103 protein-coding genes and 1 pseudogene (1 of these 104 running past the window's edge) are annotated in these 115,343 nt (G+C 42.2%); 55 read left to right on the top strand and 49 right to left on the bottom strand.

The features are described from left to right. Window positions 1-298 precede the first annotated feature (298 nt). Window positions 299-442 (top strand): hypothetical protein, encoded by a 144-nt coding sequence (locus tag ACR5KR_RS33500; RefSeq protein WP_448269659.1) that lies wholly within the window; start codon window positions 299-301, stop codon window positions 440-442. A gap of 232 nt (window positions 443-674) precedes the next feature. Here the strand turns inward: ACR5KR_RS33500 and ACR5KR_RS33495 are convergent, their stop codons facing one another. From ACR5KR_RS33495 to mnmG, 4 genes are all read right to left on the bottom strand, one after another. After that, a complete protein-coding gene (locus tag ACR5KR_RS33495; protein ID WP_448269658.1) occupies window positions 675-2,024 on the bottom strand; it encodes a hypothetical protein in 1,350 nt (449 codons plus the stop codon). Next, the gene (locus ACR5KR_RS33490; protein ID WP_445629470.1) at window positions 1,994-2,176 is read right to left on the bottom strand and encodes a hypothetical protein; all 183 of its coding nucleotides are present in this window, start codon (window positions 2,174-2,176) and stop codon (window positions 1,994-1,996) included. Before ACR5KR_RS33490 ends, ACR5KR_RS33495 begins: the two co-directional genes overlap by 31 nt. A 113-nt stretch (window positions 2,177-2,289) precedes the next feature. Next, window positions 2,290-2,547, bottom strand: coding sequence for a hypothetical protein (locus ACR5KR_RS33485; protein WP_445629469.1), 258 nt, complete (start codon window positions 2,545-2,547; stop codon window positions 2,290-2,292). A gap of 47 nt (window positions 2,548-2,594) precedes the next feature. After that, window positions 2,595-4,517, bottom strand: coding sequence for a tRNA uridine-5-carboxymethylaminomethyl(34) synthesis enzyme MnmG (gene mnmG / locus ACR5KR_RS33480; RefSeq protein WP_448270415.1), 1,923 nt, complete (start codon window positions 4,515-4,517; stop codon window positions 2,595-2,597). 381 nt (window positions 4,518-4,898) lie between these two features. On the opposite strand from mnmG, the gene ACR5KR_RS33475 reads away from it, so the two are divergent. The 6 genes from ACR5KR_RS33475 to ACR5KR_RS33450 all read left to right on the top strand — a co-directional run bounded on the left by ACR5KR_RS33475 (window position 4,899) and on the right by ACR5KR_RS33450 (window position 11,288). Then, the gene (locus ACR5KR_RS33475; RefSeq protein ID WP_448269656.1) at window positions 4,899-5,771 is read left to right on the top strand and encodes a D-alanyl-D-alanine carboxypeptidase family protein; all 873 of its coding nucleotides are present in this window, start codon (window positions 4,899-4,901) and stop codon (window positions 5,769-5,771) included. Between the two features lie 63 nt (window positions 5,772-5,834). After that, entirely contained in the window at window positions 5,835-7,346 is a 1,512-nt protein-coding gene (locus ACR5KR_RS33470; RefSeq protein ID WP_448269654.1) for an NYN domain-containing protein, read from the top strand. Between the two features lie 265 nt (window positions 7,347-7,611). Then, window positions 7,612-7,743: a hypothetical protein gene (locus ACR5KR_RS33465; RefSeq protein WP_448269652.1), complete on the top strand. Its 132-nt coding sequence runs from the start codon at window positions 7,612-7,614 to the stop codon at window positions 7,741-7,743. A 97-nt stretch (window positions 7,744-7,840) separates the two neighbouring features. Further along, window positions 7,841-7,972: a hypothetical protein gene (locus ACR5KR_RS33460; protein WP_445629466.1), complete on the top strand. Its 132-nt coding sequence runs from the start codon at window positions 7,841-7,843 to the stop codon at window positions 7,970-7,972. 593 nt (window positions 7,973-8,565) lie between these two features. Then, a complete protein-coding gene (locus ACR5KR_RS33455) occupies window positions 8,566-10,590 on the top strand; it encodes a GAF domain-containing sensor histidine kinase (RefSeq protein WP_448269650.1) in 2,025 nt (674 codons plus the stop codon). Window positions 10,591-10,904: 314 nt separating this feature from the next. Further along, complete coding sequence (locus ACR5KR_RS33450) at window positions 10,905-11,288, top strand: response regulator (RefSeq protein ID WP_448269648.1); 384 nt, start codon at window positions 10,905-10,907, stop codon at window positions 11,286-11,288. Between the two features lie 419 nt (window positions 11,289-11,707). Here ACR5KR_RS33450 and ACR5KR_RS33445 read toward each other — a convergent pair whose 3' ends face one another. The 11 genes from ACR5KR_RS33445 to ACR5KR_RS33395 form a co-directional block, all read right to left on the bottom strand. Next, window positions 11,708-12,529, bottom strand: coding sequence for a hypothetical protein (locus tag ACR5KR_RS33445; protein WP_448269646.1), 822 nt, complete (start codon window positions 12,527-12,529; stop codon window positions 11,708-11,710). 11 nt (window positions 12,530-12,540) lie between these two features. Continuing rightward, window positions 12,541-12,678 (bottom strand): hypothetical protein, encoded by a 138-nt coding sequence (locus tag ACR5KR_RS33440; protein ID WP_448269644.1) that lies wholly within the window; start codon window positions 12,676-12,678, stop codon window positions 12,541-12,543. A gap of 24 nt (window positions 12,679-12,702) precedes the next feature. Continuing rightward, window positions 12,703-13,839, bottom strand: coding sequence for a chemotaxis-specific protein-glutamate methyltransferase CheB (cheB, locus tag ACR5KR_RS33435; RefSeq protein ID WP_448269642.1), 1,137 nt, complete (start codon window positions 13,837-13,839; stop codon window positions 12,703-12,705). A 58-nt stretch (window positions 13,840-13,897) separates the two neighbouring features. Then, a complete protein-coding gene (locus ACR5KR_RS33430) occupies window positions 13,898-16,255 on the bottom strand; it encodes a hybrid sensor histidine kinase/response regulator (protein WP_448269640.1) in 2,358 nt (785 codons plus the stop codon). 389 nt (window positions 16,256-16,644) lie between these two features. Beyond that, entirely contained in the window at window positions 16,645-18,225 is a 1,581-nt protein-coding gene (locus ACR5KR_RS33425) for a methyl-accepting chemotaxis protein (RefSeq protein ID WP_448269639.1), read from the bottom strand. Between the two features lie 21 nt (window positions 18,226-18,246). Then, window positions 18,247-19,653: a HAMP domain-containing methyl-accepting chemotaxis protein gene (locus ACR5KR_RS33420; protein ID WP_448269637.1), complete on the bottom strand. Its 1,407-nt coding sequence runs from the start codon at window positions 19,651-19,653 to the stop codon at window positions 18,247-18,249. Between the two features lie 193 nt (window positions 19,654-19,846). Then, window positions 19,847-20,176 (bottom strand): hypothetical protein, encoded by a 330-nt coding sequence (locus tag ACR5KR_RS33415; protein ID WP_448269635.1) that lies wholly within the window; start codon window positions 20,174-20,176, stop codon window positions 19,847-19,849. 89 nt (window positions 20,177-20,265) lie between these two features. Then, complete coding sequence (locus ACR5KR_RS33410) at window positions 20,266-21,723, bottom strand: methyl-accepting chemotaxis protein (RefSeq protein ID WP_448269633.1); 1,458 nt, start codon at window positions 21,721-21,723, stop codon at window positions 20,266-20,268. Window positions 21,724-22,241: 518 nt separating this feature from the next. After that, window positions 22,242-23,285, bottom strand: a complete 1,044-nt coding sequence (locus tag ACR5KR_RS33405; protein ID WP_448269631.1) for a chemotaxis protein CheW — start codon at window positions 23,283-23,285, stop codon at window positions 22,242-22,244. Next, entirely contained in the window at window positions 23,275-24,834 is a 1,560-nt protein-coding gene (locus ACR5KR_RS33400; protein WP_448269630.1) for a CheR family methyltransferase, read from the bottom strand. Before ACR5KR_RS33400 ends, ACR5KR_RS33405 begins: the two co-directional genes overlap by 11 nt. A gap of 275 nt (window positions 24,835-25,109) precedes the next feature. Continuing rightward, entirely contained in the window at window positions 25,110-25,277 is a 168-nt protein-coding gene (locus ACR5KR_RS33395; protein WP_448269628.1) for a hypothetical protein, read from the bottom strand. Window positions 25,278-25,552: 275 nt separating this feature from the next. On the opposite strand from ACR5KR_RS33395, the gene ACR5KR_RS33390 reads away from it, so the two are divergent. The 5 genes from ACR5KR_RS33390 (at window position 25,553) to ACR5KR_RS33370 (ending at window position 27,952) form a co-directional block, all read left to right on the top strand. After that, window positions 25,553-25,819, top strand: coding sequence for an NAD(P)H-binding protein (locus tag ACR5KR_RS33390; protein WP_448269626.1), 267 nt, complete (start codon window positions 25,553-25,555; stop codon window positions 25,817-25,819). Window positions 25,820-25,910: 91 nt separating this feature from the next. Continuing rightward, the gene (locus ACR5KR_RS33385) at window positions 25,911-26,183 is read left to right on the top strand and encodes a hypothetical protein (protein ID WP_445632258.1); all 273 of its coding nucleotides are present in this window, start codon (window positions 25,911-25,913) and stop codon (window positions 26,181-26,183) included. A 322-nt stretch (window positions 26,184-26,505) separates the two neighbouring features. Next, on the top strand, window positions 26,506-26,739 hold the full coding sequence (locus tag ACR5KR_RS33380) for a hypothetical protein (protein ID WP_445629452.1): 234 nt from the start codon (window positions 26,506-26,508) through the stop codon (window positions 26,737-26,739). Window positions 26,740-27,023: 284 nt separating this feature from the next. Then, window positions 27,024-27,179 (top strand): hypothetical protein, encoded by a 156-nt coding sequence (locus tag ACR5KR_RS33375; RefSeq protein WP_448269624.1) that lies wholly within the window; start codon window positions 27,024-27,026, stop codon window positions 27,177-27,179. Window positions 27,180-27,259: 80 nt separating this feature from the next. Then, window positions 27,260-27,952 (top strand): DUF2996 domain-containing protein, encoded by a 693-nt coding sequence (locus ACR5KR_RS33370; RefSeq protein ID WP_448269622.1) that lies wholly within the window; start codon window positions 27,260-27,262, stop codon window positions 27,950-27,952. A gap of 115 nt (window positions 27,953-28,067) precedes the next feature. Here the strand turns inward: ACR5KR_RS33370 and ACR5KR_RS33365 are convergent, their stop codons facing one another. Next, window positions 28,068-28,565, bottom strand: coding sequence for a TM2 domain-containing protein (locus ACR5KR_RS33365; RefSeq protein WP_448269621.1), 498 nt, complete (start codon window positions 28,563-28,565; stop codon window positions 28,068-28,070). A 698-nt stretch (window positions 28,566-29,263) separates the two neighbouring features. On the opposite strand from ACR5KR_RS33365, the gene acsF reads away from it, so the two are divergent. Beyond that, complete coding sequence (acsF, locus tag ACR5KR_RS33360) at window positions 29,264-30,340, top strand: magnesium-protoporphyrin IX monomethyl ester (oxidative) cyclase (protein WP_445629449.1); 1,077 nt, start codon at window positions 29,264-29,266, stop codon at window positions 30,338-30,340. A 178-nt stretch (window positions 30,341-30,518) separates the two neighbouring features. On the opposite strand, the gene ACR5KR_RS33355 is transcribed toward acsF, so the two are convergent. Together ACR5KR_RS33355 and ACR5KR_RS33350 are read right to left on the bottom strand one after the other, a co-directional pair. Further along, window positions 30,519-31,733, bottom strand: a complete 1,215-nt coding sequence (locus ACR5KR_RS33355; protein WP_448269619.1) for a type I restriction endonuclease — start codon at window positions 31,731-31,733, stop codon at window positions 30,519-30,521. A 309-nt stretch (window positions 31,734-32,042) separates the two neighbouring features. Continuing rightward, window positions 32,043-32,489 (bottom strand): hypothetical protein, encoded by a 447-nt coding sequence (locus ACR5KR_RS33350; RefSeq protein ID WP_448269617.1) that lies wholly within the window; start codon window positions 32,487-32,489, stop codon window positions 32,043-32,045. 160 nt (window positions 32,490-32,649) lie between these two features. Between ACR5KR_RS33350 and ACR5KR_RS33345 the strand changes: the two genes are divergently transcribed. Further along, window positions 32,650-33,015 carry a hypothetical protein gene (locus tag ACR5KR_RS33345; protein ID WP_448269616.1) on the top strand — a complete coding sequence of 122 codons (366 nt, stop codon included), beginning with the start codon at window positions 32,650-32,652 and terminating at the stop codon, window positions 33,013-33,015. A gap of 564 nt (window positions 33,016-33,579) precedes the next feature. Continuing rightward, the gene (locus ACR5KR_RS33340; RefSeq protein WP_322685102.1) at window positions 33,580-34,092 is read left to right on the top strand and encodes a hypothetical protein; all 513 of its coding nucleotides are present in this window, start codon (window positions 33,580-33,582) and stop codon (window positions 34,090-34,092) included. Between the two features lie 115 nt (window positions 34,093-34,207). On the opposite strand, the gene ACR5KR_RS33335 is transcribed toward ACR5KR_RS33340, so the two are convergent. Then, window positions 34,208-34,783, bottom strand: a complete 576-nt coding sequence (locus tag ACR5KR_RS33335) for a thioredoxin family protein (protein ID WP_445629446.1) — start codon at window positions 34,781-34,783, stop codon at window positions 34,208-34,210. Window positions 34,784-34,928: 145 nt separating this feature from the next. Beyond that, on the bottom strand, window positions 34,929-35,144 hold the full coding sequence (locus tag ACR5KR_RS33330; protein ID WP_114083012.1) for a chlorophyll a/b-binding protein: 216 nt from the start codon (window positions 35,142-35,144) through the stop codon (window positions 34,929-34,931). Between the two features lie 174 nt (window positions 35,145-35,318). Here ACR5KR_RS33330 and thyX point away from each other — a divergent pair, with 174 nt between their 5' ends. The 5 genes from thyX (at window position 35,319) to dut (ending at window position 39,025) form a co-directional block, all read left to right on the top strand. Beyond that, window positions 35,319-36,041: an FAD-dependent thymidylate synthase gene (gene thyX / locus ACR5KR_RS33325; RefSeq protein ID WP_445629445.1), complete on the top strand. Its 723-nt coding sequence runs from the start codon at window positions 35,319-35,321 to the stop codon at window positions 36,039-36,041. Between the two features lie 100 nt (window positions 36,042-36,141). Next, window positions 36,142-37,023 carry an Rpn family recombination-promoting nuclease/putative transposase gene (locus ACR5KR_RS33320; RefSeq protein WP_448269613.1) on the top strand — a complete coding sequence of 294 codons (882 nt, stop codon included), beginning with the start codon at window positions 36,142-36,144 and terminating at the stop codon, window positions 37,021-37,023. 83 nt (window positions 37,024-37,106) lie between these two features. After that, the gene (locus ACR5KR_RS33315; RefSeq protein WP_448269612.1) at window positions 37,107-37,361 is read left to right on the top strand and encodes a DUF433 domain-containing protein; all 255 of its coding nucleotides are present in this window, start codon (window positions 37,107-37,109) and stop codon (window positions 37,359-37,361) included. A 212-nt stretch (window positions 37,362-37,573) separates the two neighbouring features. After that, the gene (locus ACR5KR_RS33310; protein ID WP_448269611.1) at window positions 37,574-38,491 is read left to right on the top strand and encodes a dCTP deaminase domain-containing protein; all 918 of its coding nucleotides are present in this window, start codon (window positions 37,574-37,576) and stop codon (window positions 38,489-38,491) included. 99 nt (window positions 38,492-38,590) lie between these two features. Continuing rightward, window positions 38,591-39,025 carry a dUTP diphosphatase gene (dut, locus tag ACR5KR_RS33305; protein WP_448269609.1) on the top strand — a complete coding sequence of 145 codons (435 nt, stop codon included), beginning with the start codon at window positions 38,591-38,593 and terminating at the stop codon, window positions 39,023-39,025. A gap of 29 nt (window positions 39,026-39,054) precedes the next feature. Here the strand turns inward: dut and dcd are convergent, their stop codons facing one another. After that, a complete protein-coding gene (gene dcd, locus ACR5KR_RS33300) occupies window positions 39,055-39,624 on the bottom strand; it encodes a dCTP deaminase (protein ID WP_448270413.1) in 570 nt (189 codons plus the stop codon). Between the two features lie 86 nt (window positions 39,625-39,710). After that, complete coding sequence (locus ACR5KR_RS33295; RefSeq protein WP_445629440.1) at window positions 39,711-40,247, bottom strand: P-loop NTPase family protein; 537 nt, start codon at window positions 40,245-40,247, stop codon at window positions 39,711-39,713. Between the two features lie 449 nt (window positions 40,248-40,696). On the opposite strand from ACR5KR_RS33295, the gene ACR5KR_RS33290 reads away from it, so the two are divergent. The 8 genes from ACR5KR_RS33290 to rnhA all read left to right on the top strand — a co-directional run bounded on the left by ACR5KR_RS33290 (window position 40,697) and on the right by rnhA (window position 47,136). After that, window positions 40,697-41,320, top strand: a complete 624-nt coding sequence (locus ACR5KR_RS33290; protein WP_445629439.1) for an adenylate kinase family protein — start codon at window positions 40,697-40,699, stop codon at window positions 41,318-41,320. 375 nt (window positions 41,321-41,695) lie between these two features. Next, the gene (rph, locus tag ACR5KR_RS33285; protein WP_448269607.1) at window positions 41,696-42,439 is read left to right on the top strand and encodes a ribonuclease PH; all 744 of its coding nucleotides are present in this window, start codon (window positions 41,696-41,698) and stop codon (window positions 42,437-42,439) included. 272 nt (window positions 42,440-42,711) lie between these two features. Continuing rightward, the gene (pgl, locus tag ACR5KR_RS33280; RefSeq protein WP_448269605.1) at window positions 42,712-43,434 is read left to right on the top strand and encodes a 6-phosphogluconolactonase; all 723 of its coding nucleotides are present in this window, start codon (window positions 42,712-42,714) and stop codon (window positions 43,432-43,434) included. Window positions 43,435-43,758: 324 nt separating this feature from the next. After that, complete coding sequence (locus tag ACR5KR_RS33275) at window positions 43,759-44,634, top strand: FHA domain-containing protein (protein WP_448269603.1); 876 nt, start codon at window positions 43,759-43,761, stop codon at window positions 44,632-44,634. Window positions 44,635-44,711: 77 nt separating this feature from the next. After that, entirely contained in the window at window positions 44,712-44,843 is a 132-nt protein-coding gene (locus ACR5KR_RS33270; protein WP_445629435.1) for a hypothetical protein, read from the top strand. 149 nt (window positions 44,844-44,992) lie between these two features. Continuing rightward, the gene (locus tag ACR5KR_RS33265; protein ID WP_448269601.1) at window positions 44,993-45,736 is read left to right on the top strand and encodes a M50 family metallopeptidase; all 744 of its coding nucleotides are present in this window, start codon (window positions 44,993-44,995) and stop codon (window positions 45,734-45,736) included. Window positions 45,737-45,841: 105 nt separating this feature from the next. Further along, the gene (locus ACR5KR_RS33260) at window positions 45,842-46,111 is read left to right on the top strand and encodes a hypothetical protein (RefSeq protein ID WP_448269600.1); all 270 of its coding nucleotides are present in this window, start codon (window positions 45,842-45,844) and stop codon (window positions 46,109-46,111) included. Between the two features lie 116 nt (window positions 46,112-46,227). Beyond that, window positions 46,228-47,136: a ribonuclease HI gene (gene rnhA / locus ACR5KR_RS33255; protein WP_448269598.1), complete on the top strand. Its 909-nt coding sequence runs from the start codon at window positions 46,228-46,230 to the stop codon at window positions 47,134-47,136. 124 nt (window positions 47,137-47,260) lie between these two features. On the opposite strand, the gene cruG is transcribed toward rnhA, so the two are convergent. Then, window positions 47,261-48,466, bottom strand: a complete 1,206-nt coding sequence (cruG, locus tag ACR5KR_RS33250; protein ID WP_448269597.1) for a 2'-O-glycosyltransferase CruG — start codon at window positions 48,464-48,466, stop codon at window positions 47,261-47,263. Between the two features lie 219 nt (window positions 48,467-48,685). Beyond that, entirely contained in the window at window positions 48,686-49,594 is a 909-nt protein-coding gene (gene cruF, locus ACR5KR_RS33245) for a gamma-carotene 1'-hydroxylase CruF (RefSeq protein ID WP_445629430.1), read from the bottom strand. Window positions 49,595-49,978: 384 nt separating this feature from the next. Between cruF and ACR5KR_RS33240 the strand changes: the two genes are divergently transcribed. Further along, entirely contained in the window at window positions 49,979-50,425 is a 447-nt protein-coding gene (locus tag ACR5KR_RS33240; RefSeq protein WP_445629429.1) for a hypothetical protein, read from the top strand. A gap of 145 nt (window positions 50,426-50,570) precedes the next feature. Here ACR5KR_RS33240 and ACR5KR_RS33235 read toward each other — a convergent pair whose 3' ends face one another. Then, window positions 50,571-51,344, bottom strand: a complete 774-nt coding sequence (locus ACR5KR_RS33235; RefSeq protein WP_445629428.1) for an MlaE family ABC transporter permease — start codon at window positions 51,342-51,344, stop codon at window positions 50,571-50,573. Between the two features lie 579 nt (window positions 51,345-51,923). Between ACR5KR_RS33235 and ACR5KR_RS33230 the strand changes: the two genes are divergently transcribed. After that, window positions 51,924-52,220, top strand: a complete 297-nt coding sequence (locus tag ACR5KR_RS33230) for a hypothetical protein (RefSeq protein WP_448269595.1) — start codon at window positions 51,924-51,926, stop codon at window positions 52,218-52,220. Window positions 52,221-52,379: 159 nt separating this feature from the next. On the opposite strand, the gene ACR5KR_RS33225 is transcribed toward ACR5KR_RS33230, so the two are convergent. The 5 genes from ACR5KR_RS33225 to ACR5KR_RS33205 all read right to left on the bottom strand — a co-directional run bounded on the left by ACR5KR_RS33225 (window position 52,380) and on the right by ACR5KR_RS33205 (window position 58,859). After that, entirely contained in the window at window positions 52,380-53,882 is a 1,503-nt protein-coding gene (locus ACR5KR_RS33225) for an HlyD family efflux transporter periplasmic adaptor subunit (protein ID WP_448269593.1), read from the bottom strand. Between the two features lie 25 nt (window positions 53,883-53,907). Next, window positions 53,908-56,127: a peptidase domain-containing ABC transporter gene (locus tag ACR5KR_RS33220; RefSeq protein WP_448269591.1), complete on the bottom strand. Its 2,220-nt coding sequence runs from the start codon at window positions 56,125-56,127 to the stop codon at window positions 53,908-53,910. Between the two features lie 565 nt (window positions 56,128-56,692). Further along, window positions 56,693-57,109 (bottom strand): hypothetical protein, encoded by a 417-nt coding sequence (locus tag ACR5KR_RS33215; RefSeq protein ID WP_448269589.1) that lies wholly within the window; start codon window positions 57,107-57,109, stop codon window positions 56,693-56,695. A 279-nt stretch (window positions 57,110-57,388) separates the two neighbouring features. Then, the gene (locus tag ACR5KR_RS33210; RefSeq protein WP_448269587.1) at window positions 57,389-57,943 is read right to left on the bottom strand and encodes a hypothetical protein; all 555 of its coding nucleotides are present in this window, start codon (window positions 57,941-57,943) and stop codon (window positions 57,389-57,391) included. A 568-nt stretch (window positions 57,944-58,511) separates the two neighbouring features. Continuing rightward, entirely contained in the window at window positions 58,512-58,859 is a 348-nt protein-coding gene (locus ACR5KR_RS33205) for a hypothetical protein (RefSeq protein WP_445629422.1), read from the bottom strand. A 333-nt stretch (window positions 58,860-59,192) separates the two neighbouring features. On the opposite strand from ACR5KR_RS33205, the gene ACR5KR_RS33200 reads away from it, so the two are divergent. The 4 genes from ACR5KR_RS33200 (at window position 59,193) to ACR5KR_RS33185 (ending at window position 65,675) form a co-directional block, all read left to right on the top strand. After that, window positions 59,193-60,380, top strand: a complete 1,188-nt coding sequence (locus tag ACR5KR_RS33200) for a sigma-70 family RNA polymerase sigma factor (RefSeq protein WP_448269585.1) — start codon at window positions 59,193-59,195, stop codon at window positions 60,378-60,380. Window positions 60,381-60,543: 163 nt separating this feature from the next. After that, window positions 60,544-61,695, top strand: coding sequence for a DUF1822 family protein (locus ACR5KR_RS33195; RefSeq protein WP_448269583.1), 1,152 nt, complete (start codon window positions 60,544-60,546; stop codon window positions 61,693-61,695). Window positions 61,696-62,252: 557 nt separating this feature from the next. Beyond that, window positions 62,253-64,631: a CHASE2 domain-containing protein gene (locus tag ACR5KR_RS33190; protein ID WP_448269581.1), complete on the top strand. Its 2,379-nt coding sequence runs from the start codon at window positions 62,253-62,255 to the stop codon at window positions 64,629-64,631. 228 nt (window positions 64,632-64,859) lie between these two features. Next, a complete protein-coding gene (locus tag ACR5KR_RS33185; protein WP_448269579.1) occupies window positions 64,860-65,675 on the top strand; it encodes a DUF928 domain-containing protein in 816 nt (271 codons plus the stop codon). A 485-nt stretch (window positions 65,676-66,160) separates the two neighbouring features. Here the strand turns inward: ACR5KR_RS33185 and ACR5KR_RS33180 are convergent, their stop codons facing one another. Next, window positions 66,161-66,736, bottom strand: a complete 576-nt coding sequence (locus ACR5KR_RS33180; protein WP_448269577.1) for a TIGR04376 family protein — start codon at window positions 66,734-66,736, stop codon at window positions 66,161-66,163. Between the two features lie 149 nt (window positions 66,737-66,885). Here ACR5KR_RS33180 and ACR5KR_RS33175 point away from each other — a divergent pair, with 149 nt between their 5' ends. Continuing rightward, a complete protein-coding gene (locus ACR5KR_RS33175) occupies window positions 66,886-68,391 on the top strand; it encodes a DUF3131 domain-containing protein (protein ID WP_448269575.1) in 1,506 nt (501 codons plus the stop codon). A gap of 494 nt (window positions 68,392-68,885) precedes the next feature. Here ACR5KR_RS33175 and ACR5KR_RS33170 read toward each other — a convergent pair whose 3' ends face one another. Beyond that, window positions 68,886-71,339 carry an ATP-dependent Clp protease ATP-binding subunit gene (locus ACR5KR_RS33170; RefSeq protein WP_448269574.1) on the bottom strand — a complete coding sequence of 818 codons (2,454 nt, stop codon included), beginning with the start codon at window positions 71,337-71,339 and terminating at the stop codon, window positions 68,886-68,888. A 362-nt stretch (window positions 71,340-71,701) separates the two neighbouring features. Here ACR5KR_RS33170 and ACR5KR_RS33165 point away from each other — a divergent pair, with 362 nt between their 5' ends. Further along, complete coding sequence (locus tag ACR5KR_RS33165; protein ID WP_448269572.1) at window positions 71,702-71,998, top strand: DUF3288 family protein; 297 nt, start codon at window positions 71,702-71,704, stop codon at window positions 71,996-71,998. 193 nt (window positions 71,999-72,191) lie between these two features. Here ACR5KR_RS33165 and ypfJ read toward each other — a convergent pair whose 3' ends face one another. Next, window positions 72,192-73,049: a KPN_02809 family neutral zinc metallopeptidase gene (gene ypfJ, locus ACR5KR_RS33160; protein ID WP_448269570.1), complete on the bottom strand. Its 858-nt coding sequence runs from the start codon at window positions 73,047-73,049 to the stop codon at window positions 72,192-72,194. 704 nt (window positions 73,050-73,753) lie between these two features. On the opposite strand from ypfJ, the gene ACR5KR_RS33155 reads away from it, so the two are divergent. Then, the gene (locus ACR5KR_RS33155; RefSeq protein WP_448269568.1) at window positions 73,754-74,716 is read left to right on the top strand and encodes a hypothetical protein; all 963 of its coding nucleotides are present in this window, start codon (window positions 73,754-73,756) and stop codon (window positions 74,714-74,716) included. Window positions 74,717-75,120: 404 nt separating this feature from the next. Here ACR5KR_RS33155 and ACR5KR_RS33150 read toward each other — a convergent pair whose 3' ends face one another. Together ACR5KR_RS33150 and ACR5KR_RS33145 are read right to left on the bottom strand one after the other, a co-directional pair. Then, complete coding sequence (locus ACR5KR_RS33150) at window positions 75,121-76,632, bottom strand: MlaD family protein (RefSeq protein WP_448269566.1); 1,512 nt, start codon at window positions 76,630-76,632, stop codon at window positions 75,121-75,123. A 115-nt stretch (window positions 76,633-76,747) separates the two neighbouring features. Next, window positions 76,748-77,530, bottom strand: a complete 783-nt coding sequence (locus ACR5KR_RS33145) for an ABC transporter ATP-binding protein (protein ID WP_445629411.1) — start codon at window positions 77,528-77,530, stop codon at window positions 76,748-76,750. 690 nt (window positions 77,531-78,220) lie between these two features. Here ACR5KR_RS33145 and ACR5KR_RS33140 point away from each other — a divergent pair. After that, window positions 78,221-79,279, top strand: a complete 1,059-nt coding sequence (locus tag ACR5KR_RS33140) for a threonine aldolase family protein (protein WP_448269564.1) — start codon at window positions 78,221-78,223, stop codon at window positions 79,277-79,279. Between the two features lie 325 nt (window positions 79,280-79,604). Here the strand turns inward: ACR5KR_RS33140 and ACR5KR_RS33135 are convergent, their stop codons facing one another. Continuing rightward, window positions 79,605-80,045: a thermonuclease family protein gene (locus tag ACR5KR_RS33135; RefSeq protein WP_448269562.1), complete on the bottom strand. Its 441-nt coding sequence runs from the start codon at window positions 80,043-80,045 to the stop codon at window positions 79,605-79,607. A 764-nt stretch (window positions 80,046-80,809) separates the two neighbouring features. On the opposite strand from ACR5KR_RS33135, the gene ACR5KR_RS33130 reads away from it, so the two are divergent. Then, window positions 80,810-83,296, top strand: a complete 2,487-nt coding sequence (locus ACR5KR_RS33130; protein ID WP_448269560.1) for a single-stranded-DNA-specific exonuclease RecJ — start codon at window positions 80,810-80,812, stop codon at window positions 83,294-83,296. Between the two features lie 290 nt (window positions 83,297-83,586). On the opposite strand, the gene ACR5KR_RS33125 is transcribed toward ACR5KR_RS33130, so the two are convergent. From ACR5KR_RS33125 to ACR5KR_RS33090, 8 genes are all read right to left on the bottom strand, one after another. Continuing rightward, on the bottom strand, window positions 83,587-84,933 hold the full coding sequence (locus tag ACR5KR_RS33125) for an NAD(P)/FAD-dependent oxidoreductase (RefSeq protein WP_448269558.1): 1,347 nt from the start codon (window positions 84,931-84,933) through the stop codon (window positions 83,587-83,589). Window positions 84,934-85,272: 339 nt separating this feature from the next. Then, window positions 85,273-86,061 carry an SDR family oxidoreductase gene (locus tag ACR5KR_RS33120; RefSeq protein ID WP_448269557.1) on the bottom strand — a complete coding sequence of 263 codons (789 nt, stop codon included), beginning with the start codon at window positions 86,059-86,061 and terminating at the stop codon, window positions 85,273-85,275. Window positions 86,062-86,079: 18 nt separating this feature from the next. Then, the gene (locus tag ACR5KR_RS33115; RefSeq protein WP_448269555.1) at window positions 86,080-86,901 is read right to left on the bottom strand and encodes an NADPH-dependent oxidoreductase; all 822 of its coding nucleotides are present in this window, start codon (window positions 86,899-86,901) and stop codon (window positions 86,080-86,082) included. 101 nt (window positions 86,902-87,002) lie between these two features. Continuing rightward, window positions 87,003-88,115: a sulfonate ABC transporter substrate-binding protein gene (locus ACR5KR_RS33110; protein WP_448269553.1), complete on the bottom strand. Its 1,113-nt coding sequence runs from the start codon at window positions 88,113-88,115 to the stop codon at window positions 87,003-87,005. Window positions 88,116-88,263: 148 nt separating this feature from the next. Further along, the gene (locus ACR5KR_RS33105; protein WP_322695135.1) at window positions 88,264-89,025 is read right to left on the bottom strand and encodes a class II aldolase/adducin family protein; all 762 of its coding nucleotides are present in this window, start codon (window positions 89,023-89,025) and stop codon (window positions 88,264-88,266) included. Further along, complete coding sequence (locus ACR5KR_RS33100; RefSeq protein WP_448269551.1) at window positions 89,009-89,683, bottom strand: hypothetical protein; 675 nt, start codon at window positions 89,681-89,683, stop codon at window positions 89,009-89,011. The genes ACR5KR_RS33105 and ACR5KR_RS33100 overlap by 17 nt, the downstream gene beginning before the upstream one ends. Window positions 89,684-89,751: 68 nt before the next feature. Next, on the bottom strand, window positions 89,752-89,958 hold the full coding sequence (locus tag ACR5KR_RS33095) for an RRXRR domain-containing protein (RefSeq protein WP_445629402.1): 207 nt from the start codon (window positions 89,956-89,958) through the stop codon (window positions 89,752-89,754). A 118-nt stretch (window positions 89,959-90,076) separates the two neighbouring features. After that, a complete protein-coding gene (locus ACR5KR_RS33090; protein WP_448269550.1) occupies window positions 90,077-90,340 on the bottom strand; it encodes a hypothetical protein in 264 nt (87 codons plus the stop codon). A 523-nt stretch (window positions 90,341-90,863) separates the two neighbouring features. On the opposite strand from ACR5KR_RS33090, the gene ACR5KR_RS33085 reads away from it, so the two are divergent. After that, window positions 90,864-91,238, top strand: a complete 375-nt coding sequence (locus ACR5KR_RS33085) for a hypothetical protein (RefSeq protein ID WP_448269548.1) — start codon at window positions 90,864-90,866, stop codon at window positions 91,236-91,238. 177 nt (window positions 91,239-91,415) lie between these two features. Here the strand turns inward: ACR5KR_RS33085 and ACR5KR_RS33080 are convergent. Next, window positions 91,416-91,667, bottom strand: a pseudogene (locus tag ACR5KR_RS33080) (ISAzo13-like element transposase-related protein); the annotation flags it as partial. A 729-nt stretch (window positions 91,668-92,396) separates the two neighbouring features. Between ACR5KR_RS33080 and ACR5KR_RS33075 the strand changes: the two are divergent. The 9 genes from ACR5KR_RS33075 to ACR5KR_RS33035 all read left to right on the top strand — a co-directional run bounded on the left by ACR5KR_RS33075 (window position 92,397) and on the right by ACR5KR_RS33035 (window position 105,354). Then, the gene (locus ACR5KR_RS33075; RefSeq protein ID WP_448269546.1) at window positions 92,397-94,250 is read left to right on the top strand and encodes a response regulator; all 1,854 of its coding nucleotides are present in this window, start codon (window positions 92,397-92,399) and stop codon (window positions 94,248-94,250) included. Further along, window positions 94,247-96,802 (top strand): ATP-binding protein, encoded by a 2,556-nt coding sequence (locus ACR5KR_RS33070; protein ID WP_448269544.1) that lies wholly within the window; start codon window positions 94,247-94,249, stop codon window positions 96,800-96,802. The genes ACR5KR_RS33075 and ACR5KR_RS33070 overlap by 4 nt, the downstream gene beginning before the upstream one ends. 141 nt (window positions 96,803-96,943) lie before the next feature. Next, window positions 96,944-97,321, top strand: a complete 378-nt coding sequence (locus tag ACR5KR_RS33065; protein ID WP_448269542.1) for a response regulator — start codon at window positions 96,944-96,946, stop codon at window positions 97,319-97,321. Between the two features lie 116 nt (window positions 97,322-97,437). Next, complete coding sequence (locus ACR5KR_RS33060; protein WP_448269540.1) at window positions 97,438-97,845, top strand: response regulator; 408 nt, start codon at window positions 97,438-97,440, stop codon at window positions 97,843-97,845. Window positions 97,846-98,024: 179 nt separating this feature from the next. Beyond that, a complete protein-coding gene (locus tag ACR5KR_RS33055) occupies window positions 98,025-101,741 on the top strand; it encodes a diguanylate cyclase domain-containing protein (protein WP_448269538.1) in 3,717 nt (1,238 codons plus the stop codon). Window positions 101,742-101,928: 187 nt separating this feature from the next. Next, window positions 101,929-102,147 carry a hypothetical protein gene (locus tag ACR5KR_RS33050; protein WP_334897684.1) on the top strand — a complete coding sequence of 73 codons (219 nt, stop codon included), beginning with the start codon at window positions 101,929-101,931 and terminating at the stop codon, window positions 102,145-102,147. 590 nt (window positions 102,148-102,737) lie between these two features. Beyond that, window positions 102,738-103,460 (top strand): carbonic anhydrase, encoded by a 723-nt coding sequence (locus tag ACR5KR_RS33045; RefSeq protein WP_448269536.1) that lies wholly within the window; start codon window positions 102,738-102,740, stop codon window positions 103,458-103,460. A 315-nt stretch (window positions 103,461-103,775) separates the two neighbouring features. After that, window positions 103,776-104,666, top strand: a complete 891-nt coding sequence (locus ACR5KR_RS33040) for a DUF1932 domain-containing protein (protein ID WP_448269534.1) — start codon at window positions 103,776-103,778, stop codon at window positions 104,664-104,666. Between the two features lie 13 nt (window positions 104,667-104,679). Next, window positions 104,680-105,354, top strand: coding sequence for an O-methyltransferase (locus tag ACR5KR_RS33035; RefSeq protein ID WP_448269532.1), 675 nt, complete (start codon window positions 104,680-104,682; stop codon window positions 105,352-105,354). Window positions 105,355-106,014: 660 nt separating this feature from the next. On the opposite strand, the gene ACR5KR_RS33030 is transcribed toward ACR5KR_RS33035, so the two are convergent. Further along, window positions 106,015-106,788, bottom strand: a complete 774-nt coding sequence (locus ACR5KR_RS33030; protein ID WP_448269530.1) for an SDR family oxidoreductase — start codon at window positions 106,786-106,788, stop codon at window positions 106,015-106,017. Between the two features lie 160 nt (window positions 106,789-106,948). Next, on the bottom strand, window positions 106,949-107,788 hold the full coding sequence (locus tag ACR5KR_RS33025; protein ID WP_448269529.1) for a nuclear transport factor 2 family protein: 840 nt from the start codon (window positions 107,786-107,788) through the stop codon (window positions 106,949-106,951). Window positions 107,789-107,872: 84 nt separating this feature from the next. On the opposite strand from ACR5KR_RS33025, the gene murG reads away from it, so the two are divergent. From murG to ACR5KR_RS33010, 3 genes are all read left to right on the top strand, one after another. Continuing rightward, a complete protein-coding gene (gene murG, locus ACR5KR_RS33020) occupies window positions 107,873-108,946 on the top strand; it encodes an undecaprenyldiphospho-muramoylpentapeptide beta-N-acetylglucosaminyltransferase (RefSeq protein WP_448269528.1) in 1,074 nt (357 codons plus the stop codon). A 56-nt stretch (window positions 108,947-109,002) separates the two neighbouring features. Further along, the gene (locus ACR5KR_RS33015; protein WP_448269527.1) at window positions 109,003-109,662 is read left to right on the top strand and encodes a glutathione S-transferase family protein; all 660 of its coding nucleotides are present in this window, start codon (window positions 109,003-109,005) and stop codon (window positions 109,660-109,662) included. A gap of 119 nt (window positions 109,663-109,781) precedes the next feature. Then, on the top strand, window positions 109,782-111,125 hold the full coding sequence (locus ACR5KR_RS33010) for a hypothetical protein (protein WP_448269526.1): 1,344 nt from the start codon (window positions 109,782-109,784) through the stop codon (window positions 111,123-111,125). Between the two features lie 23 nt (window positions 111,126-111,148). On the opposite strand, the gene ACR5KR_RS33005 is transcribed toward ACR5KR_RS33010, so the two are convergent. Beyond that, window positions 111,149-111,514, bottom strand: a complete 366-nt coding sequence (locus tag ACR5KR_RS33005) for a VOC family protein (RefSeq protein WP_448269525.1) — start codon at window positions 111,512-111,514, stop codon at window positions 111,149-111,151. A gap of 312 nt (window positions 111,515-111,826) precedes the next feature. Between ACR5KR_RS33005 and psbA the strand changes: the two genes are divergently transcribed. From psbA to ACR5KR_RS32990, 3 genes are all read left to right on the top strand, one after another. Continuing rightward, window positions 111,827-112,909, top strand: coding sequence for a photosystem II q(b) protein (gene psbA / locus ACR5KR_RS33000; protein ID WP_448269523.1), 1,083 nt, complete (start codon window positions 111,827-111,829; stop codon window positions 112,907-112,909). A gap of 494 nt (window positions 112,910-113,403) precedes the next feature. Beyond that, window positions 113,404-113,913 (top strand): hypothetical protein, encoded by a 510-nt coding sequence (locus tag ACR5KR_RS32995; protein ID WP_445629384.1) that lies wholly within the window; start codon window positions 113,404-113,406, stop codon window positions 113,911-113,913. A 48-nt stretch (window positions 113,914-113,961) separates the two neighbouring features. Continuing rightward, the gene (locus ACR5KR_RS32990) at window positions 113,962-114,849 is read left to right on the top strand and encodes a hypothetical protein (RefSeq protein ID WP_322685843.1); all 888 of its coding nucleotides are present in this window, start codon (window positions 113,962-113,964) and stop codon (window positions 114,847-114,849) included. A 45-nt stretch (window positions 114,850-114,894) separates the two neighbouring features. On the opposite strand, the gene ACR5KR_RS32985 is transcribed toward ACR5KR_RS32990, so the two are convergent. Continuing rightward, a protein-coding gene (locus tag ACR5KR_RS32985; protein WP_445629383.1) for a hypothetical protein crosses the window boundary here: on the bottom strand, window positions 114,895-115,343 show its 3' portion. Its footprint extends 274 nt past the window's final position; the window shows 449 of its 723 coding nt (coding positions 275-723); the start codon falls outside the window, past its right edge — the gene reads right to left on this strand; its stop codon occupies window positions 114,895-114,897.

The raw sequence follows: 115,343 nt of genomic DNA, 5'->3' as shown, positions 1-115,343 counted from the left end.
TTATATTGATTAAACGTTGTAATATTTCACTGATTTATGAGATAATTAGACAAAATTTCCAGTTATTTACAGTAAATATTTACTTTTTATCATCAGCAGACCGATGCCTACAACAGACTACGCCTAAAAATTTGGGTTAATAACAGTGTAGTGAATGCGTAACTATCAAGCTACAAAAGGAGATAAACCCAATTAAATTTGATATTAAGCCAGGAGTTACCCAATTTTAGATGTCCGTTTTGAGAAAAAGCATTATTGAGATAAGGGTTATGCAAATACTTTTTAAAAGGACAGAACTATGTCATTACTAGATGATTTAGTCGAAACTTATTTTAATAAAGATTTAGCAACAGTATCTACACAAGTTGGCATTGAAAGTATCAAAATTACCGAAATCAATCGGCAAATTCTCAAAAAATTATCCTTGCTCAATAGTTACTAAAGTCTGCTGGAGGTAAAAGCGATCTTGCTATCAATAAAGCTGATAATATTAAAACTATTAAGGCGCGATCGCATGAGCTAGGCTAGGCAATCTTAACAGTGCCGACAGAAATAGAGAACTATTTGACGCAATCGAGTTATTTCAATCAATTATTTGTGGTAACAGTATTGTTAATGGCGATCGATGAGTTTAATCTTTAAACTCTCCTCAACCAGATAGTGAGTTAAAAAATTTATAGTTTCTGTCCTGCATAAATCGATCGCACTTCGCCATTACGTCGGACGACTGCTTCGCCATTACTGACATCTACTAGTGTCCAACCGCTGGAGCCGATACTTTCACCCATATTGATGCGGCGAGTCACGCCATCAATTTTAAACAAAGCGGCAGATTTGTTGCCCAACTCTAGCAATCCCTCTAAGGTATTACTCGGAGCAACTGCGATCGCAGTTGCCGGATATACTTGTTCTTGAGTAATAGTTGGTTCTGACTCTGGTGCGAGTGCAGCACGCAATGGAACTACTGGTAATGCAGGCAGAGGTTTGGGTGTTTGGCGCACGGTAATGGGTGCAGTTTTGGCTGCCACCGGCTTGAGTTCGGCTCGTACAGCCGCAGCTAACATATTGACAGTTACAGGCTTGGCAGCTTGTCGCACTGTATTCAGGGCAGTTTTCACAACATTAGGTTGAGATACCCGTAACGCACTGGCAACTTGTGGTAAAAGTGTGGGAGTCCCCGGAATGGCTGGAAGGGCGTAGCGCATTGGTGACGGCGCTTGATAAACGGGGACATAGATACGCTCAACAACGCTTCCAGAACGATTGGAGGCTGGTGGTGTATTATTAGCTAGAAGTGGAAGTGCTGGTAGATTACCAGTTGCTTGCTCGCGACCAAGGGCTATTTGGTTAGTATTTGCCTGACTGGAAAATCCTGGATTGAAAGATTTTTGATTGCTTTTTGCTCCTTGCTTATCTATAACAGCCAGCGATTGGAGCATATAGTCAACTAACTCTGCCTCAATTTCTGTTTTTACGGGCAACCGTGACTGCGATTGCGGCAATAGAAGCGCCGACTCAGGCAATTTATTATTTAAAAGATATACGACTCCAGACTGCACCAAGTAAATCGTGCTAGCGATCGCCACGCCTAAAGTTGTTCCGATAATCAGCAGCTTGCCCAAAACCGAACTAGTTTTTTGACGCTTTCTACTAACTGGTTTAACAGTAGAGGTGTCAAATACAACGGTACTCAATTGCTTGTGCCGATCTTGAGCAACTGACTGTACTCCTTGATTCCAAGTAATCTGTGGTATCATAACTGTTTGCAGAGGCACATATTCTGGAGGCGATTGGCGTTGAGCTTGGGCGGAAACTCCAGCAACAAAGTGGCTCGATCTGTTCTGACTACTGTGCCTAACAGTTTGAGAAGGCAGATTACCACTAGCATCCAGAATGTAGTCGATATCGGCAAAGAGTTCATCCATTAGGCCATCAGCATAGTTTTCTATCGACCAAGGCTCGTTGGTGATTAAGTCTTCTGATGGTTCTGGTACTATGAGACGGGTGCTGGCTTCTTGTAACATAGACGTTCTGGGTTGTTGCTTGGACGAGGAAACGCCACCCCTACTGACTTGAAAGTGCTGAGTGCTGAGTGCTGAGTGCTGAGTAAAAATACCAGTTCCCAGTTTCCAGTCCCCAGTTCCTCTTTCATACTTGGTGGTGATACTTGTTTCATTGAGACTGCCTGGAAATTAGGATTATCAGAGGAGGCAGGTAGAGGGCAGTTATTACTGAAGTAAATAAGTATGAATAAAAACTTCAGCTTTGGGTAATTACCCGGTCTAAAAATCAGAATTGTATTAAGACGTGTTGAGCGAGATACAAAGCTTGGAGCCGCTTTGCCTCCGATCTTGCGCCTATCCTATGCAGTTGTGCGTGGGTTACTCCTGCCTGGTTGTTGAGCGTAGTCGAAACACTGCCTCCTGAATAATGAAACATCCAATCCCCCATCTGATTCAGATAAGTTGATTGAGTGTTGGTATTAAACTCAACTTTCATCTGGGGATTGTTGATGATGCCACTACTAATCTTGATGTCATCTATCATACCAATCTCTCTCCCTACTACTATACTCAGTCTTTATCAAGCTTGTGTTAAGCTAACGCTGGAAACTCTGACTGGCTCTTGGTTCTACGCAATTCTAGATATAATAATAAGGCGTTAATATCCGCTGGGTTTACACCACCTATACGTGCAGCTTGACCAAGCGTGAGTGGTTTTATGTGAGTCAGCTTTTCCCGTGCCTCTTTAGAAAGAGTATCAATTGTTGTGTAGTCTAAATCTCTAGGTAACTGGCGGTGAGCTTGGCGGGCAATTTGGTCAATTTGATTTTGTTGCCTAGCGAGATAACCAGAATATTTGATGTCAATTTCTGCGCCTTCTTTCTCGGCCCGGTTGAGGTTAGGGTTTCCCAGTCCGAACCTGTCGAGGTCAACGTAATGTAATCCTGGACGCCGCAACAAGTCATTGAGGGTAATCGAACCTTTAATTGCTTGTTGCGTATCAGATGCGATCGCTATTCCAATTTCATCATGTTCTTTAACTCGTGTGGCTTGCAATCTTTGTTTTTCTGTGGTGATATTACCCTGTTTTTGAGTAAATATATCCCAGCGGCGATCGTCAATTAAACCAATCTCCCTTCCCAAGGGTGTCAGACGTTGGTCGGCATTGTCAGAACGCAATAGCAATCGGTACTCTGACCTACTTGTAAGCATCCGGTAAGGTTCCCGTAGGTCTTTTGTACACAGGTCATCAACTAGCGTCCCAATGTAACTTTGCTCGCGGGCAAAGACAATCATTTCTTGAGAGCGAACAAATCGAGCGGCATTAATTCCCGCCACCAGCCCTTGAGCAGCAGCTTCTTCATAACCTGTGGTGCCGTTAATCTGCCCAGCACAAAACAGTCCGGCAATCTTTTTAGTCATCAGTGTGGGGTAACACTGAGTTGCTGGTAAATAGTCATATTCCACTGCATAGGCGGGACGCAGCATCACACATTTTTCCAAACCAGGGAGAGTCCGCAACATTTGCAGTTGCAAATTTTCTGGCAACCCTGTAGAAAACCCTTGAATATAAAGTTCGGGTATATCCCTTCCTTCTGGTTCAATAAAGATTTGGTGGCTTTCTTTGTCGGCAAAGCGGACAATCTTATCTTCGATACTGGGACAATAGCGCGGCCCTTTGGCTTCCACCCAACCGCCATAAACTGGCGACAGGTGCAAATTTTCTTGAATCAGGCGATGGGTTTCGGGGGTTGTGCGGGTGATGTAGCAAGGCATTTGTTCTCGTTCTACCCACACATTCGGGTCAAAGCTAAACCAGCGCACATCTTCATCTCCAGGCTGGATGAGCATTTTACTGTAATCTACCGATCGCTTATCTACCCGCGCTGGAGTTCCAGTTTTAAGTCTGCCGGTTTCAAATCCCAGGCGATTTAGGGTTTGTGTCAATCCTTCAGCCGCAAATTCCCCAGCGCGTCCGGCTGGCATTGATTTGTTTCCAACCCAAATTTTGCCTCCCAGGAAGGTGCCGGTTGTCAAGATGACTGCTTTACATTGGAACCCGACACCAAAATATGTTTCAACCCCAATGACTTCATCATTAGCGCCCAGCACCAAATCTGTTGCCATACTTTCGCGGATTGTCAAGTTTTCTTGATTCTCAACAACATTTTTCATCACTGCTGCATATTCGCGCTTGTCCGTTTGGGCGCGTAATGCCCAAACAGCAGGCCCCCGTGAAGAGTTGAGGATACGTTTTTGCAAGTAGGTGCGGTCTGCTAGTTTACCAATTTCTCCGCCGAGTGCATCTACCTCATGAGTCAACTGAGATTTAGCTGGGCCACCTACTGCTGGGTTACAAGGTTGCCAAGCGATTTTATCCAAGTTGAGCGTCAATAGCAGGGTACGACAACCGAGGCGTGCAGAGGCAAGAGCTGCTTCGCAACCGGAGTGACCTGCACCGACGACTATGACATCAAAAGCGTCTTGGAATTCAACGGAATTGTGCATGGTCATACTTACAGGATCGGCAAGCTTAGAGTTCTTTTCAATTTTAACTGTTCCAGTGGTTTCATGGATGTAACTTTCTAATAAAAAAGTTATCAAACTTACTAGTACTCACTTAAAGGCAGGATTTCATTTTTTAACTTTAGAGAAAGTAAAAAATATCATTTTTTAAAATTTGTGACAACATTCCGGTTTGGCGATCGCAGTTATTGTTCAGAGCGTTAACCCAGCACCAATTAATTTATCACTGGTATATATTAGATATTTTCTCGAATTTGGATTATCCGATAGTTCAATGCCGATAAACTATCTGTGATTTTAAGTTATCAATAATCAATGCCGCCTAAAAAATATCAATTATATTCTTGAATCACTAAGTAATTATTGAGAATGAAACTTACCCTCAAAAATCAAAGAAATATTAATAGGTTTATTAGAAAGACAAGTTTCATCAGTATCGTTATATTGATGATTTTTGTATTAGTAGCTAGCAATGAGATTACCCACCACAAAGTTGCTATAACTGCTCAACCATTACAAGAATGCTTGATTAATAATTCATTACCTTGTATAGATACCTCTAAAAATACAAGATCGGAACCATTTATTCCCGATCCCAAATTAGATGCTAAACAGCGTTTTTTATCTGCGATCGCTAGAAAATTAGCCACAATTCCCCAGCCCGGTACTTATGAATATACTTTGCTGCGAAGCTATGGTGCAGTATTCGTAAATCCCGATGTTGGGATTAAACTACCGCCAAAAGATATTTTTGCTAATGAACAAGAAACCCAAGAGTTTCAAGCTACTTTAACAATGGGTCATGTTGATGGCACTAACGACTGTTATTTACAAAAATCGGCGGCTGATGCTTTAAATAAAGCGCGAGTCCAACAACAAATTCCGCTAAAATCTGGTTATGGCTCTGGTGATTGCACTCGCACTTTCAACACGAATTTAAGATTTTGGCACAAGTATGCTAACGATCGAGTTTTAGCAAAAGTTCAACAAGGTAAAGAAACAAAAATTCTCGGTTTAGTTGCCCCCCCTGGAACTTCACAACATCTCTGGGGATTAGCAATTGATTTACGCGTAGGTAGTAAAGAACAGAGAAAAGCTCTTAATCAAAATGGTTGGTTTCAAACTGTAGAAAATGATACTCCCCATTGGACTTATGTGGGTTTATCTGAAGATAATTTACCTTTGTTTGGTTTTAAAAAACAAGCTATTAGAGGCATTACTTATTGGATTACGCCGCTTTGATTGTTCAAGAGCATGAAAACTTGGGAATACTAAACTTAAATGTGTATTGTCAGGGATTTAGCTATGCCAAATGAAGCTGCTAACCAGGAGCAAGACTTCCTAATTGATTTATTAAGAGCGACTTATCAAAATCAGGAACTATATCCAATTCTGCAACATAACTTAAGTAAACTCAACGATAATTTAGCTTTAAAGCTGCGAAAATGGGTAAGCGATCGCTTTGCTAAAGAACCTGCCATTGCTATTAATTTAGCTAGAGTTATTATCAAACTGAGTACCATTATTCAAGAGTTTGAACAAGGGAACATTGCTAGTAATTTAGAAATTGCGATCGCAGGTTATGAAACCGTTTTACAAGTGTGTACCCGTGAAGCTTTTCCCAAAGAATGGGATATCGTTCAGCAAGCTTTAGTAACAGCTTATCAGGAACGCCAGTATATTCTCTCCAGAACCATTGGTGAACTGCGAGAGCAGACTGTCCAAACTCAAAGTCAGATTAATACATTAACTGAGCAGTTACAAGAAGAATTACAACAAGCAAAATTACAAGTTAATGACTTAACAACAACAATTACGGAGTTAAAACAGGAAACGAATAGTTCAGATTCAGCGCCAGAAATAACGTCTTTAATCGCTGAGTTAAAAGAGTTAAAGCAGCGTCAGATTCGTGTAGAGCAGTTTACTTCCACGGTTCATGCTTCACCTAATATTGGGCAGTTCAATACAGCTATTTTTTATGATATTGAAAATCTCACAATGGGTAGAAGCAACCCTAACCTAAATTTTTCTCTGAAACAAATTCAAACAAATCTAGAAAATACTAACCTAGTTAATAAAATTGCTATCCAATGTGCTTATGCTGACTGGAGTGATTCTCGATTAAGGCTACTCAAGAATGAAATTCAAGAACTTGGCATCGAAGCAATTCAAATTTTTGATTACAGCCATAAACGGAATGCAGCAGATATGCAACTAGCCATTGATGTTATGGAATTAGCCCAGAGTCGTCCTACGTTGCAAGTTTTCGTTATTGTATCAGGCGATGGTGCATTTGCCGCTTTAGCTAAAAAGCTCCATGAGTATGGAAAAACTGTAATTGGATGTGCTTACGAAGGACAAATTAATCGTATTCTCAAGTCTGTTTGCGATTGCTTTATACCTATACCTGCTCCCCAGATAAAAATAGAGGATATTCCAACTAATGAAGTAACTAGCGAAAGTTTATTAAATGATAATATTTTAATAGTAACTAATAAAGTTTTGCAAGATTTAAAGCAGAATATCGAGCAATTAAATCAGCTTAAAGAAGGTGGTATTTATCTAAATCAGATTTACCACATATTGAAAGATAATATTCCCAATTTTGATCAAAAAAGAAAACAGCATGGTTACAAATTGGCAAAGTTTTTAAAAAAAGTCATTGAAGGAACAGATATTTGTCTATCGAGTGATAATAATAAATTAATTTTGAGAGAAACGTTAACTTTAGGCTCTAATGGCTCATCAAATAGAACTTCAAATGGTGGTACCCCTTATTTAAGGACTAGAGTGCTTACTACAAACTCCGTCACCTAATTCTGAATTTTGGCGACTGACGTATGTATTCTGTTTTGATAAATTTCAAAATAAAAATCCAGTTAATCTTTACAACAAGTACAGGTAATTTAGCAAATAAAACTTTTTTATCTTTAGCTTTGTTCTTCAACTCTTGTAAAAGTACTTTTTACAAAAGTTGAAAAAAGAGTATGCTATTGACGACTGTTATTCATTAACAATCGTAAAGCCTTCATAATCAACGACTCCACTTACAGCATTTGGTAAATTAACGTTACCAAGTAAGGTGGCAGTTGCAAAGCCAGCGCCATTAGTATTTGTGGCACTACCTATACCTAGACCCGATCCAATACTGCACGCTTTGTGGATTTTTAACTCGGAATTGGATTTAGGGAAAAGGTTACTGGGTTTAGGTTAAAGGTTTTTCCTTTCCGCTTCCCCTTTTCCCCAAAACCCGACAAGTATTGAGACCCGATCTGTAGCAGCAAAGATCAATATCACAAAAAAGCAAGCCGATGAAGTCATTCATCGGGTGCAATCAACAAGGCTGGTATGCAAGACCAAGACAGTACGGACTTAATCGTGTGGCTTTGAGTGCCGAACAAGTGATTGCGTTGTTGGGAGTTAGAGCGACAGTAGCGGCTTAGTTGCTAAAGGTAGAAAGGGCGATTACTTCCCAAGACAAAAGCAATCGCCTCCAAAATGTAATCGCTTAAGAAGTACCAATCATGACACAAAGTACAGCAAGTAACCTCTTACTTCAAGTAGATGAGTGTCAAGAGAAAATTTTCCTACTTGCTACAGATGTGAATGCAGAGGTGTAAGAAATCCCTAGTACTGCAAGTGAGAAAGGCGTAGGCGTAGCCCGCCTTCGGCATCGCAGTCCAAGAGAAAAGCAATCGCCGCTCAACCGAAATTTAGACAATCGAAATCATCATGTCAAAAAAGCGGGGGCATTATTGATATCATGTCCGGGTAATCACTTATGATTACCGGATCTGTGCAAAAATCCCAAAAGTCTCTTTCCCCCAGCAAGAACTGCCCTCTAAATAATAAGTCTTCAACCGGACATGATATGACTGCGGGTTATGCCGCAATCGCTAACTGAAGAAATTCTGTCCAGCTTGGAATTGTTATGTTTTGAAGCTTAAAGCTATAGAATTTTTACGTTTTTTTCTATTCTCCATGACCTCAATTAAGACTTAAATGATAGCGATCGCACCTCAATTAAAATAAAACTATGAAAATCCCTGAATTATTACTTGATTCCATACTCCCCTGCACCAACGAACTGACACGACTCAAAGCAGTGTATCAATTTCAGGGGTTGGATGCTCTACCCAATCGGGCATTAGATGACTTAACAGCACTGGCAGCCGATCTGTGCGAAACTCCAATGGCACTGGTGAGTTTTATCGGAGCCGATCGCCAGTTGGTTAAGTCTAAAGTGGGAATCACATTAACAGAAATTCGCCGAGACCTCGCGTTTTGTAACTACACCATTCGCCAGTCAGATATATTTGTGATTCCAGATACCCTGGCCGATCCCCGCTTTGCCACCAATCCCTTCGTTATAAATGCTCCTAATATCCGGTTTTATGCCGGAGTCCCCCTGGTAATCACTGGCGGTTGTGTCTTGGGTACACTCTGCGTCATGGACATTGAACCGCGCGATCTGAATCAGAAACAACGGAAAGGATTGCAGACACTCAGCCACCAAGTAATAGCGCAATTGGAGCTAAAGCGCAACACCACGAAACTGCGTCAAACGATCCCGGAAATCAAACAACTAAAACAGCAATTGATTACCCAGGAATTGGTTGGTCAACAAGATTCAATTCTGTTTAACCTGGCAAATCAAATTCGTAATTCTCTGGATCTGGACACGATTTTACAAACGGCAGTGAATGAGATTCATGCTCTGTTGCAAGTCGATCGCTGTGACTTTGTGTGGTGTCTGCCTAACAAAGATCGGTTCAAGTTTATGGTGACTCACGAAGCGACGAACCCAGAGATTCAGATGGCGTTGGGTGAACTTTCCTTAGGGCCAGGCTCCGTTCTGGCAGAAACTATCTTAAATCTAAATATGCTAAGGATTGAGGATGTTTCTACTACCTCAGAAGCACTCACTCCAGAGGATCGCGCCCTGCTGCATCAACTGGCAGTAACCTCGGTGCTGTTGCTGCCACTGAGAACCCATTCTGGTCAATTGGGTGCTATTGTTTGCCATCACTGTCGCGGTTCGCGCCAATGGACTGATAGTGAAGTCCGGTTACTCAAAGCTGTTACCGATCAAGTAGCGATCGCTCTCGATCAAGCAGAACTGCTTGCCCAAACACGAGCAACCGCCTTGGCAGCTCAAACTCAAGCCACCTATCTGGGGAACGCCCTGAGCCAGTTACAGCAAACCCAAATGCAACTGGTACAGCAAGAGAAGATGTCGAGCCTGGGACAATTGGTGGCCGGAGTTGCCCACGAAATCAACAACCCGGTCAACTTTATTAACGGTAATATTGCTTATGCAAGCGACTATGTTCGGAATTTGCTGGAACTATTGCATCTTTATCAGGCAACCTATCCCAATGGAACTGATGCTATTCAGGAAAAGATAGAGTCCATCGATCTTGATTTCTTGATGCAAGATTTGCCTAATCTATTGTCGTCGATGCAAATGGGTGGAGAACGAATTCGGCAAATTGTCCTATCTCTGCGCAACTTCTCGCGCTTGGATGAAGCCGAGATGAAACCTGTGGATATCCATGAAGGGATTGACAACACGTTGTTAATTTTGAAGAGTCGGTTGAAATTAACTAGTGCCAAGTTTGAGATTCAGGTGATTAAAGCATACGACAATTTACCGCCTGTTGATTGTTATGCGGGGCAATTGAATCAAGTATTTATGAATCTTTTGGGTAACGCGATCGATGCCTTAGATGAAACGCCTAATCCGATCGTTACCATTCAAACAGAACTCATTAGTAGAGAATCGGGTAGTTCCGATCTATCCCAATTCTCCCACGCAGATAGTGTAGTGATTCGGATTCGAGATAACGGTTCTGGGATGACAGAAACAACCCTGCAAAAACTGTTCAATCCATTCTTCACGACCAAACCCATCGGCAAGGGAACCGGGCTGGGACTGTCTATCAGCTATCAAATTGTGGTTGAAAAACATGGCGGCATTTTAAAATGCTCCTCAGAACTGGGGAAAGGCAGCGAGTTCTTGATTCAAATTCCGGTTGAGCCTCTGGTTAAAAGTACTTGAAGTGTGTATAAAATTATCAAAATATCAATTGTTCAAGTCTGACTTTGGGAATGCTAGGGTCAGGAAGCAGGAGGTCGAACGCAAGAGCGTGTCGTAGACAAGGCAGTTCTTACTGGAGGAACCCACCCCTACTCATAGTGGGATCGATCTTGGACGCTTTATACAACGCGTCAGCACGTCTGGGTATAATTCTTTGTTTAAACTGGGCTTTAAACCCTGCAACTTTAGTTTTAATTGATACTCCTAACTCCTGCCTCCAGCAAGACTGCCTTTTTGTAAACGCCAACGATGATTGACTCATCGACTTGTAAACTATGTCAAATGGTACGACAAGCTCACCGATTGTTCTCGCGCTTGATGATAGCCCTGTGATTCATCAAATGATTAAACGAGCGTTAGAACCGGGCTATCAAGTAATAACAGCCGCTAACGCGGTTGATGCTCTGTCGATCATTTATTATCAACGGATTTCAGTCTTGCTATTGGATGTGCAGATGCCGGATGTAAACGGGTTGGAGTTTTGCCGCACGGTGCGGAGTCTGCCCCAGTTTCAGCATTTGCCCGTGATTATGGTGACTTCTCAAGATTCCCCCTTCGATCGGGTGAAGGGTCATCTGGCGGGTGCAACAGAATATCTGATCAAACCTTTTGATGCTGAACAATTGCGAGAAGCTGTACGAAAATTTATTGGCTCCTGATGTGCTTTTATTAAAACCCAAATAGAAAATTAAAAATGGAAAATTAGTTAGAAACTTTAGTTGTGGGATACAGAGCTTATACCATTTCTTTGTGAGGCTGCGCCAAACCCTTTTACAGCAGAATTCAGAAGTAAAACAGGCTTTATATCTGGCTTTGGGACTTAGCTTATGTATTTCACTAACTTGAAATCTGCTGTAACTTCTTTCTTTGCCTTCTTTGCGTCCTTTGCGGTTCGTTTTCTTTCTTCTTTCTTGTACTTGTACTAATTCAATTAATTATTGCAAGACATCCTAAGTAGCAATCACTCTTATCAACTACTAGAGTAAGCATTATGGGTTAGCAATCAGTTACTAAATTCCACCATATTGGTCAATGCTCATATTGAACCTGATTTTTCCGTATAATATAATACCTCTGGTTATCTTAAGGCGATTGCACTTAAGATTCTAGATTCTATATCGAGCAATATACCTTGAAAATAATTATACTCGTCACTTACATATGGAACCAAGGTAAAATCTGCTTGAATTTTTTTAAGTAAATCAATAATCTCTTCTGGTCGTTCAATATCTAAAACATACCAATATATATTCTTTAATAATGCATAAATTTCATTTTTATTTTGAATATTAAATAATGACAAGTTTGGCTTTTTATCCGAAAAGTTTACAAATATTGAAGCAGTAACCCTAACAAATATTGTTTCTAAGTTAATCAATATATTACGCTGGCCAACTCTCACAAAGTGTAGAACAAAAGAATTGTCAAGTAATATTCTGCGAAACAAAACGACATCCTCATATATACCCATGTTACTTTTGGATAAATAATCTTGCATTCGAGCTACTGTCATGCTTCGCAACAATTTTGATAAACCATCAATATACATACCATTTCTATCTCTAAATTGTATACGATTTTCGATGATTGTTGCCTGTTCAGCTTGTGCGATAGCTTCCAGGGAAAAACTTTCAAAATCAAGGGTTTGATCGTTGATGAGAATTTTCACGTGAAAATTTTTATTTATGGAATCAAAAAGTATGGAAGTGCCTTCGATAAAAAATAACCCAAATTGTTGAAACAGATTTTTTGTAAATTCATAATGAGTAAATCCTGCCATGTAAGTGAGAAAATCGCTCTCTGCATCAGAAAGTGAACTTCGCTCTGTAAGGACTTGTTTAAGTAATTCAGTATTTGGTTTTTTACAGGCGTTAACAATCTCTACAAAAGTTGTGTTCATGGCTTTATATCTTATTTCCCTCTAGCAGGACTTTTTTCAACTTTTACATTATCAGCTTTAAAAAAGAATTGCTCCCAGACGCGTAGCGGTACGTTCGCGGCAGCATCTCGCAGAGAAGTGCGGCGCAAGGCGTCCTTGTTCCAAGCCACGGCTTAAGTCGCGGGCTTGAAATTTTAATTTTTAAAAGGATGTTTAGAATTCATGTAGCAGATTCGATTTAATAGCATAGGGGCAATTTCGCCGATCGCCAAAATATGTTGGGCGGCTCCCAAAGCGATCGCTTCTTTGGGCATCCCGAAGACAACGCAGGTTTGTTCATCCTGGGCAATGGTAGTACCTCCGGCTTGGGCGATCGCTTGTAATCCATCTGCACCATCCCGCCCCATACCAGTCAGCAAAATACCAACCGCCGATCGCGGGTAGCAGATGGCAACGGCTTGAAACAAAGCTGTTACCGAGGGACGATGCCCGGAAACAGGAGGGGTGCTGACGGTGGTTAATCGCCCTTGAGTGTCGAGTTGCAGGTGTTGTCGTTCGGGAGCGAAGTAGACAGTACCCGGTTTGGGAAATTCTCCCGGTTGGGCGATCGTCACGCGCAGGAAACATTCTGCTGCTAGCCAATCTACCAGTCCTTGCAGAAATCCTTCGCTGATATGTTGGACGCACAGAATGGGTACGGGAAAGTTGGCAGGCAGTTGTTTGAGAATCGCGTACAATGCCTGGGGGCCGCCTGTAGAAGCTCCGATCGCCACGACTTTGGGCAGGGACGGCAAATTACGAATGGGGAACTGCAAGTTACTGACAGGTTTTAGGCTGAATGGTTCTGGCATTTTGGGACTAACAAGATGCGTTCTGGGTTCTACCGTCGCACGGGAAGTGTGGCGGGTAAAGACTGTAACCCCTGCCAGAACTTTGATCCGGTTGATTAATTCGTGCTTGACTTGTTCGTAGTCTGAAAGTGAGTCAATGTTGGGTTTGGGAAAAACATCCAAAGCACCCGCTTGCAGCAGTTTAAAAACATTGCGGGAATCTTCTTGAGTGTTGACAGAGGTGCTGATTACCAGAATGGGACGGGGATAGTCTGCCATAATCCGGCGGGTGAGTTCCAGTCCATCCATTTTGGGCATGTGTAAATCGGTGCAGATTACCTGGGGCTGTGCGGCTGGAATTCGCTCCAATGCTTCCACGCCATTGCGAGCAGTTCCCACCACATCCACTTCCAGGGAACTCGCCAGAATCCGCTTGAGGATGGTTAAGGCGACGAGCGAATCCTCCACCAGAAAGACGCGAATCGGGGCAGAGTTTTTCATCGGTTGACAGTAAGTTGAGATTTTACGAGAAAATTATTCTTCATTCATCCGAAAACCTCTACACTAACCGTTTAAGGGCTGACAGCAAGGCTTCTTGATTAAAGCTGCCTTTGATAATGTAAGCATTGGCTCCGGCTTCCGCACCCCGACGTTTATCTTCATCGCTGGCAAGGGAAGTCACCAGGATAATTGGAAGTTCGCTATATTCTTGATATTGGCGGATTTTGGCAGTTAACCCCAAGCCATCGAGATTTGGCATTTGCACATCGCTAACAACGGCATCAACGGTGTGCGATCGCAGCTTGTTCAATCCATCCAAACCATCCACAGCAGTAATTACTTGATAACCTGCGGTTTCTAAAATTCGTTTTTCTTGCGTGCGTGTGGCAATAGAATCTTCCACTAATAAGACGGTTGGTTTTGTGGGTGCAAGTTGACGAGTTTGGGTAGAAGAAATGGACTGCGATCGCGATCGGGCTGACTTCACCAAATCCTGGGGATTCAGCACCATACACACATCTCCAGTGCCTAAAATTGTTGCTCCCGAAACATTGCGGACTCGTTTAAGTAACTGACTTTGGGGTTTAATCACTACATCTTGCTCATCTACTAAGGCATCTACCACTACACCCAGTTGTGCTTGCCCAACCTGAAGAATAATACAGGAAAGTGCTGTTTCTTGAGTTAACCCAGATGGCATCGGGGGCAGTTCTAATAAATCGGCCAACTGCACAATCGAAATCGGTTGGCTATCCCGAATGATTGTGTCCCGTCCCTCCAAGGGAAAAATCTCTTCTGATTTGATTAAGCAAGCGGTTTGCACAAACTCCACTGGGATGGCGTAGGGCATTTGGTTCACTTGCACAATCAAGACATGGGCGGTTGCCAAGGTGATACCGAGATTGACGCGCAGCGTACATCCCTGTCCGGGAAACGATTCTACCTGAATCGTACCTTTCAATTTTTCAACATTAGTTTGCACTACATCCAGCCCCACACCCCGTCCTGATACTTCTGTAAGCAAGGGAGCTGTTGAAAATCCCGGTGTGAAGATCAACGCTTGGATTTGGCTGGGAGTCATTGCTGCCGATTCTTCCTCCCCACAAATGCCCCGTTTCACCGCTATTTGTTTGATTCTATCCAGGTCAAGCCCCCGGCCATCATCACTGATTTCCAGCACAATGTTAGTGGGAGTCTGGTAAGCTTTGAGCCGAATCGTTGCCGTTGTTGGTTTTCCTAGCCGTTCCCGTTCCTGTGGTGGCTCAATCCCGTGATCGATCGCATTCCGCAAAATGTGCATTAGCGGATCTTTCATTTCTTCCAACAGGCGTTTGTCGGCAAGGGTGTCTTTGCCTTCTGCGATCAACTCCACCAATTTTCCCTGCTGCTGCGCCAAATCGCGCACCATCCGAGGAAACAGGTTGAAAATCGTTGCAAAAGGTAGCAATCGCAGGGTACGAATCCCTTCTTCTAGATCGCTACTTAGTTGTTCCAGTCGGGTTGTGTCTTCCGAAAGGTAACTCTGCAAGGTTTTCACCAAATGACCCAATTGCTCTAATCGTTTTTCCGAGTGATGATGAAAAGTTTCTAGACGTTGCAGAGCGACATCACCTTGTTGCTCTCGGCTGAACGCAAACCGATTAGTGAATAAATCTCGATTCCATTCTTCCCACAAATTGGCGATCGCCTCAATTTCTCCCAGCCGATGAGCTATCCGAATTTTGGTGACAGTTAACTCCCCTGCTTGCGTCATCAACGTATCTAGGTGGCGAGTGCCAACGCGAATAGTTTCAATGCGGTAGCTATTGGTGGGGGATTTTGGATTTTCGACTTCGGCTTCGTTCTGTCGAACGATTTTGGATACTTCGACTTCGCTCAGTACAAGTTTTGGATTTTGGATTGCTCCGTTTTCCTTTAGCTCTCGATCCTTATCGAAAGTATTGTTTTGTACTGTATTTATGAATTCAATACTGTTGACTTCTGGTTCCTGACTTGGATTATTTTCCCTTTTCCCTGGTTGCGCTCCCATCAATTCGGCCAGAACAGAAAAGGTATCAACCTTGGCAGGTTCTCCGGTGACGGCTTCATGAACGAGTTTGCGGATAGCAGCGATCGCATGAGCGAGGCGTTCATAAGGTGAATCTGTTGTACCCTTGCCCAATGAGGATGCAGGATTTTCTTGTTGCTTGAGTTGAGTCAAAACATGCTCAATTTGATGTGCCAGAGTGCCTATATCTTTGATTCCCAGCATATTGGCATCGCCTTTGAGAGAATGCGCCTCTCGCATCAAGGCTTCCAGGACAGCCAGATCGTCAGGATGGTTTTCCAAATGCAGCAATCCATCATCCAGGTTTTGCAGGTGTTCTTCGCTAGCTACTTTGAAAACGTCTCTCAGTTCTTCATCATCGATCATCATGGTGTTATCTCAGGGGTTAGGGGGCAGGGGGCAGCTTTCAAGGGCAGGCTTTTAGGCTTTCGATAAATAGTTGAGAATGTTCTCAATTATTGAACGTAGTTTTAAGTTCTTAGACAATGGTTTTGGTTTTAAAATCCCAAAAATTTGTCTAATCAAAAAAACCTGCCCCAGAAAGGCAGGGGGCAGGGGGCAGGGGAGCAGGGGAGCAGGGGGCAGGGGGCAGGGAGCAGGGAGCAGGGAGCAGGGGGCAGGGGACAGGGAGCAGGGGACAGTTCAAAAATTTTTATGGCAACATCAAAGGTCATTTTGTATAGTTCCAAGCCTTTATGACTTTTAATTGATTCTTTTTCCATTCCCCTCTGCTCCCTGCTCCCTGCCCCTTTTCTTCATTAAATGGTTGCCTTGAGTGCTTGCGCTGACTCGTTTAGTTGTTGAGTACCAGAGCGGATCTGGCTAATGCCACTGGCAGTTTCACGCGCAGCAATATTCAAGTCATTCATGGCAGAGACAATTTGCTGAATGGCGATCGCTTGCTGGTTGATATTGAGTGAAATCTGTTGACTGTTGATGACAATGTTATTCACTGCACCTTCTACACCAGCAAAGGATTCTGATGTTTCCTGGGCAATTCGCGTCCCTTCTTCTACAGTTTTAGTGCCTTCATGGGTGACAACGACAGTGATGCTGATGGCAGATTGAATATCGCCTACCAAGGTGCTAATCTTTTCGGTTGATTTTTTGCTCTGGTCTGCTAGTTTGCGAATTTCAGCAGCGACAACGGCAAAACCTTTACCATGCTCTCCTGCCCGGACTGCTTCTACAGCCGCATTTAACGCCAGCATATTAGTCTGACTTGCCAACTCGCCTACCAAACCAGAGATACTGCCAATCTGCTTGGTTTGTTCATTTAAACGTGCGATCTGGTCGGCGATCGCTGCGACTTTCTGCTGTAGGGTTTCCATGCCCTTGAGGGTGCGTTTTACAGCATCAGCACCGTTACCTGCAAGGGCCAACGCCTGCCGTGCGCCTGCTACCGCCGATTCTGCCTGTTCGGCTGACTGCTGCGATGAGGCTCCCAATTCATCGATGGTGATAGTGGTTTGATTGACAGAAGTTGCCTGCCGAGTCGCAGTCCGTTCTTGCTGCTCAACCGCAGCGGCGATTTCATTGGTGGAGGCAGCCATTGTTTGAACAATTTGAGCAATTTTGCCTGTCAACGGTTTAGCAATTTTGTTGCTCAGAAAAAATCCTAGTAAGATTGCCCCCACAGGCCCAGCAATAATACCAGTAATCACCCAACCTGTGGTCAAACGGGTATCGTCACTGGCGGCTTTATTTGCATCTTCAGCAGTATCCTGATTAATTTTGATCAGTTGCAACAATAAGTTAGTTGCAGTCGCAAAGGAAACATCATTTTTGACAATCGCATTTTGTCTGAGTTTTGTCAGTCGATCGGCAGCAGCGATCGCCACCTTCATTTCTGGAGAATTTTCTTGCTTCTGGCTGGTCAATTCCAACTGTCTGGCAGTGGGATTTACAACACCTAACTGGGCAAAATCCTGGTAAGCCTGAAGATAGGTAGCATGATCCTGCTTCCACACTTGCCACTGTTGCTTAAACGTCTGATAGAGTTTGTCCTCGTCGGGGCCGCGGGGCGTGGTTTCATATTCCTCAAGTCCTGCGTCAATCTGCTTCCAGGCTGCCTGCATTCGATTTAACTCAGACTGTTTGGCTGCTGCGGGTAATTCGGGGTTGAGAATCGCTCGTTCTGCCGACTGGATCTGGGTCTGCCCTTCATTAACTCTCCACAATCCGTCGATGCTGGGGAGGCTGTTATTACTGAGGGTGTCGATATGGCTGCTTAATTGATGAGTACCCCGCCAGCCGAAAAACCCAACGACCAAAACAACACCGCCCATCAGCAAAAACGATCCCATCAATCGTCCATGCAGAGACATATTTTTTAACATAGCTGTAACTCCAATACATTTTTAGACAACGGCTTTTAGTTCTTGGGCGGCATCATTCAGTCGTTGGGTACCAGCTTTAATTTGACTAATACCAGAGGCAGTTTCCCTAGCAGTAATATTAAGCGAGTTCATAGTTTCTACCACTTGTTGCACTGCAATCGCCTGTTGATTGGAAGTAAGGGAAATTTGTTGACCATTTAGCGCGATCGTTTTGATGGCATCCACAATTTTTTCTACGGTTTTTGTGCCTTCATCTGTCACCATAACGGTGGAATTGGTCGATTTTTGAATGTCTAAAACCAGTACATTAATTTTTTCAGCCGATCGCTTACTTTGGTCTGCCAGTTTGCGAATTTCGGCAGCAACAACCGCAAAGCCTTTGCCATGTTCCCCGGCTCGCACGGCTTCTACTGCCGCGTTGAGCGCCAGCATATTAGTTTGACTTGCTAAGTCACTAACCAGGGTGGAGATCGTGCCGATTTGATTGGTTTGTTCGCTTAGATGGAGAATTTGGGTGGCAATATCGCCTACTTTCTCGCGTAGACTCGATTGGCTCAACTGACCCTCTTGAGTGCGACCGTCTACCAGCAACAACACCTGCCGCGCCCCTGCGGCTGAGGCTTCTGCTTGTTCGGCAGACTGGCGCGAGGAAGCCGCCAATTCATCCATTGTCGTCGTGGTTTGGTTGACAGAAGTGGCTTGTTGGATAGTAGCGCGTTCTTGCTGCTCGATCGTCGTGGCAATTTCGGTTGTAGAAGTTGCGATCGCGCTGGCAGAGGCGTTCATCTGGCGGGAAGTGCGGCTAATGACCCAGATGCCAATCAAAACAGATACCACCAGAGAGAGTCCACTAGCTAACATCACCGTCAACTTAAGGGCATTGAGCGCTTCTTGTTGCTCTTTAGCGGCAATTGCAAAAGTCTGATCTTCTCGCTGCTGCATTTCTTCAATCATGTCTACGACATCCTGCCCTTGATTGCGGAAATTTCCTTGACTCCAGCTTTCCACGGCTTCTTTGACTTTGCCCCGATCCACCTTTTCAATCAGGTTATTGTCAAAAGCAATCTGTTTATTCAGCAGTTCCTCTAGTTTGCTTAAAGACTGTCGTTCCTCTTGCGATCGGGCAAGTGTTATCAGTTTTGCTAGAAATTCCTTAGAATCCTTTTGAGTCTTTTGGTAGCTCTCAAGCGATTGCTGATTTTTTTCTAACAAATAGCTTCGATTTGCCTTAGAACTACTTTGCACGCTAACAGAAAGATCGTCGAGTATTGAGTTAATGTCATAAGAAGACAATAAATTTTCTGACCGTTGGTTCACCGTGTTGATATTGACGATCGTCATTCCGGCAGAAATTAACAATGCCAGCACGGGAACTGCATATCCGCCAATAATCCAGTATCTTAGTCTCCAGTTTCGTTTGCTTTCCATCTTGCGATCTCCTGTAAGTAAATAAGTTCGAGAATTTCCAGATATTGATAAGGGGAAAGGGGAAGGGGGAAGGGGGCAGGGGGCAGGGGGCAGGGGGAAGGGGGAAAGGGGAAAGGGGAAAGGGGAAAGGGGAAAGGGGAAAGAAAAGCTTTTAACCCAAACCTAGTAACTTTTCCCAAAGCCCAATTTCAAGTTAAAAATACTTAACCAAACAGTATTGCGGTATACACACGAATCTCTTAATCTGCACCTTTGTTGCATTGACCTGCACCTTTGTTGCATTGACCTGCACCTTTGTTGCATTGACCTGCACCTTTGTTGCATTGACCTGCACCTTTGTTACATCGACCTGCACCTTTGTTGCATTGACCTGCACCTTTGTTACATCGACCTGCACCTTTGTTACATCGACCTGCACCTTTGTTGCATTGACCTGCACCTTTGTTACATCGACCTGCACCTTTGTTACATCGACCTGCACCTTTGTTACATCGACCTGCACCTTTGTTACATCGACCTGCACCTTTGTTGCATTGCCCCCTTCCCCTTTCCCCCTTCCCCTTTCCCCCTTCCCCTGCCCCCTGCCCCCTGCCCCCTGCCCCCTTCCCCCGATTACACAACACTCTGTAGCTTATAAGCTGCATCATTGAGTTGGTGAGTGCTAAGGCGAGTTTGACTGATGCCGATGGCTGTCTCTCTCGCAGAGCTATTGAGTGCATTCATTGCCTGTAAAATTTGCTGAACCGCAATGGATTGCTGGCTAGCGTTTAGCGAGATTTGTTGAATATTCAACACCATTCGGTTGACGGCATCGGTGACACTGATAAAGACCTCTACCGTCTGCTTAGTTATTGCCGCGCCCTGTTGAGCGGTTTTTGTACTTTCATCTGTCATCACAACGGTTGAGTTGATGGCGGATTGAATGTCATTCACCAGCACATTAATTTTTTCAGCCGATCGCTTACTCCGATCTGCCAGTTTGCGAATTTCGGCGGCGACGATTGCAAAGCCCTTGCCCTGTTCCCCTGCCCGGACTGCTTCTACTGCCGCATTTAGCGCTAGCATATTGGTTTGATTTGCTAGGTCGCTCACCAACCCGGAAATATTGCCAATTTGCTTAGTTTGTTCGTTCAGGCGCAGCATTTGGTCTGCTACTGCACTAACTTTGTGGCTCAAAGCTGCCATTCCTTCCAAAGTGCGGTTCAGTGATTGATTGCCTTGATCTGCCAAATTTAAGACTTGTTGAGCGCTGGTTGAGGCAGTAGATGCTTGCTGGGCAGACTGTTGAGCAGAGGCGCTGAGTTCGTCCATTGTAGTGGTAGTTTCGCTGACCGAGGCTGCCTGTTGGTTAGCAGTGCGTTCTTGTTGCTCGATTGTGGCGGCAATTTCAGCCGTTGAGGTAGCGATCGCACTGGCTGATTCATTTATCTGTCGAGCAGTGCGGCTAATTATCCAGATGCCAGTCAAAACCGACAACAGCAAGGAGAGTCCAGTCGCGGACAGAATTGTCAGCTTGAGCGTATCGAGCGCTGCTTGTTGTTCCTTGGCAGCCAAAATTACATTCTGGTCTTCTCGGCGCTGAACTTCATCGATCGCACTTGTCAGGCGATCGACCATACTGCGGGCATTTTCGTGACTCCAGGTTTCAACAGCTTCCTGAAGCTTACCTTGATTCACTTTGCCAATCAAATCATCCTCAACAACCATTAAGTTATTCAGCAGTCCCTCTAGCCTGGTTAATGACTGTTGCTCTTGCTCTGTTCTGGCAAGCGACATGAGCTTGGACAAAAGCTCGTTGAAGCTTCTTTGAGATTTTTGATATTCGTCAAAGGATGTCTGATTTTTTTCTAGCAAATAGCCCCGAACTGACTTAGAACCACTCTGCACATTCGTGGCAAGGGCATTAATCGCTGAATTAACTTTATAGGAAGAAACTAAATCTTGCGATCGCTGACTCACCAGATTGATATTAATAAATATCAGTCCCGCAGAAATTACCAACGCCAGAATGGGAACTCCATAGCTGCCCATAATCCAGTATCTCAGTTTCCAATTTCGCTTACTTTGCATCTTGTTATTTCTTGTGAATGAATGAGTTCAAGGATTTGCCAATATTTCTATCATTTGTAATCTTTGCGATCGGATTTTTGAATCAAGGGAAGATTGCACAACATTCCGTAGTTTATCGGCTGCGTTATCTCTCTTGAGTTTGCTGTGAATCTCAAATCTGCGAAACCTAACCCTAGTGCTTGTGAGGGCTGGGGAAGGGGAAAGGGGCAGGGAGCAGGGGGCAGGGGGCAGGGGGAAAGGGGCAATGCAACAAAGGTGCAGGTCGATGTAACAAAGGTGCAGATTAAGAGATTTGTGTGTATACCGCAATACTGTTTAGTTAAGTATTTTTAACTTGAAATTGGGCTTTGGGAAAAGTTACTGGGTTTGGGTTAAAAGCTTTTCTTTTCCCTGCCCCCTGCTCCCTGCTCCCTGCCCCCTGCCCCCTGCCCCCTGCTCCCTGCCCCCTGCCCCCTGCTCCCCTGCTCCCCTGCTCCCCTGCTCCCCTGCCCCTTTCCCCCGCTTGCGTCACGAAAGCGTTAGACTTCTTCATTAACAACCAACACCTCTGAAGTCAGCAATTTAGACAAATTGATAATGCTCATCATCCGATCGCGATAAGGTGCGACACCTTGGAGATAGTCGTCTTTGGCAGAATTCAAGGCAATTGGAGGCGCGGTCATTTGGGAGGGATGAATATACGTCACATCAAAAATGTCATCGACGGCAATGCCCGCCACTCGTCGATCCAGACGCACGACAACGGCTTGCTGATGCAATCGCACCCCATTCATGGGCAGATCGACTACATTATTGATGTTAATTAAGGTGACAATTTCGCCCCGCAAGTTGATGTTGCCAACAATGTGCGGCGGACAGCAGGGAATTGGGGTAATCTTGTGAATCTCGGTAAACTCATGCACCGTTTCTAAGCCAAACCCAAAGTACTCACCCGCCAACCCCACAACTGCTAGAGGCAAAAGCGATGCCGAATCCTCGTCATCAATCGAACACCGCAGAGTTTCAGTTCGCTCTTGCAAAATCTGTCGCTCCTGGGAATCGAAATGAGCGTATAAGCTCTGATTTAGGGCTGAATCAGAGGGGTGTTTTAGTGCGTCATTGACTGAGCCGTTGTTAAAATCAGACTCTATAAAAGCGTGCTGCATCAACAGTTCGGGATTGAGCAATGTAACGATGCCGTCCTCAAGGTTGGCAATACCAGTCACCAATCTATCCGGCAAACTCTCTTTCGATCGATCGCAAACATCGGCAGCGATCCGATCGAGTGCGATCGCTTGCACGCTATCCACTTGATTGACGATGATTCCGATTCGTTGAGTTTGCCACTCCACGACAATCATGCTGTCAGTCAATTGAAAAGGGGGACGTGCTTGTTCTACAAGGCGATATAAATCCATCACGGGGAGAAACTTTCCTCGCAGATTAATCACGCCTAAAATTGTGCTGGAAGTTTGTGCGATCGCAGTCACTTCTGGCAGAAAGAAGAGTTCTTGCACGGCTGTAGCCGGAATGCCATAGCGTGAATGATTGAGTTTAAACATTAAATAAGATTCATGGCTCATAACTAGTTGAATTTAAGTGCTTAAGAACGTGTGCTTTTAGTTGAGCAGTGGTTTGCTGATTATGGGAATCGACCGCTTCTTGAGGTAGATTTTGCAAAATTTCTAGAAGCGATCGCCAGGTTTTTTGAGCCTGTTTTTCATTTCCCTCTCGTTCGTATATAGAACCCAATTCCAGGTGAGCAGTAACAGAATTAGGAGCGAGATAAATAATACGTTTTAAGAATAATTTGGCACTGTCGCGATCTCCCTGCTCTTCGGCGATTTGAGCCAACAAATGATAAGGTTCGATCGCCAATGGGCTGATCTGGAGTGCCTGCTGACACGCCTGATTCGCCTGGGAGTAATCGCCAAAATTCGCGTAAGCTTCTGCCATCAAACAATATGCTTGAAAGTGTTGGGGGGCAACAGCAATCAGTTGTTGGGCTATTTGAATGACATCGGCATAAGCTTCTTGAATTAGCGATTCCTTGGCTGCATCTAAAAGAGTTTGAGTGTTGGCGCTCGCGTCCAAGTCCGTCTCCAAGCTGGAGAGAGAGGGGTAAAAAATTTCGGTTTCCCTGCTTTCAATGGCAGCAGGTGTTATGGTATTCAAGACTTTGCTCTGCTCCTTGAGTAAGCTATGTCTTTGATAAACCGCAGATTGTGGAAAATTTTTGATTTGAAATGGTTCAGTTTTTTGCCCGTGTAATTCCGTGTGTCCTGTGAGCAGAAACCCTCCCGGTGCCAGAGAGCAGTAAAACTTGTCTATAACTTGGGCGATCGCCCTGAAGTCAAAATAAATAAACACATTGCGGCAAACAATCAAATCGAAATCGTGAATGCTAGACGCGTAAGCAAGAAAGTTATCCTGCATCAGGTTTCCAGGTTGAAATGTAACCATTGCTTGAATAGCAGGATCGATTTTCCAACCTTTTTTGTGGGATTGAAAGTAGCGATTTTTGATTTCTTCAGTGGTTGTCCGAAAAGACCAATCGCTGTAAATTCCTTGTTGAGCCAGGGCGATCGCGGGTTGATTAATATCTGTGCCTAAAATCAGAATGTCCCATGTCTGATTGTCAGGGATTAGTTCCTTCACCAGAATGGCAAGTGAGTAAGCTTCTTCACCAGTCGAACACCCGGCACTCCAAAGGCGTAATGTCGGCCGATAAAATTCTCCATTAGCAGCGTTGTACTGAGTTAAACTAAGCTTTCGTTTGCGCTCGATTAACTCTGGGAGCAGCTGATTTTTGAGCAGCGACATCTGCCCCTCATCCCGAAAAAAATAAGTTTCAGTGACAGTGAGTAAAGAAATTAGTTCTTGCCACTCTGTCGCACCAGGAACTAATTGATTTCTTGCCACCAAGAACTGATAATAATCATTGAGCGAGCATAATCCCAGCGCCCGGATGCGAGTTAAAAGATTTTTCTTTAATCTATCTTGATAGTGTGGCTTGATATGAATGCCGAATATATCAGCAATCAGATCGACCATCTGTGACAAACTAAAGTCATCACTGTGTTGAGAATTGGATTCAAGTAAAATGGGGCGATCGCCGAGCGTTTGATTCATCACTACATGATTTTCGAGCCGATACGCTTAGGTTTCCCATTTCAATCTCTTTATTCGGATTTGTATGATATTTGGTAGCGAAGCTTAACGAAGTTATCGCTACTTGAAGAAATAGGCAATACGATTATTCCTTTGGGCAACGGTGGTGATGAAAGTGCTTCTCGCTGGATGAAGGCGGCTGGTATTGCCATCGATGAAGAACACGATCGCAAGGTGGCGAATGCCATCAGTTAGTAGTGGAACGGGTTGAATACGGGGTTAATGCGGTTAAAGAATTACTCTGTACCCTGACGATTGATGAGCGGTGAAGCGTGATACTGGAGTTTGAGGATGTTGACACGGACAAATTTGCTCAATGGTGACAGATGCCCCACAGTGGACTGAGTGGATGGCGTGATTTTTTGGGCACAGATCGCGATCGCTAAAAGGTCAGTTCCTCGCAAGCAAAAAATTTACTTTTTAAAAGCAGGGCTATTTAAGCAATAAATGCTTATTAAACCTCATCTATGTTGAAACCTAGAGTTTTTTAAAAAATATATTTTTGTAGGTTGGGTGGAGTGAAACGCAACCCAACATTACCACTAAATTTTATGTTGGGTTACGCTATCGCTGCACCCAACCTACAAAACTACGGTTTTCAAGGTAGACGAGGTTTATTTGTACTGAAAGTGTTATTGATGGCTAAAATTTCAGTATGCTCTAACAAGAATCGCCGATCGTGCTGAAAATTTTAGTCACGGGTGCTACTGGCAATGTCGGTCAAGAAGTTCTGAGTTTACTGCAATCCCACGATTGTAATATCTGTGCTGGAGTTAGAAATCCAAACAAGGCTAAACACCTCTTAGGTAACAATATTCAGTGCGTCCCCTTCAACTTTACCAATCCTGACACCTTCGAGCGTGCTTTTTTTGAAGTCAATAAACTTTTTTTAGTGCGTCCTCCTGCCCTTGCTAACATTCCTAAACAAATGACCAAGGACAAATGACAAAGGACAACCCTCTCCTGAAGGAGACGCTGCGCGAACACTAGTTAACTTTATTTGCGCCGACTTACTTAATTCAAAATTATTTATGATGATGAACATTGGAATAATCGAGCCAAAAAATAGCGGGTTTTTAGAAGTGATGCCAGAGGGAGAAGGCAGCGACTACTGGCAGATTGCAGCTGTACACATCAATGGCCAAGTCTTCTGCCCTAGCCCTCGCCTTTATCGCAATGAGCAGGTGGCATTAGCGCAAGCTGCACAAATTTATGATTGGCTAGCTGACCACGAGCCACAAATTAGTGCTGGGGGTTGCTACTGCTCCGAGTTGAAGTTAGCGCTGTGGCATCAACCGAAAGTTTCTTAGTTGCCCAATTCATCCAACTTTGGCTAGAAAAGAATTTTAGAAGCGCTAAGGTATAGCAGGGGACAGGGAACAGGGAACAGGGAATAGGGAATAGGGAATAAATGTGTACTGAGTTTTTTTCACGCAATCAAATACGAGTCCTATATGTTATTGCCAGTATTTTTCTCAAATTCTTAAGCTAGAGTTAAAAAACTTTAATATTTGTAATATTTAAAATCAAAAATTATTTTGCTCTGGTTGTTGAATCACTCCGGCGAGAGAACAACAGAGATTGTAGAAGAGGTTAGATGTAATTTGACAACAACCTTTTAAACCTAAGTTTATGCAGCAAAATTCTTTGATATCAGTCGAGGAAAAAGAAAAAATATTTCATACGGAACTAGTCAAATACGGTGTGGAATACGAACAAGCTCGAAAAGCAGCACAAATCTTAGCTTACAGTCAACCAGATGAGCTCTTATCACAACAAGACAGACAAATAGTTACACAAGCATGTCACAAGTGGTCAACAGAGCGTAAACGCTACAAACGCATCATTTCTGTTGTAGATTCTTGAAGGCATTAAGCAGATACTGTATAGAAATTTAAATTAATCACGCTCTATCAATGAAGTAGTAAAAACCCTGTACCAAAAGATTGCTCGGTTAGACGTTTTGATCGATAGACTTATTGGCATTGTGGGGAATTGGGTTTGGGGAAAAAGGGAAAGCGGCTCATAAAAACCCTTTTCCCAATAAAGATGAGTCCCTTTCCCCCAAGAGTGCAAAAGTAACTTTTGCAAGAGGTCTAATAATGCTGGCGTCTATCCAGACAATCATGTAAATATTCTTACCATTGACCGTGAGTTACTTGATTCCACAATCAATGCCAACGCCTTTGACTGCGATCGAGGATCGCAAAGACGCGATGAATCGCTGTCAAGACGAAAGACTGATTATTGTAGAGACGGTGATTTTTTATCGCGTCTCTTACCTTAACCATTCTGCACAGCGGTAGTAGTATGTCAAAATAAGAGTACCCGATACATCAAGGTGAGCGATCGCTCCCAAAGCTAGATTAAAGGATTGACCTGAGCAATGGCAGACCCAACCAATCACAATCAAGCGGGAGAAGTAGCTCCCAGCACTGTTGACCAGCAAGCTCCCAGTGTAGCTGAAGAACACGCTCCTAGTACAGACTCACCCGAAGCCACAGATATTCCTACTGCCAACGCGCCAGATCCTAAAGCCGCAAACCCCGAAGATAATCCCAATGCTGCCAAACCAGCTGCTGCATCACCCAAGCGAGAAAAACCCGCCGCCGCAGCTAAAGCCGCAAAAGCAGAAAAACCCGCCGAGGACGACGCAGAAGAAAAACCCGCCGCCGCTAAAGCCCCTAAAAAGGAAAAAGCCCCAGCTGTTGAAAATAAGCCATTTGTAGAGTTCATTGAGCAAGACTACTTGCCAGCTTTACAAAAAGCGATCGCTCAAAAAGGTGTGAAAGATTTACAGGTGTCTTTTGCCAAGCAGAAGATGCCAATCACTGGCTTTGAATCCGCCGAAGAATGCTGGCAAATTATTGGCAGTTGGTCAGAAATTGGTAAGCGTCAGTTTAACCTGTACTTCCCCGATGAAGATATTCAAGGAAAAAAGGGATTTTCTTGTAATGAAGGCAAAAAACCTAGCACTCTTGAGTCATTCTTAATCGATGAGCGCAAAATTACCCTCGATTTGTTGGTATATGGCTTAGTTCAGCGCTTGGACGGTCAAAAGTGGTTAGGTAGAAATTAGTTATTAGTTATTAGTCATTAGTCATTGGTCATTGGTCATTGGTCATTGGTCATTGGTCATTGGTTTTTAACAAATGACAAATGACAAAGGACAAAGGACAAATGACTAATAACAATTAAAGCTCGTGGAAATGGTAGGTAACGGCTCCAGTATCGGGGTCGTTATCAATTTTTACATAACCTGATTTGTACATCTCTTTGAGAGTAGCTTCCACTTCAGCAAAGCTGCCTCCCGTGAATTTTACGCCTTGAGTGACAGTTAAAATACCACCCTTGTTTTCCGCCGCTTCAATCAGTTTCACCATCAGTTGGTTGCCTGTTGGTTGATGGACTTGAGAAGCAACGACTGCTTGATTCAACGGTACACCAAAGGGAGATACACCCGCTTTTAATCTCAAGTTATGTTCGTATTCGTCTACCATGTTGGGGATAAAGAATAAATCCACGAACTGCCCTACACCAAATACACCACCAGTCAACAGCCATAACAAACCAGTTCCGATCTTGCCATTGTAGAAACGCTGCAATCCTCCTACCCCGATAAATCCGACTGCACATAAGATATAAGAGACAAGAAGTCGGTCTTTATGCTGCTGATTGTTTTCAAGATTCATCTTGTTTTCAACCTTTTGGATTTACTCTTGTTGTTTAAAATGTTTTTGTGGGACTGTTTTTTATACTAAGTGCTAATCGCTAGACTTACATCTTGTACCAGTTGCTTTCTAACAACTTTCGTAATAGACACTGCTGTTCTGATTTGAAGTTGTGGGCATTGTCTAATCTAGAATTATTGAAAAAGGTGCAAAAAATAACTAAAGCACTTAGACTTTCCAGTAATTATGCTACTCATGGATTGTTAATTTTAAGCTCTCTAATGTATTAATAGAACCCCATAAATTTATTGTAGTAACAACCACAGAAAATTACTGAAATAGTAGTGCTTTGAAAATCAAGAGGTAAGTGCTACTCCACTTAAACGAGATAATGGTGCTTGCTAAACTATATTTATTTGACTACCAATCCGCGATTTTTGATTCCGCAAATATTGAATGATTGTTGCAACTCTTAATGTTTTGCTTAGAAATTTCTCACCCGCACCTTGGTAGACTGAACTTTATACAATTTGATTACTGTGGGCTGTTACGGTTTGCCAGAGTATTTCTGGTGAGGCAGTCCGGTCTTTTCCCAAAGGGAGAGACTAGCGCCAACGGGGTTTCCCCATAAGGAACTGCCGTTACCGTGGCGGTAGAGACGTAGGAACGTCACCCGAAAGGTCTACTTAAGATAATAAAGACGAAAGAGAAATCAAGACATGGTAGATTCCCTCAAAAAACCAGGCTTTGAAGAAATCCGGCCAGGGATTAAAGTCCCGGCAAAAGAAACCCTGTTAACACCTCGGTTTTATACTACCGATTTTGATGAAATGGCCCGGATGGATATCTCCGTCAATGAAGACGAGTTACAAGCCATTCTGGAAGAGTTCCGAACTGACTACAACCGCCACCACTTTGTTCGGGATGCCGAGTTTGAACAATCCTGGGATCATATTGACGGGGAAACTCGCCGATTGTTCGTTGAATTTCTAGAACGTTCTTGTACAGCAGAGTTCTCCGGCTTTTTGCTGTATAAGGAACTTGGCCGTCGCTTGAAAGGAAAAAGCCCTGTTTTGGCAGAGTGTTTTAACCTGATGTCACGGGATGAAGCGCGTCACGCTGGCTTTTTGAACAAAGCTTTGTCGGATTTTAATCTGTCCCTAGATTTAGGGTTTTTGACTAAGAGTCGCAGTTATACCTTCTTTAAACCGAAATTCATCTTCTACGCTACTTATCTTTCTGAGAAGATCGGTTATTGGCGCTACATCACCATTTATCGCCATTTAGAAGCACATCCCGAAGACCGGGTTTATCCAATCTTCCGGTTCTTTGAGAACTGGTGTCAGGATGAAAACCGTCACGGTGATTTCTTTGATGCGGTGATGAAATCTCAGCCACAAATGTTGAATGATTGGAAAGCACGGCTGTGGAGTCGGTTCTTCCTGTTGTCGGTGTTTGCGACAATGTATCTCAATGACATCCAACGCAAGGACTTTTATGCCACCCTTGGATTAGATGCACGAGAATACGATATCCATGTAATTAAGAAGACCAACGAAAATGCAGGTCGGGTATTCCCACTGATGCTGGATGTAGAGAATCCAGAGTTTTATGAGCGGTTGGATGTTTGTATAAGCAATAATCAGAAGTTGGGTGCGATCGCTAACTCCAACACTCCCAAATTCTTGCAATTCTTCCAAAAACTGCCGCTTTACATCTCCAACGGCTGGCAGTTATTGCGGCTGTACCTGATGAAACCGATTGATACTGTTTCTGCTCAAGGGGCAGTTCGTTAACTCATAACAGATTTGCGAAAGCTTTGGTGGTTCTGCTATTGCAGAGCCACTTTTTTTGTCCTTTTTCAAGCCAATGATTACCAATATGTCAACCAATTAGTAGTGCGATCGCTAATTTGTTAGCAGGCAAAAATCGGAGATAGTTGCTTAGGTGTAGTTTTGTAGTAGATATCTTGAGTTAAGCTGATCTCTCCATTCTAATTAAGTCTGGAGTCAATGTTTGATGCTTGGCTGCTTCTACCTCGTAACATCTGAGAATCAGTGATGTCAGCTTATCTAAATCACTGACAGAGGAAATAATTACTTTTGATGCGGCATCTCCCAAAGAAGCTGTTACTTCCTGCACTTCAAAGTTTGAAGCTAGCGACTTTACTTCATCTACACTTAGTCGAGTAACAAAACTTTTTTTCTGCGAAGATAGATACAGCCGCAGAAACCACCAAGTACTTTTGCCAACAAGATTGATACCAAAGTATGAAACAGTATCTTTGTATTGGAGTTGATAATTGTAACTCGTTGAGGTTTGCGTAATTGCTTTAATTTTTTCAAAAGCTTCGATTTCTTCAGCAGTTGTTACTACTTTTGATTCTTGAGGATCTGGTTGTATATCCCCTGCTTCAATATCTATGTCTATTGGAGGTTCAACAGGCTGATCTATTACTGGAGTAAGTGAGCGAGTCATTAACTCTACTAAACTTCCCTGAATCGACTTTTTAACAATTGGTTTGAATTTATCAATAATTTTACCAGTAATTCGACCTTTAATTTCATAACTAGGAGCAACTGTACCAAGTTCAGTCACTAAAAAGCGAACAAATTCTTCAGAAGGAGAACGTAAAAGATTTCCTAGAAGTTGAGTCATGCCTTTTACATAAACCATTTCCTCAGCATGGTTGGTAATAGCTGTAACCTCAAAATTATCACGGTGAAAGAATTTGAGGTTATCAATATCTTTAGTATCATATTCCAGGATGTTAAAAGTAAAAAATGGCTCCTTGTCCATGACATTTGTTTCACGCAAGTCTGTAAAAAAACGGTATTCAATACCGTTGGTGACGATAGCTACTTTTGTTGTCGAAAGTGCATTAAAATATCTGCTCAATTGTCCATCATGTGCCTCAGCTTTTTGACCACGGGCTTTTGCTTCTACGAGCATAACTTTAGTACCGTTAATAGCTAAGGCGTAATCTACCTTTTCAAACTGCCCTGCTTTTTTGATAGCAAAATCTGCCACGTATTCCGGTATTACTTCACTAGGATCGTAGACATCGTAGCCAAGAACACTCAAAAAAGGAACAATCAGTGCCATCTTGGTAGATTCTTCACCAACAACTTGGTCAGCCCGCTTACGGACTTGTTCAGATAGCTTGGTAATATCTTCAGTAAATGCCATATTGCTTGCTCCTGGTAGATTAGTAAGTATTGATACGTCTTTTTTGTAAAATAAGAGTGATTGTAAAGTGACGTAGTACGTTTGAATTGAAAGTGTTAGTGCGATCGCCTTTTTTATCACTCCTATAAAAGTATTCCCAAATAAGTACCAGCCTGTAACACTCATGACTTGTTCACAGGTGCAATGGCATCAGTAATGAATAAGAATAAATCAGAATGATTTTTTATGAAGCTTCAGCCTATAGCGATTCTCAAAAAAATGCTCAAGCTATAAAGCCCACGGATGAATTCGTGGGCTTTTTAATACAAGTTAACTTGCCCTTGCTGCTTTGTTTCCATTGTGGTTGCCATTTTTGCTGCCGTTACCGTTCGCACTGGCAATAAATGACGGTTGCTCTAAATTAGAAACAGGTGATTCGCCTCGCAGTCCCTTGCGGCGCTGGTTTTTTGGAACACCTCCCGCCATACCATACTCCACACTACTTTTACCATACTGAGTGGCAACTCCCAAGAGCATGTGCTCTGCCATATCTGCCAACTCGCGCTCTGTTTGGAGCATTTCATGGTACAACTTATCCAGGTTGGAAAGAGCAGTGTTATATAGATTTTCTCTAGTTCGCATTGTCTCAATTAGGGTTGAGAAGGACGGTAGGGTAAGTCCATTGCCTAGATTTAAATTCGGATCGATTGAGTTGATGCTAGCAGCACGACGCACTGCTTTTTCTAACACCTGAGAGGTTCTTTTTCTCCGAGCCATGATATGAACCTTGCAATCCAGTACGGTTAATATTCTTTACTTTAAAAAACTTCCGTATCGATCGGCTTGAGAAAACTCCAGCAATTCTCTAATGCTTTTTGTTACATAGCAATGTCGTAATTAATGCGCGATATACCGAAATGAGAAAGCAATCAAGCTTTTGAGAAAGCAATATGTCTTTTTGCTTGCTAAATCTACCGAAATGAGAAAGCAATCAAGCATTTTGAGAAAGCAATATGCCTTTTTGCTTGCTGAATCTACTGAAATGAATGCGCGATATACCGAAATGAGAAAGCAATCAAGCATTTTGAGAAAGCAATATGCCTTTTTGCTTGCTGAATCTACCGAAATGAGAAAGCAATATGCCTTTTTGCTTATTAAAATCGACTCAATCGGGTATCAATACTTTTCGGATAAACCCAACAATCTCTCTTTTGGTCTAGGGGATGGGTTCCTCTTGCTTCCTAAACTGAAACCGTACATGAAACTTTCGCTTCACACAGTTACTCATATTTTGCTGCTTTGAAATGGAAATCTTTGCTCTTTCTTCTTTGCAAGACGCGCAATGGGCAGACCAAAATATTGCTGAGTCAATAAATTTTACTTTTTACTCAGCAATATTTTGGTGAGAAAGGTTTTCGTGAGTTTTTACGGATATAACAGAAGCCGACATTAGGATACACTGGCATTTGAATACACCGGAAGTTCATCAGCGACTTAGTTTGTCGCTTCTGGTGACTTCCTTCCTAGTATCTTATTGCTTTTGGCTGTATGAAACTTACTCCAATCTACGGTAAGTCTCCCTGAAGAAGGTTTTTAGCATCTAAAACGACTACCACTGTTTTGAGGCTATAGCCTTAGAATATTTACAAGCTTTACTTACGAATTAGCTCTGTCTAGATAAAAGTACCATTTTTACTGTGTAAGCTGACATTCTACCTGTTTCATCCAGATTTGTGTAGCTTATTAACAAATCAACGGATTCATTAATATTAAGCCTGCTTTACTATTTAGTTTCTTAGCCCGACCTATTAGACAGCTAGAGTGTTCATTTCACTTTGTTCAATAGCTTTTAGCCCTTATCGCTCCCATGCTGACCCATCACCGCAAGCCCGTGTGCTTATCACTTATTTCCACTGACCTACCGATCTGGTCTGTTGTCGAAACTGCCGCGACATTGTATCAAAAAGATACCGATCGATTTCATTTACTGATGACCGCACCGCCTTTAATTAGCTGCGAAGTAGAGAGTGTCATCAGTCCAGAAGACACACTTCCTCAAAGCAAGAGCAAAGCTTACGCCCCTAACAGTCCCAGAATATTGTGGCTGGAGATTTCCCCTTACCGAGTCATCATGACTATGCAAGGTAATGCTCAAGTGAGTTATCGTCACTTTTGGGAACAGGGTGTTTATGGCATTAGTCGCTATTGGTTGCCAACTGAGTCATTGCAACCTAACGATCCGATTCGTTTACGAAATTTTACTCGTAGCCTAACTCTCAACGGACATCCTTTACCAGAGAATTTGCGGCTGGAATATGAATTGTGGGCAGAAAAAGTCCAATTAGGATACTACATACTGAATTTGGAAATTAAACATTAATAGTCGTGGGCAGTAGGGAGTAGGGAGTAGGGAAAAGTTTTTACAATACCCAATGCCCAATGCCCCATGCCCAATACTTCGACTTCGCTCAGTACAAGTGCCCAATGCCCAATCCCTAATAACTGGGTTGGTTTCCTGGTTTCCATTTAATATTGCAACCAACACTCGGCTTTTGCTCGCTCGTAACAGGTTTACCCGCTAGCACTGCTTCAATGGCTGCGCGTAAATCTGCACCTGTTACAGGTTTACCGTTACTGGGGCGGCTATCATCTAATTGTCCCCGATAAACAAGTTGGCGTTGGTCATCAAATACAAAAAAATCTGGTGTGCAAGCTGCTGTGTAAGCCTTCGCCGTTTCTTGGCTCTCGTCGTAGCATAAAGTAAAATTAAACCCTTGTTCTGTTGCAAATGCTTGTAACGACTCTGGCGCATCATCTGGGTAATTTTTTGCATCGTTAGCACTAATAGCAACGATCGCTAAATCACTTGTAAAATAATCTCTTCCTAACTGCACTAATTCTTGTTGGACGTGTTTTACAAACGGGCAATGCCGACAAATAAACATTACCAATAGTGCTTTTTTATCTGCAAAGGTAGAAAGTGAAGTTGCCTTTCCAGATACTACTTCCGGTAGATTAAAATCTGGCGCTTTAGTGCCTAGCGGCAACATAGTTGAAGTAACTAAAGCCATAGTTCACCCAATATTTTTACGCTGATAACTAACGGTTTTTGTTATCAGTATATTTTCACTCTAGCACTAAGTTTTCCATAAAATAAGAGACGGTAAATTTACCGTCTCTTGCATTTTTTGAGAGTTATGTTAAATAAATTAGTTTTTACAGATTTGCCAAAACACCAACAATACCGTGTCCTGTGAATACTTCTAATGCTATCAGAGAGACAAAACCAATCATTGCTAAACGACCGTTGAGCATTTCTGCATAAGGAGTGAAACCAGTGCGATCGCCTTGTTCATCTATATATACTTTTGGCTCGATCGCAAAGTTGTTCAGTTTTCCTTGGTCATCAATAATAGCAGTGCTTGTACGCATGGGTTTTTACCTGTCTTCTGTTTATGTAAATAACTGTAACAAATTTATTAAAATTTGTAAAGTATCTTCATCTAATCGAGTAGAAGTCCAAGCCAGAGAAGAGATATGATGATGAATCGAGTTCAAAGCCATGTCTAAGTACTCTGTCTAAGCAATCCCAGTCACCAACAGCTAATGCATCGATTTCGAGTAGAGGTTATTGCCAAAACACCAAACCCGCAGCAGGTGATTTATGCCGCGATGCACCAGGATTATACTGATGGGTTTGTGTTTGATGAGCGCGACTCCTGGCCTTCTGAGTCACAAAGCGGCGAAGTTATTGTTAAGCGGCTTTTAGCAGGTGAGAGGGGACACTATGGGCCTTTAGAGCATCCCCAAATTGTTTTCAACTGTGGCTACTTTCCCCACAGTGTGATGCAGCAGGCGCGGACTCATCGCGTTTCTGTATCATTTGATGTACAATCTTTTAGGTACACAGGCAACCAATTTATTGATGTAGTAGAAGGAAAGAAAGACATAGAAGATGTTTTTTATCTACGTCCCGTAGGTTATTACACTGATAGACAAGGCAAAAAGTATTACTATTCACCAGAACAACGAACAGCAGATTTAGAGTGGTGTCTAGAAGCAGCTAAACGATATAAAGCTGATTTTGAGGGTGGAATGTCTGAAGAACACGCCAGAGGTAAAGTACCTTTTGACTATCGCCAGCATTTTGTAGTTAGTTTCAATTTAAGGTCTTTCTTGCATTTTTGTGACCTGAGAAATAAGAAAGATGCTCAATTGGAAATTCAAAAGTTGTGTGAACTGATGTGGCCTCATTTTGAAGATTGGGCACCTGCGATCGCACAATGGTATGAAAAGCAGCGTCTAGGTAAAGCCAGGTTAGCACCTTAGATAATGCCTAAAAGTTGACACAATTTACGGTAGGATAAGGCGAAGCGATTATCCTCAGATTTACTGGGTTTGATTTAGGGCGATCGCATCTATTTTTTTGATGAACAAAGCTGTCGATATTAGTACTAAAAAATTAATCAGCCTTGCACCAAATAATTGGGCAAAATGGGTGACAGGAATTCTCGACATTGTTACAGGCGAAATCTTAAATACAGAATTCCAATGGATTAGCCGACAAAGCGATGTTGTAATTCCGGCTGAAAGTCCCCAATACGGAAAATTTCTCATCCTCAATGAGTTACAATTACGCTACACATCAGAAATGCCGCGTCGGATGCGTGCTTATGCGGCTCTTGCGGAAGAGAAATATAAACTACAAACCTACCCTGTACTGATTAACATTCTCAAAATCAGCAACAGCGAAATATCTACAAGCTTTGCATCCAATTTTATCGGCTTAAGAGCAATTCAAGATTACCGCGTAATCAATCTCTGGGAAGTTGACGTAAATATTGCTTTTGAGACACCGTTACCTTCACTGCTTCCCTTTGTACCAATTCTCAAAGGCGGAGAAAACGAGTCTACAATTAGGGAAGCATTGCGAATGTTGCGTGCTGACGAGCAATTAAATCAACTTGAGACAGTTCTGGCATTTTTTGCAACCTTTGTATTAGAAAGTACTTTAGTTCAGGAAATCATGAGGTGGGATATGACAGTCTTAAGAGAGTCACCTTGGTATCAAGAAATTTTACGTGAGGGACAAGCACGAGGAGAAGCACTAGGACGAGTAGAAGGAGAAGCACGAGGAGAAGTACGTGGAATAATCTCTAGCATCGAAACAAGTTTAGAGGCGAAATTTGGTAGCGATGGTTTGGAGTTGATGTCGCAAATTTCACAAATTTCTGATTTAGAGCAATTGAAAGAGATTTTACGCAGAATTGTTGTAGCAAATACAATTCAAGAGTTACGGAATGTTTTGTAGGATAAAGCGATCGCACCAACTCCTGCCTGAGAGCTAGAATATGATGAAAGTTTAGACTATCTCATATAGACTTTTGTAGGACGATGGATATTCAAAAAGTTCTACGTGATCGACGAATTATTTCCTCCGATCCAGATATTATGAGTGGTATTCATGTATTTGTTGGAACACGGGTTCCATTGCAGACTTTTTTCGACTATCTAGAAGGTGAATCAGGTTTAACCGAATTCTTAGAAGATTTTCCACATTTGCAAACTCAGGTGTTGCAAATTTTGGAGGTGATTGCAAAAGCAATTCTGAATCAGGAGCAAATTATTTATGCTGATTCTGCTGGATGAAAATCTCCTGAGTAAGAATTTGAAGAAGCCGTTTATAGATGCAGGACATTCAGTGCAAAATGTAGAAGATATAGGTTAGCGTGGTGTCAAAGACAAGGAACTTTTGGCTTTAGTAGATAGACAATAGCCTGTCTTAATTCAAATAAGTACTATTACTGAGACTATCTTAAAAATTATAGTTTTATAATAGCCTCGTTGTACAAATAATTGCTATGCTGTCCGACCAAGATATAGAAATATTACTTAATAAAGAGATTGTTATTTATCCATATAGACCAGAGAAAGATTTAACACCTGTTGGCTATAATCTTAACCCAAGTGATTTTGTGTTTTCTATAACGCATAAATGTTTAATTAAAACAACTTATAATTTAGAAGGTAATAAAGTATTTAAGATTAAAAGACATGATACTGTTCTGATATTGACACAAGAAGCAGTATGGGTTTCACAAAAAATAGGAGGTACTTTTCATTCAAAAGTAGGTGTGGTTTCACTTGGTTTTGGTCATATCTCTACCACACTTGATCCAGGATGGGCAGGCCCATTATTAATTTCGTTAAATAATCCCACAGATATCGAATTAGAATTGCCAGCAGAAAAATCTTTTGTGACTTTAATATTCTATAAAGTTAGAAAGCCAGCTTTGCGAAACCATGATAATTCACCTAGTAGAGTGGATTTAATTGAACCAATATCTAAGCAAGTTTCTTTTAACCGCTCTAACAATAAAAGCAAATATTTTAATTTTCCTAATACAAAAGATACTCAATTAGAACAAAATCAAGCGCAATTTATTGTAGCATCGCATAAAATAATTGCAGATCCTTTAGCTTATAATGAATTTAAGGAAAAATTTAAAGAGCTATCTAAAAATTCTAATCGTTATATTTTAAAAGGATTAAAAATAAATGCAAGAAAAGAGTTTTTAAATTCAATCTTTTTCTGGATGTTAACAGTATTTGAAGTAGTTTTATGCTTAATTTTATTATTAAAGCTTACTTCGGGATTATTTCTTCTTGTTTACCCGCTTAATCTAACTATTAACCTAATTGATACAAATGGTTTTTTTGCGATAATAGCTATTCTAATTTCATGCTTACAGCTAACTGTTAATATGAAACAAAAATAGATAAAATGTTTTTTAATATGGCGTAAATAAATATAATATATATTTATTTATGCAGCATATTTTGCAAAGTATCGCTCAAAATAATCATGGCCCAAACTTATGGACAATATACTAAAAGTTAAACTGCTTGGAGACAAAGCTCGGTTACCAGAATATGCTCACGAAGGAGATGCTGGCTTAGATTTATTCTCTACAGTAGAAACTGTTATACAACCTGGAGAAAGTTCTTTAATTCCTGTTGGTATTATAATTCAATTACCATCTAGGACAGAGGCACAAATTAGACCTCGTAGTGGTCTTGCTTTAAAACATCAAATAACTGTTTTGAACTCCCCAGGAACTATAGATGAAGGCTACCGAGGAGAAATTGGAGTAATTTTAATTAATCATGGTAAACTACCATTTACTATAGAAATAGGTATGAGAATAGCACAGATGGTTATCAAACCAGTTTTATCAGTTTCCATTAAAGCTATTGAAGAACTAGATATAACTTCTAGAGGTTCGGGAGGATTTGGATCAACAGGAACGTGAATTAAATTGAGTTATTTAGAAATATTCAGTTATACCTTTGCCAATGTAACAATTTCTAGCTGATCCTGATATTTACCCTGTCTTGCTTCATAACTAATAGCGCAGGGTTCGCCTTCTAAAAATAGCAATTGCACCACTCCTTCATTAGCGTAAATCCGACAGTCTGCGCTAGAAGAATTGGAAAATTCTAAAGTTAAATGACCTCGCCATGCAGCCTCAACAGGCGTTAGATTTGCTATTATCCCACAACGTGCATACGTAGATTTTCCAATACAAATTACAGTAATATTCTCAGGAACCTCTAGTTTTTCTAGAGCAACCCCAAGTCCATAGGAATGAGCAGGTAAAATAAAATAACTGCCATTAGCATCGGTATGCAGTGCTGTTGGCTCCAGATTTTGAGGATTAAAGTTTTTGGGATCGACCACAGTTCCGGGAATGTGACGAAAAATACGGAACTCAGCCGGAGAAAGGCGTATATCATAGCCATAAGAAGATAAACCGTAGCTAATTACAGGTTGAACCGCTACAGATTCATCTTTTTGCACTTTTCGGATTAAACTTGGCTCAAAGGGCGAAATTAGACCCTGTTGAGCCATTTCAGTAATCCAGATATCGTTTTTAATCACAACTTCACAGCTAATTCAAACCGAATTACTAGGATATCCTGAATTGAGTATTTTGTTTAAGGTCGATAACTCCGACGGATTTCTGTAATTTGATCTGCTACATCTAAGAGGGATTTCGGCATCTCTGGCCCTGTGAGAATGATATCGACGTGGGGAGGGCGTTTTGCCAAAAACGCTAAAACTTCCGTTTCAGGAATTAAACCAAAGTTAATCGCTAAACTTAACTCATCTAACACTACGAGAGAATACTTACTCTGACACACAACTTGTTGTGTATACTGCCACAGCTTTTGTAAGGCTTGATTTTCTGTATCGTCTAAATGTGGTGTATCGATACAACGAGGCAAATCACAGCGAATCCAATCTAAATTTTGTCCTAATTGTATAGGTCGATCTTGTCCTTGGCGGATACCTCCTTTAAGAAACTGTACTATTAATACTGGCGTTCCTTGTCCAGCTATTCTCAGTGATTGAGCCATCACACTTGTGAAAAAGTTACGATGTGAGCTAGTGAAAACTTGCACTAGACCTTCAACTGGATATGGTAGAGTTAGGGTTGAATTGATACTTTGAGTTTCTAGCTGGGCAACCATAAAGTTAAGTTCAAAAAAATACAATAAGTAAAGGGTTATTACTGGCGGTAAAACTGACAAATTTGCCTGTATAATCAATCTGTTTTTCACAGGTGTGGTGAATTTGGCAAATTGCATTCTTAGTCAACACTAGGTTTGTATTGAAGTCAAGAGTTCTGCTTGATTTACAGCAGATTTCAGGTAAATGAAGTACATAGACAAAACCCGAAAGCCTGTAGAGACTTTGCATATAACGTCTCTAGATGTAGTTTGTAAAACCGCTAACTGCTGTAAGTTTTCGTCTTTTCTCTGTAATGAGTTGTAAAAATGAAAACATAAAATCTCTAGTTCCAATTATTTAAAAAAGCTAGGCACAACGCCTAAAAATCGCTAAATGTTAAATTTGTCGGTTGTTTGGGCAAAACAGACTTAGCTAGTAGTGAATTTGACAGGATGAGGAGTAAATCGTTGTGAGATTGGTGATTCTGGGAGGTTCAGGATCGGGAAAAAGCACTCAAGCACAAAGGCTTTGCAGATACTTTGATATTCCTCTGATTTCCACAGGTGAGATTTTACGAGAAGCAATATCTGGCAATCAGCCCCTGCCGGAATTTCGATGGTTGGAAACCGATCCCCGGACTTCTCTTTCGGTTTACGCTAGCTTGAGTGAACTTGGCTACCACGCACGGCCCTACATGCAAAAAGGGGAGTTAGTTCCAGACGAAACGATCGTTGAATTGATCCGAATTCGCCTCAGACAACCAGATATTAATTGCGATTGGGTGTTAGAAGGCTATCCTCGTACTGCCTTCCAAGCTGAAGAATTAGATTTTTTATTGGATGATTTAGGGCAAAAGCTAGATTGGGCAATTTATCTCCAAGTCCCGGAAGCAGTTATGGTTAGTCGATCCTTGGGGCGATCGCTACCAGATGACCAACCAGAAATCGTCCAGCGCCGTGTAGAATTATTCTACGATCGCACCATTCCCATCCTAGAATATTACGATCGTCGTCGCTGTTTATTGACTATCAACGGCGACCAATCACCAGAGATGGTGCAGCAAAATATTTTGACTCTGCTTTCAGTTCCTTAAAAAAGAAGCAGGGAGCAGGGAGCAAGGGGCAGGGGGCAGGGAGATGAGGGAGACAAGGGAGACAAGGAGATAATTCAAAATTCAAAATTAAAGACATTTCAGACGGGGATTTAAACCCCGACTGAAACTGGTGCTACATATAATAGATGTAGGGGTCTTAAACCCTTGAACTTACGATAAATAAAACTCCTAACTCTTAACTCTTAACTTCTAACTCTTGACTCAGCACGGGCTAAACGCCCCGCTATCGCTAACAGCACGGGCTAAACCTTAGCTTTCCGCTAACAGCACTTCTAACGCCCAATGCCGCAAAAATGATGATTTACAACACTAAGGTAATCTTAAGGCAGTATTGTAAAACTTGAGGCAATTCCAATGGCTTGGCAGCGTCCTGATGGTCGGATTCCCTACGAACTACGTCCGATTAGCTTTCACCCCAGTTTCACCCGCTTTGCCCCCGGTTCTGTTCTCGCAAGATGCGGTGATACTCAGGTACTTTGTACCGTTAGCTTTAATAAGGGAGTTCCGAAGTTTCTCGAAGGAACTGGCAAAGGCTGGTTAACTGCTGAGTACCGAATGCTACCATCTGCTACCCAAAAACGCCAAGAAAGGGAATTATTGAAATTATCTGGACGGACGCAAGAAATTCAACGTCTAATTGGACGTAGCTTACGCGCCGCAGTGGATTTTGAGGCACTGGGAGAACGCACGCTGACTGTAGATGCTGATGTGTTGCAAGCAGATGCCGGAACTCGGACAACAGCTATTACAGGCTCGTTTGTGGCGTTGGCTCATGCAGTTTCTAAATTGTTGCAAGAAGGTGTGTTGGAGCGATCGCCTTTGTGTGGACAGGTAGCGGCAGTTTCCGTAGGATTACTGGAGAAAGAGGCATTTTTGGATCTAAATTATATCGAAGATGTGGCTGCAACAGTAGATTTTAATGTGGTGATGAATCAACATCTGGGAATCATTGAAGTCCAAGGAACAGCCGAAGAAGGCAGCTTTAGCCGCACTCAGTTGGATCGACTGCTAGATGTCGCCCAAAAAGGAATTCAGGAATTGTTAATCGCCCAACGTGAAGCCATCCCTGGCTGGGAAAAGTTGTTTGCGATCGATTAGTTTTATTAATTTTTAATAAGAATTAATAAATGTATGCTTTGTGGCGTGAATCAACAAAGTATCAAGTAACTGGATGTAAATAAAAATAATCATCACAGTGGTTAGTAGTTGGTACGACTCACTACTGACAACTTACGGTAAAAGGTGATAAGGAGGGTCTATATTTTCCAGTCTACTTAATCCACGATGTTAAATGTTTCAAAAGTTAAAAAGGGGGATTGTAATAAGTTCGGTATTGTATTGCCAGAAGCCAGCAATATGATGATGAAGCCATGAACAAAACTGTTGAAGTTCTACCGGATCAGCCGGCGCTGGTTGCACGAGCGCTAGAATTAATTCTGTCCAAGTTAGAAACTGCCATTAAGCAGCGGGGGCAGTTTACTATCGCCTTATCTGGCGGCAGTACACCTAAACCGTTATACGAAGCGATCGCTACTCAAAAACTGCCTTGGGATAAAATTCATATATTCTGGGGAGATGAGCGTTACGTACCACCAGATCGCCCCGATAGCAATGAACTGATGGCACGTCGTGCGTGGCTAGATCGTGTTGACATCCCAGCGGCTAACATTCACCCCGTACCAACTTTAGAAGCCAATCCAGAACTGGCTGCTGCCAAATATGAACAACATCTCAAAGAATTTTTCCATTCTTCTGGGGTCGAGTTTCCCCCCTTGGATGTAGTATTACTAGGAATGGGTGATGATGCACATACTGCATCTTTGTTTCCCCATACAGAGGCTTTGAAAGTACGCGATCGCCTTGTGACTGTGGGTAATAAAGACGGAAACCCCAGGATAAGTTTCACATACCCCTTCATCAACTCTGCTCGTAGCGTGATTTTTCTGGTTGCTGGTGCTAATAAACGACCAGCTTTAGCGCAAGTTTTTGCACCTGTAGCCGATGACTTCACTTACCCATCCCGTTTAATTCAGCCCCAAGGAGAACTTTGGTGGCTGCTGGATGCGGCAGCAGGTTTGGAACTTCAACATTGAACAATGGGGCATTGGGAATTGGGCATTGGGAATTGGGCATTGGGCATTGGGCATTGGGAGTACTAAGTAATGAGTAATGAGTAATGAGTAATGAGTAAGAGTTATTCTCCCCCTGCTCCCTGCTCCCCTGCTCCCTGCTCCCTGCTCCCTGCTCCCTGCCCCTCTGCTCCCCTGCTCCCCTGCCCCTCTGCTTCCCTTCCCCGTGTAAGAGTGTCCAATTTATTGTTCCATTAGCAGTAATTGCTAGAATCTAAAGCTAGGGCCGCCCTCTGCTTGCCAGTCCTAACTATATTTATGATGATCTTGAACAAAGGCTAAATATCGATGATCGTCTGCCCTAATTGCAATCATCCCAACCCTGACGGCGCTGTCCAATGTGAAGCTTGTTATACACCATTACCTGCGACTACTAATTGTCCCAGTTGTGGGGCAACTGTGCAGGCAGATGCTGCATTCTGCGGTCAATGTGGTTATAACCTTCACTCCGCAGGTGTTCCACACGTTCATCCCGCAGTAGCTACAACAGTTACTCCCGATATTCCCGTGGAAGTGCCAGCGTTAGTTCCACCCGATCCACTGTTAGAACTTTTACAACCAGATGCTTTGGGAATGAGTAAATCTACTAACTCCCATCCTCCGGAATCATCTTTACCACCAACAGAGATGGCAGTTCCCCCAGAACCTGTGCCACAGATACCTGTTGCAGAAAGCAGTCCTCCAGAACCTGTGTCAACCGTTGTAGCTCAACCTGTAGTCTCTGGACAAAGTAGTATTCCGACTCCACCACCTGTGGAGCCAGCACCAGTCTCCCAAGCCGAAGTATCCCCGCCAGCAGCACCAGCACCAACTGCTGCCAGAACGCAATTGCAGCAGGTTACAGCGCGGTTACTCCACATTCAAAGCGATCGCTTAATTGAATTGCCGCAAAATTTCTCTGTGATTCATATCGGCAAGCCTAATGACCGGATTCCTCCAGATATAGATGTTTCAGGGTTTCCCAATTCCGAAATTGTCTCGCGGATTCATGCAGATATTCGTGTCGAGGGAGATGCTCATTATGTAGAGGATGTAGGAAGTTCTAATGGCACTTACATTAACAATTTGCCACTTTTACCAGGGAACCGTCATCGCTTGCGACCAGGCGATCGCATCAGCTTGGGTAAAGGAGACTTAATGACATTCCTGTTTCAACTTGCTTAACTGATTATCACTCAATTGTGACATCGGTCTAAGTATTTTCTGCCCATCCTCCGGCATCCATTTTGGAGGATAAACACTTGAATCGTATCATACAAGCGACGGATGGCTATGTTGTTTTTGATAGCGCCATAGTTTACAGCCGTCGCTTTGAAGTGCGAATTGTTGCATTCCTCAGCAACCCTAATACCTCAATAATTACATTAGGATAGATGAAAATATACTGTCAAGATTAAATTGAAGGAATAATCTATAATCTAAAATCCAAAATTGAATGCCCCACGAATTAATCGGGGGATAATCTTAATTCCAAAATCTAAAATCTAAAATCTAAAATCTAAAATCTAAAATTGAGTAACCTATGAGGAAATCAAACAAAAATTTTGAACCCTTGCTGACTAAAGAAGCCCCGTTAGTTGTTGAGCGTATGGGGCTAACCTGGCTAGTTGGAGCAGCGATCGCAACTGCTTTGTTGTGGCAAGTACCAGGAGGAGATTATATCTTATACCCATTTACAATTCTGGCAACTTGGTTTCATGAAATGGGTCACGGTTTAATGGCACTGCTATTAGGGGGACAATTTCAGAAGTTGCAGATTTTTAGCAATGGTTCTGGTGTTGCAACTTATGGCATCCGGTCGTCATTGGGGCCAATTGGCCCAGCAATAATCGCCGCCGCCGGGCCAATGGGGCCGCCTCTTGCCGGTGCAGCTTTAATTCTGGCTTCCCGCAGTTTTACAGCAGCTACCCTCTGTTTGAAAATTTTAGGAAGTTTTTTGCTGTTGTCCGCATTAATTTGGGTACGTTCCTGGTTTGGATTAGTAGCAATTCCTTTACTGGGTTTAATAATCTTAGGTATCGCCCTAAAAGCCCCTCGCTGGGCACAAGGTTTTGTCATTCAATTTCTGGGCGTACAAGCTTGTGTAAGTACGTACCATCAACTTGATTATCTATTTAGTAGTTCTGCTGGCCCCCTTGGTGCTTCTGATACAGCGCAAATGCAGCGATATTTGCTTTTACCTTACTGGTTTTGGGGCGGGTTAATGGCGATCGCATCTCTGGTGATTTTAATCCAAAGTCTCCGCGTTGCTTATCGTTCTGAGTAATGATTAGACCGGAATCAAAGAAGAGTTTTCCTGACGAAGGTCTATTAAGCATTGGGAAAAAGAGATTCGTGCTTTTGATAAGGCAATCCAACAAGCGGGTAAAAGATGGGGACAATAAATATGCAGATTAGCGATCGCCCTCTTGCAATAACCAATTCAACCCTCAGTACCTTGATTGCTGAATTAGGTACAGAATGCCTGAAAGTACAAGCCTTAATTAACCAGTTACAGTTAACTCGTTTAACTGCGAACCAACAATCTGAAATTCTAGCAGAACTCCTAGCTGCTGCGGTTCATCTCTATAATCATAGTGACGAAGATTTTCAGACGCTAATTACTGAAGAAATGGAAAATTTGCCTGATGATGAGGATTAAAGAAGAATTCCGAAGTCAGGAGTCAGAATTAAGAGTTTTTATCAGTATAATAGCCTGGATATTGTTAAAAAATTCGCCGCTAATAACTCTTGCCTTCGCGGTTTGATACTCTAAACATGTCCACCCAACCCATAATTCAAAGCATATACACCGATGGTGCTTGCACCGGTAATCCTGGCCCTGGCGGTTGGGGTGTTGTCGTCTACTTCAGCGACGGCTCAATCCACGAAATGGGCGATGCATCCCCTCATACCACTAATAATAAAATGGAGATGCAAGCTGCGATCGCTGCCCTTCAATTTCTGCAAACATCTCAACAAGCCCAACCCATCACCCTTCATACCGATAGCGAATACCTGATTAACTGTGTTACCAAGTGGGTGAAAGGCTGGAAAAACAAAGGCTGGAAAAAGTCAGATGGTAAACCCGTCCAAAACCAAGACCTTTTAGAAACCTTAGATGAACTCAATACCCAACAAGTAAAATGGCAATACGTTCGAGGACATTCTGGTAACATAGGTAACGAACGTTGTGATGCGATCGCTCGCACTTATGCTAGTGGCAAAATCCCTTCGCTACAACAATTATCTTTCACAGATTTTCATAAATCTTTACCTACCAAAAATGACCTAAATGTAGCAAAAGTAGCTGATTATGAAAAAAACTCTCGAATAACTAACCAAAGTCCCCAACAAATCAGTACTTTTGCACCAGAAATAACCTTTATGGAACCATCAACTGGGCCAACTGCGGCCGTGACCGATGAAAAACCGCTAGAAATGAGGGTTTCGCAACTCCGCAGCTTGGTCGAAACTCTGCGTATAGCTGACGAAATTTCTGAAAAAGGCTACTTAATCACCAGTTCTGAGTTAGCAGACTTGATGGATGTCCACGCCAGTGCTGTCACCAGTCGTGGAGATCAATGGCGCTGGCGAAATTGGATAGTGTCACGGGTACGCCGTGAAGGAAATCAAATTCTCTGGGAATTGGAACGCGGGGATCAAGTAGGAAGTGAAGAGGAGTAGGGAGCAGGGAGTTAGGAGTTAGGAGTGAGGAGTGAGGAGTGAGGAGTTGAAAATTCATAACTCACAACTCACAACTCACAACTCACAACTCATAACTCACAACTCATAACTCATAACTCACAACTCACAACTCAGCACTATACTTGCGTCCTCGCCACTCGCGCGGGGTGCGGAATGCAGATAATAAGATTCGCAGCACAGCTAAGGGATCGGCCAAAGGGGAAAGCCAAAATAACCAGCTACCTTTAGCGTTTGTGCGATCGTAAGAAGGTGCGATCGCTATTAGCATCGCAAAGCGAATCACCAATAGGAATAAATTCAGTCCCAGCAGCAGGAGTGCGGGAGTGGGCGCAGATGAGAGAGTGGGAGAAATCAACAAAAAAGTCAGGACAATTAAAAAGGGTAGACCTTGAACAGATGCGAGTAGCCATAAATCTCCCCACAACTGAGAGCGAGAAGTTGCATCTTTAAGATCGAGACTCCGCCCCCATTCTTTCCACGTCTCCATCGCCCCTTCATACATCCTTACCTTTAATACCTTTGCGCCATCTAAAAAGCCGACCTTATAACCTTGAATAGCAATGTTGCGTGCCAACGTGACATCATCACAAAAAGAATTACTCGCACTGCTATAACCACCCACAGCAGCTAAAACGGAGCGACGACACAAAAAACACTGCCCATTTGCCATTACCCGTTCTGGTTGCTCTGTATTGATCCCCGCTGGATCAAATCGGTAAAGCAAAGTCATCAACAAAGCCGGTTGTAGCCAGCACTCTCCAGGATATTTGAGAATAAATTGGGGTGACAGAGAAACCAAATCGTAGCCCTGTGTTTCGGCCGTCTTTAACAACCCAGCAACTAAACCAGGATGCGGTTGGATATCAGCATCCAGCCCCAAGAACCACTGACTAGCCTCTGAACTATATAGAAAACCATTATGCAACGCCCAAGGACGCCCCACCCAACCAGAGGGTAAGGGATCATCTGTCATCAAGCGAAAGCGCGGATCTTTCTGCTGTGAGGCTTTGACTAAATCGGGGGTGCCATCACTCGATTTACTGTCTACAACCATAATTTCCCGAACTTCATAGCTTTGCTGACTTAAACCAGCCAACAGAGGGCTAATGCGAAGCGCCTCGTTCAGCGTGGGAACAACGATGCTAACCCTACCCAAAAGCTCAGGTGTCGGTTGTTGGGGTTCTATTGGAGGATGGCGTCTTGGCCCTTTTAACAGGCGCGAAAACAGAATCGCCGTTGCTGGTACTTGGATAAGTAGCAATAAAAGAGAGATAGCGTTTTCTACTATCAAAGCGTTGTCATTAGTCATTAGTCATTAGTCATTAGTCATTAGTCATTAGTCATTGGGCATTGGGCATTGAGAAGAGACAAGGTAGACAAGGAAGAGGGGGAAGACTTGGGAGAGATTTGTTCAATAATTCCCTCTTATCCCCTTGTCCCCCTTGTCCCCCCTGCTCCCCTACTCCCCTGCTCCCCTGCTCCCCTGCTCCCCTGCTCCTTCTGCCTCCCCACTCCCTAACTTCTAGACTTATTTCAAGGCAACTTCAACCTTTGCTACTGATACTTCTTTGGTTACTGGTTCAACAGTAACTTGAGCCGATGTGGTTGAACTCCTTGACCACAGCACCATAGCCGGAATTACACCTAGCAATAAGCCAAGTAACACAGGGATAAAGAATCCAGCGGCCAAACTGAGTCCAGCGGCGAATGCAAAGTTAGTTAAATAAACGACTAAAGGCAGATTTAGTTGCGATCGCTCTAATTGAATCGAGGTATTTCTCCACAATAATCCTGTCACACTCATAAACAGAGCGCTAGTACCAAACCAACCTATATAGTTCTGGTAAGGTGTTCCAAAGAAAGCTCCTGGTTGTTTCCAATACCAAAAGGGCAGAGAAGTTTGACTCATAGCCGGTTCAAGGGCAAAGTCCCAGCAAGTGAAGAGCAAAGCACCAACGGCGATCGCAGCAATATGGCGACCCCAACTGGGTTTTTGAGCCACTTTCAAACCAGTTCTCGCAATTAAGTAAGACGACAGCCCAACATAAAACCAAGATAAAGGAATTGTGAAAGGAACTAGCCCTCCAATTTTATAACCCAAGCCACTCAAGTAGCTATAATCGCCAAATGGAAACCCTGTACTAGTTCCCAGGAGTTCACTCCCCAAAGAGATAAACATAGCTGGTAGCATAAATGCTAGCCAAGTTCCGAATCCCAGCGTCCGGTAGGCATAAATAGAGACAGCTACTGTCCCTAAGATGATATCAACTACACCGCCGCCAGCCATACTTAACTGTACGGCAGTTTCTCCTACCTGCGATAAGTTGAAAATTATTTCGGCATTAGGTACTACCAGTAGCATCCCTACCAGTCCAAAGGCTTTTGACGCGATATGACCAATGAGGCATACGCGTTCAGCAATAATAAGTTGTTTCATGATAATTCCTTAACAAGATGTGACACGCGGCGACTCGGCTGCTAACAGTTTACAAATCTTTAACTACTTTGTACCGCAATTCTCGACAAACTTGTTTGGCTTTCTGGTAAATAGCATAAAAGTCTATTGATTGAAGTTATAAAATATAATGCTAAACTTCCTAGTTTAAGCCATAAATTCAAAATCTCCATAATTTTATCTATAAGAACTTCTGGTTTCCGATCTCACTAATACCCGTATCGCAAACAACTCCTTTGATACTGGGATATGCTTAAGGAAGGACAACGATCGTAAACTAAGCAAATCCTCAAGCAAAATAAAGTCTTGAGTTAGTAAACTTATTTATGCGATAAGACCTTAACCCTGTACTAGAAATATAAACCCATGTCAATTTTGAAAAGAGTTCCTTGGGTGTCCCTAGCACTAGTACTGCTGAGTTACAGTACTTTGGGCTGGGTAATATCAGAAACACGTGCTCCTATATTTGTGTGGGTGGCAACTGTAATTGCTATCTTGCTTTTAATCATAACGTTGACCGCTCCTTGGCCAAAGATGACATATTACTACAGTATTTTTCTGCAATCAAATACCAGGGCTTTTGCTGTTGCCGTCTTAGCAGCTTTCTTATTCTTTATTATGGTTGCCTGGTTTCGGGTATTTCTTGATACTTTACTCATAATTTCAGCGACTATATTAGTCAGGATAGACTTTCAAAGAGCGGGTCTTAGAAAAGGATTAGCTTTTTCGACTGCCTCTATCTTTTCATTGGGAGGTTTAGCTTTGGGTGCGCTAATCTACAAGTTTATATATTCCCATATTCTGTTAACGTGATAAAGTATACCCAAAAAAACAAGCCATGCCTGGATTGGGTTGCACCAATCCTTTACAAGCAGCATTATTTACCTACTATTTCCTGTGTAGCTCAAATTCCCAATTTCATAAAAAGTCGAGAATTTTGTTCTATACTTACTTGGGTTCAAAATGCAGGCTGTTCAAATAGCAATAGAGATAGGAAAAAATCCATAATAAAAATGGATACCCAACTCGTAACAACTGCTTTTGTTGCCGATTCTCCTACTTCCTTTGCTCCCCCTCTCGTAGTTAAACCCCAACTACAGCCAATGACAGCAACCAGCACTCCAAAAATAAACCCTTTTAGCAAAATAATAAACAAATCTGACGGTTCTAACAAATTTCTGACTGATTCTAAAAATGTTTCGGGAATAATTTGGTAGAACTTTGATGCGGCAAAAACTCCGCCAATGATGCCTGTAACTAAAGCCAAAATCGTCATCAAAGGCACCATCAAACAACAAGCAATTACTCTAGGAAGTACTAGATAATCAATTGGATCGGTTTTGAGCATATAAAGTGCATCAATTTGTTCGGTGACTCGCATTGCACCTATTTCCGCTGCAAAAGCAGAACCTACTTGTCCCGCCATAATACTAGCGGTCAAAATTGGAGCTAATTCTCTACAAAAAGCTAAGGCAAAAGCACCTCCCACTGCATCAACAGCGCCAAATCGTACTAATTCTCTCGCTGTTTGAATAGTAAAAATCATTCCTGCAAAACCGCTGACAAGGAGAACTGGAGAGATAGAACCTGGCCCAGCGGTAACAAGATGTTGCAAAATCTTGCGATAGTAGGTTTTCCCTTGGAGTAAATGTAACCACACTTGACCAAAGAGCAGTATTGCTGCAAAACAGCGTGTAATCCCAGATTGCTCAAATTTTGTTTTTGGTTGCAATTTTATCGTCCTTACGACTGACTTTTTTTGCACATTTGTTGTGATATCAATTTTCCAAAATTAGACTACAGATACAAATGGTGGGAACCCAGCCAGATGTAATCTGACTTTCTCAATTGAATAGACGCACTAAGCGCGGCTTACCGCAGCATATTACGAATTGGTATTAGGGTATGGTACATGAACAGACGCACTACTACCGCAAGGCGGAATTCAAAATTTAAAACTCAAAACTTGTACTGAGCTTGTCGAAGTATTCAAACAGGTATACAGTATAACTGTTTCATTTATTTGGAATGTGTGGTTGATGTAAGCCGTGTTGTACTAGATGTTGACCCTCAAAGTAAAGGAGGCGTTTGGGCATGGTTCAATTGAGCTTAGTAAACTTTAACGGAAAATAGCACATAAAGCATTATGAGCTTTTTAGCTGCTCTCATGCTTTGTGTGCGATGGAGTTGCAATCTCTGGTTTGTCAAACTAGGAAAAGTAATTGAATCAACTCAAAGGGTTGAAAAATTTAATAATATTTCTAAATAATGTTAAACAATTTTTATGAGCCGGATTAAATACATAATATTTATGTTGCTATTAATACTACCTTTCTCTGTGGTATATCCGGCTTTTGCATCTGTATGCCGTAATTACTCTGTCTACGACGGTCTACGCCACCAGATTTGCATTCTCAGTATCAGCCGAAGTGCCAAAAATTATTGGGAATACAAGGCAATTGTTAGCGTAGATGGCATAAAAAGACCTACAGAGGTTTACAATTGTCGCGAACGAGTCAAGGTTCAACAAACTGGGACTGTTTTGCCCTTTGAGCAAAAAGATGCTGGTGAGATGATATGCAGCTTTTTTAATTCTTCTCGGCGGTAAACACGCGCCAGATAATGAAGACGGTAAAACCTAAATAGATGAATACTGTTAGCCATTCTTGCCAGCTACCAAATACATTGTTCATTAGTAAAAGCCGGAAAATTAATATTTATCAATCCTACACGCTGATGCTACCAGTAGGTTGCTGTATTTTAAATGTTACAAATCACTAATCAACCTCGCCTTACGGAGAAAGAATTGCAGCACAGTTTCTTCACGGGAAATAATATCAACCCTACCCTCCATACCCAATTGAATATGACACTGGTTTTTCCCTTTACCTAAAACCAGAGTTTCCGGTTCAATTGTCACTTCATAAAAAGCACCAGGCGCAGTAGCTTTTGGGCTAGTAGTCCCATTCATTGATGTATTTGTGCCATTCTTTTGAGGAGTCATTGCATCTGGAGAAATCGTCTGCACTTGACCATTCAGAGTACCATAATCTGGGTAAGGACAAGCGCTGACCCGCATTTGGACTTTTTGACCAATTTTTAACTTACTTTGATCTTCAGATCCTACTGCTGCTTTCAAAATTTGAGGTGCATCAGTGGGGACAATTTGCAATACTTCCTCGCCAGCACGTACAGTTTGACCTGGGTTTCGCAGATTGAGTTGAGAAATGATACCATCGGCGGTAGCTGCGATCGCAGTTTGAGCTAAATCTATTTCTGCTTGTTTGAGTTCGCTAGTATCATGCTCTAACTGCTTTTCAATTTCAATCCGTTGGTTAACTAGGGTTTGGCGTTCTTTTTCTAATGTTGCTTTATTGCTTTCCCCTCCGGCTTTTTCTTGAGCAATTCGCTCAGTAGCAACAGTTACAGCTGCATTACTTGGATTTACAGCAACTTGGGCGCGTTGTCTTCTCGCAATCACAGCAGATACCGCTTGTTGTAACCGTTCAATTGTCTGTTTTTGTGCTTCCACTGCTGCTGCTTGGGCCTTTACCGCTTGCTCTTGCTGTCTGGCAGATAATTGTGCTTCTTCAAATTGATCCTGAGATAGCGCCCCTTGGTTAGCTACAGTCTCATATCGTTTCTGTTTTGACTGAGCTGCACCTAATGCAGCTTCAGTCGCATGGAGATTTGCTTGTGTTGTTTTTAACTGTGCTTCCCCAGCCAGCAATTCTTTCTCAGCAATTTTGACGTTAGCATCAGCTTCTTGAAGTTCGGAAACAGTGGTAAGATTTTTATCTTGGTATTCTCGAAGGCGACCGCTCAATTCCGCTTGAGCGCCAGTAATAATCCGGTTAAGGCGGTCAGTTTCGGCTCGAATCTGGCTGTTGAGGGAACTAATCTGGGCATTAATTTGCACTAGTTGTAGCTTAGATTGTTGAATACTAGTTTGCAATTGGCTTTTTTTGGTTTGTAGGCGGGAGTCATCAATAGTTGCGATCGCATCTCCTTTTTTGATAAGTTGATTTTCTTTGACATAAATGTGCATAACCTGGCCTTCAGTCGCCGCTTGCACAATTCGCAATTCACCTGCCGGACGCACAACCGCCTGTGCTTGGACTGTAACCTTATACTTACAAATTGCCGCAAGTGGCACAGCTAATCCAAGAACGCAGAGAATAAACATTCCACCCCATGTTGTCCAACGAGTAATTGGTGGGAGAAATTCGTTTGTTTGAATTGGGGGGAGAAAATTTGTGTTGCTAACCATGACGTTTTACAAATTACGAATTATCTTAATTAATGGTGGCAGTTTTACCGTTATGATGAGCCGGGGAAGATATCAGCGCCAACCCATTATGGTAAGTAAAAATATCATCTAAGAAATCTAAATGTTCGCCAGGTAAAGAGCGCAATTCTTCTGGTGTACCTTGGATTTTTAAGCGCCCTTGTTCTAAAAATACAATTAAATCTGCTCTCTGTATCACCTTGGGACGGTGACTAATTAAAATAGTCGTTTGATTTTGACGATGGGATAAAAGTCTATCTAATACTTGTCTTTCGCTTACTGGGTCGAGTGCGCCTGTGGATTCATCTAAAATTAAGACTGGTGGCTGAGTAACTATGGCTCTGGCTATAGCTAATCTTTGGCGTTGTCCACCAGAAAGATTTGCCCCAAATTCTCCTAAAACAGTTTGATATTTATCAGGGAGTTTGCTAATAAATTCATCTGCACCTGCAATTTGACAAGCTTTGACAATATCTTCAAAACTAATATGGGGATAGCTAAACTGGAAGTTATCAATAATCGAACGACTCCAAAAGTGGGGTTCTTGGGGAACTAATACCACTTGTTGACGTAAACATTCTAAAGATAAATCTTGCTGATTATAAATACCATAACGAATATTCCCAGACTCAACTTTATATAAACCAGTCAGCAATTTTGCCAGGGTACTTTTACCACAGCCAGATTTGCCAATTAAAGCAATAACTTTACCACCAGGAATAGTTAAGGAAAAATCTTGTAGGAGGTCAACTCTACCTGAATGATGAAAGTTAAGTTCAGTGCAAGTAATATCTGCATTTCCAGGAATTTCTGCCCAAGGCTTTTTAAAATCATTTTCGGATTCTGGGGTAGCGTCAATCACTTCTGTCATCCGTTGCAGGACTATTTGGGCTGTGATAAACTGCTCTACTAAACCGATGGCAGCACCTAAGAAGCCAAGAAAGTTGCCACTCATACCGTTATATGCCATTAATTGACCGATTGTTAAGGTGTGATTAATGACTAAATAGCTACCCATCCAAAGGATGCTAATACTAATGAATGTGGAAAGAATGCCAGTAACCGTACTGCTATACAGTCCCAATTTCATCGTACTCCAGCCCAAATTGGCAAGGCGACCATAATTTCCTTGGTATTCTGACCAAGCTTGGGGAGTGGCTTGGGTAGTTTTTAATACTTGGATGCCGCGAAATGTTTCTACTAAAAAGCCTTGGTTTTCTGTACCTGAAACAATTAGATTTCGGGTTTTCTGGCGCATCGCGGGTAAGAAAAGCAGGTTAACACCCGTGACAACCATAAATGCAACTATAGAAGCAAGAGTTAGTTCCCAACTGTAAAAAAGCATCAAACCCAAGGAAATTACCGCAATAAAGAATTGACTAGGTAATCCGAGGACAATTTGGGAAACTAAATTATTGATAGCTTTGACATCGGCAATACGGCTGACAACTTCCCCACTGCGTCGTCCTTCAAAATATGATAGGGGTAAATGTAAGAGTTTGCGTCCGTATTCTAGAATTAATCCTAATTGCAATCTTTGACCGAAGTGACCGATCAGGTGAGATTGAACTAAACTAATGGCGCTTCTAATTAAGTTCATGCCGATAACGCCAATGGCCACAGTCGTTAGTAGTTGGGTATCACCTCGTACTAAGACATCATCGGTGAGCAGTTGCATCATGAAGGGAGATGCCAAAGAAAGCAATCCAATAGCGATGTTAATGGCGATCGCTTGAGCGAGAATAGAACGATAAGGCCAAACCCGTTGCAGATATCTTCCCAAACCGCCAATTTTATCTGACTCTTGTTGATAAAAACGACTGTCGTCTGGAGTCAGCAGCAGCATTACGCCATTATTCCAACCCGTCATTAACTCTTGACGGGTAAGATAACGGATACCAACACCAGGGTCGGCAATGACGTATTTTTTGCCTTTTTGCCCGTATAATACGACCCAGTGGTAGCCTTTCCAGTGGATAATTGCTGGTAAGGGAGCTCGATCTAATTGGTCGATTAGTTGGGGACTAGCTTTAACTTGGCGGGCGTTGAATCCTAGTACTTCTGCACCCCGTTTCAATCCTAGCAAGGATGTTCCTCTAGAACCAGTGCCTACGGCTTCTCGGACGCGGTTGAGGGTAAATGTGCGTCCGTAGTGTTTGGCAATTGTGGCAAGACTCGCTGCGCCACAGTCTTCTTCACTGTGTTGAAGGACTATTTGGTATTTCATTGTCAAAACAAATGGTAATGGAAAAAGAGAAGTCGGGGAGAAAACCCCGACTAAAGATGATATTTAGTTTGTGAAACCTAAATATCTAAGTACTAAGCTATTTTTGGAAAGTTCTACCAATTTGAAAAATGATTGCGATATATGGATTGTCCAAAAGTTTAGGGACTTCCAAATAAAAAATATTCAATTATTTATTGTGGGGTGGGCCGAAAAGCCAGTGGTGTCAACTTAAGCCAGAAATAACGTACTCGTTGGGTGTTGTGCGTCCGCCCACCGTTAAAACGGCGGTCTAATAACCCAAGTCCATTAAAATGGACTGTAATCTTCAGTCCTCTGAGTGAGGACTTTTGCTATGAGACAGGGATTTTAATCCCTGGCGGACGTTCGGTTTCACGTTAAGTTGACACCAATGGCGTCTCGCCCGCCTTTGTTTATTGGGCGCTCATATTGCCCACGCCACAATATTGGATAATTTATTTCTTGGAGTTCCCTTATTCACTAACTCTTTTACAATCCAAAATCTAATAATCCAAAATGGTACTACTCCGGTCGGTTTGTAACCTTTTCAACTGACTGAGTAAGATACTCTGTACCTAGAACCGCCCCCACTTATAGTAGTTCTTTGTATACCGTTTGTTGGGCCGGAGACGGAAAAACCGCCTAAAGCGTCATCAGAGTCCGGCCAATCACTATCGAAAAAGCTGATTTCTGCATTTTCAAAGAAGGTAAATTCCCAACCGAGATTTTTACCATCTCCTGCACTCATACCACCTACATTGAGTTTACTGGTTATCTCGTCAACAGTGACGTTAGCATAAACGTCATCTTGGCTAAAAGTATCTGCACCATCTTTCAGACAAACTATACTACTTACATAGAGGTTATATCCTCCTTCAATGACAGACGCTTCTTCTGGTGTTAGGTTAGTGAAAAGTTGTTCTTGAGCAACAACAGCAGCGTTAGTAGAAATGATTTTTGACATGGTTTTTATCCTTGATTGTAATTTACTAAATACACTTAAGAATTGGAGATTAGCCTACCTTGTTAATTAGATCGTATAGAGATAATTAAGTAGCTTTTAAAAAGTTGCATATTTGTGGGATGAATTTGCGGCTGTAATCATCGAAATTTTGTTCTGTTTTTGACAAACTTATTCAATGATTCCGCTAGTCTCCAAAGAAAGCATCTTTTTAAATGAACTTCTCTGCATATCACTCTCTACGATTACTTTTAGTCTTTATGCACTGCGATCGAAAATTGGCTAAATAGGGTTGAGGATTACGTCATTGCAAGATTGGAACCACTTAGAGCCGCCAAAACCCCCAGTAACATAGTTTCTGCTAAATTCTGGGACACTTCCGTTCCAGCCTGGTGGAACACTCAAATTAAGAATTCCTCCAGAGCGGATTCCACCTCTAGGGACATCAGCCCATTGCCCGATAACCGTATCGCCAATTCTTGTTCCCTTGTATACATTAGTCCAGGTTCTTCCGTCATCAGCGCTCATTCCCAGCCACCAAATTTCATTGCCAATTTGCCTAACGTAATAGGTGCCTCCATCATCCGAATGCCAAATTCCATTGAAGTCTGGAGAGGCAATACATAGAGCTTGCGCTGGCTGGTTTAGCACTAACGGCATGGTTACAACTGAAATCGGAATCACTGACAGAGCTACAAGTGTTGATAATCCAAAACCGAGTTTTTTAACTTTCTCTTTTTTTGGCGAAGGTATTTTTGTTCCATCACTGTTGGTATCTATATTGTTAGATATTACATCGCCATTGGTATTGTAAGTATAAGTTGTAGTTGAGGTCATAAATTTGTGTTCCTTGATAAATAACTAACCTCAGAAATTCAAATCAGTATGTGTTTGACGAAATTATCCAATGATTTAGCAATTAACCCAAAAACAGCATTTTTTTGTGGTATTTACTAGCTCAATCTCTTTGCATATTACTCTTTACGAATACTTTGAGTTTTTATGCACTTGCAGCAGAACTATTTTGAAAAATCTGGCAAATCCTTATGCATGGAAAAATCGGGGCACTTGCCCCGACGTTATATTGTATTCAGCTTTTTAGCCCAGATTTTTGAGTTGTGCGTCCGCCCACCGTTAAAACGGCGGTCTAATAACCCAAGTCCATTAAAATGGACTGTAATCTTCAGTCCTCTGAGTGAGGACTTTTGCTATCAGACAGGGATTTTAATCCCTGGCGGACGTTCGGTTTGATGTTAAGTTGACACCAATGGCAACATGAGCGCCCAGTTCGCAGGACGGGCGAGACGCCCATCCTACAAGAAATATTGGGATATTTTATTATTTGTCAGTCCCTTAACTCTAACCTCGAAAATTCAAATCAGTAAATCTACTTGAGAATTGCAGATTAGTCTACCCGATAGAGTTCGATATCATATGGATTGCCAGGAGTACTTAGGTTGTCTTGAAACTCATACACTCCTCCATCGGCCAAATTGTATTTTTTGTATTGCTCGTAGCCACTTCGACCGTCAGAGTCAAATTCAATGATTCCTCCACTGTAAGCAGTCCATATACGATCGGAGCCAGGTGATGGATCGCCTGTTGTTGTACCATCGACGGTGTAGGGAATATTGTATCCCGTTTTGTTTTTAACTTCAAAAACTTCGTAACCGCCACTAATTGTTTCAGCAGCTTGTTCGTCAAGTTCTTCAATTAAACCAAAAGATTCTAGGCAGCTTTGATTAGTTAACATGGTTTTTCTCTCTTTGTTAATTAGATGATGCAGAGATAATTAGGTAACTTTTAAGAAGTTGCATATTTGGGGAATAAATTTGCGGCTGTAACTATCGAAATTTTGTTCTGTCTTTAACGAACTTATTCAATGATTCCGCTAGTCCCCAAAGAAAGCATCTTTTTAAATGAATTTCTCTGCATATCACTCTCTACGATGACTTTTAGTTTTTATGCACTTGGATGAAAAATTTTTTGAAAAATCTGTAAAATCCTTACGCAGCAAGGAATTAGCTTTTGTACCTATGGCTGTATAATTGTAATCAGCTATGTTTCAAACAACGGCAAGTATTCCATGCAACCCCGACAGGGCATTATTGAAATCTTTTCTACGTTTGTGCAATTCGATCTAGATCAATTTAGTGGTTGGGCAACAGATGCCAAACTGCGACGTAGTATGAAATTTTGCCTGGAGGAGTCGTCAACTGAGAAATCAGATACCTTTTGGGCGCTTTACTGGTATAGAGTTTGGCAGACTCAATCTAGTGCTGTGGCACAGGCACATATTTCTGCTTATTTACAAGAGGTGTGCTATTGGACTGCTAGAAAATTCGCCCTCAACTTTCCCACGCAATCGTCTGTAGCCGATTGTTTTCAGATGGCGATCGCTCATATTAACAAAATCCTCAAAACTTTCAACCCTCAATACAGTTCGCATTTAAAAGCTTACGCACAATTAACTTTTGAATCGATTATCAAAGATGCAGTGCGCTTACAACGGGAAGCAGACATTTGCTCAGACTGGGCATTATTGCACAAACTCAGCCACAAACGACTAGTGCAGTCATTAGAAAATGCCGGATTTAACAAAGAAAGCATCGAGAGTTATGTTTTAGCCTGGGAATGCTTTAAGGAACTCTACACAGGTGACAATACAAAAATTCGTCAGCTTGCCAAACCAGATGCTCAGACTTGGGAGGCTATTAGTCATCTTTATAATGCAGAACGTTTGGGCCGATTGAGTTCGCCCTCTGCCGTCGTCAATCAACAAACCATAGAAACCTGGGTATTATCTGCTGCTAAAGCTGCCCGTAATTTACTCTATCCTAAATTTGTTTCCGCAGACGCTCCCCTCAAAGAAGATGAAGGTAATTTATTAGATATACTGCCTGTAGATTTGCAAACATCTTTACTAACGGAAATTATTGAGCAGGAAGAAGCTGTGAATATGCGATCGCAGCAAGCTCAGTTAAACCAAGTTTTGCACAAAGCGATCGCTGCACTCGATGCTGAGTCCCAAAAAGTACTACAAGCTTACTACGTTCAACAACTGACTCAACAAGAAATTGCTGCCCAGCTAGAAATGAAGCAATATACTGTTTCTCGTCGCCTGAGCAGCATTAAAAAGTCATTGCTCCTGACTCTCACACAATGGAGTCAAAACACCTTGCATATTTCCCCTAAATCCGACGTAGTAGATGCCATAAACACAAGTTTAGAGGAATGGCTGAAAGTCCAATATAGCCATACCCAGATTCAGTAGACATCTTGCAAAAGTAACAAATGCCAAGATGTTGGGGTGCATGTTAAAGGTTACTGAGTAAGGGAAAATTCTATACCTTTACCCTTTACCCTTTTCCCTTTACCCCACAATGCCTCCCCTCTCCCTAACATGGTCTTTATATGAAGCCATTCTAAAATAATTTATGTTGAACCCACCTGCCCCATTCACCATTGACTCACAGCATTTATACTTGGAAATTACCCAATCTCCAGAAGTGCAAGAACAACCATACTCAACAGCTGGTGCTTGTCAACGTGGGTGGATAAATCAAAAATGCTTGCAAGCATTTTTGCCTTGGTTCAAAGAGGAAATTGCTCCCGGCGCCAAGGTTTATCCTAACAGTGCGACATTGCCGAGTTTTTGGGAAGTAGTCAATGGCACAGCTATTACTTTCGATCGCGATCGCCTGGTATTAATTCCCACTTTGGCAATAGATGACGATGAGTTACGCGTACCCCAAGAATGGGTAGATATACCAGAGTGGGTTGCTGATTATTACATAGCAGTACAAGTTAATCCTGATGATGGTTGGATAAAAATTTGTGGTTATACAACCCATCAAATTCTGAAAACAAAAGGGGTTTATGATGCTGGCGATCGCACTTACAGCTTGGAAAGTGAAAATTTAATTCCAGATATTAATGTATTGTGGGTTACACGGCAACTCGATCGGTCAGAAGCCTTACGTGCCGAGATTGCACCAATAGATTCTATTACCAAAATTCAGGCGGAAAACCTTTTAGAAAGATTGGGCGATCGCAATGTCAAATTCCCACGTTTAGCAGTTCCATTTTCACTCTGGGGTGCGCTCTTGGCACATAGCGGTTGGCGAAAAAAGTTGTATGAACTGCGTCAGGGTTTACTCATACAGCGATCGATTCCGCAATGGTTACAGACAGGAGTAGCCAATTTAGCTCAACAGTGGGGATGGGAAAAAAGAGAATTCCTTGTGGTACCTGCCGGAATGCGGAGTGCAGAAACACTTCTCGGCTTGTCTCGGCAAATAATAGTTGCAGAGCAAACATACGAGTTACGCATTTTCCCTAAAAGCGCTTCTGAGGATTATGTTTGGCGTTTTGAATTGCGAAGTACAACTGTTGATAGTCAAATTCCGGCTGGATTTAAACTCCGATTACTAACGGAAGATTTACAAGCTTTTGAAAATAATCAAGATACGGCAACAACTGCTGTAGATATGTTGTATTTGGAAGTAATTTTGGAACTAGGAGAAGGATTGGTTTGGGAAATAGAACCCACTCCTGAAGATTATGACCGAGAGATTTTGCGGTTTTAAGTTTTACCTTCAAAAATATTCATGTTTAGCTTGTATTATTTGCTCTTACACTGAATTTAACTACACACAGTAGGCAATTCATTTAGCAACCAAGATATATAGCAGGGTGTAAGGGCACGATAGTGCCCATAGGTGTCAATTTAACCTGAAACCTTTGTCAAGACGTGATATTGAGTTCATTCGCTTATGGTTACTCACAGCGTCACCCCACCTCGGTTTTGTCTAAAGCCAAAACTGCCCCTCCTCCATGCCTTGGGGCTTCGGTGTACACACAAGTCGAATTACCCCCCTCAATCCCCCCCCTTCGACAAGCTCAGGGCATCGCTTGTAAAGGGGGGAAGCCGGAAATCCAGTTCCCTCTTAAAGGGGCTGGTGAATTGTCGCCCACTAACTAACCTTGCAAAGGGGGGAAGCCGGAAATCCAGTTCCCTCCCCTTTACAAGGGGAGGGCTAGGGTGGGGTAAAGCCTATGTGCAACAAGCGTTTAAGCTCAAGTTGACACCAATGGGCACTGCCATATCCCTACGGACATACTCAACATCTAGGGAGAACTAGCTGTGGACAAGTTAATCATCTTAAAGTTAGGGGAGGGAAACTTTGAACAAGGGTTTACCGTGACTCTACAGATTGGCGATGAAAATGTCCGCCCGACTGTGGAAATCACAGGTGAGCTACCCCCCAACCCGGAAATTCTTCGCGATTATCACCGTTGGCAATCTATTTATCGTAATTTAAGGCTGCCATCTCGTCCGATTGGTTTAGCTAAAGAACTTAACCAAGCCCCCAGCCTCGAATACTGTCAGCAGGTGAGTGAGGAATTTAAAGTCAGTTTTAATGCTTGGCTTGCTTCCGATTCCTTTCGTTCCATCCGCGAGAAATTGTTAGAAAAACTCATGCTTGCGGATAATATTCGGATGCTTTTACAAACCAAAGACCTGCGATTACAGAAATTTCCCTGGCATCTTTGGGATTTGCTAGAACGCTATCCCCAAGCGGAAATCGCCCTGAGCGCTCCTGCCTACGAACAAGTCAACCTTAACCGCATAGCAACTACATCCGACAAAGTAAAAATCTTAGCGATTTTGGGTAACAGTCAAGGTATTGATACCAAAGCAGACCAAGCGCTGCTTAATTTGTTACCCAATACAGATATCACTTTTTTAGTTGAACCACAATGTCTTGACTTGACCGACCAGCTATGGGAGCAGAATTGGCAGATTCTATTTTTCGCCGGACATAGTTTCACTCAGGAAACGAATCAAACCGGAAAAATCTACATCAATCAAACTGAAAGTCTCACAATTAGCCAGTTAAAGTATGCCTTAAAAAAGGCAGTAGAGCGAGGTCTAAAACTAGCGATTTTCAATTCCTGTGATGGCTTAGGATTGGCATGGGAGTTTGCAGATTTACATATTCCCCAAATTATCGTGATGCGAGAGCCTGTACCCGATCGCGTAGCGCAACAGTTTTTAAAGTATTTTTTAGAAGCCTTTGCGCGGGGAGGCTCGTTGTATTTAGCGGTCAGGGAAGCACGAGAAAGGTTACAGGGACTAGAAAACCAATTTCCCTGTGCGACATGGTTACCTGTCATCTTTCAAAATCCGGCTGAGACGCCGTTGAATTGGCGGGAATTGTTTAGAAATCCACCCAATCTTCCGGTATCTTTGTCTCAAACCACGCCTGTTAGAAGAACCACAAATCGGCTTGGCTTCTCATTAATATTACTAACGAGCATGGTAGTCACTGGAATATTAATCGGGGTAAGGTATTTGGGCGTGCTGCAAACATTAGAGTTAAGTGCATTTGACCAACTGATACGCTTGCGCCCTGCTGAAAAACCAGACTCACGCCTACTGATTGTCACTGTAACTGAAGAAGATGTCCAGGCGCAAAAACCAGAAAAACCTCAAGGTTCGTTGTCAGATAAATCACTTGCCAAACTGTTAGAAAAATTAGAGGCATATCAACCCCAAGTTATTGGTTTGGATATATACCGAGATTATCCAGTGGGTAAGGATTATCCAGCATTGGCAACAAGGATGCGAAAAAGCGATCGCTTTGTCGGGGTGTGTCAACTCAGCGATTATCAAGCCGGAAAACCAGGTGTAAAACCACCCCCAGAAGTTTCTTCACATAATCTCGGTTTTAGCGATATTGCCATCGATTCAGATAATGTTGTGCGTCGCCAGCTGTTAGCGTTAACTCCTGCGCCCTCATCTCCTTGTACTGCGCCCTATGCCTTGAATGTTCAACTGGCGCTGCGTTACCTGTATACAAAAGGAATTCGGTTGCAATTTACCCCTGATGGCGCATGGCAATTAGGGAAGGTGACATTTAAACCAATAGAAACTCATACCGGAGGTTATCAAGGAGTTGATGCTTTTGGACACCAAATTTTCTTAAATTATCGTTCTTCTCCTTCACCAGAAGCGATACCTTCGGTAGGCTTCGCCAACGCACCAAGTATGACCTTACAACAAGTGTTAAGGGGTAAGCTAAATGCCAATGCAGTCAAAGGCAAAATAGTCATTATTGGCACAACAGCAGAAACTTTTGGTGATTACTGGTTAACTCCCTACGTCACTCCTCAAGGAAAATTACACGCAATACCAGGAGTATTTTTACAAGCCCAGATGGTCAGTCAACTGCTCAGGGCTGCTTTGGACGGACAACCTCTGTTGTGGACTTGGCCGCTTTGGGGTGAGGTAATTTGGGTTTGGGGTTGGTCTTTTTTAGGCGGTTTATTTACTGCTTATCTGCACCGATTCATTTACTTAAGCTTGGCAGGAGGAATAGCCATTATTAGTTTATACGTTAGCTGTTTTATATTTTTAATTGTATATAGTTGTTGGGTTCCGCTAATTCCTGCTATGTTGGCTTTAGTAGTAAATAGTTTAATAGCTACAACTTACTTAAACATGAAATTTAAAAATTAATAATAACGCCAATTGTAAGAGGATGTTTGGAAAGCTATATTTGTTACCCAAAGTATCTAATACCCCCCCTAACCCCCCTTGGAAAGGGGGGGAAAATAATCTCTTAAAGCCTCCCTTTATAAGGGGGGTTGGGGGGGTAATGTCAGAATTTAATATGTTATACAACCCTTTTCAAACATTCTCTAAGCATGAAAATCGCCGTTCAGCAAGCAAGTGTTAGGAGGTTTTATGAAAAGCTATTGGCAAATGCAATTAATCGCGGCAGTGGGAATGACTTTGTGGGGAATTATCGGCTATTCTCCAATGATTTGGATGACACCAGTTGCGGCGGTCACTCCTCAGAAATTTTCGCCTCCTCCGCCTCCTCCAGACAGGGGTGCAGCAGGCGATCGCGGCGGGGCTGCAAGTCGCGGTTGTGGTGTTGGAAATCAGTCTGTAGTTGCACTTGTACCTATATACAAACAGACATTAAATCAAGGGCAAACAGAAGCTATTTCTGTTACTAAAGTTTGGGGTTTGACGAATGAGGAATATCCAAGTTTTTGGTTTTTTGTTCCCTATCAAAAATCTCTAATTGATTCCATTGAGTTTGTTGTCAAAGATGAGTCAGGTAAATCAAGTCAAACTCTTTACCGAACAATGGTAACAATACCAGAAGTACCAGGAATTGTTAGCATTCCCTTAAATGCAAATACTTCCCCATTGCAAGTAGACAAGATGTATCACTGGTTTTTTAAGATAAAAATCATTTGCAACCCCCAACAACCTCCAGAACGAGAGTATGTGGAAGGATGGGTGCAACGAGTCAATCCAAATCCTCAATTAGTAGATAGCTTGAAGCAAGTAACTCCTCAGCAACGGGTAAACCTTTATGCCGAGAATGGTATTTGGTACGATGCTTTGACTACTTTGGCTGAATTACGTCTTAGCAAACCTGAAGATCCAACTCTAGCGGTGGAGTGGATGAATTTGCTTAAATCCATAGATTTAGAGAATTTCGCTAAACAACCTCTAGTAAAATGTTGCCAAGCTAATGCAAAGTAGCAGACCAAAGCCTAGCCAATATTTCTGTTCAAGTGAAAGTCCCACACTGAGCAAATATCCCGCCCAGAACTAAAGTTCTGGGCTGATAGCTAAAGTCCTCTAAAAGAGGACTAAACAAGAAATTTAGCTGATAAAACTGACGCGAAAAACCAAGTGAGTAAGCTATTTCGGCGAACGCATTTGTTGCTTTTGCGAACTCATTTGCTATTTCGGAGTACGCATTTGCTATTTCGGCGAACTCATTTGCTATTTCGGAGTACGCATTTGCTATTTCGGAGTACTCATTTGCTATTTCGGAGTACTCATTTGCTATTTCGGCGAACTCATTTGCTATTTCGGCGAACTCATTTGCTATTTCGGCGAACTCATTTGCTATTTCGGCGAACTCATTTGCTATTTCGGCGAACGCATTTGCTATTTCGGAGTACGCATTTGCTATTTCGGCGAACTCATTTGTTATTTCGGCGTATTTTAGCCAATACGCGCTACTTCTTCATATTCCGCTTCATTTGCTCTAACTCATCCTGAGTTTCCCAGCTACGGAACTTTTCTTCTAAGTCATCAAAACTACTAGAAAAATTGCTAGTTTGATTCGACCAGCCAATGGTTTCCGAACGCTGCTGAGTTTGCGCTTTCGCACGGGCTGTTTGTGCTTCGGCGGCTTTAGCTTGCACTTCCTGTCGCCGTTGCTGAATTTTTTTCAGTAATTCCTGAGATTGGTTAATGCGTTCTTTCAGCCCTTGCATGTGTCCCCAGCGCTGATTTCCTTCGCGCAACAGAGCTGCTTCTCGCTCAAGAGCCGCAGCCGCCAAATCCTCTCTATTGGCGTTTTTGGCTTTTTGAATGCGGATATGCCAACGCTGAATTTCTTGCGCGGTGGAGAGAATTTCTTCTTGCGATCGCTTCTCTTGTAATTTTAAATCTGCGATTAGCCTTAATGTGTCTTCTTCTTGCTCACGCAGCTGTTCTAGCAGCGCCTCTAACTCCAAATGTGGATTGTTACGCAAGAATTCTTCTAAACGGTTTTCTAGAAACCGACTCAAATCATCAAATAAGCCCACTGCTAGAACTCCAGAGATCGGGTGCGTGACTATTTTATTGTAGTAGTCTGGTGGACTTCTGGGTGTTAGTTAGATTTGAAAGTTGGGAAGAATGTATTTGGTGAAACTACGCAAATAACTTTAACTTACAACATAAGGCTTTAATCAGTATGAGTTCTGACTTTCAACCACCACCTAAGAGCTTATCCATACTAGCTACTGTAGGAGGAGTCGTTACCGCTGCGATCGCGATCGCACTTTTAAATGGTTGGTCTAAGCAACTTTCCAATACTTCTATAAAAAAAGCTGAAATATCAACATCCCCAATTGCTTTACAACCAGAGAAACCCCAACCCCCTGTCTTTGGTGTCAAAGATGCTGAAACAGTTGCCAGCCTTGATGCTCAATCCGTAGTTTTGCCAGGTCAACCCATTCCTAAGAATCAATTAACAGTAGCCATAATTCCATACGTTGCTCCTGGAGTTGGAAAACTGACCCCAGAAGAAATGACAACGGCACGTATTGCTTGGTCATACTTCCAACGCAACTGGAACGATGAAACCGGCTTGATCAATTCTGTTGATGGCTTTGCCTCCATAAGTATGTGGGATCAGACAGCAGCGATCGCCGCTTTAGTCAGTGCTAGAGAACTCAACATCGTGCCTGCGGCTGAATTTGAAGCCAAAATGAGCAAAATGTTGAATACACTGGCGTCAATGCCTTTATATAAAGGAGAACTACCCAACAAAGTTTACAATGCGAAAACTCTCGTACCTGTTAATTATGGTCAACTAGATAAACAGGAAGAAATTGGCTGGTCAGCCATCGATTTAGGAAGAATGGCAATCTGGCTGAAGATTGTCGAGGCAAAGTATCCAGAAATGCGACTAGAAACAGCAGCAGTTTGGAAACACTGGCAAGTCAAGCGTCTGACCGCAAACGGTCAAATGTTTGGTACTGCTGTCATCAAAGGCAAAGAACAATACAATCAAGAAGGTCGCTTGGGCTATGAGAATTATGCTGCTTATGGTTTGAAGCTTTGGGGTTTGAATGTTAATAAAGCTTTAGATTATCAGTCCAATACTGCCTTTGTCGATCTTTATGGACAAGGAATTCCTTACGACAAACGGGACTATAAAAACTCTGGAGCCAATAATTACGTTCTTAGCGAACCCTATATCTTAGATGGTATTGAAACTGGGTTTCAAGCTTTGCCTAAAGCTTATGCCGATCGGATTTTAGCTGCCCAAGCCGCGCGTTATGAAGCCACAAAACAATTAACCGCCGTCACCGAAGACAACTTAGATCGCGCGCCATACTTTGTTTACAGCAGCCTATTTGTCAACGGAGAACCTTGGGCAACCATCGCGGATACCAGAGAACAGCACAACAATTTGCGATTCCTCAGTGCCAAAGCTGCGATCGGCTGGCATGTGCTTTATAACACTGCTTATACTAGTCAGTTATTTGATTTCGTTCAAGGCAATCTGAAGTCTCAAGAAGGCTGGTACAACGGCTTTTATGAGTCTATGCGTCAGCCGAATAAAACTCTCACCGCTAACAATAATGGTGTAATTATGGAAAGCTTACTGTATAAGCAAGTTGGGCAGCCACTTACTGTTTGGGCAGGAGTCAGGAGCCATAAATCAACGGAGAAAACTATAAAAAGACCGTAATACCATTTTGGATTTTAGATTTTAGACTTCGGCTCCTTTCGACTTCGCGGTAGTTGAATCTCGACTTCGCTCGATTACCGCGCAGTCGAAACTCAAGGCAAGTCGCTCAGTCGTCAGTGACCTCCTGCTCTCTGCCCCCCTGCCTACACCAAGATCGGATATTTTTTTAACGTGAGTTCGACGAGTGCGATTTTGACCTCTCCCCCAGCCCCTCTCCTACTAGGAGAGGGGAGCAAAAACCCTCCTTACTCGTTACTCCTCCCTCTCCTTTTAGGCGAGAGAGGCTGTCCGGGAGAGGTCTGTCGAACTCACGTTTTTTTAGTTGGAAGTCCCTTATAAATCGCATAAAAAAACCCCTAGCATTTCTACTAGGGGTGAGAAATAATACCATTTCACTTGATGTTTGTCTGAGATGACCCTGTTTATGCCTCTGCTCTACGCAAGAGGCTGGACTGTTTCTCAAATATTACAGTAAAAAGCGATCGGGTATAAAATTAGCCAACATTTGCCAAGAGCAATTCTCGTTTTTCTGATTTTCGTACTCTCACTTGAGAGTCATCATCAACATCAATCAGGGCTGTGTCTCCATCTGTAATTTCACCAGACAGCATTGCTTCGGCGAGAGAATCTTCTAAGAGGCGCATAATTGCCCGACGTAATGGCCTAGCACCGTAGCTGGGGTTATAACCTTCTTGTACCACAAGCTCTTTGAAGCGATCGCTAACTTCTAGGATAATTCCCTTTTCTGTCAAGCGGCTAGCAACATCGCGAAGCATAATTTCGGCGATTTGCTTAACTTCATCTTTGGAAAGCTGGGTGAAGACGATAATCTCATCAAGACGGTTAAGGAACTCAGGACGGAAGTAAGCTTTCAATTCTTCATTTACCAAGGTGCGAATCCGGTTATAACTAGCGTCGGCTTGAGTGTCGAAGTCAAAGCCTAAGCCACTACCGCCTTTTTCAATCACCTTAGAACCGATGTTAGAAGTCAAAATGATCAGCGTATTCTTGAAGTCCACTTTCCGACCTTTGGCATCGGTAAGATGACCGTCATCCAAGAGTTGCAGCAGCATATTGAATACATCTGGGTGTGCTTTTTCGATTTCGTCGAATAGCAGCACTGTGTAAGGTTTCCGCCGCACGGCTTCTGTAAGTTGTCCGCCTTCGTCGTATCCGACATAACCGGGAGGCGAACCAATGAGCTTGGCGACGGTGTGGCTTTCCATGTATTCGGACATATCTAGCCGAATCATCGAGTCTTCAGCGCCGAAGAAGTAGGCAGCTAGTGCTTTTGCTAATTCTGTTTTACCAACTCCAGTAGGCCCAGAGAAGATAAAGCTAGCAATCGGACGATTGGGATTTTTCAAGCCAACGCGGGCGCGACGGATACCGCGAGCTACAGCTGTGACTGCTTGCTCTTGTCCGATGAGCCGCTGATGTAGAGTGTCTTCTAGATGTAAAAGCAACTCTGACTCAGATTCAGTGAGTTTATTAACTGGTACGCCAGTCCAAGAGGCAACGATTTGGGCGATGTCTTCTTCGTCAACTACAGTTGAGTTGACAGGTTGCTCGTTTGATGTATACGTTGCTTGCAGTTGTTCTGCGAGTTTTAACTCTTGGTCGCGCAGTTGTGTCGCTTTGTCAAAATCTTGGACTCTGACTGCTGCTTCTTTTTCTTTGGTGACACCAGCGAGTTCGCGCTTGAGTTCTTTATTGGGAGAACTTTGGGAGTTCCGCAAACGAACGCGAGAACCAGCTTCATCAATCAAGTCTATTGCCTTATCTGGCAAGAAGCGATCGCTAATATAGCGGTCTGATAATTCTGCGGCGGCTACAAGTGCTGAATCCAAAATTGTGACTTTGTGGTGCTGTTCGTAAGCACCGCGCAAGCCGTAGAGAATTTGTACGGTTTCCTCTACCGATGGTTCTCCAACCTGAATCGGTTGGAAACGACGCTCTAGGGCGGCATCGCGCTCAATATGCTTCCGATACTCATCGAGGGTAGTTGCGCCGATGCACTGGAGTTCACCTCGTGCTAAGGCAGGTTTGAGGATGTTGGCTGCATCCAAGCCACCTTCTGTACCACCAGCGCCAACCAAGGTGTGAATTTCGTCAATCACTAAGATGATATTGCCGACAGTGCGGACTTCTTCCACAACTTTTTTGATGCGTTCTTCAAAATCGCCACGGAAGCGAGTTCCAGCTACCAATGACCCCATATCGAGGCTGATAACTTGCTTGTCTTGCAAACTTTCGGGAACATCTTGGTTGATAATCCGGTGAGCTAGACCTTCGGCGATCGCAGTTTTACCAACTCCTGGTTCTCCAATCAACACCGGGTTATTCTTGGTGCGGCGACCGAGAATTTGGATCGCCCGCTCAATTTCTTTCTGGCGACCAACTACAGGGTCGAGTTTGCCTTCTTGGGCTAATTTGGTCAAATTTCTGCCAAACTCTTCCATTGTTAGCGGTTGGGTGCGCTTTTGACTACCACTACCAGCAAAAGCTGGTGCATTATCACCCAAACGGCGAACTATCGCACTGCGGACACTTTTAAAGTCAACCCCTAGATTTTGCAGTACTTTGGCGGCAACACCTTCACCCGCCTCGGTTAATCCTAAGAGTAAGTGTTCAGTGTTAATGTAATTCTGTCCCAAACTATGAGCTTCTTTAAACGATTGCTCGAAGAGGCTTTTTACTTTAGGAGTAAAAGGAATTTCTGGTGGTACAAAGCCAGAACCCCTACCAATAATTTTTTCTACCTCGCGACGTGCATCTTTGAGGGTAACGCCTAATTCGGCCAGCACTTTAGCAGCAACCCCAGTTCCTTCTCCCATTAAACCCAGGAGAATTTGTTCAGTTCCTACAAAATTGTGTCCCAGGCGACGTGCTTCCTCCTGAGCTAGCATAATTACTCTAATGGCTTCGGAAGTGAAGTGTTCAAACATAATGGGTTCTTGCTTCCTCGCTGCTTGGACTTTGGGTGAGATAAAATTCACCCTCATCTAAAGTTTTTTGTATTTTCTTAAGGACTAATGTAACTTTATTTAAAGTTAAGTGGCAGTGGTGAGAGCCGTAAGACATCAGGTGTACTTGCCGTCTAATGTGAGTTGGGAGTGATGAGTTAAGAGTTAAGAGTTATGATTAAGTAAGGAGTTATCAATTTTACAATTACCTTTTGCGTGCAGAAGATTATTTTCTTTTGCCTTTTTTGCTCCTCTGCTCTCGGCTAAACTTAAAAACCAAGACTCATCACTCTTGACTTATAACTTTTAACTCCTAACTCCTAACTTGTAACTCAGGACTGACAATGACTGAAGCAACGGCCGGGAAAGACCAACAACATCCACTTTATAACCGCGATCGCCCCCTTATTGATATTTTACTCGCTCAACAGGCAACAGACTATAACTTAGCAGAATTGGCTAGGCTGCGAATGCGCTATCAAGGGTTTCCAGGCGCGAGAGACATTCAAAAAGACCTAGATAAAGTCTTGCAACAGTGGGGTTTGACCGAAGCCGAGCTTTTTGATAAAACTCGTCAAATTCACGATTTGGGTGGAATTTACAAAAGCCGTGGCAAGAAAGACGAACAGGATTGGAATTAGTTATGGGGCATTGGGCGTTAGGAGTGCTGTTAGCGGAAGCGGGGCGTTTAGCCCGTGCTGAGTTAGGAGTTAAGAGTTAGGAGTTTTGTTTATCTCCTTGTCTCCTCACTCCCTCACTCCCTCACTCCCTGCCCCTCTGCTCCTCTGCTCCCCTGCCTTCAAAGCGATGGAATATTTTTGTAATTGGAAGTCCCTAAGAATTTGTCCTGGCAAAAGTATTACATTTTTGAGGATCGCCCGTTTGGATACCTTGTTTAAACCAACGAACCCTTTGGGCTGAACTACCATGTGTAAAAGATTCTGGCACAGCATAACCTTTAGCTTGTTTTTGCAAGCGGTCATCTCCAATACTGCTAGCTGCATTCAATGCTTCTTCAATATCACCTGTTTCCAGAATTTGCCGTGAGCGTTGAGCATGATTTGCCCAAACGCCTGCAAAACAGTCTGCTTGTAATTCTAATCGCACAGAAAGCTGATTTGCTTGTGTCTGACTCGCTTGGTTCTGCAAACCTCTAACTTGCTGCGAAATCCCCAGTAAATTTTGGACATGATGCCCAATTTCATGAGCAATCACGTATGCTTGAGCAAAATCTCCAGGTGCCTGATATCGGGTCTTCAAATCGCGGTAAAAACTCAAGTCAATATACACTTTTCGATCGCGCGGACAATAAAACGACCCAACTGCTGAACGTGCAAATCCACAAGCAGACTCTACCGCTCCTGAGTAAAGAACTAACTTTGGTTCTACATAACTTTTTCCATCTTGCCGAAACAAGTCACTCCATGTATCTTCTGTATCAGCCAGTACAACAGATACAAAATCCGGCATTCGATCTTGAGTTTGAGATCCTGTTGTTTGAGGTGACTCAGCGATCGGGCTATCATTTGGTGGGGAATCTTCTTGCCAAAGGGCACTAGGATCGCCACCCAATAGTAAAACCAATAGCGATATAAGTGCTACTCCTACGCCCCCACCCACGACAGGAGCGGAAATCTTCATCCCACGCCGATCTTCAACATTTGTACTCCGACGACCTATTTGCCAACGCATAATTACTGCTTACCAAACTCATAAAAAAATATGGCTTGAATTAGGTAGGATGAAATCTACACAAGCCTTTTAGCTATACAAACAAATATTACTTTTTGTATATATCGATCTCTTCTGCCTACGGACAAACTATAAATAGAGGACACTCAGCCTTTAGGAAGGTTTTGTTAAATAGGTTGCCCATCATATCACACAAAATTCCCGGACTCCTTATAGAGAAAACCACAGTCAAGACAAAAGCGAAATTTACAAAGACTTAGTTTGCATCCCATGAGCAAGCTCTGAGAATTTGGGATATTAACACAGGGGAATGTCATTATGTCTGCGTTGGACATACATATGTAGTTGAGGCTGTCCCGTGTCACTCAATACGGTTCGGTTAAAGGGGAAAGGGGAAAGGTTTTGAATACATCCTTTCCCCAGACCACACTCGATTGTGAAAAATGCTTATCCGAACCGTATTAGCGTGTCACTCACTAATAATAATTCCGCATCAGTTAAGGGTCTTTCCGTCTTGGTGTATTCATTTTTTGACTTGCACCGTTGAGAATGTTATTGCCTACCTTATGAGCAAGGAATGTATTTTATGACTATTTTATTACTAAGGATAGTTTTGAGTTGAACCAACTCGTATTTAAGATAACAAGTACTGAAGAATCAACTTTGTCAGTGATTAATCTTTCCCCTGCGACCAAGGAGTAATTATGGTTTTAAGTCAATATCAACGTGCTGTAGGCGTATTTACTCATCGGATAGATGCAGAGCAGGCAATACATGAGTTGAGAGCTTCTGGCTTGGCAATGGAGAAAGTATCTATACTTGTACAAAATTCAGATCGCAATCATGAGATTGCCGATCGTAAAGTTAAAGAGGACACTGGTGATAAAGCTGACGAAGGTGCAACAGTAGGAGGGCTTTCAGGAGGCGCTGTTGGTGGGTTAACTGGTTTATTAGTGGGTCTTGGGACTTTAGCAATCCCTGGAATTGGTCCAATAATGCTGGCTGGAGCGGCAGCAACTGCTTTGGTTACAACCCTTGTTGGTGCAAGTATTGGTGCTGCCACTGGGACTTTTGCTGGTGCATTAGTTGGTTGGGGAATGTCATCAGAGCAAGCTAGAGCATATAACGAGCGAGTAGAAGAGGGACACTATTTAATAATCGTGGATTGTACATCTTTTGAAATTGCTAAAGTACAAGAAATACTACAACGTTGGGGTATTGAAGAGTTTGGTATTTACGAGCATCTCAACAGTGAATATGAAACTACAAATTCTCTGACCACAACGACTTCTACTACTGCAATTCCTAATAAAAGTGGGATGATGTCTAAGTATAGTGTTAGTTGCTTTAATAGCATAGATAATGCTGAAGCAGCAATTAAGGATATGTGTATCGCAGGTTTTTCAGTAAACCAGATTTCCTTAATTTGCAAAGACTTTTCTCAATTGGTTGTGCCAACAGGCATTAATTTAAGTGAACGCTTTGACGCTATGAGGTTAGGAATAGCAGATGAGTGGGCACGCTTTTATAATGAGCAAATAGAGCAAGGCAATTACATACTTATCGTTAGTGGCACAGAGCGCGAGCAAGATATAGCTAGGTCTATTCTGGGCAATTATGGGGTTCAAGAGTCTCAAATTTATGACCCAATGTTAATTCGCTCTTAAAAACGGCTGCTGTCATTAATGGGAGCAAACTTATTTGAGTTTTGGAAGAAGCAGAACTCAGAATTTAGAATTCAGGAGTAAAACACAATACAGTCCAGAATGAGCAACAAAACCCAGATGTAGAGACGCGATTTATCATCCAGATGTAGAGACGCGATTTATCGCGTCTTGAAAGACCAATTATCTACACCAATAACCTTTAACCCAAGCATATTGGAGTAAAATACGCTTTATATCTGGGTAACAGACTTAGCTTGTGTAGCTCACTAACTTTAAATCTGCTGTATCAATAAGCAATAGGTTTTGCAAGCTGAAAACTCTACTATGAAAATAATCGACACCTTTCAACGTTATAGCAAGTGGTGTCGATTGGCTTCAATACATTCACCTGATAGTAAAATATTTTACTTAAAATTCTCAACATTTCTGCTATGCTCAGGGTCAGCAGTGAGCGTAGCCGAAGGGTCAAGCTGTATTGCCTCTTTCTGTGTCTCCAGTTGCTCCCGTTGCTTGCCGTACTCCCGCAGCTGCTTCAAAAGGTTTTCTTGGGATGAGTTCGGGATAGACGGACTAGGAGTTGGTTGAAGGTCGGTATCGGTACTTGCAAAATTAGCCGCTGAAGGATTATTTTTGTAGATTGGTAGCGACTTGTCATTAATCGCCTGTTGGGTTGGTGCTGGGGTAGGAATTAGATTGTTTGGTTTGCTGACAGCAGCTTTTACCGAATCTAGAGTAGTGGCAACTTGCACTTGTTGCTGCATCTGTTGTGTAGAAGATACTAAACCACTTAAACCATTTACCAATTGCCGCAGATTTTTACGGAAATTAGGATCGCCTGTCAATTCATCTAAATCAGATGTAATTTTTTGGGTATTTTCAAAGGTTACTCGTGCTGAATCTAAAGTTTGTTGCAGCAACACCGCATTCTTTGGATCGTTTAAGCTTTTAGAAGCATCGCGTAAATTAGCTGAGGCTTGGGCTGCATTTGCTGAAAGCGCTTCTAAATTGTTGAGTAATTGTCCTTGAGTCAATCGATTGACTGATGGTGATAAGCTACTGACTGTAACACGCAATTGGTTGCTGGTTTCGGTGATATTATTCAACGCACCAACCAGCGTCGAACGATTTGTTGTCACCAAATTATCCAGGTTGTTCAGCAATCGATTTGCTTGAGTTGCAGTTGCACCAAATTTATTTACTGTTTGATTTGCAGATGCATTAAGTTGGTTTGTCGCCCGTTGCACTGAATTAGCCGTAGCGGAAAAGGTAGCAAGTTGTAGTTGTAAGCTTTTGGTCAAACCTTGTAAATCCTGACTTAGCTCAGTAAAACTGGATGCTGCACCTGTGGTAGTCTCTAGAACTCTATTGACATTTCGATAAAATTTTGGATCGTTGTATGCACCAGCTAGCTCAGTTGAACTGCGAATTAGTGCATCAACACTGATGCCAACCTGACCTTTTAACCGAGAGCCATTACAGACGATGAGGCTGGTATCACAATTTTTATCTAGGGGTTTAGCGATCGCAACCCCAGGAGGTAAGGTTGTTCTTGGTGTGATGTCAATAATACTTTCGCTAATTAATCCGCTTTGATTAGCTTCCACCACTACATTACGGGGGATAATTAAGTCAGTTTGGGCAATTTCAATCACTACATCGATGGCATTTGCCCCTGGTCGAACCTGAGAAATAGTTCCTACCTTAACGCCACGGTAGCGAACTGCTGCTCCCTTTTGCATTCCGCCAGCGTTGGCAAATTCTACAATAATTTTGTATGAACGGCCAGCAGCAGTGAATCTATTTAACCACAGAAAGAGTAATCCAAATACCCCTAGTCCTAGCAGGAGTAATAACCCCACAGAACCTTCTCTAAATGTTCGCCCAGACGCGAAGCGACTTGTCATAAGACCTCGCATTTTTTTGCCTCCACCAACAACCAATAACCAATTAGGAGTTAGGAATTAGGAGTTAGGAATTAGTAGTTAAATTTAACTCCTCACTCCTCACTCCTCACTCCTCACTTTTAAGTTTCTAGCCGGCGACTTTAATCGGGCCTTGAACACTTCCACTGATAAATTGTCTGATCAAGGGATGTTCGGTGTTGTATATTTCACTAACTGTACCTTGCCACTGCACTTTACCTTCATAGAGAAATATAAGTCTATCAGATGTACGGCGGATAGTGCTGTCTTGGTGGGTAACAACAGCATAAGTACTACAAACTCCATGTAAGCATTGCAAGTGGCGGATTAAATCTTCGATGACTGTCGAGGCAATGGGATCGAGTCCGGCAGTTGGTTCGTCGTATAGTAGAACTTCTGGCCCTTCATTGGGATTATCAGGGTTAGACATAATCGCACGGGCAAAACTTACCCGTTTGCGCATTCCCCCGGAAAGTTCGGCTGGGTAGAGGTCGCCTATTTCTGGCAAACCTACCATCTCCAATTTTTCGTTTACCAAATTTCGGATGCGCGATCGCGGCAGCTTTGAATTTTGATAAAGTAAAAATCCCACATTTTCCTCCACTGTCAGCGAATCAAATAGGGCCGCCTGCTGAAACACCATACCAATGCCAACCTGCTGGCCACCATCCTCAATCAAACCCTCTCGCCGCACTCCTTGCACATAAATTTCTCCTTCATCAGGACTAAGTAACCCCGCTATTACTCGTAAGATAGTTGATTTTCCCGTCCCTGATGGCCCAATAATACCCAGTGCTTCTCCCCGGTAAATGGTCAAGTCTACATTATCTAGAACTTTATGGCTACCAAAGGACTTAGAAACACCTTTCAGTTCAATCAATGGTTCAGTCATTAGTTATTTAGTTACTTGTACTGAGCTTGTCCTAAGCGTAGTCGAAGGGCGCAGCCGAAGTATTGGTCATCGATCGTTGGTCATTAGTCAGTAGAAAATAAACAAATGACTACTGAGAACTAACAAAGGACAAATATGCCCAATAATGATTTCATGGTGATTGGTAGGACATTGTATAGTGTATTATAAGTAGATAATTAGCATTCTGATTAGCAAACTTTATTTTTTTAGCATAATATTTAGTTATTGGCGATGTTTATCGTCTCCAAATATCCTCAATGCCAAACTGGCGAAGACACCGTAGTAATTAAACATCTCAGTGATGTAAAAATAAGATTCCAGTTTTCTGTACTGTAGACATCAGCAAAGTCATTTATACATTATTAATATCCCACTTAAGTTTATAACGATTCAGGTTGATAAAAAATAGAAAAGTCAGATTTAAGTTGTGAAAATCAAAAGGTTCAGAATTGCTACTTTTTATATAAGTCAAAAACCTTGTTTTTCATTAATTATTAACTATGGCTCTTAAAAAAACTAGCTTCCTGCTATCCAAAGTTATTCTAATTAGCATAATTATTAAATAATTGAAAAGGTTAATAGCATTACTCGTCAATGGATTTGGCAAAGCCCAAAATTATTTACTAGTATTGTAACAACTACCTACTGTTAAAAATCAAAGTAAAAATTATGAGTAGCCAATTAGAACAGTTTGCAAGTGATAATTCCTCTGGTATTTGTCCTGAAGCATTAGAATATATGATTAGGGCAAATCAAGGTAGTGTTCCAGCTTATGGAAATGATGAATGGACTCAAAAAGCAACAGATTATTTTCGGGAACTCTTTGAAATTGATTGTGAAGTATTTTTTACCTTTAACGGGACAGCCGCAAATTCTTTATCCTTAGCTGCTCTTTGCCAGTCATATCACAGCGTCATTTGCCATGAGACATCTCACATAGAAACAGATGAATGTGGCGCACCTGAATTTGCATCTAATGGCTCCAAACTGCTACTTGCTCACGGTAAGAATGGCAAATTAACATCACAGGCTATAGAGTCAATTGTCACCAAACGTACTGACATTCATTATCCAAAACCTAAAGTTATTAGTATTACACAATCAACTGAATTAGGAACTTTATATTCTATTGAAGAACTTTTAAGTATTAAAGAAGTTGCAAACAAATATAACTTAAAACTTCACATGGATGGCGCTCGTTTTGCCAATGCAGTTGCCGCTATGAATAAAAGCCCTGCTGAAATTACTTGGAAAACTGGGGTGGATGTATTGTGTTTTTGTGGTACCAAGAATGGAATGGCATTAGGTGAGGCCATTCTTTTCTTCAATAAAGCGCTAGCAGAAGATTTTGATTATCGATGCAAGCAAGCAGGCCAGCTAGCTTCAAAAATGCGGTTTATTTCGGCTCCTTGGTTGGGTTTATTAGAAACTGGTGCTTGGCTAAAAAATGCTAGACATGCTAATCAATGTGCTGAATATTTAGAAAATCAACTATTAAACATAGAAGGTGTTGACTTAATGTTTCCTAGAGAAGCCAACGCCGTATTTGTAAAATTACCTGAAGAAGTAATTCACAGCTTAAAAGCCAAGAACTGGCAGTTTTATACATTTATTGGTGTGGGAGGAGTACGTTTTATGTGTTCTTGGAACACTACTCAATCAAGGATTGATGAGTTGATTAGTGATATTAAAAATGCAACAAGAAATGGGGGAAAGGGGAAGGGTTAAAGGGGAAAGGGATAGAATTAATTTCCCTTTAGCCTTTAACCTTTCCGCCAATATGTTGCAAAATTTACTTTTGCAACATGTATTACAAGTAATCAAGGGTGAGATGATATTACTTATTGACAAAAATTAAATATGGAAAATCTCAAACAATAAAATAAATACAGTAACCTAAAATTCAATACTATTTCAGTTAAGGGTTATTGGTGTAGATTATTGGTTTTTCAAGACGCGATGAATTGCTTCTCTACATTAGGGTTTTGTTGCTCATTATGAATTGGATTTTTCTAAAATTGCTCCAGGTTATTATAACTGATAATGTCAGCGCTTACTTAGTATGTAGTTTTAACTGCAATTTTGATTGTTGCCACAAACCCAAATGCTTATTTTTAGCATTAGCTTCTGCAATTAAAAATTGGGTTTTGGTTTCATAGCAATTTTGTAAAGATTCTTGGTCAACGACGGCATTACCTGACTCTACCAAAAGGAGATTTACTGACTGATTATCTACAAACACTTCACCGGCTGGACGACCATTTTTTAGTTGTTCTGTACTTCTAATTACGACAGGAGTTTGAAGTGGTAATAGCTGTTTTAACTTTTGTGTTGCTGCTAAACCATAGCGCTTGTCAGTTGCCTCTGGTGCGTTAATACACGCTAACTTGACTATAGTTGTTTGTCCTGCATTATCTTTAACTAAAATTGTGTTCCCGTCTGTAATACCAACTACTGTACCTAGCACTAAGATTAGTTGAAGTAATTCCATCATTTTATATGTAATATTTTATACACAAATAGAATTTTATTTCGGTGCTTAGGTTAGTAGTGTGATTTCGCTCACAAATTACAGATAAAAATTATCTAAAGATTCTACTAGAGACATCGGCTATTTATATACAAAAAAATTATGAGATTTTACTTAACTAAATTTAAACTCATACAACAATTAAATAGGTAAAACTAAGCTGTATCATTGTAAGTAAAGTGAAATAATTATATAAAATTATGCGTGCTTAACTTCAGTTTTTTACGGTTTCGATGATATTGTTGTACTTGAATTGAAGTTTGATGACCAGATTATCTGAGCAATTACTAGGAGCTTTCTTCACTCTTCTAAACTCGACTTTATCCAAAATTAAGAACTCGCTTTCTTTATCCAGCGAAAACCCTAGCTTTTTGGCAAATACTTTTTTCACGTCACAGATTATAGATGAAGTTAAAAAAGTAAAACTACCGTCCTACAAAAGTTTCAGCTTAAGCGATTCGCGTTGCGAAAAAAATGGATAAAGTCGAGCTAAAAGAATGTCTGAAAAGTTTTTTATATACACTAACCTTTGGAGATCCCCCTAAATCCCCCTTAAAAAGGGGGACTTTAAGACTCTTACTTCCCTATCTTTTTTAAGGGGTAAGGGGGTTAGGGGGATCAACAAATATTTGATACTTCTCAGACATCCTCTAAAAGTCAACTCCACAGATTTACAAATTATCATTGTATTTTAAGAGTTTTAACTTCTAAATCCTAACTTTGTTTGTATGCCAGAACAACAGCAGTGGACTATAACAGCAACTGAACAACTACCAGAGTGGTTTATCCAAGCAGTGAAACAGTATACACCTGCATCAAGTGGACTGTATGCAGCGCAGTTGTTGTGGCAACGGGGTATTAAAGATCGTCAACAATTAACAGCTTTTATCAACTATAAAGTTTATCAACCAGCAAGTCCCTTTGAGTTTGGGCAAGAAATGCATTTGGCGATCGCACGGTTGCAACAAGCGTATAATACTAAAGAAAAAATTGCCATTTGGGGAGACTTCGATGCCGATGGGATTACCGCTACATCGGTACTTTGGGATGGATTGGGACAGTTTTTCGCTCAAAATACTCAGTTAGTTTACTACATTCCCAATCGCCTGAAAGAATCCCACGGACTTAATAATCAAGGGATTGATAATTTAGTAAAAGAAGGTTGCAAATTAATTGTTACTTGCGATACAGGTAGCACAAATGTTGAGGAAATTATCTATGCTAAACAGTTAGGTATAGATGTAATAGTTACAGACCATCACACCTTACCAGCCGAACGCCCACCTGTTGCAGCGATTATCAATCCTCGCTATTTTCCAAAGGAACATCAGTTATTTAATCTTTCCGGGGTGGCGGTAGCTTATAAGTTGGTGGAAGCACTATATCAAAGCTTGCCCAATGTTGCTAAATATCCCTTAGAAGATTTATTAGATTTAGTTGCAGTTGGATTAATTGCCGACTTAGTGCAATTAAGTGGAGATTGCCGTTACTTGGCACAGATGGGAATTCAACGACTGCAAGAAGATTTTAAACAGCCAGCAGCAGCGCGGCGGCGACCAGGGGTGGGGCGATTATTAGAATTGTGTCAGAAAAGTGGCGATCGCCCCACAGATATTTCTTTTGGTTTGGGGCCAAGAATTAACGCCGTTAGTCGCATCCAAGGCGATGCCAGTTTTTGCGTGGAATTATTAACTAGTCGGGATGTCAAACGTTGTAACGAACTCGCCGAAGTTACAGAACTCGCCAACGCCCGCCGCAAATCTTTACAAAAAGATGTGCAAACACAAGTGGCGCAAAAACTTACTCAATTAGATTTATCAACCACCAGCGTCATTGTCTTAGAAGATGCCCAATGGCCTGCGGGTGTATTGGGTTTAGTTGCGGGACAGATAGCACAAGAAACAGGACGCCCGACAATTTTGTTGAGTACGGAAGGAGCAGGGGAAGCAGGGGAGCAGGGGAGCAGGGGAGCAGGGAGCAGGGAGCAGGGAGCAGGGGGAGCAGGGGAAGCAGGGGGAGAAATTACTTCTTTATCTTCTAACTCAGAACTCAGCACTCAGAACTCAGCACTCGTATTAGCTCGTGGTTCCGCTCGTTCGGTTAATTCTGTCGATTTATACCAGCTGGTGAAAGAGCAAGCACATTTATTACATCGCTTTGGGGGACATCCCTTTGCCGCTGGTTTGAGTTTGTTAGTGGAGAACATTCCTTTATTTACAGCGGCGATTAATCAGCAGTTGCGCCAATCTTTAGGTAGTACAACTTTAACGCCAACTGTACAAGCAGACTTGACAGTAACGGTAGCCGACTTGGGGAAAGAGTTATTTTTGGAACTGAAACTGTTAGAACCTTGTGGAATGGGTAATCCTGTTCCGAAATTGCTAATTCAAAACTGCTGGTTTGAAAATTCTTGGCATCGCAATCAGCAGGATTGGCAAGGGAAAAAGGTACAGTACATTAAAGCTGAGTTTGATATTCGGGATGATTCTAGCAGAAGTGCTTTTCCTGGCTTATGGTGGGGACACTACAAAGATGAATTGCCTATAGGAAGGTGTGATTGCATAGCAGAATTAGACTACAACACCTTCAAAAAACGTTATGAAATCAGATTGATTGCCGTGCGTTCTTCTGCTAACTCAGCACTCAACACTCAGCACTTACCACTCATCTTAGACTTACGGAATCAGGAACACTCAGCAACTCAACATGGGCTAAACGCCCCGCTACCGCTAACAGGGCTAATTATTGAAGATTGTCCCACGAATTGGGATGATTTACGTATGTGGTTGCGGCGATGTTTGGCGATCAGCCGCTCTACGTCTGGGCTTGAGAATCAGCAACAATTAGCGATCGCTTGGTCTAAACCTAACCATCAACCACCCAATCAAATTTGGCTGACTCTTGTCGGAATTGCTAAATATCTCAGTCGCACAAACCAAGTAGTTACCCGCAGACAACTTTTAGAGAAAATTGGCATTAGCGACCAAACTTTACTTGTCGGCATCAAAGCCTTAAAATATTTAGGGTTCACAGTTCAACGACAAGACCGTTCTTTACAAATTAGTTGGAATCCAAACGATAGTGCCGAAAACCTAGCTGACGAAGCAGTTGCACGATTTTTAGCTGCGGTTCGAGAAGAACAATTTCAGCAACAGTATTTTGCGGAAGTTCCTTTATCTACGATTGTGGCGATCGCTAGTTACGACAACAAATAAGTCCTATCGGATTCGATCCCGGAAGTTATATCAAGTCCGGCTAATTACTTTTACAGCGATTTTCAGGTAAATGAACCACAAATAGACCTCTCTCTAAACCTCTCTCCTCATAGGAGAGAGGTTTTGATTTTCTCCCCTTCCCTTGTAGGGAAGGGGCTGGGGGTTAGGTCTCATAATTGTGGTCTAAATAATGAAAACTGCTGTAATCACCGAATCTATGCAGAAAGCCCAAAAGCTCCTCTCCTCTGCACCGTTACTGTCTTAATAATAAGTCTTTACCGAACATGATATTACAGAAGTGTCCCAGAAGGCTGTTGCACCCTCTTGTTAAGAGTTTTTCCTTCTACAAAACCATCTCGACCAGTAATCAATCTAGAGCGACGATTACGAGTGATATAATTCCATCCCCACTGAATTGCTACTACTACTTTAGTGTCAAACTCAATTAAGAAGTAGATGTGAACTACTAGCCAAAACAGCCAAGCAATGAAACCTTTGAGTTTGACTAAGCCTAAATCTACAACAGCTAGATTTTGCCCAATCATCGCCAAAGTACCTACGTCATTGTAACGAAATTGTGGCAAAGTCTCACCTTGCAACCTACGTTTAATGAGTTTAGCTACATACTCTCCTTGTTGTTTAGCTACAGGTGCAACACCAGGTAAGGGTTTACCATTTTGATGGGAAAAGTTGCCTAAATCTCCCACCACAAAAATGTTGTTATAACCCTTGATAGACAAGTCTGGTTCTACAATCACACGTCCGTCGCGATCGCACTCTACACCTGTACTTTTTGCTAGGGCTTTCCCCATAGGCGAACCTTGAACACCTGCTGCCCACAAGATAGTTTTTGAGGTAATTTCTGTCAATTCATCGCCTTGTCTGAAAGTAACGATGTTACCTTGAATATTTGTCACTCTGGTGTTGGTATAGACAGCCACACCCAACTTTTGCAAAGATTCTGCTGCTACTTTCGATAATTCTGGTGAAATGTGTGGGAGGATGCGATCGCCACCTTGCAATAGTAAAATTCTCGCTTCTGAGGTGTTGATGCTGCGGAAATCTTCTGTGAGAGTTTGGTATGCTAATTCTGCGATCGCGCCGGATAATTCTACACCGGTAGGCCCACCGCCGACAATCACAAAAGTCAACAAAGCACGGCGTTTTTCTGGATCGGTTTGTTTTTCTGCTGCTTCAAATGCCGAAAATATCTGGCGGCGCATTTCTATGGCATCTTCAACAGTTTTCAAGCCAGGAGCAAATTCTTTCCAATTATCTTTACCAAAATAGGAATGGTTAACACCTGTGGCGACAATCAAAGTGTCATAAGGTACTACTTCATCACCCAAAATAACTTGTTGCGCTTTTGGATCGATATCATTTACCTCTCCCAACAACACTTTTGTATTCTTGCTTTTGCTGAATACAGATCGTAATGGTGCAGAAATATCAGCAGGTGATAGCGTACCTGTGGCAACTTGATATAAAAGCGGCTGAAATAGATGAAAGTTACGTTTATCAATGAGAGTAACATCTACATTTGCTTTCTTCAAAGCTTTTGCTGTATACAGTCCACCAAAGCCGCCACCAACGATCACAACCCGATGTGGTGCATTCTTTTCAAGTGAGACTTCCATAATCAATATTTCCTTGTGTTAAGAAGTTGTAACTATTCTTAACAAAGATGTAACAGCATTATGAGAGTGGTTGCTGTCTATTTAGAACAATTGAAGAAATGATGAAAGTAGTCAAAGTTAGTTTTTCGAGGAAGGTAGTGTTTCGACTACGCGGCAGTTGAGCGTAGTCGAAACTCAACAACCGGGCAGAGGAAGGCTTGCCGTGAGCGTAGTCGAACGGGGGCAGGAGAAAACTGCGTAAGGGTACGATGACTCGCTAGCCGCCAGTCGTAGAGAATTCATTTTGAATTCTGACTCCTGACTCCTGACTCCTGAATTCTGTTCGATGGATCGAGCCGCTCAAAATGTGCTTTGAATAATTCCGCCATCTACTTGCAGCATGACTCCGTTCACAAATGAGGCTGCTGGTGAACTCAGAAATACCGCAACATTGGCAAACTCTTCAGGTGTCCCCATACGACCCAAAGGGACTGTCTCATTGATTCTAGCAATTTCTGCTTCTTTCGTTTCACCACTTTTAGTGATGCGGGCATCGATTAATTCTTCTACCCGTTCTGTATATGTCCAGCCTGGAAGAATACTGTTGACGCGAATTTTATCGCTACCCAGTTCTTGGCTGAGAGTTTTCGTTAAACCAATCACTGCTAATCGAATGGAATTAGATAAAACCAGATTTTGGACTGGTTGTTTAGTTGAGGTTGAGGTGATGGTCAGAATTGCTGGTGCGCTAGATTGGCGTAAGTGAGGTAAAGCATACTTTACCAGACGTACCGCACTCAGCAAAGTCAAGTCGAGCGAAGTTTCCCAAGTTGCCAAATCAATATCATCAAAAGTGCCAGCAGGTGGGCCTCCGGCGTTGGTAACGAGGATATCCAACCCGCCGAATTTTTCCACTGTGGCATTAATTATCCGTTCAATATCTTCTTGAATGGTAACGTCGGCACGCAGAGGTAGCACTTCTGTACCTGTTTCGCTTGCAATCTGGGCAGCAGTTTTGTCAATTAACTCACTGCGGGCGCAGATGGCAACTTTTGCACCCTCACGGGCAAATTGCCTCGCTGTAGCTTTGCCCAAACCTTTACTAGCAGCTGTCACTAAGGCGACTTTGCCACGGAGTTGCAAATCCATAATCTTGATTATTCTTGTTTACAACAATTGAAAGCCAAGGTTATTGAGAGCTTCACGCAAGCGATCGCGTCCTCTCAATGATTCTACAGTGGCGATGCGTTGGGCTGAGTGTTCTGACCAATCGCCAGGAACATTCATCTTTTGTTCAGTATAGAATTCTTTGATGATGTCGTTGTAGTGAGCGATCGCTTCTTCTTGTTCTGCCAATTTATACGTTTCACGATGCAGCACAGCTGACTGGGGCAACCTTGGCTTAATCGCTGCTTCAATTTCAGGATTTGGATAGCCCACACACAGCCCAAATACAGCATACACAGAAGAGGGCAAATTCAATATCTCTGCTACCTCTTGCGGGTGGTTCCTGATTCCACCGATATAGACTGTTCCTAAACCAAGTGACTCAGCTGCAACTGCGGCATTTTGCGCTGCCAACGTTGCATCAATTGTTGCCATTACAAACATTTCCAAATATTCCAGCGCATCATGAGATATGCCGCGACTGTCAGCAACGTGACTTAAACGCGCCAAATCTGCTAACCAAACCAAGAATAAAGGAACCTGCTTAATATGTGCTTGGTTTCCCGCTAGCTTGGATAACTCCTCTTTGCGCTGTCGATCTTCGACTGCTACCACACTCCAAGTTTGCAAATTCGAGGAAGTAGATGCAGATTGGGCGGCTGCAATTAGCAATTCCAGAGTTCCCGGTGGTAAAGGATCGGCTAGATAAGACCGAATTGAACGGTGAGATAGTAGTGCTGTTAGCGAATCATTCCATGCAATTTCGGGATTGAAGGGAATTTCACCGTAGCGCGATCGCAGTAATTCTGTAGGATTAGTCATAATCAATTCCAAGATTTACATTTTCAAATTTGCTACTAATATCAATTTCATCTGTAGGTGCATACATTTCTATGCCCCTACAGCCGATTCATTGTACTAGTTTAAGTTTTTGGTGAGAAAGCAGCATATTCTTCTTTTGTCAACATTGCATCCTTCACATTTATCTGTTTGGGAATTAACTTCAATTTATAATATGTATCTGCAACACCTTGTTGTAGATTTATCAAATTATCGTCAATTGGTACAATCCCAAAAGTCCGTCTGTTAGTTGCTTTTTTCATCGTTTCTAAATCAATTCCTAACACAGGTGCGAGAGTTTTTGCTACCTCTTCTCGATTCTGTTTAGACCATTCTTCGAGATTTTTAATTTCCTCCACTATTGCCTTGACAGTTTGGGTATTTTCAGTGACAAATTTGCGAGTCATCAAATAATATCCTCCCTGTTTATTAATTCCTGTGCCATCAATCAGAACTCTGGCTTTAGTTGCCTCTTGAGCCGCAGCATAGAAAGGGTCCCAAATTACCCAAGCATCCACACTCCCTTTCACAAATGCAGCACGAGCATCAGCCGGAGCCAAATATTTAGGTTCAATGTCTGTATATTTCAATCCTGCTTTTTCTAAAGCTTGGACTAACAATAAATGGGCACTAGAACCTTTTTGAAAGGCAACTCTTTTGCCCTTCAAGTCAGTAACTTTTTGAATTTGCGAATTTTGAGGAACAAGAATTGCAGAACTAGCCGGAGTAGCCGCAGTACCAATAACGTAAGTTAGCGATGTTCCCGCTGCTTGGGCAAATATTGGCGGTGATTCTCCCACAGGACCAATGTCAATACTACCCACATTCATGGCTTCTAGTAGTTGTGGGCCTGCTTGAAATTCAGTCCACTTTACAGTAATACCTTCTGGCGCCAGACGCTTTTCTAAAACACCCTTAGTCCTTAGCAAAATGGTAGATTTTTGATAGCCAAATCTGACTACTTTACTAGAAGCAGAATTAGCAACAGATGTGGCACTGGGATTAGGGACATTAACAGTCGGTGTCGATGAACAAGCAGCAAATAGCAAGCTCAGACAAAGACCTGTAACAAAAGCTCCCACTGTTGGTAAAGGGGAAGAAAAGAATAATTTATGCTGGTTGTTAAACGGGATATTCCTGAATTTTACCAACGATATCCACTTGGGAATTAAGCGGCGAAAGATTTGGTTAATCATCAAAATGATTTCTCTGAGATATATGAATACTATAAACTTATAGGTTTACCGGAGTATATAAATAAATTTTTAATTGACATCAAAATAGCGGGAAGTAAGTTAACTGGAAACTTCCCCGCCGATTATGCCAATGCCAAAAAACACAGCATTAATTTAGTAAATCAGGTTCTTCGCGTACAATGCGATCGTAAAGCGGCTGGAAACTGAACCACCCACTTACATGTGACCCCACTTGAGTTTGTGTTAAACGGGCTGTTTCGTGTTTGATAGTAGTGGGTCTACCCGCAGCTTCAGCCAACAGTTGGCCTTGGCACGATCGCTCTAAGCTAATGTACCAAAAGGCAGCTTCATCGACTGTATGTCCCACAGTTAAAATGCTATGGTTACGTAAAATTATGGCTTTCTTTGGCCCCAAGGCTTGCGCTAATCGCTGACCTTCAGAAGTTTCTAAAACAACACCTGTAAAATCGTCAAACAGGGCATGGTCTTCGTAAAAAGCACAAGAATCTTGAGTCAAGGGGTCAAGGAGACGCCCCAAACTAGACCAGGCTTTACCATAAAGTGAATGAGCGTGAGCCGCGGCGATGACATCAGGTCGAGCTTCATGAATCTGAGAATGGATGGCGAAAGCAGCTTGGTTTACCTCAGCATCGCCTTTAACCACTTCACCTTCTTTGTTAACTAAAATCAGGTCAGAAACTCGGATATGACCAAAGTATGCCCCGAATGGATTGACCCAAAAATGGTCTGTAAACTCAGGATCGCGAGCCGTAATATGGCCTGCGATTCCCTCACTGAAGCCAAACTTACCAAACAGGCGAAAGGCGGCGGCGAGACGTTGCTTGCGGTGGAGGCGTTCGTCTTCAACTCGCTCGAAAACTGGGGGTTTTGGTCTAATATAATTGGCCATGTTCTTTTTCCTCCTCTTCTTTACAGGGAGCGTTGGAATATCCAGAGCGAAAGGATTTGACGCTGTGAAATTCTGGGATGAACTGGTGACGCAAAATACAACCAGTATCATTACCTAAAATATGGATGGATACAGATGCGCTCTGGGATGTGGTTTTAACAGCGTGGATATCACCATCTGGTGGTAAGAGGCGGTAGATATCACCTGGTTGAAGGCTACGCACTTCAGTTACTTGTAATTGTGCGTGTCCTTCTACATCACTGTTATCTACACGGCGATAGACTGTTTCTTCTTGATCGCCCTTGTATAAACCAATCAATCCCCAAGCTAAATGATCGTGGACAGGAGTTGTTGAACCTGGGGGAATTACCAAACTGAATACCGACAGCGAACGATCTTTAGCGCGATAAAGCAGCCATTGACCAATACCGCCACCCATCCGGCTTTCGAGATTAACTTGGGCAAACTTTTGGGGTAGCCATTGCTGTTGGGCAAGGAGTTCTTGAAAATAGGGTTCTAATCTAGCGAGAGTTTGTGTGCGATCGTTAACAGCGCTAGCGCTAATTTCTTGCACTGTTGCTACAAAGGATCGTAGTTTTTGGCTCTCAATAAACCATTGGTCTTCTGGTAACGGTTCTAAAATAGTGTGGTTCGTCATCTATATTCCTCTGTTTAGGAGGCGGTAAAGATTAACTAATTACTAAGTTGTAAATCGTAATTAAGAATTCAATTACGATTTATTTTAATACCAGGATGAATCTTAAAGCCAAGTTGCTCAAGTTTTAGATGAGAAAGGGACTCCTTCAGAATGATAGTAAAAGGATATCGCTGAAATACAGTAGCTTTACCTTGTGACAATAGCAGCCTAGCATGGCTGATGCGTACTGGATATAACGGTTGTTTGTTGGCATCGAGAATCAATACTTTAGTCATACAATTTTGAATTTTGAATTTTAGATTGGGGACTGGGAATTGGAAAAATTCCCTTACTGAGTTAGGGAACAAGAAAATTATTCTTCCCGCTCCCTGCCCCCCGCCCCTGTGCTCCTACTTAGCGGTGGGGCAAATAGTTGCAGCAACATCTACCCTTTTCGGTAGAATTTTTTGCTCTAGCATCCAGTTTGCTGTCTTCTGGTTTTAATAACAGGTACTTACCTGCACCAGCCTGATTTACAGCAACTTTTTTACCTACAAGGTCAGCGGGCTTACGGTTAGGAGAATCACCACGGACTACGATCGCACTCGCCAATGATTCCGGTCTGGGACGCTGGACAGCCCCAATGCAAAGCTCCTGATCGGCAGCAATAGCTGACAATCCAGGAATGTCTCCACACCAGCCGATATCGGTTTTATTACTCCTTTTATTAAAGAAAAGATAAGAATGAGAGTCTATATGTCAACTCCAGCACTCTTGTCTTTACTGCTTATTTAGAAATATTCCAAGGAATAACTTATCCAATTCTGTGGGGTGTCTCGCAATCATTTGTAGTTAGATATTTTTATTGGGAAGTTTCTTAACTATGATGTTAGCTGCCTCAAGTACGGTAAGTCGGTCGAATAACCGTTGAATTAACTACAAGGGAAAATTATCACATACAAATTTAAAAAGCAAGTCGATTGTCATAATTCTGGATGGGAGCAACGTCAAAAGGTGGGATTGTCCATATCATCTAAATATGTATCGTTCGTCCACAATGCCAAAAAGCAAATATGGTCAACCTAGAAGCTGAAGATCGCAAACAATTAATAACTCTCCTCAAAGATTTACCAGAACTGGCTACAGAGCGATATCGCGTCAGCAAATTTTGGAGCTAGCAGGTTTAAAACAGGTAATACCCATGATCAATCTTTCAGGTGCTTCATTTGTGGCAGTTAGTGAGATCGTTAGCTATCTATCTAATTACGGGCGTTTAACCTATGATCATGAGGCGCTGGGGCTGTTATTGAATACTTTGAAAAGCCTTATGGGAGTTCAGCAGCAAGAATTTTTGGATATGCTACTGACTAAGTATGACATGATGACCCCGATCGCAAGATTACCTGCTATCAATCAGTGGCAAGGGGGGAAAACGACTTCAGATGTATTAGAGAAAATAATTGGTGAGAATACCCTACGCCCAATCTCATTTTTACAGCAGGGACTTCAGGTAGCGCGGTCAGTTGGCTATATTGGGGTAAGGGACTTCCAAAGAATAAATTGTCCCAAAAATTAATCTTTTGGCAGTTACTCAATAATGATAATCCTTATTAAGGGGAAGAGAGCGGCAGCCGTCGGCTGCCGCTCTCTTCCCCCCTTTGTAAGCATGAAAAAATCTACACTCGCACGAGCAAGCCGCAAAGTGAAGTTATGTTTATTTAAGACTATAAAGCTGTAAATTACTATTTATAACTTACGTTTTGGCAAAATTAATATCAATAAACCAATTACCCAGATTGGGAAAAAATTCGTTTTGAGAATGAGTCAAACGCTCAATTTGTTTCTCAATTTCCGACATAGCTTTTTTTGTGAGTTTCACTCCGGTGGCGTAAGTTTGAGTAACTAACTTAACAATTGGATGTTTACCCTTCCATGTCATACTAGCAGCCAAGTTTAAAGCCGTTTCTATTTCATCTAAGATGCTGCCGTTCCAATGATTTTCTAAGGGACTTCCAGAAAATAAATTATCCCATTTCACCCCTATCAATACGACTTGCTCTCCCCCTGCTCCCTGCCCCACTTCGACTCATTTCGGCTACGCGGTAGTTGAGCGCAGTCGAAACTCAATGACCAACGCTCAGTGACCTCCTGCCCCCTGCCTTCTAAGCGACGGAATATTTTTTAATTGGAAATCCCTAACCTTTCCCCAACATCTTGGCATTTGTTACTTTTGTAAGAAGTCTATTGTGTTGAGTGCTTTTGGCAATTTGGCATCCAAAGTTTTTCTGTTGTAGTTTTAATTTATATATCAACAGGGTTACAGGGACATTGAGAAAATTCTACAAGGGATTAATTCCCATCTCAAAATCCCACCCAATGGCCAGTTGTTGACGTTCACGCTCTCCCAACCACCTTAAGGTGGATGCAGCACAAGCGTCACCGCTTCATCACCACAACTGGCTAGAAATCAAACAGAAAATATACAGTACGAATGCACTGACACAGATTTAAGTCGGGGGTGACAGTGTTTAAGTCTGTAGTTGTCTTAGTTTATAAAGGAGAAACACTACTTTACTTATTAATTTTTGTCAACAAATATCTCACACTGCAAAATTTAAATTAACTTGTTGTATTGTTTGTAACAATATATTAAAATTACACAAAAGTTTGACCGCGCAGAGGGTGTCTCCTGCGATCGCGAAGGTGTCATAAGCATCTTTTTTTGATACAACTTATGAAAATTTTGTTGGTAGAGGATGACGTATTACTGAGTACAGCACTGTTCGAGTTGTTGAGTGCAAATCATTATACTATCGACATTGCAAGCAATGGACAAGCTGGATTAGAACTAGCATTATCGACTGAATATGAGTTGATTTTGCTGGACTGGCTAATTCCAAAACTGGATGGGATTACCTTGTGTCGGCAACTGCGAAAGCAAGGCTACCGTAAATCTATTCTGTTGTTAACTGGGAAAAATTCTAATGCAGATATTGTGGCGGGGTTAGATGCCGGAGCAGATGATTACGTCATCAAACCCTTCGATCCAGAAGCATTACTAGCCAGAATTCGCTCTTTATTACGACGCAATGGGGCGATCTCATCATCTATTTTAACCTGGGGAAATCTCTGTTTAGATCCAAGTGCCGGCAGAGTAACTTCTAATCAGCAGGAAATTCTCCTCACAGCCACAGAATACAAACTGCTGGAGTTGTTTTTGCAAAACCCAGACCGGATTTTTAGTCGGGCAGTGATTCTAGATCGGCTTTGGGGATTTGGGGATGCACCGACTGAAAATGCAGTTACGACTCATATTAAAGACTTGCGCAAGAAACTGAAAACAGCAGGTATAGCAGAAGAATTTCTAGAAACCGTATATGGTATGGGCTATCGCATCAAGCCTGCACCTAATCGCCCCATGTCTGTTGGGGAAAAGAATCAACATAGAAAGAAAAAACCCGGCCCCAAAGATATGACTTCTGTAAATCGGGTGCTGGAGCGATTTCGTAATTCCTTTGTTGGACAGGTTGCAGTGCTGGAGCAAGCAAAAACTGCACTCTTGGCAGGAAATTTAAATAAAGATTTACAGCAGAATGCATTGCGTGAAGCTCATAAGCTAGCAGGTTCAATGGGGTCGTTCGGTTATCCAGAGGGTTCTCGCCTTGCACGGAAAATAGAGCATTTGCTGCTTGAAGATTCCTTGCTATCTCCAGAGCAAATCTCTAATTTCTCGCAACTGGTAACAGCATTACAGCAAGAGTTAACCAAGCCTGCTGTCACTTCCACTGCTCCAAGCGTCCCGATGAAGCAAACTCATCGGCTGTTAGTAATCGATAATGATACTATGCTGACAAAGCAGTTGCAAGCACAAGCTGATTCATGGGGAATCAGGATGAAGGTTGCACCAAACTTAGCAACCGCCCGATCGCTTTTTTCCTTAAAAACTCCTGATGCTGTTTTACTGGATTTGAGTTTTACAACAGCAGAGGAAGACGGATTAATATTATTGAGCGAGATAGTAGAGCGATCGCCAAATATCCCAGTTATTGTTTTTACCGGACGAGATAGCCTAGCAGAACGACTGAAAGTATCGCGTTTAGGAGCTAGACAATTTTTGCATAAACCGGCGACAACCGAGGAGATTTTTCAAGCGATCGCTCGTGTCTTACCTCAACCTCAAACTTCCGAAGCCAAAGTTTTAATTGTAGACGATGACCCTGTAATGCTGGCTGGATTATCAGCGTTGTTAACTCCTTGGGGACTGGAAGTAATCACCCTCTCCCAATCACAACAATTTTGGAAGGTGCTGATTGCAACATCTCCTGATTTGGTGGTGCTAGATTTAGAAATGCCGATAGTCAACGGATTAGAGTTGTGTAAAGTCGTGCGTCAGGATGCCCAGTGGGGAGATTTACCGATTTTAGTAGTTACAGCCCATACGGAAGCAGAATTTCTTCAGCAAGCTTTTGCTGCCGGAGCCGATGATTTTATCAGCAAGCCAGTACTAGGGCCAGAACTTGTGACACGGGTATTGAGCCGCATTCAAAGAACTCGTTGGCGCTCTCAGGCAGGGAGAAGTAAAGCGTGATCGGAAATTATCAGCAATTATTAGCTTACGGTGTGGCTATTGGTTCAGCTGCGATCGCCCTGCTGCTGTCACTCTGGCTAGAACTGCTGCTTTCTCGAACCATTGGTGCTTTTTTCTATATAGCTATTATTGTAAGTACTTGGTATGGTGGCTTTCGACCAGGGATCGTTACAGTTGTCCTTTCCACACTGGCAATTGATTATTACTTAATTCCCCCTCAATATCAACTGAGGATTAATCAACCAGGAGATATATTACGGCTAGGTCTTTTCCTCCTAGTTGCCTTGATAATTAACTTGGTGACAGGCAATCTTCAGTACAGCAGACGGAAGATTCAACAACTCAACCAACAATTGTCTCAAGAAAATGCCGAGCAACTGCGGATGGCTCTTGACGAGCGCAAACAAGCACAAGAAACGCTGCAACAGCAATTTGAGCAACAGCGCTTAGTGATGGAGATCAGCCAGCGTATCCGGCGATCGCTCAATTTACAAGATATCTTGCAAACTACTGTTGATGAAGTGCGGCAATTTCTGGAGTGCGATCGCGTCACTATCTTCCAATTTTATCCAGGTTGGGGAGGAACGATTGTGATTGAGTCTGTTGCACCGGACTGCATGGCTCTTTTACCACTCCAGATTTATGACCCTTGCATTGGTGAAGAGAACGTCGAACCCTTTAAACAAGGCTTAGTCACTGCGAAAACTGATATTTATACTGCTGGAATTAGTCCCTGTCACGTTGAATTTTTGGAAAGTCTCCAAGTGAGGGCAAATCTGGTCGTTCCTGTTTCCGTAGGAGATGAATTGTGGGGATTATTAGCAGCTCATCAATGTAGAGCTCCTCGTGAGTGGCAATCTTCAGAAATTACTCTGTTGCGGCAGCTAGGAGCGCAAGTAAGCATTGCTATCCAGCAAGCAGCTTTGTTCAAACAGTTACAGACAGAACTAACAGAGCGCAAACAGGCAGAAATTGACCTACAACAACTGAATACCGAACTTGAGCAACGGGTGCAAGAACGTACTGCCCAACTGACAGAGACGAACGATCGCCTGCGAAAAACAGTTATAGAGCAGCAACAAACCCAACTCACACTTTTAGAACAGGCGCAAATGCTGGAGCTTCAAGCTGTAATCACCCGAAATATGGGAGAAGGCATTTGCTTAGTGAGAATTGATAATGCAATCATTATCTATGCCAATCCGAAATTTGAGCAGATGTTTGGCTATGACTCTGGTGAACTCAACGGTCAACACGTTTCGATTGCGAACTGTGTCACCAAATCAGTAACTACTCAAAATGTAAATCAAGCCACTTTGTCTGCCGTTTTACAAAATACTGAAGCCACCTACGAAGTCCAGAATCTTAAAAAAGATGGTACGCCATTTTGGTGTAGTGTGACCGCTTCGGTATTCAGACATCCCGACTACGGCGACGTTCTGGTTGCGGTTCACCAAGATATCACTGAACGCAAACGCATCGAAGATGCTTTACGCCACAGCGAAGAAAAATTTCGTCAGCTGGCAGAAAACATCCAAGCAGTATTTTGGATGACCGATATTCAAAATCAGCAAGTTCTATATGTGAGCAATGCATACCAAACCATCTGGCAAAAAAATTGTGAGGACTTGTATCGCGACTATTCAAATTGGTTAGATGCAATTCACCCAGAAGATCGCCAGCGCGTCGAAATTGAACTCATTGAACAGATGAAAGCAGGGCAATACGATAAAAAATATCGCATTATCCGCCCTGATGGTTCAATCCGTTGGATTCGCGATCGCGCATTTCCGATCAAAAATGAATTCGGCGAGGTAGTTCGGATTGCTGGAATTGCCGAAGATATCACTGAACTAGAGCAGATTAATTCGATCAAGAGTGAGTTTATTGGCATCGTTAGTCACGAACTCCGCACCCCCTTAACTGCAATTCGCGCCGCATTGGGTTTACTACAAACTGGTATCTACGACAAAAAACCAGATAAATTTAAGCGGATGATTGAGATTGCAGCCATCGACAGCGATCGCTTAGTGCGTCTTGTCAACGATATTCTCGATTTGGAACGCTTAGAATCAGATCGAGCTGTCTTAGAAAAAACCATCTGCAATGCGGCTGACTTAATTCAACAAGCAGTAGCAGGACTGCAAGCGATCGCCAATCAGCAAAATATCACCTTTAATATCCACCCGACTAATGCTCAAGTTTGGGCGGCTCCTGATGCTATTGTGCAAACACTTACTAATTTGTTAGGTAATGCGATTAAATTCTCGCCTGTCGATTCTACTATTACCCTCAGTGTCCAACAGCAAACAGACCGCGTACTATTCCAAATAACGGATCGAGGTCGAGGTATTCCAGCAGACAAGTTAGAAGCAATCTTTGGAAGATTTCAGCAAGTAGATGCCTCTGATTCTCGCACCAAAGGCGGCACAGGCTTGGGATTGGCAATCTGTCGTAGTATTATTGATCGGCACGGTGGGCAAATCTGGGCTGAAAGTACTCTTGGTGTTGGCAGCACGTTTTTCTTCACTCTACCATTGCCGGGGAATTAGGCAGGGGGCAGGGGGCAGGGGGCAGGGGGGCAGGGAGCAGAGAGCAGGAGGTCACTGAGCGTAGTCGAAGTGGGGCAGGGAGCAGGGGGAGAATAACAAATGACAAATGACAAATGACAAATGACAAATGACAAATGACAAATGACAAAAAAATTGTTAATTGTGGATGATGAAGAACGAATCCGCGAATTAGTGCAAGCTTGTTTAGAAGACTTGGGAGGATGGGACACCCTGACAGCTGCATCTGGGTCAGAAGGATTAAAAATTGCCCAGATGGAACCTATTGATGCCATTCTACTTGATGTCTCTATGCCTGACATGGATGGCTTTGCAGTCTACGAAAAACTTCAGGCAAATTCAGGAACCGAAGCTATACCAGTGATTTTGTTAACAGCGAAAGTCCAAGGGAGCGATCGCGCCCGTTTCGCCCAGATGGGAATTGCTGGAATCATCACCAAACCTTTTGAACCCACCTCTATTTGCAACGAAGTTAGTGAGATTCTGGGGTGGAACGATTAATAATTAAGTTTGGTAACGAAATCTATATCTTTATTAGTTTTTTATTTTTGTAATGTATTTTTTTGGTTACAGATAAAAACCTTTTATCTGTAATCAAAAAAGGTATATGAAATCAAATGAATATGCTAAAGGAGGTAAATATAATCGGCAAAACGATATTGCTCATTGATGATGAACTGCATGTCCGTGAGATAGTAAAATTTTGCCTCCAAGATTTAGCTGGTTGGAATGTGGTGACAGCAGATTCTCCATTAGAAGGATTGCAGAATGCAGTACACCATACTCCTGATGCGATTGTATTAGATATCTCAATTCACGATCTGGCTAGTTTTGAGTTTATGAATAAACTAAGAAATCATCCAGAAACTCAAGCTATTCCTGTAGTGTTGCTCAGTGCGAAAGCGCGATGGTTGGATTCGCAAATTTTGCGACAGTATCAAGTTGCAGGTGTAATTCTCAAACCCTTTAATCCAGTTACCCTCCCGTCTCAAGTTGCTCAATTGCTGGGTTGGGATTTTACCTGACTAAAAGATTAAACAAGAATGAGTAAAATATCCAATCTATAACAGGATTTGCAATTACTTGGAGTACAAAAAATTCCTAGAGCTTAAATTTAACTTAACGTTTTAGGTAATTTGGAATAGAATTAAATACTAAAGATAATTTTTACATCTACCTAAGTGCATATACATAGATTATTCCTATGCTGTTCAATCGTCTATCGGGTTCTGAAATTGATTTAAAGCAAATCCTCGATCGAATTAGGATGCTGGCCGATCAAATTCATCAGTCACTTGAAATGAGTGAAATTCTCAAGATTATTGTCAGCGAAGTTAGAACAACATTAGAAAGCGATCGCGCCATTATCTATCGTTTTTTGCCGGATGGAGATGGAGTCATCGTAGAAGAGTCTGTAAGTAATGGATGGAAACCGATTCTAGGGCAACTAATTTACGATCGTTGCTTCAATGCGATATGGGTAGAGCGATATCGAGATGGAAGCGTTAGTGTCATTGAAGACATTCATACTACAAACTTTGACCCTTGTTACAAAAAACTATTAACAGACTTGCAAATTCGAGCTAATTTAGTAGTACCAATTTTAGTAAACAATCAAGCACTTGATGGAGTTTCTAGTACATATCCTCATTTATGGGGCTTAGTAATTGCTCACCAGTGCAGTGGCTCGCGTCAATGGAGTTCTTTAGAAATTGAGTATTTCCAACTGATAGCCGCAGAACTAGGAATCGCTCTTGGGGAAGCAGAACGCCATCGGCAAAAGGCTACATCCTGCCAAAAACTAACGCTGCAACTGAATCAAAACCTGAAAAATTTGACAGTTCAGCCAAGGTTGAAATCAATCAAAAGAACTCTGGATCGGAATTTTAGAGGTTCCATTATCACAAGAACAGCATTGCCAAAGAATATATCAGTTGCAGACTTGATTGCATTTGATCGATTACAAACTCCAGTTTGGATTTATGATATTCAAAACTTGCAGATGTGGTGGGCGAATCAATCCGCTCTGCATATTTGGAATGCTCAAAGTCGAGAAGAATTGCTCAGTCGCAACTTCAGTGATGTTTCCCAGTCTACTCACACTCGAATGCAAAGCTATTTGCAAGAATTTCAGCAAGGGAAAACCATCACTGAAAACTGGACATTTTACCCAGAAGGAAAACCTGTTTCTCTGCGCTGCATCTTTTCTGGAATTCAAATTGAAGAAGGGCGAATGGCGATGCTGGTTGAAGGATCGACAGAAATTATCAATCAGATCGATCGAGAAACACTCAGATCGATTGAAGCCCTACGTCACACCAGAGTCATGATCTCGCTTTACACGATGGATGGTGTACCCTTGATGCAAAATCCGGCAGCCCTTCGCTGTTATCGGGATACCTTGTACCCTAACTCGTCAGCTGAGAATATTTTCCTGAGTCACTTTGTTGACAAGAGTGTTGGACAACAAGCTATGAAAGCGATTAATTTCGGTGAGGCGTTCAGCATAGAGGCTCAGGTGTTTACTACTGAGGGAATTCAATGGCATGGGATCGATATACGATGCACCCGCGATCCGGTAACAGGTAACTCCATCATCCTCGTCAACGAAAACAATATTACCAAGCAACAAGCTGCACTACAAGAACACCAGCGTACAGAATCAGAATTGCGCTGGCGGGAAGCTTTGCTGCGTTCTATGACTGAAACTTCTTTGCTAGGATTTTTTGTTGTTGACAATCGTACCGATGAAATTCTCTATTTCAATCACCACTTCTGTAAAATTTGGGGCATCGAACATCTAGAAGACAAAATGCGTTTGGGTGCTTTAAAAAATAATCAGATTATTTCTGATTGTATATCTTCAATTGTCGATGCATCGGCATTTGTCGAATCCTATAAACCGTTGCAGTCTGAAGAAAATCGTTGCACGATTGAGGATGAAATTTTATTTGTCGATGGGCGAACGATTCGCCGCTTTTCCAGTCAAATTCGGGATACTCAGGATCGATATTTTGGGCGGTTGTACATTTTTGAAGACATCACCCCTCGTAAACAAATCGAAGCCGCACTCAAAATCAGTGAAGAAAGATGGCAGTATGCTTTGGAAGGAAATGGCGACGGAGTTTGGGATTTGAATGCTGAAACTAACGAAGTCTTTTTTTCCCGACGATGGAAAGAAATGTTAGGGTTTGCAGAGCATGAAATTGGAAATACCCTCAGTGAATGGGAACAACGCGTTCACTCCGATGATAAAGCGAGGGTTTACGAGGAGGTTAGCAAGCATTTATCCAGTGAAACCCAACAATATGTCAGTGAATATCGGATTAAGTGCAAGGATGGAACCTACAAGTGGATTTTAGATCGAGGTCAAGTTTCGAGTCGCGCCAAGAATGGTTTTCCTCTACGGATGCTAGGAACTCATACTGATATTACTGAACGCAAGCGTATGGAAGAAGCGCTGCGAGAAAGCGAACAACGCTATCGTTCCGTAATTACAGCGATGGCAGAAGGTATTGTCCTACAGCAATCCGATGGACGCATCACCACCTGTAATGACAGTGCCGAAAGAATTTTAGGGTTAACAGCCGATCAAATGATGGGGCGAACTTCCATCGCTTTGCAGTGGCGAGCGATTCATGAAGATGGTACTTCTTTTCCAGGCGAAACTCACCCCGCCATTGTCACCTTACGCACTGGAAAGCCTCAATTTAATGTGATTATGGGAGTTCATAAACCTGATGGCAGTTTGACTTGGATTTCAATCAATTCTCAACCACTGTTTGAATCCGATGAATCAAAACCATCGGCGGTGGTGACATCATTTACAGATATCACAGATCGCAAACAGGCACAAATTGCCCTGCAACAGCAAACAGAACGGGAACGCATGGTTTATGCGATCGCTCAACATATCCGTAGGTCTTTAGACTTGGATGAAATTTTAAATACAACTGTTGCTGAAGTTAGACATTTTCTGCAAACCGATCGCGTCATCATCTATCGCTTTAACCGTGATTGGAGTGGTGTGATTGTCACGGAGTCTATAGCAGCAGGTTGGCAATCGATTTTGAATATGGAAATTACAGATAGCTATTTTGTCAAAATACAGGGACAGTCTTATCAAGAAAGTACGCTCAGAGTTACTCCAGACATCTACACCGCCGGATTTACCCCTTGTCATGTAGAGTTATTGGAACAGTTGCAAGTCAGAGCCAAGCTAGTTGTACCAATTTTACAAGGCGATCGCCTTTGGGGTCTTTTGGTTGCTCATCATTGCAGCGCCCCGCGTCAGTGGCAACCTTGGGCAAGCGAACTGCTTCAGCAATTGGCAACACAGGTAGCGATCGCTATTCAGCAATCAGAACTTTATCAACAATTGCAGCGTGCCAACCAGCAGCTTGAAAATATGGTAATGGTGGATGAATTAACTCAAATCGCCAATCGCCGATGTTTTGATATTAAGCTTAATTCTGTCTGGCAGTATCTTTTACGAGAACAAGGTTTTGTCTCACTACTTTTATGCGACATTGATTATTTTAAACAATATAACGATACTTATGGTCATGCGACCGGGGATGATTGTTTGCGCTTTATTGCTCAAGCTTTCAAACAAAGTGTTAAACGTTCTAGAGATTTAGCTGCTCGTTATGGTGGAGAAGAATTTGTTGTCATCTTGCCTAATACTCCTAGTAATGGGGCTTTTCACGTTGCCCAAGAAATTCATAAAGCTATCCAACAGCTAAATATTCCCCACGCGGCATCGCCTGTGAAGCACCATGTCACCTTGAGTATCGGAATTGCTACAGTGATTCCGACACCCAATATGGCTCCTTTGGATTTGATTGAGGCAGCAGATCGAGCCCTTTATCAAGCCAAAGCAAACGGGCGTAATCGTTCTTGTATAAATAGACTGTCTTAGAGAGTGATGCTGCGCTTCTTGCGATCCTACGCTAATCAAGTAATTGTTAATATTTTCTAAAGTTTTTAAACTCCTGTCATTTCTTTATTAGTTCTTTATTTTCTGTTTATAAATTAAAGCTGTTGGTAGTTAAGCCAAGAGCAAACTACTTATTTTTGTTTAACTTTTTTAATAAAACAACAATACTATGACAAACTGCCCTTGCTGTTCTAACCAAATGCTTCGTCACATTCGTTTACAAGAAACCTACTGGTTCTGCCGTCACTGTTGGCAAGAGATGCCTAACCTGAGTTTAGATAAAAGTACTTTAAATTTGACTAGAAAAAATACATCATTAGTCAGAGAACCAATTTCAGTCAACCACAAACTTTTGAAAATGAACGTTAGAACAGAGCTTTGTGCCTGAGTGAATCAGGAAGCAAACACCAAAGCAGCTACACTTACGCTTTAAGAGGATGTTTGAAAAGTTTAATTCCAATACTTTTCAAACATCCTCTTAAATAGCTAGAGGTATCGTCTGAATACTAGACCTCTTGCAAAAATATATTTTTGCAAGAGAGGGAAAAGGGAAAAGGTTAAAGGGAAAGGATTTTGAATCTCTTTACCTTTTTCTGCTGCCCCTTTACCCCGACAAATGCCAAGAAGTCTGCTGACTAATAAGTTAAAAGATAATATCCCTATATTTACAGTCTATTGTAGGTTGGGTTGAACGAAGTGAAACCCAAAAAATGCGCGAAAATGTTGAGTTTCGTTCCTCAACCCAACCTACGCAAATTTATTTTTCTGGCTTAACCCAAGCGTATTGCGATAAAGCCGCTTTAATGACTCTCTTGTATCGCTTGTTCATTTGCTTTCATCACTAACCCAGATTGGATTCTAACCACTCTAAATCACGCGAATATTAAATGACCCTTAAACCGTGTAATCAAGTACTCTTACATCTTAGTTAAGTCTGATATCTTCTTGAGAACAGCTTTATTGTTGTCAGGTAGATTGATGAGTCGAATTAATGGATTTGTCGGGCGACGTAATTTCTTGAAATTCGCCAGTGTTGTAGGTATTGCAGCTACTACTTTCGGTGATAGTTTTTGGAATATAGAGCAAACTGCTGTTGCTGATATTCACCCAGTTAACCCTAATTCAATCAGTCCAAATGAAGCCATCAAACGCTTGCTTGACGGTAATCAAAGATTTATCCATCAAAAACGCCAATATCCCGATCAATCACTAGAACACCTACGATTAGTTGCAAAAGCTCAGTATCCCTTTGCTGCCATATTGGGCTGTGCAGATTCTAGAGTACCTGCGGAAATTGTTTTCGATCGAGGACTTGGAGATTTATTTGTCGTGCGAGTTGCTGGTAATGTTGTCAGTGACACGGTTATAGGTAGTCTGGAATATTCTACAGCAGTATTGGGTTCGCAGTTGATTATGGTTTTGGGTCATAAAAGATGCGGTGCAGTAGCAGAAGCAATCAAAAACGAACCACTTCCGGGCAGAATTGGTTTGATTATTGAGGGTATCAAACCATCTGTAGAAAGGGTAAAGTTCAGAACTGGCGATCATATGCAAGATGCAGTTATAGCCAACATTCTGTATCAAACTGAAAAATTGCAAGAAAGCTCAACTATTTTAGCTAAATTGCTTCGTGAAGGTAAACTAAAAATTGTTGGTGCTTGTTACGATATTGATACTGGTAAAGTAAACATTCTTGCTTGAATATCTCACAGATTTTCAGTGTATGATTCTTACACTATATTAGTGTATTGCAATTCCTTAAAATCCCTATTATAAATTGAAATAAATCTAGTTTATTTTGATAAATTGCAATAGGAAATGGCAATTTATCAAAATCCTTATATATATAAAGACTGTTTTGCTCCTACCTCTTACCTATCTCTCAGCAGAGAGCTTGCTTGTTAAGCTTATCCGTGGTTTGATTAAAGTACGGCATATACATCAATGAATCGTAGTTTATGACTACTCAATTACCTGAATTAACTTGTCAGCCATAAAATAAATATAAAACTTTCCATGCCTATCCAAACTATTGGTATTTTAAGTCCGGGTGATATGGGACAGGCGATCGCAGCTGTTCTTAATCAACATGGATTGAAAACTATTGCAGCCCTAGACGATCGCAGTGAACGAACTCGGCAATTAGCAGCCGCAGCCAACATCCAAGATGTAGGTTCCCTCACACAACTGGTAATTGAATCTGATGTGGTGCTGTCAGTTCTAGTCCCCGCAGCGGCTACCCAAGCGGCGAAGCAAGTAGCTGAGGCGATCGCCAGTGTTGGTAAACCCATTCTCTACGTTGATTGTAATGCGATCGCACCCCAAAAAGTCATAAATATCGGCCACCTCATTGAATCAGTTGGGGGAACATTTGTAGATGCATCAATTATTGGCCCACCACCACGAGTTCCCAATCGCACCCGCATTTACACTTCTGGAAAACAGGCAAATCAACTGCAACAACTGCGGGATCGCGGCTTGGATGTACGGGTAATTGGTGATGAAATTGGTCAGGCTTCCGGGTTGAAAATGTCCTACGCAGCATTGACAAAGGGACTTACAGCAATTGGCACAGAATTACTAATTGCAGCCCATCGTTTAGGTTTAGATAAGGAACTATGGGATGAAGTATCTAATAGTCAACAAGAACTTGCTAGTATTTTGACGCGTTCCATTCCAACGATGACACCGAAAGCGCATCGTTGGATAGGAGAGATGGAAGAGATTGCAGAAACCTTTAAAGAGTTAGGTTTAACTGAGCGCATTTTTTTCGGAGCAGCTGACGTTTACCGTTTGGTGAAAGAAACCTCCTTGGGTAAGGAAACACCAGAAGAGTCTAATCGCGATCGCTCTTTGGATGAAATCATTACAATCCTTTCTAATGAAGCAAGTGACACTGAATCGTAAAAACTGAGAATCTATGACTCAAGAGCAATGGACTGCGGTCGATCGTTACTTTACCGATTTGCTTGTACCGTCAGACCCAGCGCTGGATAAAGCCCTCCAAACTAGTGCCGCTGCCGGACTACCGCCGCATAACGTTTCGCCAACCCAAGGCAAACTATTGCTACTGTTGGCGCAAATCCAAGGAGCGCGAAGCATCTTAGAGATTGGCACACTGGGCGGCTACAGTACGATCTGGCTGGCGCGGGCGTTACCCAGCAATGGCCGCCTAATCACACTAGAAGCTGACCCAAAGCACGCCGAAATTGCCCGCGCCAATATCGAGCGCGCTGGTCTGTCTAACGTTGTTGACCTCCGCCTCGGACAAGCGCTCTCTACACTGCCACAGATTGCCGCTGAAGGTCACAGCCCATTTGACTTAATCTTTATCGACGCTGATAAGCCAAGTAATCCCGATTACTTCGCGTGGGCGCTCAAGCTTTCCCGGCGCGGCAGCCTGATTATCGCTGATAATGTTGTGCGTAACGGAGCAGTGATTGATTCCAGTAGCAACGATCCTAGCGTTCAGGGGGTGCGCGGCTTCAACGAACTGCTTGCTTCTGAGCCACGCGTCAACGCCACGGCAATCCAGACTGTGGGTAGCAAAGGATATGACGGCTTTGCGATCGCGATCGTTACGGCTGACCAATAGCCAATATACTTCTTGCAAAAGTCGGGGAAAAGGGGAAGGGGGAAGGGGTAAAGGGTAAAGGGTAAAAAAACTCAAAATCCTTTCCCTTTAACCTTTTCCCTAAGAGTGCAAAAATATATTTTTGCGAGAGGTCTAATATACTTGCCTTGAAAATAGTGTGGCGATGTTTGAGTTGAGCTACACTAACGCAAACTCATGAAAATTTAGAAAAAACTTAAAGCTTGTAATAAATAAACCCAGCAGGGACTATATAACAAGTCCCCCTGCCAGGAAGGTATAGTATATTCTGGCCATGTTTGATTAGATTAGCGCTTATTTGTAAAAAATAATTGCGTATCCTTAAATACAATAACTAAATACTTCGTAAAACACAGTTAAGAAAAGTTACTAAATAGGTTAATTTCTAATTAAAATCCAATACGCTTGTTGGTTGGGTTAAGAGTTCTTCACTCTAGCTGAGTCGGTAAAGCCTTAACAAACTCTCTAGACGTAAACTGAAATATAAACAGTAAGACTTTAAATATTTAGTGAAATTAAATATGCGTTATCCAGAACCTTAGTAGAGACGTAGTACTACGTCTCTACATTTTTTCTACCAAATGTCTCTTGAGTAGAGTAAATGGCAGGGGTAAGCTTTTTTAGAATGGGATGAGATGACTTTTATGTTCGTCGATTAACTAGGGTAGCGCTAGCTTGGTCAACAGGCATTAGCACAACTTCATTAATATTGACATGGGGCGATCGCGTCACACAGAAAAATATCACATCAGCCACATCATCTGCTGTTAGGGGTGTAACTCCTTGGTAGACTTTGTTAGCACGTTCAGTATTTCCGTGAAAGCGTACCTCGCTAAATTCCGTTTCTACCATACCAGGATCGACAGAAGTTACACGGACTCGCGTACCCAACAGGTCTTGTTTTAAACCTTCAGAAATGGCTCTGACAGCAGCTTTGGTAGCACAGTAGACATTGCCACCGGGATAGGTTTGATGTCCGGCGATGGAACCTAAATTTACCACATGACCGCGATCGCGACTTACCATTCCCGGAACGACATAGCGGGAGACATAAAGTAAACCCTTAACGTTAGTATCAATCATGTCTTCCCAATCTTGAAAGCTACCTTCGTGCAACTTGTCTAAACCACGACTCAAGCCAGCATTATTAATGAGAATATCGATGTCAGACCAGGCAGAGGGTAGAGTCGCAATGGCAGATTCAACAGCATGGCGATCGCGTACATCTAGTTGTAGTAAATGAATTTCAGTACTAAAATCTTTACTCAGAGTATCTGCTAGCTGCTGCAAACGTTCTAACCGTCGTGCGGCTAAAATCAGTTTTGCACCTGCACCAGCGAAGATTCTTGCACAAGCAGTACCAATACCACTACTTGCACCAGTAATCAAAATAATTTGATTTTGTAGGGAAATCATTAGGATAGTTAGGAGTGAGGAGTTAACAAGGATAGTTAGGAGTTAGGAGTTAAGAGTTATGAATTATGAATTAGCACAAGTTTCATAGTTCATAATTTATCATCAATCGGTCTATAACTCCTACCTCCTACCTCCTGTACAGACGCGATTAATCGCGTCTCTACTTCTTCACCACTTGCAAGCGCTGAGTTATCATCGTCATCCCATTACCTCGTAGGATGACGGCAGAAACCCATTGGCTACCTGGGGTAGATGGTGCTTGTCCTACTTTAAACAATCCGCCAGATGTCAGTAATTCTAAATCGACGGGTGTAGGATTAAGAAATTTATCTGGTTGGATAGATTCTTCTAAGGCCGTTCCTAGTAAAAAATCATCACCAAGTGGCTGTTGAACGATCGCATCAAAATTATATTTCTGACCGACTTGCACTTGCTGGGGTAATTTAATATCAATTTGGGGCGGATTACTACCAGAAGTAAGCAGGGTGCGTTCTGACAAAATGTCTTGGCGGACTATTTTTCCGCCTTCAATGCGCTGACGCGATTTAATCGTGGCATTGAGAGCTAACTTATTACCGTTACCAGAGGGTAAGCCAGTTATCTTTGTTTCTGTTTCAGCAATAATCCCATTGGCTTCAGGTTTTGAAGATAGCAGTTTCGTGCTGTATTGCAATTTCGGATATCGTTGCCAAAGTGAAGTCAAAGACTTTTCTAGGGTTTGGAGGTTTAATCCATCGCCATGAGTGAAATTGGGACTGTAGAATTGCAACACCCCTCTGACATCGCCTCGGCTGGCAGCAGTATCAACTTGTGTCAACAGGTTTGTCAGAGTGGCTGGTGCATTTTGGGCTGTCGTGGCTTGGGATAATTGCTGTGGTGTCGTTGCCTGAGTACGTTGCCAACCAGTTGTTAAACCAATAGTCAGTAGGAGCGAAACCAACCAAATATTTGCTGGAAATTTGAGTTGTCGTCTCACTAAGGCGGTAATAATGTTAGTCATGGGTAAGAGTTTACTGATTTGATTAGAGAAAGTAAGCAAATTGTTTTATCTTAGTTAAGCTAGACGCTAAACGGTAGAGGTTTGATGGCAAACGCACCGATACGATTATTAATAGCTGCCAGTGGGACTGGTGGACATTTGTTTCCAGCGATCGCCCTGGCGCAAAAACTTCCAGACTATCAAATAGAATGGCTGGGAGTACCCGATCGGCTAGAAACTCAACTTGTCCCGAAACAGTATCCCTTGAATACTATTGCAGTTGAAGGGTTTCAGCAAGGGTTTGGAGTTTCCTCGATTCGCATTTTGGGTAAACTTGCCCTTTCGATTCTAGAAGTCAGACGAATTCTCAAACAAGGAAATTTTCAAGGAGTGTTTACCACAGGGGGTTACATTGCCGGGCCAGCCATAATTGCGGCGCGTTCCCTTGGTTTACCCGTGGTTTTCCACGAATCTAACGCTTTACCTGGTAAAGTAACTCGCTTTTTTGGCCCTTGGTGTAGTGCGGTAGCCTTGGGATTTGAAGTAGCTGCTAAGTATTTGCCTCGTGCCAAAAATGTCTATGTTGGTACTCCAGTAAGATCGCAATTTCTTGATGGAGCAATTAATGCGCCACTGGATTTAGCTATTCCTGATGGTGTGCCTTTAATTGTTGTTTTTGGCGGTAGCCAGGGTGCAGTTGCAATCAATAACTTGGTGCGCGAATCTGCAAAAGCTTGGTTTGATGCTGGTGTTTATGTAGTACATTTAACTGGCGATCGCGATCCCGAAGCAGACAGTCTCAAACATCCACAGTATATAGCCTTACCTTTTTACAACAATATGGCGGCATTGTTGCAACGAGCAACTCTTGCGATTAGTCGTTCTGGTGCAGGTAGCTTAACAGAATTAGCAGTGTGTGGAACGCCAGCGATTTTGATTCCTTACCCCTTTGCCGCAGAAGACCATCAATCCTACAATGCAGACGTATTTACTTCATCGGGTGCAGCGTTAACGTTAAAGCAATCTGAGTTGACGACTGAAGTATTGCAAAATAATGTGTTGAATTTATTGCAGTCACCGCAAGAGTTAGCAAAGATGAGGGAAAAAGCTTATGCGATCGCAGTTCCTGATAGTGCCGAAAAATTGGCGCAGTTAGTCCGTGAGGTAGTGGAGAGATAACACAGCTATTCCCAATGAGCTGATCTGAACTTTAATAAAAATTCTCAAGGTTTCCGATGTTAAAGCTTTATCATCATCCAATTTCACCAAATTCTCGCCGTATTTGGATTACTCTAATCGAAAAAGGAATAGACTTTGAATTAGTAGAAGTCAACATTTTAGATAGCGAACATTTAAAGCCAGAGTTTTTAACTCTTAATCCTTTCCACCATATTCCTGTTTTAGTGGATGATAGTTTTGAGATAGTGGAATCTTTGGCAATATTAGATTACTTAGAGGCAAAATATCCCACACCTGCTATGTTGCCTATCGATGCAAAGGATCTAGCAATTGTGCGAATGGTGCAATTAGCAACGGTAAATGAATTAATGCCACCCACAATCATATTGTCCCCCGTAATATTAGGCTTACCTGGAGGAGAGCCAGACAAAATTGAGCAGTCGAAACAGAAAATCTCAATAGTACTGAATTTTTTCGAGAATTTACTCGACAGTCGCCCTTTCTTTGGCAGTGATAGTATAACTCTTGCTGAATCTGTAGCTGGCTCTATAGTACCCTGGTTGATGAAGGGCGGTGTTTCTTTGAGTGAGTATCCTAAGCTTTGTGCTTGGTGCGATCGTTTAACAGCACGTCCGGCTTGGCAAAAAACTCAAACTCCAGAAATTTTAGAAGCCATAAAATCTCGTATGGCAGCTAGGATGATTCAAACTCTTTAGTTATAAAAGCTCTACAAAAACATAAAAGTTATATGAGTGCAAGCCTCGTGTTTTAGTAGATTTAGCATTAATAAATAAGTATAATTATTATTAATTAGTAGCAATTTATTTTCCAATTTATGAATATCCAGTTGAGTCCAAAATTTTGTTTGATGATTGGTTGTGCTGGTTCTTTATTTTTAAGTTTAGCAAATAACCATCTATATCCTCAGTCAAAAACTAAAGACCTAGTACCACAAAATCGTGTTTTTACTCAACAAGAAAATTTTGTTCAAATTAAACCACATATTTCTTTTACTTCAAATAAAGTTACCGATCCAATTACCTCAAGGTTTCAAAATACTTTTGCAACTCAACATATATCTGATAGAATTCTAGACAAGCAAAACGCTTTTTCATCTCCGCACAATTTATTAGCAGCATCTACACCCTATCCAGTTGTTGATGAGTTCAAAAAATATAAATTTAATATTAATGGTAGTCAGATTGCTACTCCAGGAAAACTACCAAATAGTAAGGTTAAATTCAATCAAGGAGATTTATTAACCGTTCTCGTTAATACTAGAAAATATTTTCAAGATTATGCTTCAGAAGACCCAGATATTATGCGTCCAGGAGTCCTTACTACTCAAGGAGTTACTGTAGCAGATGTCCTTAAAACTTTGGATTTTATGATTGCTATTTTGAAAGAGGATATTGCTAATAATCGGGCTACTCGTTTACAAGACTCTCAATTTATTAATACCAATTTTCGAGTTATTAAATGGTCTGCCTACAATCCCAAAGCTAAACAGCAAAAACAATTACGAATCACCAAATATGCTGTATTTACTCACCCTGGTTCCCGCAAGAAAACCTCTACTTTTAATATACCAATTTATAGCTTAAAAGATAATTCTAATAACGATAAGTTCTACACTCGATACACAAAGCAAGATGTTTTATCTGGTATTTATGAACCAGGTGGTAGAGAATTTGGAAAAGTGAATACTCTTGCTTATCTAACCAGAAATGGCTTAGAAGAAGCAATTATGGAAGGAACAATCCTGATTAATTTTACAGATGGTTATAAGGCATTTTTTAATGTAGATAGAAACAATGGAATGGCTTATATCCGTGGATTAAAGGCAACAGCACAAAAGCGTTATTGGTATTTTAGAGAAGTTGATGCTATTAAAGGTTATGGATACAAAATAGATGCCAAAATTTCTATCAAACCGGGAGTTACTTTTGCTGGAGATGTTTTGAATGTCGGTTTAGGTAAGGTAATTGTGATTGAGCATACTCAAGGTGGTCGCAAACATCTGCAAATGGGAGTCATCGCTGATACAGGTGGAGCATTTTTACCCAATCTTTATCAGCTGGATTTTTTGGCAGGTATTTTTAAGAATAAAACAGAATTTGGGCAGAATATCAGCCAATTACCGGACTATGCCACAGCATATTTTTTAGTCAAAAAGTAATGCATTGACCTGATGTCAAAAATCTATGCACGGGTTAACAATTCTAAGTTGTGACCATCGGAGTCATAGAAATAAAAGCCACGACCTTCCTTTCTGTGGTTAATTTGTCCTTTATTGTGATGCATGGGGTCGCTACTGTATTCAATACCTGCTTCTTTGACGCGTGCAAAAATTGCATCAAATTCTTCATCACTGACATGGAACGCATAATGATGCGGCTCAAACGCTTCAGTGTCGGCGAAGTCGAGTGTCAGCGCATCATTTATATGCACAGCAGCAAAGTGACCAACGGGAAGCTCAACCTCTAAACCAAAAATTTTTGCAAAGAACCTCGCGGATGCTTCTTTGTCATGTGCAGGCACTATGGTGTGATTTAGAGTAATTGTCATGTCACACCTTCCCTCCTAATTTTGGTAATAATCCATATCAACTCTGGATTTCAGAGTCGATAACAACAATGTTCCTTTCTATTTTATCTTTTGGGCGTTAACACCAGAGTAAATATATCTAAATTCTGCGTTCGCTGTATTTGGAACACCCACAAACACTAGAAACGAGCTTAAATAAGCAAACCTGATATGAGTTATCAGGTTTCCTGAAGTAATAAAACTTGATTAAATTTTGTAAAGCAGTGTAAAGTAGTTTCACAGGCAAAGACAAAGTTGCCTGATTCATAAATAACTAACCGCACTTATAAAACAATGACAACAACCTTACAACAGCGCTCAAGCGCCAATGTATGGGATCGATTCTGCGAATGGATCACCAGCACCAACAATCGGATCTACATCGGTTGGTTCGGCGTAGTCATGATCCCCACCTTGCTAGCCGCCACCGCGTGCTTCATAATCGCCTTCATCGCCGCACCTCCAGTAGACATCGATGGAATCCGCGAACCAGTAGCAGGTTCCTTGATTTACGGAAACAACATCATCTCCGGTGCAGTAGTACCTTCCTCCAACGCCATCGGCTTGCACTTCTACCCCATTTGGGAAGCAGCTTCCTTAGATGAGTGGTTGTATAACGGCGGCCCTTACCAACTAGTAATCTTCCACTTCCTGATTGGCGTATTCTGCTACATGGGTCGTGAATGGGAACTATCCTACCGCTTAGGAATGCGTCCTTGGATTGCGATCGCTTACTCAGCACCTGTTGCAGCAGCAAGTGCAGTATTCTTGGTATACCCGATCGGACAAGGATCATTTAGCGATGGTATGCCCTTGGGTATAAGTGGAACCTTCAACTTCATGATCGTGTTCCAAGCAGAACACAACATCTTGATGCACCCCTTCCACCAATTAGGTGTAGCTGGTGTATTCGGCGGAAGCTTGTTCAGCGCAATGCACGGTTCTCTTGTAACTTCTTCCTTGGTTCGTGAAACCACCGAAACCGAATCTCAAAACTACGGTTACAAGTTCGGTCAAGAAGAAGAAACCTACAACATCGTTGCGGCTCACGGCTACTTCGGTCGGTTAATCTTCCAATACGCTTCTTTCAACAACAGCCGTTCCCTGCACTTCTTCTTAGCAGCATGGCCTGTAATCGGTATCTGGTTCACCGCCTTGGGTGTAAGCACAATGGCGTTCAACTTGAACGGTTTCAACTTCAACCAATCAGTAATTGATTCTGAAGGTCGTGTGATTTCAACTTGGGCTGATGTGATCAACCGCGCTAACCTGGGTATGGAAGTTATGCACGAGCGTAATGCTCACAACTTCCCTCTGGATTTGGCTGCTGGTGAAGTTGCTCCTGTTGCTCTGACTGCTCCTGCGATCAACGGTTAATTATAATCTGAGATACGCTCTTCACGATTCTCTATAAATAAAAGACGCTCTCCCGAAAGGGGGGGCGTTTTTGCATTGGTTTAATTGCTGCGTTACAGCTATTTTCAGGTAAATAGACGTGAGTTCGACGGCTCTAAAAACCCCTCTCCAAACCTCTCCCCCACAGGGAGAGAGGCTTTGAAACCCTAATTTTTTCGTTGGAAACTAAGAATATTTCTGCCCCTCTCCGCGTCGGAGAGGGGTTGGGGAGAGGTTCATCGAACTCACGTTAAATAGACAACGCGATAAGGGCGCAAGGCGTTGCGCCCCTACAACAGATATGGTTCAAATACATGAAAACTTTTTTGAAGTGCAAAAATGACTTTTATCGGTGAGAACTTAGGAAATAATTATCAAAAAGTAAATTTTACAGTCAATAACGGTTCAGAACGGGTAATAATTGCTAGCAGCGCAAATAATTGCCTTAAAGCTCAAATATCAAGGAGAAGCCAAGAATGATTTTACACCGTGGGCGTAGGGTAGTAGCCGCTTTGTTGCTGTCGGTAGTACTACTGACAACAGCCTGTAGTCCAAAAACACCGGGACGTTTTGACCAGGCACAAAAAGAAAGCACTCAACAAAAAAGCGGTCAATCGGTAGCTAAAACCGCAACTCAGGGTAGCGAATTTAATAAACTTTTCCCAAAAGCTGGTGATGGCTACCAACGCGTCTATACCCAAGAGAAAAAAGGCTTTGCGGAAGCGAAGTTGAAGAAAGGCGGTAAAGATATAGCGTTGCTGTCTATTTCTGATACCACCAGCACACCGAGCGCAGCAGCAAAGTTCTCGAAAAGCACTAAAAAAATTGGCGGTTATCCTGCAATAGAAGTTGGTAAAACGCAAACTGCAATTTTGGTAGGTAAGTACCAAGTAAAAGCACTTTCTCGCGATCCGTCATTTACAGCTAGCGATCGCGAAGATTGGCTAGAAAAGTTTAATCTTAATGGTCTAGCTAGACTGAAATGATTTGCACTACTAACATTCAGATCGTAAAACCTAAAAAAGGAGATTTTTGTGAGCAAATCGATTGTTGAGTTAGTCGATCAATTGCCAACTGGCGGCTTGACTGTTTCTATGTTGAAGTCCCTCGATTTTGTTGCTCCTGGAGAGTGGCAAAATACCGTTGGCTTTGTCAACACTATTAAGAAAGTCACTGGCGAAGACGACGAAGATTTAATTCAGCAAATTGGCGAAAGAGCGATTTATCTATTTAATGATAAATCTCAAGGATACCAAACAGCCTTGTGGTTATATCAAACTGTTGATAATACAGATAAAGCCCTTGGTGCAGCAGCTTTAGCTAACAAAGTCGGCGAAAAAATTCCTTTGTTGGGTTTTTTAAACTCTGTCACTCCCAAACCTGATAAAGCCCAAACCATTGATTTGACGTTAAAATTAGTGGCTGAGTTAGTAGCCTTCTGTCAAATTAACGGCATTCCCGGAGACAGTATTGGGGATTTTGTCGCCTCTTTAGGAGAGTACAGTGGTGAGTCGCTGATCCGCATGGTGGCATTAGTTTGCGTTGATGGTTTGATACCTTTAGGCCCAGATTTTATCAGCAAAGCGATATCTGGGCTGAATCAAACAAATCCACAGGAGTTAGAACAAAACTCGACTTTCCAAAATATCAAAGATGTGATTCCTGGGAACAATGCCGGCAGTAAACTCAACTTTATCGGTGAAAGCTTTGACTCAGTTAAAGGTTGGATGAGTGGGTTAGTTAGCGCCAATAATTTAACGCCGCAAAAGGTTGTCCACAACTTGCAAAGTTTTACCGATATTGCTGATGACAAGTTGGACTACCTTGCAGCATTCCTGGATGTAGCAACAAATTATTATGAGCACACTGGCACGCAAACTTTAGCACATCGCTTGATTGAACGCGCGGTGGCTGAGATTTAGGTTGATGGGAAGTGGGGACTGGGAAGATTTCCCAATCTCCAATTCCTATTGGGGTAAATGTAAATCTGCGGCGATCGCATACAAGTAAGGTTGAAAAATAGCCAAGTTTTCTAGTTTATCAAACTTACCTGTTTGCGTACCTGTGTCAAATGCAGTAGTAATTACGTAAAGTTTAGTGCCATCAAAGGCAACATGACCGATATGTTGCTCTTGTACTTCACCTTGCTGCTTAAGTCCGACGAACCCATAGCGAATTCCCTGAAGCTTACCAATGGTTACTGGTTGCGGTGGGTAGGCTGAGAAAGTAATCTGTTTTCCATACTTACCCTGTCGATCTTTGGCAAACGCAGCATAATGCTCTACAACCCAAGTCTTAAGTACTGGTAATAACTGGGTTTGGTACTTGGGACTTTGGTAGTCTACTAGAGAAGCAGTTGGGATACCAGCTGCTAAGAGTTTCTTTCGGAAATCCTCATTGTTTGCTAGTGGGTAAA

It is taken from the genome of Nostoc sp. DSM 114159 (assembly GCF_053470285.1).
The sequence above is the reverse complement of the archived record's forward strand: the minus strand, read 5'-3'. Positions and strand labels throughout refer to the sequence as shown.

What these genes read in the sequence shown, in the direction of transcription:
- ACR5KR_RS33500 (WP_448269659.1), top strand. Translation starts at nt 299, where the DNA reads ATGTCATTACTAGATGATTTAGTCGAAACTTATTTTAATAAAGATTTA.
- ACR5KR_RS33495 (WP_448269658.1), bottom strand. Translation starts at nt 2,024, where the DNA reads ATGTTACAAGAAGCCAGCACCCGTCTCATAGTACCAGAACCATCAGAA.
- ACR5KR_RS33490 (WP_445629470.1), bottom strand. Translation starts at nt 2,176, where the DNA reads ATGAAACAAGTATCACCACCAAGTATGAAAGAGGAACTGGGGACTGGA.
- ACR5KR_RS33485 (WP_445629469.1), bottom strand. Translation starts at nt 2,547, where the DNA reads ATGATAGATGACATCAAGATTAGTAGTGGCATCATCAACAATCCCCAG.
- mnmG (WP_448270415.1), bottom strand. Translation starts at nt 4,517, where the DNA reads ATGACCATGCACAATTCCGTTGAATTCCAAGACGCTTTTGATGTCATA.
- ACR5KR_RS33475 (WP_448269656.1), top strand. Translation starts at nt 4,899, where the DNA reads ATGAAACTTACCCTCAAAAATCAAAGAAATATTAATAGGTTTATTAGA.
- ACR5KR_RS33470 (WP_448269654.1), top strand. Translation starts at nt 5,835, where the DNA reads ATGCCAAATGAAGCTGCTAACCAGGAGCAAGACTTCCTAATTGATTTA.
- ACR5KR_RS33460 (WP_445629466.1), top strand. Translation starts at nt 7,841, where the DNA reads ATGAAGTCATTCATCGGGTGCAATCAACAAGGCTGGTATGCAAGACCA.
- ACR5KR_RS33455 (WP_448269650.1), top strand. Translation starts at nt 8,566, where the DNA reads ATGAAAATCCCTGAATTATTACTTGATTCCATACTCCCCTGCACCAAC.
- ACR5KR_RS33450 (WP_448269648.1), top strand. Translation starts at nt 10,905, where the DNA reads ATGTCAAATGGTACGACAAGCTCACCGATTGTTCTCGCGCTTGATGAT.
- ACR5KR_RS33445 (WP_448269646.1), bottom strand. Translation starts at nt 12,529, where the DNA reads ATGAACACAACTTTTGTAGAGATTGTTAACGCCTGTAAAAAACCAAAT.
- cheB (WP_448269642.1), bottom strand. Translation starts at nt 13,839, where the DNA reads ATGAAAAACTCTGCCCCGATTCGCGTCTTTCTGGTGGAGGATTCGCTC.
- ACR5KR_RS33430 (WP_448269640.1), bottom strand. Translation starts at nt 16,255, where the DNA reads ATGATGATCGATGATGAAGAACTGAGAGACGTTTTCAAAGTAGCTAGC.
- ACR5KR_RS33425 (WP_448269639.1), bottom strand. Translation starts at nt 18,225, where the DNA reads ATGTTAAAAAATATGTCTCTGCATGGACGATTGATGGGATCGTTTTTG.
- ACR5KR_RS33420 (WP_448269637.1), bottom strand. Translation starts at nt 19,653, where the DNA reads ATGGAAAGCAAACGAAACTGGAGACTAAGATACTGGATTATTGGCGGA.
- ACR5KR_RS33410 (WP_448269633.1), bottom strand. Translation starts at nt 21,723, where the DNA reads ATGCAAAGTAAGCGAAATTGGAAACTGAGATACTGGATTATGGGCAGC.
- ACR5KR_RS33405 (WP_448269631.1), bottom strand. Translation starts at nt 23,285, where the DNA reads ATGAGCCATGAATCTTATTTAATGTTTAAACTCAATCATTCACGCTAT.
- ACR5KR_RS33400 (WP_448269630.1), bottom strand. Translation starts at nt 24,834, where the DNA reads ATGAATCAAACGCTCGGCGATCGCCCCATTTTACTTGAATCCAATTCT.
- ACR5KR_RS33385 (WP_445632258.1), top strand. Translation starts at nt 25,911, where the DNA reads ATGAACATTGGAATAATCGAGCCAAAAAATAGCGGGTTTTTAGAAGTG.
- ACR5KR_RS33380 (WP_445629452.1), top strand. Translation starts at nt 26,506, where the DNA reads ATGCAGCAAAATTCTTTGATATCAGTCGAGGAAAAAGAAAAAATATTT.
- ACR5KR_RS33370 (WP_448269622.1), top strand. Translation starts at nt 27,260, where the DNA reads ATGGCAGACCCAACCAATCACAATCAAGCGGGAGAAGTAGCTCCCAGC.
- ACR5KR_RS33365 (WP_448269621.1), bottom strand. Translation starts at nt 28,565, where the DNA reads ATGAATCTTGAAAACAATCAGCAGCATAAAGACCGACTTCTTGTCTCT.
- acsF (WP_445629449.1), top strand. Translation starts at nt 29,264, where the DNA reads ATGGTAGATTCCCTCAAAAAACCAGGCTTTGAAGAAATCCGGCCAGGG.
- ACR5KR_RS33355 (WP_448269619.1), bottom strand. Translation starts at nt 31,733, where the DNA reads ATGGCATTTACTGAAGATATTACCAAGCTATCTGAACAAGTCCGTAAG.
- ACR5KR_RS33350 (WP_448269617.1), bottom strand. Translation starts at nt 32,489, where the DNA reads ATGGCTCGGAGAAAAAGAACCTCTCAGGTGTTAGAAAAAGCAGTGCGT.
- ACR5KR_RS33340 (WP_322685102.1), top strand. Translation starts at nt 33,580, where the DNA reads ATGCTGACCCATCACCGCAAGCCCGTGTGCTTATCACTTATTTCCACT.
- ACR5KR_RS33335 (WP_445629446.1), bottom strand. Translation starts at nt 34,783, where the DNA reads ATGGCTTTAGTTACTTCAACTATGTTGCCGCTAGGCACTAAAGCGCCA.
- ACR5KR_RS33330 (WP_114083012.1), bottom strand. Translation starts at nt 35,144, where the DNA reads ATGCGTACAAGCACTGCTATTATTGATGACCAAGGAAAACTGAACAAC.
- thyX (WP_445629445.1), top strand. Translation starts at nt 35,319, where the DNA reads ATGCATCGATTTCGAGTAGAGGTTATTGCCAAAACACCAAACCCGCAG.
- ACR5KR_RS33320 (WP_448269613.1), top strand. Translation starts at nt 36,142, where the DNA reads ATGAACAAAGCTGTCGATATTAGTACTAAAAAATTAATCAGCCTTGCA.
- ACR5KR_RS33315 (WP_448269612.1), top strand. Translation starts at nt 37,107, where the DNA reads ATGGATATTCAAAAAGTTCTACGTGATCGACGAATTATTTCCTCCGAT.
- ACR5KR_RS33310 (WP_448269611.1), top strand. Translation starts at nt 37,574, where the DNA reads ATGCTGTCCGACCAAGATATAGAAATATTACTTAATAAAGAGATTGTT.
- dut (WP_448269609.1), top strand. Translation starts at nt 38,591, where the DNA reads ATGGACAATATACTAAAAGTTAAACTGCTTGGAGACAAAGCTCGGTTA.
- dcd (WP_448270413.1), bottom strand. Translation starts at nt 39,624, where the DNA reads ATGGCTCAACAGGGTCTAATTTCGCCCTTTGAGCCAAGTTTAATCCGA.
- ACR5KR_RS33295 (WP_445629440.1), bottom strand. Translation starts at nt 40,247, where the DNA reads ATGGTTGCCCAGCTAGAAACTCAAAGTATCAATTCAACCCTAACTCTA.
- rph (WP_448269607.1), top strand. Translation starts at nt 41,696, where the DNA reads ATGGCTTGGCAGCGTCCTGATGGTCGGATTCCCTACGAACTACGTCCG.
- pgl (WP_448269605.1), top strand. Translation starts at nt 42,712, where the DNA reads ATGAACAAAACTGTTGAAGTTCTACCGGATCAGCCGGCGCTGGTTGCA.
- ACR5KR_RS33275 (WP_448269603.1), top strand. Translation starts at nt 43,759, where the DNA reads ATGATCGTCTGCCCTAATTGCAATCATCCCAACCCTGACGGCGCTGTC.
- ACR5KR_RS33265 (WP_448269601.1), top strand. Translation starts at nt 44,993, where the DNA reads ATGAGGAAATCAAACAAAAATTTTGAACCCTTGCTGACTAAAGAAGCC.
- ACR5KR_RS33260 (WP_448269600.1), top strand. Translation starts at nt 45,842, where the DNA reads ATGGGGACAATAAATATGCAGATTAGCGATCGCCCTCTTGCAATAACC.
- rnhA (WP_448269598.1), top strand. Translation starts at nt 46,228, where the DNA reads ATGTCCACCCAACCCATAATTCAAAGCATATACACCGATGGTGCTTGC.
- cruG (WP_448269597.1), bottom strand. Translation starts at nt 48,466, where the DNA reads ATGACTAATGACAACGCTTTGATAGTAGAAAACGCTATCTCTCTTTTA.
- cruF (WP_445629430.1), bottom strand. Translation starts at nt 49,594, where the DNA reads ATGAAACAACTTATTATTGCTGAACGCGTATGCCTCATTGGTCATATC.
- ACR5KR_RS33240 (WP_445629429.1), top strand. Translation starts at nt 49,979, where the DNA reads ATGTCAATTTTGAAAAGAGTTCCTTGGGTGTCCCTAGCACTAGTACTG.
- ACR5KR_RS33230 (WP_448269595.1), top strand. Translation starts at nt 51,924, where the DNA reads ATGTTGCTATTAATACTACCTTTCTCTGTGGTATATCCGGCTTTTGCA.
- ACR5KR_RS33225 (WP_448269593.1), bottom strand. Translation starts at nt 53,882, where the DNA reads ATGGTTAGCAACACAAATTTTCTCCCCCCAATTCAAACAAACGAATTT.
- ACR5KR_RS33220 (WP_448269591.1), bottom strand. Translation starts at nt 56,127, where the DNA reads ATGAAATACCAAATAGTCCTTCAACACAGTGAAGAAGACTGTGGCGCA.
- ACR5KR_RS33215 (WP_448269589.1), bottom strand. Translation starts at nt 57,109, where the DNA reads ATGTCAAAAATCATTTCTACTAACGCTGCTGTTGTTGCTCAAGAACAA.
- ACR5KR_RS33210 (WP_448269587.1), bottom strand. Translation starts at nt 57,943, where the DNA reads ATGACCTCAACTACAACTTATACTTACAATACCAATGGCGATGTAATA.
- ACR5KR_RS33205 (WP_445629422.1), bottom strand. Translation starts at nt 58,859, where the DNA reads ATGTTAACTAATCAAAGCTGCCTAGAATCTTTTGGTTTAATTGAAGAA.
- ACR5KR_RS33200 (WP_448269585.1), top strand. Translation starts at nt 59,193, where the DNA reads ATGCAACCCCGACAGGGCATTATTGAAATCTTTTCTACGTTTGTGCAA.
- ACR5KR_RS33195 (WP_448269583.1), top strand. Translation starts at nt 60,544, where the DNA reads ATGTTGAACCCACCTGCCCCATTCACCATTGACTCACAGCATTTATAC.
- ACR5KR_RS33185 (WP_448269579.1), top strand. Translation starts at nt 64,860, where the DNA reads ATGAAAAGCTATTGGCAAATGCAATTAATCGCGGCAGTGGGAATGACT.
- ACR5KR_RS33175 (WP_448269575.1), top strand. Translation starts at nt 66,886, where the DNA reads ATGAGTTCTGACTTTCAACCACCACCTAAGAGCTTATCCATACTAGCT.
- ACR5KR_RS33170 (WP_448269574.1), bottom strand. Translation starts at nt 71,339, where the DNA reads ATGTTTGAACACTTCACTTCCGAAGCCATTAGAGTAATTATGCTAGCT.
- ACR5KR_RS33165 (WP_448269572.1), top strand. Translation starts at nt 71,702, where the DNA reads ATGACTGAAGCAACGGCCGGGAAAGACCAACAACATCCACTTTATAAC.
- ypfJ (WP_448269570.1), bottom strand. Translation starts at nt 73,049, where the DNA reads ATGCGTTGGCAAATAGGTCGTCGGAGTACAAATGTTGAAGATCGGCGT.
- ACR5KR_RS33155 (WP_448269568.1), top strand. Translation starts at nt 73,754, where the DNA reads ATGGTTTTAAGTCAATATCAACGTGCTGTAGGCGTATTTACTCATCGG.
- ACR5KR_RS33150 (WP_448269566.1), bottom strand. Translation starts at nt 76,632, where the DNA reads ATGCGAGGTCTTATGACAAGTCGCTTCGCGTCTGGGCGAACATTTAGA.
- ACR5KR_RS33145 (WP_445629411.1), bottom strand. Translation starts at nt 77,530, where the DNA reads ATGACTGAACCATTGATTGAACTGAAAGGTGTTTCTAAGTCCTTTGGT.
- ACR5KR_RS33140 (WP_448269564.1), top strand. Translation starts at nt 78,221, where the DNA reads ATGAGTAGCCAATTAGAACAGTTTGCAAGTGATAATTCCTCTGGTATT.
- ACR5KR_RS33135 (WP_448269562.1), bottom strand. Translation starts at nt 80,045, where the DNA reads ATGATGGAATTACTTCAACTAATCTTAGTGCTAGGTACAGTAGTTGGT.
- ACR5KR_RS33130 (WP_448269560.1), top strand. Translation starts at nt 80,810, where the DNA reads ATGCCAGAACAACAGCAGTGGACTATAACAGCAACTGAACAACTACCA.
- ACR5KR_RS33125 (WP_448269558.1), bottom strand. Translation starts at nt 84,933, where the DNA reads ATGGAAGTCTCACTTGAAAAGAATGCACCACATCGGGTTGTGATCGTT.
- ACR5KR_RS33120 (WP_448269557.1), bottom strand. Translation starts at nt 86,061, where the DNA reads ATGGATTTGCAACTCCGTGGCAAAGTCGCCTTAGTGACAGCTGCTAGT.
- ACR5KR_RS33115 (WP_448269555.1), bottom strand. Translation starts at nt 86,901, where the DNA reads ATGACTAATCCTACAGAATTACTGCGATCGCGCTACGGTGAAATTCCC.
- ACR5KR_RS33110 (WP_448269553.1), bottom strand. Translation starts at nt 88,115, where the DNA reads ATGATTAACCAAATCTTTCGCCGCTTAATTCCCAAGTGGATATCGTTG.
- ACR5KR_RS33105 (WP_322695135.1), bottom strand. Translation starts at nt 89,025, where the DNA reads ATGGCCAATTATATTAGACCAAAACCCCCAGTTTTCGAGCGAGTTGAA.
- ACR5KR_RS33100 (WP_448269551.1), bottom strand. Translation starts at nt 89,683, where the DNA reads ATGACGAACCACACTATTTTAGAACCGTTACCAGAAGACCAATGGTTT.
- ACR5KR_RS33095 (WP_445629402.1), bottom strand. Translation starts at nt 89,958, where the DNA reads ATGACTAAAGTATTGATTCTCGATGCCAACAAACAACCGTTATATCCA.
- ACR5KR_RS33085 (WP_448269548.1), top strand. Translation starts at nt 90,864, where the DNA reads ATGATCAATCTTTCAGGTGCTTCATTTGTGGCAGTTAGTGAGATCGTT.
- ACR5KR_RS33075 (WP_448269546.1), top strand. Translation starts at nt 92,397, where the DNA reads ATGAAAATTTTGTTGGTAGAGGATGACGTATTACTGAGTACAGCACTG.
- ACR5KR_RS33065 (WP_448269542.1), top strand. Translation starts at nt 96,944, where the DNA reads ATGACAAAAAAATTGTTAATTGTGGATGATGAAGAACGAATCCGCGAA.
- ACR5KR_RS33060 (WP_448269540.1), top strand. Translation starts at nt 97,438, where the DNA reads ATGAATATGCTAAAGGAGGTAAATATAATCGGCAAAACGATATTGCTC.
- ACR5KR_RS33055 (WP_448269538.1), top strand. Translation starts at nt 98,025, where the DNA reads ATGCTGTTCAATCGTCTATCGGGTTCTGAAATTGATTTAAAGCAAATC.
- ACR5KR_RS33050 (WP_334897684.1), top strand. Translation starts at nt 101,929, where the DNA reads ATGACAAACTGCCCTTGCTGTTCTAACCAAATGCTTCGTCACATTCGT.
- ACR5KR_RS33045 (WP_448269536.1), top strand. Translation starts at nt 102,738, where the DNA reads ATGAGTCGAATTAATGGATTTGTCGGGCGACGTAATTTCTTGAAATTC.
- ACR5KR_RS33040 (WP_448269534.1), top strand. Translation starts at nt 103,776, where the DNA reads ATGCCTATCCAAACTATTGGTATTTTAAGTCCGGGTGATATGGGACAG.
- ACR5KR_RS33035 (WP_448269532.1), top strand. Translation starts at nt 104,680, where the DNA reads ATGACTCAAGAGCAATGGACTGCGGTCGATCGTTACTTTACCGATTTG.
- ACR5KR_RS33030 (WP_448269530.1), bottom strand. Translation starts at nt 106,788, where the DNA reads ATGATTTCCCTACAAAATCAAATTATTTTGATTACTGGTGCAAGTAGT.
- ACR5KR_RS33025 (WP_448269529.1), bottom strand. Translation starts at nt 107,788, where the DNA reads ATGACTAACATTATTACCGCCTTAGTGAGACGACAACTCAAATTTCCA.
- murG (WP_448269528.1), top strand. Translation starts at nt 107,873, where the DNA reads ATGGCAAACGCACCGATACGATTATTAATAGCTGCCAGTGGGACTGGT.
- ACR5KR_RS33015 (WP_448269527.1), top strand. Translation starts at nt 109,003, where the DNA reads ATGTTAAAGCTTTATCATCATCCAATTTCACCAAATTCTCGCCGTATT.
- ACR5KR_RS33010 (WP_448269526.1), top strand. Translation starts at nt 109,782, where the DNA reads ATGAATATCCAGTTGAGTCCAAAATTTTGTTTGATGATTGGTTGTGCT.
- ACR5KR_RS33005 (WP_448269525.1), bottom strand. Translation starts at nt 111,514, where the DNA reads ATGACAATTACTCTAAATCACACCATAGTGCCTGCACATGACAAAGAA.
- psbA (WP_448269523.1), top strand. Translation starts at nt 111,827, where the DNA reads ATGACAACAACCTTACAACAGCGCTCAAGCGCCAATGTATGGGATCGA.
- ACR5KR_RS32995 (WP_445629384.1), top strand. Translation starts at nt 113,404, where the DNA reads ATGATTTTACACCGTGGGCGTAGGGTAGTAGCCGCTTTGTTGCTGTCG.